General features: G+C 69.6%; 110 protein-coding genes, 3 tRNA genes and 3 pseudogenes. 55 read left to right on the top strand and 61 right to left on the bottom strand.

All coding sequences use genetic code 11. The annotated features are described in order from the left end of the window. Nucleotides 1–91: 91 nt before the first annotated feature. From ACIBHX_RS48120 to ACIBHX_RS48105, 4 genes and pseudogenes are all read right to left on the bottom strand, one after another. Nucleotides 92–307, bottom strand: coding sequence for a DUF6191 domain-containing protein (locus ACIBHX_RS48120; protein WP_397075206.1), 216 nt, complete (start codon nt 305–307; stop codon nt 92–94). Nucleotides 308–889: 582 nt separating this feature from the next. Then, nucleotides 890–2011 (bottom strand): IS630 family transposase, encoded by a 1122-nt coding sequence (locus tag ACIBHX_RS48115; RefSeq protein WP_397075204.1) that lies wholly within the window; start codon nt 2009–2011, stop codon nt 890–892. 365 nt (nt 2012–2376) lie between these two features. Further along, a complete protein-coding gene (locus ACIBHX_RS48110; RefSeq protein ID WP_397075202.1) occupies nt 2377–2805 on the bottom strand; it encodes a DUF4253 domain-containing protein in 429 nt (142 codons plus the stop codon). A 44-nt stretch (nt 2806–2849) separates the two neighbouring features. Then, nucleotides 2850–3325 (bottom strand): annotated as a pseudogene (locus ACIBHX_RS48105) (IS5 family transposase); the annotation flags it as partial. Nucleotides 3326–3455: 130 nt separating this feature from the next. Here ACIBHX_RS48105 and ACIBHX_RS48100 point away from each other — a divergent pair. Further along, nucleotides 3456–3923 (top strand): hypothetical protein, encoded by a 468-nt coding sequence (locus ACIBHX_RS48100; RefSeq protein ID WP_397075200.1) that lies wholly within the window; start codon nt 3456–3458, stop codon nt 3921–3923. A 220-nt stretch (nt 3924–4143) separates the two neighbouring features. Then, nucleotides 4144–7377, top strand: coding sequence for a tetratricopeptide repeat protein (locus ACIBHX_RS48095; protein WP_397075198.1), 3234 nt, complete (start codon nt 4144–4146; stop codon nt 7375–7377). A 1098-nt stretch (nt 7378–8475) separates the two neighbouring features. On the opposite strand, the gene ACIBHX_RS48090 is transcribed toward ACIBHX_RS48095, so the two are convergent. After that, nucleotides 8476–11178, bottom strand: coding sequence for an AAA family ATPase (locus tag ACIBHX_RS48090; RefSeq protein ID WP_397075196.1), 2703 nt, complete (start codon nt 11176–11178; stop codon nt 8476–8478). A 197-nt stretch (nt 11179–11375) separates the two neighbouring features. Between ACIBHX_RS48090 and ACIBHX_RS48085 the strand changes: the two genes are divergently transcribed. Beyond that, nucleotides 11376–11939 carry a permease gene (locus tag ACIBHX_RS48085; RefSeq protein WP_397075195.1) on the top strand — a complete coding sequence of 188 codons (564 nt, stop codon included), beginning with the start codon at nt 11376–11378 and terminating at the stop codon, nt 11937–11939. Between the two features lie 13 nt (nt 11940–11952). Then, nucleotides 11953–12735, top strand: coding sequence for an alpha/beta fold hydrolase (locus ACIBHX_RS48080; protein ID WP_397075193.1), 783 nt, complete (start codon nt 11953–11955; stop codon nt 12733–12735). A 355-nt stretch (nt 12736–13090) separates the two neighbouring features. Here the strand turns inward: ACIBHX_RS48080 and ACIBHX_RS48075 are convergent, their stop codons facing one another. Continuing rightward, nucleotides 13091–13723, bottom strand: a complete 633-nt coding sequence (locus ACIBHX_RS48075; protein ID WP_397075191.1) for a hypothetical protein — start codon at nt 13721–13723, stop codon at nt 13091–13093. 465 nt (nt 13724–14188) lie between these two features. Between ACIBHX_RS48075 and ACIBHX_RS48070 the strand changes: the two genes are divergently transcribed. Then, nucleotides 14189–14422, top strand: a complete 234-nt coding sequence (locus ACIBHX_RS48070; protein ID WP_397075189.1) for a hypothetical protein — start codon at nt 14189–14191, stop codon at nt 14420–14422. Here the strand turns inward: ACIBHX_RS48070 and ACIBHX_RS48065 are convergent. Both ACIBHX_RS48065 and ACIBHX_RS48060 read right to left on the bottom strand, forming a co-directional pair. Beyond that, nucleotides 14402–15229: an integrase gene (locus tag ACIBHX_RS48065; protein WP_397075187.1), complete on the bottom strand. Its 828-nt coding sequence runs from the start codon at nt 15227–15229 to the stop codon at nt 14402–14404. The genes ACIBHX_RS48070 and ACIBHX_RS48065 overlap by 21 nt on opposite strands. A gap of 4 nt (nt 15230–15233) precedes the next feature. Then, entirely contained in the window at nt 15234–15503 is a 270-nt protein-coding gene (locus ACIBHX_RS48060; RefSeq protein WP_397075186.1) for a hypothetical protein, read from the bottom strand. Nucleotides 15504–16023: 520 nt separating this feature from the next. Between ACIBHX_RS48060 and ACIBHX_RS48055 the strand changes: the two genes are divergently transcribed. After that, complete coding sequence (locus ACIBHX_RS48055) at nt 16024–16320, top strand: hypothetical protein (protein ID WP_397075184.1); 297 nt, start codon at nt 16024–16026, stop codon at nt 16318–16320. Between the two features lie 67 nt (nt 16321–16387). Here the strand turns inward: ACIBHX_RS48055 and ACIBHX_RS48050 are convergent, their stop codons facing one another. Together ACIBHX_RS48050 and ACIBHX_RS48045 are read right to left on the bottom strand one after the other, a co-directional pair. Beyond that, entirely contained in the window at nt 16388–17371 is a 984-nt protein-coding gene (locus ACIBHX_RS48050) for a BtrH N-terminal domain-containing protein (RefSeq protein WP_397075182.1), read from the bottom strand. 266 nt (nt 17372–17637) lie between these two features. Continuing rightward, on the bottom strand, nt 17638–17955 hold the full coding sequence (locus ACIBHX_RS48045; RefSeq protein ID WP_397075214.1) for a DUF6461 domain-containing protein: 318 nt from the start codon (nt 17953–17955) through the stop codon (nt 17638–17640). Between the two features lie 535 nt (nt 17956–18490). On the opposite strand from ACIBHX_RS48045, the pseudogene ACIBHX_RS48040 reads away from it, so the two are divergent. After that, nucleotides 18491–18658, top strand: a pseudogene (locus ACIBHX_RS48040) (DUF6461 domain-containing protein); the annotation flags it as partial. Between the two features lie 50 nt (nt 18659–18708). Continuing rightward, nucleotides 18709–18999 carry a hypothetical protein gene (locus ACIBHX_RS48035; protein ID WP_397075215.1) on the top strand — a complete coding sequence of 97 codons (291 nt, stop codon included), beginning with the start codon at nt 18709–18711 and terminating at the stop codon, nt 18997–18999. Between the two features lie 224 nt (nt 19000–19223). On the opposite strand, the gene ACIBHX_RS48030 is transcribed toward ACIBHX_RS48035, so the two are convergent. Continuing rightward, complete coding sequence (locus ACIBHX_RS48030; RefSeq protein ID WP_397075181.1) at nt 19224–19538, bottom strand: hypothetical protein; 315 nt, start codon at nt 19536–19538, stop codon at nt 19224–19226. A 197-nt stretch (nt 19539–19735) separates the two neighbouring features. Between ACIBHX_RS48030 and ACIBHX_RS48025 the strand changes: the two genes are divergently transcribed. Together ACIBHX_RS48025 and ACIBHX_RS48020 are read left to right on the top strand one after the other, a co-directional pair. After that, nucleotides 19736–20578, top strand: coding sequence for a PHP domain-containing protein (locus ACIBHX_RS48025; RefSeq protein ID WP_397075179.1), 843 nt, complete (start codon nt 19736–19738; stop codon nt 20576–20578). A gap of 119 nt (nt 20579–20697) precedes the next feature. Continuing rightward, entirely contained in the window at nt 20698–21264 is a 567-nt protein-coding gene (locus tag ACIBHX_RS48020) for a histidine phosphatase family protein (protein WP_397075178.1), read from the top strand. 39 nt (nt 21265–21303) lie between these two features. On the opposite strand, the gene ACIBHX_RS48015 is transcribed toward ACIBHX_RS48020, so the two are convergent. The 3 genes from ACIBHX_RS48015 to ACIBHX_RS48005 all read right to left on the bottom strand — a co-directional run bounded on the left by ACIBHX_RS48015 (nt 21304) and on the right by ACIBHX_RS48005 (nt 22766). Continuing rightward, the gene (locus tag ACIBHX_RS48015) at nt 21304–21705 is read right to left on the bottom strand and encodes a hypothetical protein (RefSeq protein ID WP_397075176.1); all 402 of its coding nucleotides are present in this window, start codon (nt 21703–21705) and stop codon (nt 21304–21306) included. Nucleotides 21706–21816: 111 nt separating this feature from the next. Beyond that, the gene (locus ACIBHX_RS48010; protein ID WP_397075175.1) at nt 21817–22413 is read right to left on the bottom strand and encodes an HNH endonuclease family protein; all 597 of its coding nucleotides are present in this window, start codon (nt 22411–22413) and stop codon (nt 21817–21819) included. 17 nt (nt 22414–22430) lie between these two features. Continuing rightward, nucleotides 22431–22766, bottom strand: coding sequence for a winged helix-turn-helix transcriptional regulator (locus tag ACIBHX_RS48005; RefSeq protein ID WP_397075173.1), 336 nt, complete (start codon nt 22764–22766; stop codon nt 22431–22433). 68 nt (nt 22767–22834) lie between these two features. On the opposite strand from ACIBHX_RS48005, the gene ACIBHX_RS48000 reads away from it, so the two are divergent. Further along, on the top strand, nt 22835–23434 hold the full coding sequence (locus ACIBHX_RS48000) for an NADPH-dependent F420 reductase (RefSeq protein ID WP_397075172.1): 600 nt from the start codon (nt 22835–22837) through the stop codon (nt 23432–23434). Between the two features lie 6 nt (nt 23435–23440). On the opposite strand, the gene ACIBHX_RS47995 is transcribed toward ACIBHX_RS48000, so the two are convergent. Then, on the bottom strand, nt 23441–24082 hold the full coding sequence (locus ACIBHX_RS47995) for a maleylpyruvate isomerase family mycothiol-dependent enzyme (protein WP_397075170.1): 642 nt from the start codon (nt 24080–24082) through the stop codon (nt 23441–23443). A gap of 60 nt (nt 24083–24142) precedes the next feature. On the opposite strand from ACIBHX_RS47995, the gene ACIBHX_RS47990 reads away from it, so the two are divergent. Next, a complete protein-coding gene (locus tag ACIBHX_RS47990; protein ID WP_397075169.1) occupies nt 24143–24565 on the top strand; it encodes a MarR family winged helix-turn-helix transcriptional regulator in 423 nt (140 codons plus the stop codon). Between the two features lie 8 nt (nt 24566–24573). On the opposite strand, the gene ACIBHX_RS47985 is transcribed toward ACIBHX_RS47990, so the two are convergent. After that, nucleotides 24574–24906: a DUF4436 family protein gene (locus ACIBHX_RS47985; protein WP_397075168.1), complete on the bottom strand. Its 333-nt coding sequence runs from the start codon at nt 24904–24906 to the stop codon at nt 24574–24576. Between the two features lie 199 nt (nt 24907–25105). Here ACIBHX_RS47985 and ACIBHX_RS47980 point away from each other — a divergent pair, with 199 nt between their 5' ends. Beyond that, nucleotides 25106–26278 carry an Ig-like domain-containing protein gene (locus tag ACIBHX_RS47980; RefSeq protein ID WP_397075166.1) on the top strand — a complete coding sequence of 391 codons (1173 nt, stop codon included), beginning with the start codon at nt 25106–25108 and terminating at the stop codon, nt 26276–26278. Nucleotides 26279–26288: 10 nt separating this feature from the next. Here the strand turns inward: ACIBHX_RS47980 and ACIBHX_RS47975 are convergent, their stop codons facing one another. Both ACIBHX_RS47975 and ACIBHX_RS47970 read right to left on the bottom strand, forming a co-directional pair. Then, a complete protein-coding gene (locus ACIBHX_RS47975; RefSeq protein WP_397075165.1) occupies nt 26289–26459 on the bottom strand; it encodes a cell division protein CrgA in 171 nt (56 codons plus the stop codon). 10 nt (nt 26460–26469) lie between these two features. Continuing rightward, the gene (locus ACIBHX_RS47970; RefSeq protein WP_397075163.1) at nt 26470–27054 is read right to left on the bottom strand and encodes a TetR/AcrR family transcriptional regulator; all 585 of its coding nucleotides are present in this window, start codon (nt 27052–27054) and stop codon (nt 26470–26472) included. 115 nt (nt 27055–27169) lie between these two features. Between ACIBHX_RS47970 and ACIBHX_RS47965 the strand changes: the two genes are divergently transcribed. Together ACIBHX_RS47965 and ACIBHX_RS47960 are read left to right on the top strand one after the other, a co-directional pair. Further along, entirely contained in the window at nt 27170–27592 is a 423-nt protein-coding gene (locus ACIBHX_RS47965) for a hypothetical protein (protein WP_397075162.1), read from the top strand. After that, entirely contained in the window at nt 27528–28727 is a 1200-nt protein-coding gene (locus ACIBHX_RS47960) for a cytochrome P450 (protein ID WP_397075161.1), read from the top strand. The genes ACIBHX_RS47965 and ACIBHX_RS47960 overlap by 65 nt, the downstream gene beginning before the upstream one ends. Here ACIBHX_RS47960 and ACIBHX_RS47955 read toward each other — a convergent pair. Next, nucleotides 28724–29326 carry a TetR/AcrR family transcriptional regulator C-terminal domain-containing protein gene (locus ACIBHX_RS47955; protein WP_397075159.1) on the bottom strand — a complete coding sequence of 201 codons (603 nt, stop codon included), beginning with the start codon at nt 29324–29326 and terminating at the stop codon, nt 28724–28726. The genes ACIBHX_RS47960 and ACIBHX_RS47955 overlap by 4 nt on opposite strands. Before the next feature lie 69 nt (nt 29327–29395). Here ACIBHX_RS47955 and ACIBHX_RS47950 point away from each other — a divergent pair, with 69 nt between their 5' ends. After that, nucleotides 29396–30787, top strand: coding sequence for a hypothetical protein (locus ACIBHX_RS47950; RefSeq protein WP_397075157.1), 1392 nt, complete (start codon nt 29396–29398; stop codon nt 30785–30787). 20 nt (nt 30788–30807) lie between these two features. On the opposite strand, the gene ACIBHX_RS47945 is transcribed toward ACIBHX_RS47950, so the two are convergent. After that, nucleotides 30808–31644, bottom strand: a complete 837-nt coding sequence (locus ACIBHX_RS47945; protein WP_397075155.1) for an undecaprenyl-diphosphate phosphatase — start codon at nt 31642–31644, stop codon at nt 30808–30810. Nucleotides 31645–31664: 20 nt separating this feature from the next. After that, nucleotides 31665–32303: a TetR/AcrR family transcriptional regulator C-terminal domain-containing protein gene (locus tag ACIBHX_RS47940; RefSeq protein ID WP_397075154.1), complete on the bottom strand. Its 639-nt coding sequence runs from the start codon at nt 32301–32303 to the stop codon at nt 31665–31667. Between the two features lie 80 nt (nt 32304–32383). Between ACIBHX_RS47940 and ACIBHX_RS47935 the strand changes: the two genes are divergently transcribed. Further along, nucleotides 32384–32710, top strand: coding sequence for a hypothetical protein (locus ACIBHX_RS47935; protein WP_397075153.1), 327 nt, complete (start codon nt 32384–32386; stop codon nt 32708–32710). On the opposite strand, the gene ACIBHX_RS47930 is transcribed toward ACIBHX_RS47935, so the two are convergent. Both ACIBHX_RS47930 and ACIBHX_RS47925 read right to left on the bottom strand, forming a co-directional pair. Beyond that, nucleotides 32662–33060, bottom strand: a complete 399-nt coding sequence (locus tag ACIBHX_RS47930) for a hypothetical protein (protein WP_397075152.1) — start codon at nt 33058–33060, stop codon at nt 32662–32664. The two genes, ACIBHX_RS47935 and ACIBHX_RS47930, sit on opposite strands and share 49 nt — an antisense overlap. After that, nucleotides 33057–33509: a carboxymuconolactone decarboxylase family protein gene (locus tag ACIBHX_RS47925; RefSeq protein ID WP_397075150.1), complete on the bottom strand. Its 453-nt coding sequence runs from the start codon at nt 33507–33509 to the stop codon at nt 33057–33059. Before ACIBHX_RS47925 ends, ACIBHX_RS47930 begins: the two co-directional genes overlap by 4 nt. 99 nt (nt 33510–33608) lie before the next feature. On the opposite strand from ACIBHX_RS47925, the gene ACIBHX_RS47920 reads away from it, so the two are divergent. Then, nucleotides 33609–34535 carry a DNA polymerase domain-containing protein gene (locus ACIBHX_RS47920; protein WP_397075149.1) on the top strand — a complete coding sequence of 309 codons (927 nt, stop codon included), beginning with the start codon at nt 33609–33611 and terminating at the stop codon, nt 34533–34535. 10 nt (nt 34536–34545) lie between these two features. On the opposite strand, the gene ACIBHX_RS47915 is transcribed toward ACIBHX_RS47920, so the two are convergent. Together ACIBHX_RS47915 and ACIBHX_RS47910 are read right to left on the bottom strand one after the other, a co-directional pair. Continuing rightward, complete coding sequence (locus ACIBHX_RS47915) at nt 34546–35385, bottom strand: hypothetical protein (protein WP_397075148.1); 840 nt, start codon at nt 35383–35385, stop codon at nt 34546–34548. 67 nt (nt 35386–35452) lie between these two features. Further along, entirely contained in the window at nt 35453–35884 is a 432-nt protein-coding gene (locus ACIBHX_RS47910) for an Lrp/AsnC family transcriptional regulator (protein WP_397075147.1), read from the bottom strand. Nucleotides 35885–35996: 112 nt separating this feature from the next. On the opposite strand from ACIBHX_RS47910, the pseudogene ACIBHX_RS47905 reads away from it, so the two are divergent. The 7 genes and pseudogenes from ACIBHX_RS47905 to ACIBHX_RS47875 form a co-directional block, all read left to right on the top strand. After that, nucleotides 35997–36368: pseudogene (locus ACIBHX_RS47905) on the top strand (tryptophan 2,3-dioxygenase family protein); the annotation flags it as partial. A 60-nt stretch (nt 36369–36428) separates the two neighbouring features. Beyond that, nucleotides 36429–36773 (top strand): tryptophan 2,3-dioxygenase family protein, encoded by a 345-nt coding sequence (locus tag ACIBHX_RS47900; RefSeq protein WP_397075212.1) that lies wholly within the window; start codon nt 36429–36431, stop codon nt 36771–36773. Between the two features lie 10 nt (nt 36774–36783). Beyond that, the gene (locus ACIBHX_RS47895) at nt 36784–38055 is read left to right on the top strand and encodes an FAD-dependent oxidoreductase (protein ID WP_397075145.1); all 1272 of its coding nucleotides are present in this window, start codon (nt 36784–36786) and stop codon (nt 38053–38055) included. Nucleotides 38056–38067: 12 nt separating this feature from the next. Continuing rightward, on the top strand, nt 38068–38703 hold the full coding sequence (locus ACIBHX_RS47890) for an HAD family hydrolase (protein ID WP_397075143.1): 636 nt from the start codon (nt 38068–38070) through the stop codon (nt 38701–38703). Next, nucleotides 38700–39173, top strand: a complete 474-nt coding sequence (locus ACIBHX_RS47885; protein ID WP_397075141.1) for a GNAT family N-acetyltransferase — start codon at nt 38700–38702, stop codon at nt 39171–39173. Before ACIBHX_RS47890 ends, ACIBHX_RS47885 begins: the two co-directional genes overlap by 4 nt. An 18-nt stretch (nt 39174–39191) precedes the next feature. Next, nucleotides 39192–40130: a ribose-phosphate diphosphokinase gene (locus ACIBHX_RS47880; RefSeq protein WP_397075140.1), complete on the top strand. Its 939-nt coding sequence runs from the start codon at nt 39192–39194 to the stop codon at nt 40128–40130. 20 nt (nt 40131–40150) lie between these two features. After that, nucleotides 40151–43717: a hypothetical protein gene (locus tag ACIBHX_RS47875; RefSeq protein WP_397075138.1), complete on the top strand. Its 3567-nt coding sequence runs from the start codon at nt 40151–40153 to the stop codon at nt 43715–43717. Here ACIBHX_RS47875 and ACIBHX_RS47870 read toward each other — a convergent pair. Then, on the bottom strand, nt 43714–44259 hold the full coding sequence (locus ACIBHX_RS47870; RefSeq protein WP_397075137.1) for a TetR/AcrR family transcriptional regulator: 546 nt from the start codon (nt 44257–44259) through the stop codon (nt 43714–43716). The genes ACIBHX_RS47875 and ACIBHX_RS47870 overlap by 4 nt on opposite strands. A gap of 80 nt (nt 44260–44339) precedes the next feature. Here ACIBHX_RS47870 and ACIBHX_RS47865 point away from each other — a divergent pair, with 80 nt between their 5' ends. From ACIBHX_RS47865 to ACIBHX_RS47855, 3 genes are read left to right on the top strand one after another with little or no spacing between them, the layout of a single operon-like run. Beyond that, a complete protein-coding gene (locus tag ACIBHX_RS47865; RefSeq protein WP_397075136.1) occupies nt 44340–44972 on the top strand; it encodes an FMN-dependent NADH-azoreductase in 633 nt (210 codons plus the stop codon). Beyond that, nucleotides 44969–45283, top strand: a complete 315-nt coding sequence (locus ACIBHX_RS47860; protein WP_397075134.1) for a DMT family transporter — start codon at nt 44969–44971, stop codon at nt 45281–45283. Before ACIBHX_RS47865 ends, ACIBHX_RS47860 begins: the two co-directional genes overlap by 4 nt. Before the next feature lie 20 nt (nt 45284–45303). Continuing rightward, on the top strand, nt 45304–45942 hold the full coding sequence (locus tag ACIBHX_RS47855; RefSeq protein WP_397075133.1) for a maleylpyruvate isomerase N-terminal domain-containing protein: 639 nt from the start codon (nt 45304–45306) through the stop codon (nt 45940–45942). A gap of 46 nt (nt 45943–45988) precedes the next feature. Here the strand turns inward: ACIBHX_RS47855 and ACIBHX_RS47850 are convergent, their stop codons facing one another. Then, the gene (locus ACIBHX_RS47850; RefSeq protein ID WP_397075131.1) at nt 45989–46555 is read right to left on the bottom strand and encodes a TetR/AcrR family transcriptional regulator; all 567 of its coding nucleotides are present in this window, start codon (nt 46553–46555) and stop codon (nt 45989–45991) included. Between the two features lie 75 nt (nt 46556–46630). On the opposite strand from ACIBHX_RS47850, the gene ACIBHX_RS47845 reads away from it, so the two are divergent. Genes ACIBHX_RS47845 through ACIBHX_RS47830 form a run of 4 tightly spaced genes read left to right on the top strand, consistent with a single transcriptional unit; the run spans nt 46631 to nt 49928 of the window. Next, nucleotides 46631–47836, top strand: a complete 1206-nt coding sequence (locus ACIBHX_RS47845) for an FAD-dependent monooxygenase (RefSeq protein WP_397075129.1) — start codon at nt 46631–46633, stop codon at nt 47834–47836. Nucleotides 47837–47849: 13 nt separating this feature from the next. After that, on the top strand, nt 47850–48008 hold the full coding sequence (locus tag ACIBHX_RS47840) for a hypothetical protein (RefSeq protein WP_397075128.1): 159 nt from the start codon (nt 47850–47852) through the stop codon (nt 48006–48008). Then, a complete protein-coding gene (locus ACIBHX_RS47835; protein ID WP_397075126.1) occupies nt 48005–48358 on the top strand; it encodes a hypothetical protein in 354 nt (117 codons plus the stop codon). The genes ACIBHX_RS47840 and ACIBHX_RS47835 overlap by 4 nt, the downstream gene beginning before the upstream one ends. Beyond that, the gene (locus ACIBHX_RS47830) at nt 48351–49928 is read left to right on the top strand and encodes an amidohydrolase (protein WP_397075124.1); all 1578 of its coding nucleotides are present in this window, start codon (nt 48351–48353) and stop codon (nt 49926–49928) included. Before ACIBHX_RS47835 ends, ACIBHX_RS47830 begins: the two co-directional genes overlap by 8 nt. Here the strand turns inward: ACIBHX_RS47830 and ACIBHX_RS47825 are convergent. Together ACIBHX_RS47825 and ACIBHX_RS47820 are read right to left on the bottom strand one after the other, a co-directional pair. Beyond that, a complete protein-coding gene (locus ACIBHX_RS47825) occupies nt 49869–50519 on the bottom strand; it encodes a hypothetical protein (RefSeq protein ID WP_397075122.1) in 651 nt (216 codons plus the stop codon). The genes ACIBHX_RS47830 and ACIBHX_RS47825 overlap by 60 nt on opposite strands. Continuing rightward, nucleotides 50516–51379: a hypothetical protein gene (locus tag ACIBHX_RS47820; protein ID WP_397075121.1), complete on the bottom strand. Its 864-nt coding sequence runs from the start codon at nt 51377–51379 to the stop codon at nt 50516–50518. Before ACIBHX_RS47820 ends, ACIBHX_RS47825 begins: the two co-directional genes overlap by 4 nt. 157 nt (nt 51380–51536) lie before the next feature. Here ACIBHX_RS47820 and ACIBHX_RS47815 point away from each other — a divergent pair, with 157 nt between their 5' ends. Next, the gene (locus ACIBHX_RS47815) at nt 51537–52361 is read left to right on the top strand and encodes an NAD(P)H-binding protein (protein WP_397075119.1); all 825 of its coding nucleotides are present in this window, start codon (nt 51537–51539) and stop codon (nt 52359–52361) included. Nucleotides 52362–52406: 45 nt separating this feature from the next. Here ACIBHX_RS47815 and ACIBHX_RS47810 read toward each other — a convergent pair whose 3' ends face one another. From ACIBHX_RS47810 to ACIBHX_RS47785, 6 genes are all read right to left on the bottom strand, one after another. After that, the gene (locus ACIBHX_RS47810) at nt 52407–53366 is read right to left on the bottom strand and encodes an ABC transporter ATP-binding protein (protein ID WP_397075118.1); all 960 of its coding nucleotides are present in this window, start codon (nt 53364–53366) and stop codon (nt 52407–52409) included. After that, nucleotides 53363–54337 carry an ABC transporter ATP-binding protein gene (locus ACIBHX_RS47805; RefSeq protein WP_397075117.1) on the bottom strand — a complete coding sequence of 325 codons (975 nt, stop codon included), beginning with the start codon at nt 54335–54337 and terminating at the stop codon, nt 53363–53365. Before ACIBHX_RS47805 ends, ACIBHX_RS47810 begins: the two co-directional genes overlap by 4 nt. Then, on the bottom strand, nt 54337–55218 hold the full coding sequence (locus ACIBHX_RS47800) for an ABC transporter permease (RefSeq protein WP_397075115.1): 882 nt from the start codon (nt 55216–55218) through the stop codon (nt 54337–54339). Before ACIBHX_RS47800 ends, ACIBHX_RS47805 begins: the two co-directional genes overlap by 1 nt. Continuing rightward, complete coding sequence (locus tag ACIBHX_RS47795) at nt 55215–56255, bottom strand: ABC transporter permease (protein WP_397075113.1); 1041 nt, start codon at nt 56253–56255, stop codon at nt 55215–55217. Before ACIBHX_RS47795 ends, ACIBHX_RS47800 begins: the two co-directional genes overlap by 4 nt. Beyond that, nucleotides 56252–58060, bottom strand: a complete 1809-nt coding sequence (locus ACIBHX_RS47790) for an ABC transporter substrate-binding protein (protein WP_397075112.1) — start codon at nt 58058–58060, stop codon at nt 56252–56254. The genes ACIBHX_RS47795 and ACIBHX_RS47790 overlap by 4 nt, the downstream gene beginning before the upstream one ends. Nucleotides 58061–58173: 113 nt before the next feature. Next, nucleotides 58174–59787, bottom strand: a complete 1614-nt coding sequence (locus ACIBHX_RS47785) for an ABC-F family ATP-binding cassette domain-containing protein (RefSeq protein ID WP_397075110.1) — start codon at nt 59785–59787, stop codon at nt 58174–58176. A gap of 17 nt (nt 59788–59804) precedes the next feature. Between ACIBHX_RS47785 and ACIBHX_RS47780 the strand changes: the two genes are divergently transcribed. After that, nucleotides 59805–60161 (top strand): DUF2809 domain-containing protein, encoded by a 357-nt coding sequence (locus ACIBHX_RS47780; RefSeq protein ID WP_397075108.1) that lies wholly within the window; start codon nt 59805–59807, stop codon nt 60159–60161. 13 nt (nt 60162–60174) lie between these two features. Here ACIBHX_RS47780 and ACIBHX_RS47775 read toward each other — a convergent pair whose 3' ends face one another. Continuing rightward, nucleotides 60175–60435, bottom strand: a complete 261-nt coding sequence (locus ACIBHX_RS47775) for a heavy-metal-associated domain-containing protein (protein ID WP_397075106.1) — start codon at nt 60433–60435, stop codon at nt 60175–60177. 68 nt (nt 60436–60503) lie between these two features. On the opposite strand from ACIBHX_RS47775, the gene ACIBHX_RS47770 reads away from it, so the two are divergent. Further along, nucleotides 60504–61034, top strand: a complete 531-nt coding sequence (locus tag ACIBHX_RS47770) for a type 1 glutamine amidotransferase domain-containing protein (protein WP_397075104.1) — start codon at nt 60504–60506, stop codon at nt 61032–61034. Nucleotides 61035–61195: 161 nt separating this feature from the next. Next, nucleotides 61196–62725, top strand: a complete 1530-nt coding sequence (locus ACIBHX_RS47765; protein ID WP_397075102.1) for an amino acid permease — start codon at nt 61196–61198, stop codon at nt 62723–62725. Nucleotides 62726–62766: 41 nt separating this feature from the next. Here the strand turns inward: ACIBHX_RS47765 and lipB are convergent, their stop codons facing one another. Continuing rightward, on the bottom strand, nt 62767–63402 hold the full coding sequence (gene lipB, locus ACIBHX_RS47760; protein WP_397075101.1) for a lipoyl(octanoyl) transferase LipB: 636 nt from the start codon (nt 63400–63402) through the stop codon (nt 62767–62769). Further along, nucleotides 63399–63929, bottom strand: coding sequence for a TetR/AcrR family transcriptional regulator C-terminal domain-containing protein (locus ACIBHX_RS47755; RefSeq protein ID WP_397075099.1), 531 nt, complete (start codon nt 63927–63929; stop codon nt 63399–63401). The genes lipB and ACIBHX_RS47755 overlap by 4 nt, the downstream gene beginning before the upstream one ends. Before the next feature lie 51 nt (nt 63930–63980). Between ACIBHX_RS47755 and ACIBHX_RS47750 the strand changes: the two genes are divergently transcribed. Beyond that, nucleotides 63981–65336 (top strand): FAD-dependent oxidoreductase, encoded by a 1356-nt coding sequence (locus tag ACIBHX_RS47750; protein ID WP_397075098.1) that lies wholly within the window; start codon nt 63981–63983, stop codon nt 65334–65336. On the opposite strand, the gene ACIBHX_RS47745 is transcribed toward ACIBHX_RS47750, so the two are convergent. Further along, a complete protein-coding gene (locus ACIBHX_RS47745) occupies nt 65296–65490 on the bottom strand; it encodes a PspC domain-containing protein (RefSeq protein WP_397075096.1) in 195 nt (64 codons plus the stop codon). The two genes, ACIBHX_RS47750 and ACIBHX_RS47745, sit on opposite strands and share 41 nt — an antisense overlap. 64 nt (nt 65491–65554) lie before the next feature. Beyond that, the gene (locus ACIBHX_RS47740; protein ID WP_397075094.1) at nt 65555–66037 is read right to left on the bottom strand and encodes an HAD domain-containing protein; all 483 of its coding nucleotides are present in this window, start codon (nt 66035–66037) and stop codon (nt 65555–65557) included. A 43-nt stretch (nt 66038–66080) separates the two neighbouring features. Here ACIBHX_RS47740 and ACIBHX_RS47735 point away from each other — a divergent pair, with 43 nt between their 5' ends. Continuing rightward, on the top strand, nt 66081–66911 hold the full coding sequence (locus ACIBHX_RS47735) for an undecaprenyl-diphosphate phosphatase (protein ID WP_397075093.1): 831 nt from the start codon (nt 66081–66083) through the stop codon (nt 66909–66911). Between the two features lie 55 nt (nt 66912–66966). Continuing rightward, entirely contained in the window at nt 66967–67578 is a 612-nt protein-coding gene (locus ACIBHX_RS47730) for a TetR family transcriptional regulator (RefSeq protein WP_397075091.1), read from the top strand. Here the strand turns inward: ACIBHX_RS47730 and ACIBHX_RS47725 are convergent. Further along, nucleotides 67530–68678, bottom strand: a complete 1149-nt coding sequence (locus ACIBHX_RS47725) for an MFS transporter (protein ID WP_397075089.1) — start codon at nt 68676–68678, stop codon at nt 67530–67532. The two genes, ACIBHX_RS47730 and ACIBHX_RS47725, sit on opposite strands and share 49 nt — an antisense overlap. A 63-nt stretch (nt 68679–68741) precedes the next feature. On the opposite strand from ACIBHX_RS47725, the gene ACIBHX_RS47720 reads away from it, so the two are divergent. From ACIBHX_RS47720 to ACIBHX_RS47710, 3 genes are read left to right on the top strand one after another with little or no spacing between them, the layout of a single operon-like run. Continuing rightward, nucleotides 68742–69059: an ArsR/SmtB family transcription factor gene (locus ACIBHX_RS47720; RefSeq protein ID WP_397075087.1), complete on the top strand. Its 318-nt coding sequence runs from the start codon at nt 68742–68744 to the stop codon at nt 69057–69059. Further along, entirely contained in the window at nt 69046–71391 is a 2346-nt protein-coding gene (gene hrpB, locus ACIBHX_RS47715) for an ATP-dependent helicase HrpB (protein ID WP_397075085.1), read from the top strand. The genes ACIBHX_RS47720 and hrpB overlap by 14 nt, the downstream gene beginning before the upstream one ends. Continuing rightward, on the top strand, nt 71388–72017 hold the full coding sequence (locus ACIBHX_RS47710; RefSeq protein WP_397075083.1) for a hypothetical protein: 630 nt from the start codon (nt 71388–71390) through the stop codon (nt 72015–72017). Before hrpB ends, ACIBHX_RS47710 begins: the two co-directional genes overlap by 4 nt. On the opposite strand, the gene ACIBHX_RS47705 is transcribed toward ACIBHX_RS47710, so the two are convergent. Continuing rightward, nucleotides 71977–73170, bottom strand: a complete 1194-nt coding sequence (locus ACIBHX_RS47705) for a pyridoxal-phosphate dependent enzyme (RefSeq protein WP_397075081.1) — start codon at nt 73168–73170, stop codon at nt 71977–71979. The genes ACIBHX_RS47710 and ACIBHX_RS47705 overlap by 41 nt on opposite strands. A 66-nt stretch (nt 73171–73236) precedes the next feature. On the opposite strand from ACIBHX_RS47705, the gene ACIBHX_RS47700 reads away from it, so the two are divergent. Genes ACIBHX_RS47700 through ACIBHX_RS47690 form a run of 3 tightly spaced genes read left to right on the top strand, consistent with a single transcriptional unit; the run spans nt 73237 to nt 75758 of the window. Then, nucleotides 73237–74067 (top strand): SPFH domain-containing protein, encoded by an 831-nt coding sequence (locus tag ACIBHX_RS47700; RefSeq protein ID WP_397075079.1) that lies wholly within the window; start codon nt 73237–73239, stop codon nt 74065–74067. Further along, nucleotides 74060–74296: a hypothetical protein gene (locus tag ACIBHX_RS47695; protein WP_397075078.1), complete on the top strand. Its 237-nt coding sequence runs from the start codon at nt 74060–74062 to the stop codon at nt 74294–74296. Before ACIBHX_RS47700 ends, ACIBHX_RS47695 begins: the two co-directional genes overlap by 8 nt. A 19-nt stretch (nt 74297–74315) precedes the next feature. After that, nucleotides 74316–75758, top strand: coding sequence for an amidase (locus ACIBHX_RS47690; protein WP_397075077.1), 1443 nt, complete (start codon nt 74316–74318; stop codon nt 75756–75758). A gap of 95 nt (nt 75759–75853) precedes the next feature. On the opposite strand, the gene ACIBHX_RS47685 is transcribed toward ACIBHX_RS47690, so the two are convergent. From ACIBHX_RS47685 to ACIBHX_RS47660, 6 genes are all read right to left on the bottom strand, one after another. Then, nucleotides 75854–76735, bottom strand: coding sequence for a LysR family transcriptional regulator (locus ACIBHX_RS47685; RefSeq protein WP_397075076.1), 882 nt, complete (start codon nt 76733–76735; stop codon nt 75854–75856). A gap of 201 nt (nt 76736–76936) precedes the next feature. After that, nucleotides 76937–77776, bottom strand: a complete 840-nt coding sequence (locus ACIBHX_RS47680) for an aldehyde dehydrogenase family protein (RefSeq protein ID WP_397075074.1) — start codon at nt 77774–77776, stop codon at nt 76937–76939. Continuing rightward, entirely contained in the window at nt 77776–77946 is a 171-nt protein-coding gene (locus ACIBHX_RS47675; protein ID WP_397075073.1) for a hypothetical protein, read from the bottom strand. The genes ACIBHX_RS47680 and ACIBHX_RS47675 overlap by 1 nt, the downstream gene beginning before the upstream one ends. Continuing rightward, nucleotides 77939–79357: an aldehyde dehydrogenase family protein gene (locus ACIBHX_RS47670; RefSeq protein WP_397075071.1), complete on the bottom strand. Its 1419-nt coding sequence runs from the start codon at nt 79355–79357 to the stop codon at nt 77939–77941. The genes ACIBHX_RS47675 and ACIBHX_RS47670 overlap by 8 nt, the downstream gene beginning before the upstream one ends. 1 nt (nt 79358) lies before the next feature. Further along, nucleotides 79359–80288, bottom strand: a complete 930-nt coding sequence (gene deoC, locus ACIBHX_RS47665) for a deoxyribose-phosphate aldolase (RefSeq protein ID WP_397075210.1) — start codon at nt 80286–80288, stop codon at nt 79359–79361. A 47-nt stretch (nt 80289–80335) separates the two neighbouring features. After that, a complete protein-coding gene (locus ACIBHX_RS47660) occupies nt 80336–80530 on the bottom strand; it encodes a hypothetical protein (RefSeq protein WP_397075069.1) in 195 nt (64 codons plus the stop codon). Nucleotides 80531–80691: 161 nt separating this feature from the next. Here ACIBHX_RS47660 and ACIBHX_RS47655 point away from each other — a divergent pair, with 161 nt between their 5' ends. Both ACIBHX_RS47655 and ACIBHX_RS47650 read left to right on the top strand, forming a co-directional pair. Beyond that, complete coding sequence (locus ACIBHX_RS47655) at nt 80692–80838, top strand: hypothetical protein (protein ID WP_397075068.1); 147 nt, start codon at nt 80692–80694, stop codon at nt 80836–80838. A gap of 101 nt (nt 80839–80939) precedes the next feature. Further along, nucleotides 80940–83795: an ATP-binding protein gene (locus ACIBHX_RS47650; protein WP_397075067.1), complete on the top strand. Its 2856-nt coding sequence runs from the start codon at nt 80940–80942 to the stop codon at nt 83793–83795. A gap of 3 nt (nt 83796–83798) precedes the next feature. Here ACIBHX_RS47650 and ACIBHX_RS47645 read toward each other — a convergent pair whose 3' ends face one another. From ACIBHX_RS47645 to ACIBHX_RS47615, 7 genes are all read right to left on the bottom strand, one after another. Then, entirely contained in the window at nt 83799–84368 is a 570-nt protein-coding gene (locus tag ACIBHX_RS47645; RefSeq protein WP_397075066.1) for a TMEM165/GDT1 family protein, read from the bottom strand. Between the two features lie 204 nt (nt 84369–84572). Further along, nucleotides 84573–85601, bottom strand: coding sequence for a UDP-N-acetylmuramate dehydrogenase (locus ACIBHX_RS47640; RefSeq protein ID WP_397075208.1), 1029 nt, complete (start codon nt 85599–85601; stop codon nt 84573–84575). A 261-nt stretch (nt 85602–85862) separates the two neighbouring features. Continuing rightward, on the bottom strand, nt 85863–86291 hold the full coding sequence (locus ACIBHX_RS47635) for a MaoC family dehydratase (protein WP_397075065.1): 429 nt from the start codon (nt 86289–86291) through the stop codon (nt 85863–85865). After that, complete coding sequence (locus ACIBHX_RS47630; RefSeq protein ID WP_397075064.1) at nt 86291–86740, bottom strand: MaoC family dehydratase N-terminal domain-containing protein; 450 nt, start codon at nt 86738–86740, stop codon at nt 86291–86293. The genes ACIBHX_RS47635 and ACIBHX_RS47630 overlap by 1 nt, the downstream gene beginning before the upstream one ends. Before the next feature lie 536 nt (nt 86741–87276). Next, the gene (rpmG, locus tag ACIBHX_RS47625) at nt 87277–87441 is read right to left on the bottom strand and encodes a 50S ribosomal protein L33 (protein WP_214325190.1); all 165 of its coding nucleotides are present in this window, start codon (nt 87439–87441) and stop codon (nt 87277–87279) included. A gap of 71 nt (nt 87442–87512) precedes the next feature. Continuing rightward, a tRNA-Met gene (locus tag ACIBHX_RS47620) sits at nt 87513–87586 on the bottom strand. Between the two features lie 165 nt (nt 87587–87751). Next, nucleotides 87752–87827 (bottom strand) — tRNA-Thr (locus ACIBHX_RS47615). 370 nt (nt 87828–88197) lie between these two features. On the opposite strand from ACIBHX_RS47615, the gene ACIBHX_RS47610 reads away from it, so the two are divergent. Beyond that, the gene (locus ACIBHX_RS47610) at nt 88198–88833 is read left to right on the top strand and encodes a hemerythrin domain-containing protein (RefSeq protein WP_397075063.1); all 636 of its coding nucleotides are present in this window, start codon (nt 88198–88200) and stop codon (nt 88831–88833) included. A gap of 38 nt (nt 88834–88871) precedes the next feature. Here ACIBHX_RS47610 and ACIBHX_RS47605 read toward each other — a convergent pair whose 3' ends face one another. Continuing rightward, nucleotides 88872–89324 carry a C40 family peptidase gene (locus tag ACIBHX_RS47605; protein ID WP_397075062.1) on the bottom strand — a complete coding sequence of 151 codons (453 nt, stop codon included), beginning with the start codon at nt 89322–89324 and terminating at the stop codon, nt 88872–88874. Between the two features lie 77 nt (nt 89325–89401). Continuing rightward, nucleotides 89402–90403: a GH25 family lysozyme gene (locus ACIBHX_RS47600; protein ID WP_397075060.1), complete on the bottom strand. Its 1002-nt coding sequence runs from the start codon at nt 90401–90403 to the stop codon at nt 89402–89404. Between the two features lie 230 nt (nt 90404–90633). Here ACIBHX_RS47600 and ACIBHX_RS47595 point away from each other — a divergent pair, with 230 nt between their 5' ends. Next, nucleotides 90634–91578 (top strand): ATP-binding cassette domain-containing protein, encoded by a 945-nt coding sequence (locus ACIBHX_RS47595; protein ID WP_397075058.1) that lies wholly within the window; start codon nt 90634–90636, stop codon nt 91576–91578. Further along, a complete protein-coding gene (locus tag ACIBHX_RS47590) occupies nt 91559–92305 on the top strand; it encodes an ABC transporter permease (protein ID WP_397075056.1) in 747 nt (248 codons plus the stop codon). Before ACIBHX_RS47595 ends, ACIBHX_RS47590 begins: the two co-directional genes overlap by 20 nt. 41 nt (nt 92306–92346) lie before the next feature. Here the strand turns inward: ACIBHX_RS47590 and ACIBHX_RS47585 are convergent, their stop codons facing one another. After that, on the bottom strand, nt 92347–93417 hold the full coding sequence (locus ACIBHX_RS47585; protein ID WP_397075055.1) for a calcium:proton antiporter: 1071 nt from the start codon (nt 93415–93417) through the stop codon (nt 92347–92349). A 27-nt stretch (nt 93418–93444) separates the two neighbouring features. Between ACIBHX_RS47585 and ACIBHX_RS47580 the strand changes: the two genes are divergently transcribed. Beyond that, nucleotides 93445–93957, top strand: a complete 513-nt coding sequence (locus ACIBHX_RS47580; RefSeq protein ID WP_397075053.1) for an NUDIX hydrolase — start codon at nt 93445–93447, stop codon at nt 93955–93957. Here ACIBHX_RS47580 and ACIBHX_RS47575 read toward each other — a convergent pair. Next, nucleotides 93942–94220 carry a hypothetical protein gene (locus ACIBHX_RS47575; RefSeq protein ID WP_397075052.1) on the bottom strand — a complete coding sequence of 93 codons (279 nt, stop codon included), beginning with the start codon at nt 94218–94220 and terminating at the stop codon, nt 93942–93944. The genes ACIBHX_RS47580 and ACIBHX_RS47575 overlap by 16 nt on opposite strands. A gap of 78 nt (nt 94221–94298) precedes the next feature. Between ACIBHX_RS47575 and ACIBHX_RS47570 the strand changes: the two genes are divergently transcribed. Beyond that, entirely contained in the window at nt 94299–94757 is a 459-nt protein-coding gene (locus tag ACIBHX_RS47570) for an NUDIX hydrolase (protein ID WP_397075050.1), read from the top strand. Here ACIBHX_RS47570 and htpX read toward each other — a convergent pair. Next, the gene (htpX, locus tag ACIBHX_RS47565) at nt 94754–95605 is read right to left on the bottom strand and encodes a zinc metalloprotease HtpX (RefSeq protein WP_397075048.1); all 852 of its coding nucleotides are present in this window, start codon (nt 95603–95605) and stop codon (nt 94754–94756) included. The two genes, ACIBHX_RS47570 and htpX, sit on opposite strands and share 4 nt — an antisense overlap. Nucleotides 95606–95690: 85 nt before the next feature. Further along, nucleotides 95691–96236, bottom strand: a complete 546-nt coding sequence (locus ACIBHX_RS47560; protein WP_397075046.1) for a YajQ family cyclic di-GMP-binding protein — start codon at nt 96234–96236, stop codon at nt 95691–95693. An 84-nt stretch (nt 96237–96320) separates the two neighbouring features. On the opposite strand from ACIBHX_RS47560, the gene ACIBHX_RS47555 reads away from it, so the two are divergent. From ACIBHX_RS47555 to ACIBHX_RS47545, 3 genes are all read left to right on the top strand, one after another. Then, on the top strand, nt 96321–96986 hold the full coding sequence (locus ACIBHX_RS47555) for a sulfotransferase family protein (RefSeq protein ID WP_397075044.1): 666 nt from the start codon (nt 96321–96323) through the stop codon (nt 96984–96986). A gap of 213 nt (nt 96987–97199) precedes the next feature. After that, nucleotides 97200–97281: transfer RNA gene (locus tag ACIBHX_RS47550), tRNA-Tyr, on the top strand. A 407-nt stretch (nt 97282–97688) separates the two neighbouring features. Further along, nucleotides 97689–98231 carry a GNAT family N-acetyltransferase gene (locus ACIBHX_RS47545; RefSeq protein ID WP_397075042.1) on the top strand — a complete coding sequence of 181 codons (543 nt, stop codon included), beginning with the start codon at nt 97689–97691 and terminating at the stop codon, nt 98229–98231. Nucleotides 98232–98519 lie beyond the last annotated feature (288 nt).

The following is a 98519-nucleotide window of genomic DNA, read 5'->3' as shown; positions in this document are numbered from 1 at the left end:
GAATGCATGCCGCGAGACTACGCACTCTGCAACGCCACCCAGCCGTTCGCCCCAGCCCCACAGGACGGGGCGAACGTTGCCTGACGCGGCACTAGTTCCCCTTCAACCGAATAACGGCCCTTCCGCTGGTGAGGTCAATTCGGGTGGTCGGGGGCGCGCCGTCGGTTTCGTCGTCGCGAAGCATCAGCTCGGTCTGACGCTGCTCCAGCTCGATCCGTTTCGACCCCTGGAAGGCGGCGGCAAGTTCCTCGACTCCTGGCGCCGTCACGCGCGGCCGGATCGTTTCACCCTGGCCGCCCACTTCCACAGGCGCTCAAGCATGACAACGAAGATCAGCAGGCACGCCACCAGTTCCACTCGCTCACCCCGAACTCAGCCACGATCTGACGCGAGAATATCGACCAAGCCCGCCTTGCCTCCGCCGCGCAGGCACGCCCTTCACGATACGGGACCATCTCTCGCCTTCACGCAGCGCTTCCGGCGAGACGACGGAAGCGCTGGCAAGCCTCATCACCAGTCCCAGGAGGCATGTCTATCCGGTGAGGGTTTCGGAGAACGTCTCACCGCCATGTGAGATGCAAGGAGCCGAGGTGTTTCGAATAGCCGAGATCAGGTGATCCGGTCGCGCGGGGACGACATCCCGACATCTACCGCTGCCTAAAGATCGTGAACCACAGGTCTTGCCCCTTGATCCCCTGCACCCGCCGCCCGATTCTCCGGGGCAGACGGAACCTGTCAAGGATGGCTCTGCGGGCAGGACAACCGCTGAACACGGAATGTCACCGGCCGAGGGAACACGCGAAGCCATCCTTGACAGAACCCGCCTGACAGTCCGGGAGGAGGCACCTAGTGCTGTGACCGGAAATGATCACCGGGTTGGATGACGGCTTCAGGCTGCGTTCGTGAGAGGTCGGCCACCCCAGCGGATGCCTTTCTCGCTGCGGATGCGGGCGCGTTCGCGGCGTTGGGCGGCCAGCACATCGGGGTGGCGGGCGTGGGTGTTGCGCCAGCGCAGGTAGGCGTGCAATGCGCGGGTCTGGACGGTGTGGTTGGGGTGGTCGGAGTTGGCCAGGGTGAACTGGCGCAAGGGTCCGAAGTGCGCCTCGATCGGGTTGGCCCAAGAGGCATACGTCGGCGTGAACAGCAGCCTGACCTTGTTCTTTGTGGCCCAGGCGCGGATGCGCCGGTTCTTGTGGGCCGACAGGTCGTCCAGGATCACGTAGATCGGGGCGCCGTCCGGGCGGGCCGCGCGGATCGACTTCAGGGCGGCCCAGGTGTGGTCGGTGCCTTTGCGGGCGCGGTTGACGCCCCACAGTTGGTCGTCGCCGACGGAGTAGCAGCCGTGGAAGTAGGTGACGCCGCGGGTGCGGTGGTAGGTGGCCGGCAGCCGGTCCGGCTCACCCTGCCGCGCCCAGCAGGAGCCCGCGGTGGGGCGGATGCCCAAAGGTCCGAACTCGTCGAAGGCGAAGGTGCGCTCCGGCCGCTGGGTCAGGGCGTATTCGATGCGGTCCAGCTTGGCGTCGAGGTCCGGGTCGGGTGAGTCCTTCCAGGTCTTGGTGTGCTGGAAGGTGATGCCCTGGCGGGCCAGCAGCGCGCGTAAGGCTTCCCGGCCGATCGTGATGGTGCGCCCGGGCAGGTGCTGAAGGTAGTTCAGGAGTTTGCGAATGGACCAGCGGGTGAACGGCTGGCCGAGCTTGGTCGGTCGCGTGGTGGCCGTCGCCGCGACGAACTGTTCGTCCTCAGGACTGAGCAGGCGGAGACGGCCTCCCGCCCACTGAGGGTCCAGGCAGGCCAGCCCGATCTCGTTGAAGCGGTGGATCACATCACGCACGGTGTCCTCATCGGCCTGCACCAGCCGGGCGATGACCGGGACCGTGTTGCCGCCGGCCGAAGCCAGCACGATCATCGCCCGCCGATAGCGCACCGTGCTGGTCGTGCCCCGCCGCACGATCCGTTGAAGCTTCTGCCCTTCGTGGTCCAGAAGCCTGCGAACCCTGACCGGTTGCGTCACCCTGCCTCCCAAGCGCTGATCGAACGTGATCAGCACTATCCAACTGGCAGGAACGACCTACACGCCATCCCGATGATCATTTCCGGTCACAGCACTAGCGGGAGCAGGGGGAGTGGCACATGAGCGATCTTCCCCATGGGTTCGAGGCGTGCCCGCTACGTGCCCGTAAGACGAGCGATCATGACGGACTCACGGGAATCGCAGGTTCTCCGACGACTCCGTCAGCGTATCGCCTGGCCAGCCTTCAAGATCATGAGAGACTTCCCAAGTTGACAGCGCGGGTTCGATTCCCGTCACCCGCTCCACGCACCAAGGCTTTGCCCGGAACGCAGTTGCAGCCCTGAATTCGGCACTGTCGCAGGAAGCTAATCCCACCAGAGGTGCCAGATCCTGGAGCCGAGAATGCGCTCGACGTACTCGGGGAACGTCCAAGCATCCATCTGGTAGAGGGCATCCGGGCATACCAACAGGTGCTCAAGAGCCGCCTGCTCGGCTTGTTTCTTGGTGGTAGGGGGTGTGGCCACCGACACCTTCCAGCCGGCGTCTACGGCGTCGATGTCGCTCGGTCGTTCAGGAAGCAGTTCGTCATCGACATACTCCAGCACAATGGGCCGAAGCCCTGTCACCTCGTGAGCAGCCTGCAGTCGACCCCATATGCCCGGTAAATCCTCAACCGGTTGATCCGAAACCCAGCACACCGGGCCGTCAGTCAACGGACCATCGCCGTCCCACGCATGAGCAGGCGCGATCAACCTCCCTGACGACAGACCAGCAGGTAGATCATTAAGCGCCATGTCAGCACGTTAGCCCTTGGGGAGGCATCGTCGAGGGCGACAGGAAGATCCAGCAGGGCCAGGCTGTCGCGGGTGTTGGCGGCACTGATCGCGACAGAGATCGGCAGACCGGCTCGATCAGTGATGAGGTGGATCTTCGACCCTCTCTTGCCGCGGTCGACAGGATTCGGACCCGTCAGTTCCCCCTTTGACCGCACGAACGCTGACCGAGTCGATCGCGTACCTCGACCAGTCCAGTTGCCCACGTGAGCCCAGCTCGTCCAGCAGGATGCGATACAGCTTGGCCCACACCCGGGCGGCGCTCCACTCGGCGAAGCGGCGGTGCACCGTCTGCCAGGACGCCCCGAAAATCGGCGGGAGCTGCCGCCAGGTGCATCCGGTGGTGGCCACGAACACGATCGCCGCCAAGACCAGGCGGTCATCAGCCCTCCGCCGCCCCACCACCCTGCGGCCGCGTCGGCGACGGTGGCATTACCCGCTGGAACAGCTCCCAGAGCTCATCGGGAACCAGCCGATCCATGATCAACTCAACGAGTGATCACCAAACAAGACACGGTCTAAGTAGGGATAGGCGAGGGTGCCCGGTTTCAGTAGCCGCGCGCGTCGAGCGGGTTCATGATGGCGGCATGGCGAGAGGGAAGAGCCCGTGGGTGTGGATCGCGCTGGTGATCTCGGGGCTGATGGCCGGCGCGCTGGGCGTGGTCTTCATCGTGCTGGATCTGGCGCAAGCCGATCAGCTGGCCAGCGTGATCGGGGTGTTCGTCGGCCTGGCCGGGCTCGGGGTGTCGGTGTACGGGCTGGTGCTGGCTCGCCGTGGCGCGGCGCCGGATTCCGCTTCCTCCCCTGTCTCCGCCACGCCGCAGACTGAAGCCGCCATCACCGCGCGTGGGGAGCGATCCGTGGCGACCCGGGAAAACTCGGGCGTGATCCTGACCGGCGGGGCCGAGCGCATCTCGGTCACCGGGGCAGGCGAGACTCATAACACGATCGACGGCGGCATCTTCCACGGACCGGTGATTCAGGGCCGTGACATTACCGGCCTGCCTGCTGCCGACCCCTCCCCGCGGTCTTCCTCGCCGTCTGTTGGCGGCCCGGATACAGAGGAGCCGTCACGGTGAGACGGCGACGCAAAGCAGATGACGAGGCTGGCGGCACCATCAGCAATCAGATCCGCGAATTGATTCAGGCCCGCCGCATCGCTGTGCGGGTCGCCCGGCCGGCCCCGCAAGCGCCGGCGGGTCTGCCGGCCACGCCAACCGGGTTCGTCGGCCGCGCCGACGCCCCGCCCTCCACGAGCTCAAGGGCCGCCGCCACCGCGGCGCCTGGACGATGACCTCGATGGACTCCATCCAGAACACCATCACCGGCGGCGCCTTCTTCGGCACGGTCATTCAGGGCAAGTACGTCCGCGTCGTCCTGCCGACCCCCGTAACGCCCGCGCTCTCCGGCCTCCCCCAGGACAAGGACGCCTTCACCGGCCGCGCTGTCGAACTGGCCGCCCTCCTGGACCGCCTGAGCTCGGGCGAGGCTGCGACGGTTGTGTCGGGCCTGGCGGGAGTCGGCAAGACGGCCCTCGCCGTCCACGCCGCACACCGCGCGCTGGACGACTTCCCCGGTGGCGTCCTCTTCGCCGACCTGCAGGGCTACGACGAGGCCCGCCGCGTGGACCCCGCTCGGGTCCTGGATGGATGGCTGCGGGCACTGGGCATCCCCGGCGAGCACGTGCCGCCCGCGACTCAGGACCGGGAGCGGCTCTACCGGTCCGTGCTCAACGCCCTGGCTGCGGAGGATCGCCGCCTGCTCGTCGTGATCGACAACGTCGCGTCGGCGTCGGACGTGGTCCCGTTGCTGCCGCCGACGGGCGCGGGCTGCGCGATCATCACGTCCCGCCACAGTCTCGGCCTGCTCGACGCGCGTGCCGTACGCCTGAGCGCCCTGGACGAGAAGGACGGCGCGCTGCTGCTGCAACGGGCGCTGGCCACGCTGACCCCTGACGACGCCCGGTGCGAGGACGATCCCGAAGGGGCACGCCGCGTCGCGGAGCTGTGCGGCGGCTTGCCGCTGGCGCTGCGGATCGTCGCGGCGCTGCTCGCAGACGACCCGGGCCGCACGCTCGCCGTACTCGCCGACGATCTGGAGCGGGCCGGGCTGGCAGGGCTGGAGTACGCGGAGGCCACGGTCAGGGCCGCGTTCGACCTGTCGTTCGGGCAACTGTCGGCCGAGCAGGCCGCCGTGTTCACGCTGCTGCCCGTCGTCCCCGGGCCTGACGCGTCGGACGAGACGGTCGCGGTGCTCAGCGGGCTCGACGTCCTCGAGGCCCGGCGGGTGCTCCAGGGCCTCGCGCGGGCGAACCTCGTCGAACGGAACGGTGACCGCTGGCGCATGCACGACCTCGTACGCCTGTACGCGGCCGAGCACACGCAGGCTCCCGACCAAGCGCTCGCCACGCTGATGGACCACTACCGATCGTCGGTGGACGCGGCCCTGAGCCACCTCGAACCCGCTCTGACCCCCGAGGACCGCTTTCCCACCCGCGAGGAGGCCCTGGACTGGCTGGACGCCGAACGGGTCAGCCTGCTCGCGGCCATCCGCACCGTTCCCCCCGAACTGATCCAGCAGCTGTCGCTGAACATCGGCACGTACCTGTCGCTGCGCGGGCTCCATGACGACTGGATTGAGGTGAGCCAGGCAACCGTGGACGCCGCCCGCGCTCTCGGGGACCGTGAGCGCGAGAGGTCCGCCCTGAACCACCTGGGGATCGCCTACTCCGACGCGGGCCTGCCAGAGGAGGCACTGGACGCGTGCGAGCAGGCCATGGCCATGGCCGAGAACGGCCGCGACAGAGCTGCCATGCTCGCCAACCTCGGCGCCATGTTGCGGCGGCTCGGCAGGGGTGAGGAGGCCATCGCCGCCTGCCGCGAGGCCGCCGAGTTCTTCGAGACCGTGGGCGACGCGCTGGGGCTGGCGCGGGCGCGCGGCAATCTGGGCAGCGCACTGCGCGATCTCGGGCGGCGCGACGAGGCTCTTGCCCTGTTACGCGAGGTCGTGACGGACTTCGACCGGCTGGGCGGCCAGGAGGACACGGGCATCGCGCTGAACAACCTCGCCCACGCCCTGCTCGACGACGACCGCCCCGGGGAGGCGGAGACGCACGCCCGCGAGGCGGTGGAGCGCCACCGCGCGGCGGGCGCCCTATGGCGGGAGACCGAGGCGCTGCTCACCCTCGGGCTGGCCGTGCATGCACAGGGCAGGGTGCGCGAGGCCGCCGAGATTCACGAGCGGAACCTGGAGCTGCTCGCGGACTTCGACGACGTGAGCAGGGCCGCCAAGGTGGCGTACCACTACGCCGAGGCACACGCCCAGCTTGGCGAGCTGGACGAGGCCTACGACGGCTATTACGTCGCGTCGAACCTGTACGAGAGGCTCCAGGACGCCGTCTGGGAGGCGGCCACGATGGCGAACATCGGGCTGATCTGGATCAGGCAGAACAAGCTCGGGGACGCCGCGCGGATGCTGCTCCTGGCCGCCGATGGTTTCGCAGGCGTCGGCGCGGACGACGACGAGGCACGGGCACTGGCTTTGCTCGCCCCGGTCGAGCTCTCGCTCGGACATCTGATCGACGCCATGGAGACGTACGCACGGGCGGCGCGGCTGCACCGCCGTCGCGGCGACCGGCGCGCCGAGGGCGGCACGCTGGCCAGACTCGCCATCCTCCAGCAGGAGGACTCCCTGTACGAGACCGCGTCCGAGACCGCCGCCGAGGCGCTGCGCGTATGCCGGGAGACCGGCGACCGCGACGGCGAACGCACGGCACTCAACGCGCTAGCCCTGGCCCTGGGCGTACTGCGGCACCACGAGGAGTCCATCGCCGTCAACCACGAGCACATCGCCCTGTGCCGCGAGCTCGACGATCAGCGGCCCCTCGCTGACTCTTTCGTCAACCTCGCCGTCACCCTGCGCGAGGCCCGCAGGCGCAAGGAGTCGGACGCGGCGCTGCGCGAGGCCGTCCGGCTCTACCGCGCCCTCGGCGATCCGGCCGAGGCGGAAAGGCTCGCGAAGGACCTCACCGTGGCCGGGCGGACGCGCCGCCTGCTGTTCGCCGCCGCTCGCCCGCTGCGGTCGCGTCGTGCCCTCTTCCGTGACCTCATGGGTCAGAAATACCTGGAGCTGGAGATGGTTGAGGAGGCGATCCGCAGCCACGAGAGGAGCCGTCCGATCTGGCGCGCGCTCGGCGAGCGCGTCAGCGAAGGGGGGAGCATGTTCTTCCTCAGCAGGGCTCTCCTGGCCAATCGCGATTACGAAGACGCCGAGCGGGCCGCCGACTACGCTTCCCGGATTTTCCGCTACGTCGGTGACGAGCAGCTGGAACTGGTCGCCTGCATGGTCCATGCCCGCGCCTGCGCCGCCGCCCTACGCCCGCGTGACGCCCTCGCGCCGTACGAGCGGGCCATCGAGCTCGCGCGGGCGCTCCGCCATGCTGAGACCGAGGAGATGCTCGAGAGCGAGTACGCCGAGGCCCGCAAGGCCCCCTACCTCCCCGGCGCCGTCTTTATGACAATAAGCTCCGATTAGATCGGGAAGGTTTGAGCGGGACACCCCCACGAGTCCCGCCGTTCACGGCGGACTTTATTGAATCGCCCCCGGTCCGGTAGAGACTTGATCTCTTGAGAGCATCGAGTCCATGCCAGGTAAGTCTCCCAACCCCGCCGAGCTGCGCAGCGGTTCGGATGGTCGCTGAGCTGCGGCCGGATTACCCGACCGCATGGGCCACGATCAACGCGGTGGCTACTACCAAACTCGGCATCGGCACCGCGGAGACACTGCGCGCCTGGGTCCGCCAGCCCCAGATCGACGCGGGCAGGGCAGCGACCACATCGCGGCATCATGCCGGCCAATCTGCCGTCGCCACTGGGCTCTGCGGGAGGTCGCCGGTGACGTCGAGTCCGCCGCCGATCCGGGCCAGGATGGCAGGTGACGTGTGAGGAGCAGGACGACGAAGTGGGATAGATAACTACATATCCCGCTTCGTCGGATACACCCGAAGTGTCCATGGGCTATTGGTAGCCCTACCGACTTCCCGCGATTAGCGCGCCTCACCACAAAGGAGGCGCATCCACAATTCTTCGGCGTCGCGCGCCTGCTCCCACAGGGACTCCTGGATGATCACACGACCCTCGCCTTTGTGTGTGCGACGGATGAACATCAACCCGCCGGCAGCGCACGTCTCATACACCGTGGGGCAAGCACTCGCAGGTATGGACGCGGACGCGAATCTGGTCGGCGCGTGGAACGCATGGCAGCCACCCCACGCTCGTGAATCCGTCCTTCGCTGAAGCGGGATGGATGCCGTGATACGGGTCGGAGTCACGCATGAGGGACCGAGGCGCTTCGAGGTGGTGGCCAGAGGGGCGGCATGCTGCGAGCGTTGATCACCACCAAACCCGGCAAGGGATCGATCGTCAGCCCGACAGAGGATCGATAGGCGCAGTAGCTGTCAGCAGGATGAGGCGACTCCAACTCTCCGAGGTCCACGACGTCGATTGCGCCCATGCTTCCCTGTTGGGGCACTGATCGCCGGGCGCCGAAGGGCCAGACCTTCATCTCGGCAAAGCGCCGCGTCGAGCAAGTCACCTGCACCTTCTGTGCTCGTGGTGCAGCTGAAGGGCAGGCTCAGACCAGGTCGAGGCGGGCGAGTTCGGTGCGGGTGGTGACGCCGAGCTTGGGGAAGGCGCGGTACAGATGGTGGCTGACGGTCCTGGGGCTGAGAAACAGCTGGGCGGCGATCTTCCTGTTGGTGGCTCCCGTGGCGGCGAGCCGTACCACCTGGAGTTCCTGGGGAGAGAGCAGAGCGATCAGGTCGGGGGCGCCCGGCGCGACTGTCTCCCCGGCCGCGCGCAGCTCGGCGCGGGTGCGCTCGGCCCAAGGAGCGGCGCCGACGCGGTCGAAGGTCTCCAGGGCGGCGCGCAGCCGGGTGCGAGACTCGTTTATCCTGCGGGCGCGGCGCAGCCACTCGCCGTGCAGCAAGTCGGTGCGGGCCCGCTCGTAGGGCCGGTTCGCCTTGGCGTGTGAGCGTGCGGCCTGTTCCCAATGCTGTTGCGCCTCCTCCTCGTCGTGGGCGAGGAGGGCACGGCAGCGGTGCAATACGGCGTCTGCCCACGGCTGGCGGGCGGCCGTGGCCCAGGATTCGAAGCGGGCGAGCGGTCGCGCGGCGCGGGCGGGCAGGCCGAGCCGTACGGCGGCCTCGATCTGGTCGGGCGCGAAGTAGATGGGCATGATCTGGTGCCGGAGCGGTCCCAGGGCAGCGGCCTCGAAGCGTTCGAGCGCGGCCTCGAAACGGCCCTGGCCGAGATCCAGCAGGCCGAGGGCCCACTCGGCCCAGCCGACGATCGTCGCCACCGGGTGGGCTTCGTGGTGCGCGATCGTACGTTCGGCCAGCTCACGGCAGTCCTCTTCGCGCCCTTGGACAGCCGCGACCACGGCCATGGCACTCTCGAAGTGCGCGATGCGGTGCGTCTGGCCGATGTCGGTGGCGAGCTGGCGTCCTTCGGTGGCGGTCGCGACGGCGTCGCGGAACCGGCCGAGGTACATCTGGTGGATCGCCAGCACCACCTGGCCCAGCGACAGCAGCCCCGCCATGCCCTCGGCCCGGCACTCCTCGATCACCGACTGGGCAATGGCGAGCCCTTTGTCGAAGTCGCCCGAGATTCCGGCCAGCGAGCAGACGCTGATCCTCAGCGCCGTCATGCCGGTGGGGACCGACACGGCCACGGCGATGAGGTCGCGGAACGGTGGGAGCGCCTGGTCCAGGTCTCCGGCCAGGAAGTCGGCCATCGCGCGGGCCGCCCGGACGAACCCGTCCATGCCGTCCTCCGGCGTGAGCGGCAGCTCGGCGAGCCGCGCCGCGGCCTCGGTGACGGCAGCAGGGTCACTGAGGTACCAGGCGTTGCGTACCGCGTCGAGCAGGATGAGCGCCGCCTCCTTCGGGGCCACGTCGGCGATGCAGGCTGCGCCGTCGAGGAGAACCCGGTGAGCCTCGTGTACGGTGCCCCGGTCGAACGCGATCCGGCCGCGCAGTCCTGCCAGCCTGGCGAGGGTCAGCGGGTCGTCGCTGAGCCGCCGCGCCTGGTCGGCCAGGATCTGCGCGTGTTCCAGGGCCCCGGCGTCAGCGGCGTATTCGGCGGCCAGGGCCAGCCGCCGGGCACGTTCGGTCAAGCTGGGGGTGAGCCTGGCTGCGCGCTCCAGGGCGGCGGCGGCCGCGGCGTGGCCCGCGCGTTCGCGGGCGCGGCCGGCTGCCTGCTCGAGCGCGGCGGCGATGGGCTCGTCGCGGCCGGTCGCGGCGGCCGCCAGGTGCCAGGCGCGACGGTCGGCATCCTGGTCGTCGTCGAGTGCCCCGGCCAGGGCGCGGTGTATGGCTACGCGTTCGTCGTAGGCCGCCCGCCGTGCCGCCGCCGTGCGCATCAGCGGGTGGCTGAAGGACAGGCACCCGCCCGCGGTGGAGAGGAACCCGGCGTGCTCGGCCGGGCCGAGGGCTGTGGCACCTACTCCCAGCTTCTCCGCGGCGCGGACGACGACGTCGAGATCCCCAGCGTCGTCGAGGGCCGCGACCAGCAACATCGTCTGAGTGTCCGGCGGCAGTACGGCGATCCGCGCCTCATACGCCTCCTGGATCCGGCGCGGCAGCGGCAGCGGGTCCTGGGTGTCCGGCAGCGCGTCGGGCACCTGGGGCAGCTCGATCAGGGCGAGCGGGTTCCCGCCGCTCGTGGTGAGGATCCTCTCTCGTACGGCCGGCCCGAGACCGGGCGTGTGCTCGCGGAGCAGGGCGCCGGCGGCCTGCCGGTCGAGACCTTCGAGCCGCAACTCGGACACTCCCGGCGCGTGGAAGGTATCCCTGGCCGCGAAGAGCAGGGCGATCCCCTCCGCATGCAGCCGCCTGGCCGCGAACAGCAGCGCCTCGGCCGACGATCGATCCATCCATTGGGCGTCGTCGACCAGGATGAGCAGCGGGCCGTCCTCGGCGAGTTCCGTGAGCAGCGACAGGGCGGCCAGGCCGATGAGGAACCGGTCCTGCGGGGCGGTGGCGAGGCCGAACGCGCCCTCCAGCGCCCTGGCCTGCGGCGCCGGCAGAGCGCCGATGCGGTCGAGGGCCGGCCGCAGCAGCAGGTGCAGCGCCGCGAAGGGGAGCTCGGCCTCGGTCTCGATGCCGGTGCCGCGCAGCCGCCGCACGCCCTGCGCCAGTTGGTCGGCGTAGCCGAGGAGCGCGGACTTGCCGATCCCCGGCTCGCCCCGGATGATCAGGCTCCCGCTCCTGCCGTCCCTGGTCTGCGCGATCAGAGCCTCGATCTGCGCCTGTTCCCGCTCTCGCCCCAGCAGCACCATCGGACGTTACCAGTCAATCGTCCGATGCCGGACGTACGCCCTCCGTCCTTACCGTCGTACGTGATCCCCGACGGCGACGTAAGGAGAAACGCATGTCCTTATTGATCTTTCTGCTGCTGTTCGTAGTCCTGTGCGGCTGGCTCGATCGCTGGGCCACCCGCACCCCCGATGCCGGCAGCAAGGAAGGACGCTGAATGTTCATCGGACACTTCGGCCTGGCCGCCGCGGTCAAGGCGGCCCAGCCGCGCGTCCCGCTGTGGTCGCTCATGCTCGCCACCCAGTTCCTCGACGTCGTCTTCGTCGTCCTGTACCTGGCGGGCGGAATCGAGTCCTTCCAGGCCGTCGCGCCAGGAACGTACGGCGAGGCGCTGATCTCGGCGCAGTACACCCACTCGCTACTGGGCGCGCTGCTGCTGTCCGCCCTGTACGGCGGTTTCGGCGGGTGGCGGTGGGGCCGCCGGGCCGGGACGGTCCTGGGCCTGGTGGTCTTCAGCCACTGGGTGCTCGACCTGCTCGTCCACCGCGCCGACCTGCCCCTGCTGCCCGGCAACGCCGGCGACCTGCCGCTGCTCGGCCTCGGCCTGTGGCAGTCCCCGTGGGCCACGGGCGTCCTCGAGGGCATTCTCCTGGTGATCGGCGCTGTCCTCTATTTCCGTTCGGTACGGCAACGCGCCCCGATCACCTGGCGCGCGATCGTCTCGGGCGGTGTCATGGCCCTGCTGCTCGTCCTGGGCCTCGTCGTTGACGTCCTCAGCTAGGAAAGGCCGCGAATTGTTCATCGACGTACCCGGGGGCCGCCTGGCCTACGACTACGCCGGCGAAGGCCCGCTCGTCGTGTGCGTACCCGGTCTGGGCGACACCCGCGACGCCTACCGCTCGTTGCGTCCGGTGCTGGTGGAGGCGGGGTACCGGGTGGTGACGATGGACCTACGAGGCCACGGGGAATCGTCGGCGGGTTGGGACGACTACTCCCAGTCCGCGGTGGGCGCCGACGTCGTAGCCCTCCTGGAGCACCTGGACGCACCCGCCGCCGTCCTGCTCGGCAACTCCTACGCAGGTGGCGGCGTCATCCGCGCCGCCGCCGACGCCCCCGAGCGGATCGCCGGCATCGTGCCCATCGACGGATTCATCCGGGCCATCCCGGTCAACCCCGTCGTCCGCGCACTCATTCGGCTGATCGCGTTGTCCCCGCGGCTGTGGAGCGTTTACTACGCCACGGCGCATCCGACGGCCAAGCCCGCCGACCTGGCGGAACACCGTGCCAAGCTGGTGGCCATGCTGCGCGATCCGCTCCGGCGCGAGGCGATGCGCCGTATGCTGCTCAACCGCGCTCCGGAGGCCGAACAGGTCATCGCGCAGGTCCGCTGCCCGTCCCTGGTCCTCATGGGAGCCAAGGACCCCGACTTTCCCGACCCCGCGGCGGAGGCGCGGACGCAGGCGTCGCTGCTGCGCGGGCAGGCCGTGATGATCGACGACGCTGGCCACTACCCGATGTCGGAGTTCCCCGAGCGGACGGCGGAAGCCTTGCTGCCCTTCCTGAAGAACGTGTTCTGACTGGCCGCCGCCGGTCACCCAGGGCGATGCCCGGTGGCCGTGAACTCGGGGTGGACGACCCCGAGGGCTCGATCGGCCGTCGCCGGGCTGCGGGAGATACGCGCGGAACTGTGACCTGCCCACGCTGGGGTGCTGACCGCCGCCATGTCCGAGGGCCGCGGCGTCGAGCGGGGCGGTCGCGAACGCCGCATGCCGGGTCATCGTCGTACTCGGTCCCGGCCAGCACGACGCCCGGGACAAACCGAGCAGCCCAGGGCCACGGGCACCAGATCGTTCGTCCGACAGGGCGCTCCATCTAGTCCCCGTGGCCCTGGGCCCGCTTCCCCTTCGGGCGGGACGATGGCAGACGGGAAGATCATGCAGGGGGAGGAGTAAGAGGCAGGGAAGGGGTTCCGAGGGAGGACCGCTCGAGGCGGTCTTGAACTAGCCGCTGGTGGTGAGCAGGAATGCGGCTGGCATTCATTGCCCGGTGCAACAGATCAGCATCGAACCCGTGCGTGCCCATGTAGTCGAGGAGCGGGTCATATCGATCAGCCCGGTCTCGCAGGAGCTCCGTAACCAATCGGAGTTCCAGCCGAACCACCGGCACCTGGTGAGAGCCGCAGGTGATCAGGACGTAATGCTGCCATGGCCCGCTGCCTACACATTCCATGGCATCCGAATCGACTTGCCGCTCGATGGTGCTGAGCTCCAGTGCGACCCCATTCACGTCGAACCTGGCGAAGTATTGCGAAGATTCGGGAAGCCATGAGGCGGCATATAGGCAGGGGAACGATGAAAGTGCTGCGGCGAACGTGTCTACGTCTTCTCGGCTAGTGAGCAAGATGTCGATGTCCCCAGCAGGGAGTGGGACGCCTTGCAGGAGTGCGGCGCTTGTGCCACACACGCGATACGCCGTGTCGGTGTCCGTAGCTCCGAGCGCATCGAGCGCCACTTCTAATGTCGTAGTTACATCCGTCAGGTTCAGTGATCTTGTCTGCTCGCCCATGTTGATCAACGTATCAATCATGCAAGTGCGCGAGTCAGGGCGTCGCGGGTCCCAGTAGGAGCCACTTTGGCAGCCACTCGAACGGACGATCATGGACTGAGCCGAACGAACCTGAACGGAGGGACCACCGCTGACCGGCGCCACGAATGATCCCGGTCGACCTTGGAGATCGTTTGGAGAAGGTGCGTGCCCGTCGGATGGCGATCAGTGGAGACTCGGCGGTGCGCCCAGGTCACTATTGCCCCAGGCCAGAACGCATGATCTTGAAAGGGTTCCCCAGCTGACAGTTGCCGGTTAGATGGCCGTGCAGCTGCCCGAACCGTCTAGATCGTTCACGGGAGAACTTCCCGGGACACTAAAGCGATCATGCCGTCTGGCGAAAGCGCCCGTAGTGTTCGAGCTTGCCGTCCGATGCACCGAAAGGATTAGTTGCCCATGGTGTTGACCGGCAGGGAGCCCGGACCCATGCAGATCATCGAGGATGCGCGGATGGCCTACCAGCAAGATCGCAAGATCTTCGTCGCACGGCTGAGCGCAGATCTGGGGAAGGCGTCGAAGGGTACGAGTCTGCCCATGGTCGCCAACGTGATCGAAGCCATTGAGGCCGAAGGCTGGCACCTCGACAAGATGGCCAACGCCGTCTTCGGCATGGGCTTCGGCTACGAGAACATCACGTGCCTATTCCGCCGCACCGACTGACACGAAAGCGGCGGTCGCATCGTCGTACGCCTTGCCCCGTGGCCAGCGCGAACCGTGCGGGTCTGCGTCTTCCGCCTGCCGTACCACGCGAATCAGCTCGTCGGGACCCTCGTGATTAAGGACGTCCAAGGCCTTTTGCCACGACAAGAGCCCGAAATGATCCATGGGGCGCGAGGCACCATCGCTGAGCAGCGCCGCGGCGCGAACCCGCTCGGTCGGCATATCGCCTACAAGTGCCTGTTCCGCAGCCAGGGGATCGGTCGCCGCGACCCAGAAGCCACCGTCGCGATTGCGATGGGAGCGCATGGCCTCGACGTATTCACGATGAGCGGCGACGTGGTCGGGGGTGCCGGAGTCCAGGGCATCCATCTTCGTCCGATAGCGGGCTCCGACTTGGGCCTCTCGGTCATCGGTGATCACCATTGGCTCCGCCGTACCGACGTCCAGAACGAGCACGGAGTCGGCAAGGACCAGCCATTCCAGAGCATCAGTCGTACGGCGAAGCATCACCACCGTGGCCGAGGGGGAACCCGGGTGGGACAGGTCGCACGTGCCGTCGTGGAGTGAGGAGACGGCCTTGATGCCTTGAGCGAGCACATCGGGCAAGGAGCCGCCGCCTTGGGTGAGCGAGGCGAGCAGCGTGGAGCCGAGAGTGCGTGAGTACCAGGCCACCCCATGGGAGCAACCCGACTCCGATCCCGGCGGCGTGCCTGCCCCATCCAGCAGGACGACGGCAGCCGGGGTGGCGGCGACGAAGTCCTCGTTCGGCCGGCCGGGAGCCGCTTCGGTGGCGAAGGTGACACGCACGTGCTTACTCCTCGTCGTGCTGGTAGAGCGGGCCGGCAAGCTCCGCCTTGACCGGTTGTCCAGTAGCCGGGTCCGCCACAACGGTCGAGAAGCGCTTGTCCCCCACTTGCCCCCACAGTGTGGCGATCTCGGTCTGCAGCAGTTGCACGACGCCAAGCGTGCCCTGAGGGCGTATTCCGGTGAACACCATCAGGTTGCCCTTACCGTCCGGCCGGGCGAGGCGCCCGAGATAGGCGTAGTCGATGGGCTTGGCCGGGCCGCTGATCCTCCACACCGAGCGTTCTACCACCCGACTACGCCGATGACTGCCGAATTGTTCAAGTGAGGGATCAAGCGGCGGCATGCCGCGCCGCCGTACAGCGGCGCGTCGCTTGCCCGCCGACCGTCGCGCCCAGAGAGGCCGCCGACCCAGCGCCCCGCCGCACAGATGCAGCCCTACGATCGTCATGTGTGGGCGGGCATCCGCTGATGGTCGGGGGCGATCGACGATCGCGATAGCGGCCGCCTGCCCGTCCTGCCACCCGCATCCCCGCACCCGTAGCCTGTCATCGGCCCGACTCACGATCATGCCCTTGTCGACGGGAGCACACGCATGAGCGCCATGCACGACTACTACCGCGCCCCCGATCGCGCCACCGCAACCTGGCGACCGAACGAGCTACGGTTATCAGCCAAACCCCTCCCCGACGCTCCGTTATTCGACGTCGTGGAAACCAAGTGGATCGATCCCAGCAGGTCTCTCGGCGGCCTCGTGGCCGTCATCAAGGACGTCCGACCTGGTCGAGACCGTCGCCTTGTACCCGCCGCCCGAAGGGGCGCCGAAGAACGAAGATGAATGGCTGGCGCTGCCGGAGGACTCTCCCTATCGCGAGGGACCAGAGATCGAGGAACTATCGGTGAGCGTCCGCGACGCACTGGCTGAGGTCGATGACGTCCGCCTGCCCGAAGTGGCTCAGCGATGGATGGATGAATCTCTCTCCAGCCTCTATGACGCGGACTACGCGCTCGATCTGGTGAAGGAGTTCGTCGCGCTGGCGCGAAGGGCCAAGGAGAGCGATCAAATGCTCTACTGCTGGTGGATTCCCGGCTAGTCGCCAGTAGCCCTGCTTTCCTGGAGCTTGAGCTCGCGAGCCGTTCATATGCATGATCCGGGTAGAGCTACAACTGACGCAGCACCTGCATGGCGTTCTTCTCGATGCGCGAAAGATCGTGAAGAATGACGCGGGCCTGCTCGAGATGCCCCACGTCGCCGCTCTCTCCAGCCTTCGTGATCAAGGTGGCCACGTCCGTCCACAGGGTGGCGGCCTCGGCGTACAGCTTGTGACCGGTGCGGAGGTTGCTGTCGTCGATCAGCTGGATGCACTCGCCGAGGAAGTCGCGATAGAGGGCGCGGAACAAGGCGCCGCCGGTGCCGGCCTTCTCCATGAGCAGGGCGGCTTGTGGTAGGTCCTGCTGCGGGTTGCCGGCGCGCAGCAGCCATGTGGGCACCTGTTTGGCGGTTTTCTCGATGCCGCGGTGGCCAACGTTCGCGATGGGAGCGGCCAGGAAGGCGTCGGCACAGTCTCTGATGGCGGGGATGATCTGGTCCTGCCAGCAGGGCGAGTGCTCCAGCAGGGTGATGGTGAAGGATCGGTTTCTGGCGGTCATCGGGCCGCGCTCGGTCCGCGCCATGGCCAAGCTGGCCCTGCTGGTGCGTACCGCTCCTCCTTGCTGGTCGGTGTCCACCAGGTAGACGTCGTGCTCGTCGTAGCCGTACATGGCGACGACATGGCCGCCGAAGTGCACCTTGGACCCGAAGTACTCCAGGTGATAGCAGTCGAGCTGAAGGCCGACCGGCCGACCGGCATCGACGGGGGTGGCCGCGTTCTCCCACGCCTTTCGCGGTGAGGTGGTCTCCTCGACCAGCAATGTCAGCCCCAGCCTGGCGGTCAGGTTCCTGGTGAGGTCGAAAGGCTTGACGCGGCCTCCGAGAAAGGGGAACGCCATGCCCTTGCTGTCCCAATAGATGAAGGACAGGCCCGAGCCCAGCCCGAACAGCATGGGCTCGGACAGATCAAGTCCCTCATGACGCAGCAGCACCCCCAGCGCCGTCGTCTCGCAGTGGTGCAGGCCGCGAGCCTCGATGTCCTTCACGATGGTCATACGTCGCACTCCTCAACAACTGGGCCATCAGCGTGCCCGCTAACCAGCTCCCAGGATCGTCAGGAGCAGCATGAGGCCTCCCATAGGGGGAGAGTCCAGCCGCGGTGATCCTCACCTCGCCGGGGGTCGGCTCGGCGAGTGCAGACTCCCATCCGGCGGGCGGCTCTGAGGTTGGCCGGGGCATCGCCGTGGTGGATCACACTGTCGCGAATGCTGTACGACATCGCTTGGAAGCCACCAAAGCGGAACCACTTCGTAGCGTCCTATCACTGGCTGGAGATCACTGCCCCCAGCCGGGGAGACTCCGGGTCGAGGATTGCCGAACCAGGGAAGCTATAGGCGAAGGCCTCAGGGCCGACGTTGTCGACCGTATCGATGATCACCACGCCACTGATTCTGCTGGCGAGAGCGAGGGCCGCAGGAACGGCGTTGTCGATGATGTCGCCTGCGGAAGGATCGATGCCCAACGCGCGCAGGTGACCGTTCAGCCCATCGGTATCGCTTCCCTGGCGATCGAAGGGGCGAGACGGGGAATCCGCCGCACCTAACGAAGCCGCAGACGCTGGCGCTCCTCCGCCGCACATGACCAGCCGCACCGCCGCCGGCCGCACTCGCTTCGGTCGCCGTCCGGGTGCCTGCGGCATGCCGCTTCGGCGGTCATGACCTCCTGCGCTCACGATCATGCTTCAACGCCAGGCGCACGGCGAAATAGATGATGAGGAACTGAGCAAGTGCCCCCAGTAACCACATCACGAGCCCCAGCCCTGCGATGGATGACATTCCAACCGCCTCCGAGTTCCCCTGCTTTGAATGATCAGCTTGTCGGATCTCTGCCATTCCGTCTACGCCTTATAAAGCCCCGAAGGACCTTCTCTAAGCAGGTGGCCGGATCTGACTCGTCGGCATGCGCGGCGCAGCCTGCCGCTGACCGCCGTCTGGAGTCGATCGCTGTGGCGTTGGCCGGCCGGGCCGGTGCTCGTCTTGCCCAGGCGTTGGGCTTGCTGGCCCACCGAGATCCCAACCGCATGGGTGCGCTTGACCATCCGCGCCCGAGACCTGGAGAGTTTCGATGGCCGCGTGACTTCTGAGGCATGTCCACGATCTTGAGTCCGGGAGGCGATGGAGTGGTCAGCAGATTATTTATGGCTGGCGGAGGAGTGCACTGATTGCGATGGCGAGGGTGAGTCGGGACTGTGCCTGACCTTCGTCCGGGGTTTACCTCCTGACGAAGCCTTTCGCCGGATCGGGGCTACCCCGGGAGCTACCGGAGGGTTCGGAATCGCGGCCTATGCTGCACAAGGCGGGACCGTCCTTGAGTATGAATGGGCGGGGATGCTATGGGAGCAGTCGTTCCCCTGTCCGCCGGCACCGTCGCGGCCACCGTATTCGTCGACCTCAAGCACGATTACTTCTTCTATCTCGTTGACGGCCGGCGGATCAGCTCATTCAGCTGGTTCGCTTACTCCCTTCGAGACGGGTTCGGCCCTGATCCGCTTCTGGCTGACGTGCACGAGTTGGGCTCGACCGCGACGAGTTCACCGAACAACCGCTGCCAAGCGCGCTCGCCCTGGCCGAGCGTGCCACCGGAGTGCCATTACACCGCGCCGACTTCATCAGACCTTCGCTGATCGGCTCGATTGATCAGACCTGAGAGTCGCCCCCATCATGGGCGGCGCGCTGCGCCGCTGTGCCCTTCTACGCTCGGCGGCACGTGGAGCATGCGGTCTTGCTCAGGGCAGCTCTGACAGAACTACCGCCTGGAGCAGGGCCGAAGTCTCTGTCGAGTCTCTTGCGGACTTGGCAGAGGAGATCCGCAGTCAGGTTTGAGCGCAGCGCAGGAACACGATCGCGATTAGTCAGAGTCTGCTCTCCGACGTTTCAGGTACGACACGAGGCGCGACCCCGCCCACACCTGGAACCAGCCCGCGCCCATGAGGAGCAGCGTGAGCACGATGGGATTCGTCATTTCGATCGGTAGCAGGTCCCATGCGTGCCAGATCAGCCAGCCGAGGGGAAACGTGAGGAAGATGAGGGCCACCCCGGACAGCAGGATCGGATCGTGGACTGTCAGCAGGGTCACGATCGAGTAGACGCCCAGGGCAAGCACGAGGCCGGAGTAGCCGAGCGCAAGGCACCCGACGGGACTGAGCTCGCGAAACTTCGTCATTCTGGCTCCGTGCTCTGGCCTGGATGGGGCGCCGAGTGTACAAGTGGTCGGCGCGCACCGTGTCGAAGCGAACGTCGCCACCACGCCTGGGCGATAGGTCGGCGGCTCACGATAGCGGTCTGGTCGTGGCCTGTCAGGAATGCGATCATGACCTCGTCGGGAGGAGCACACGTGGCAGGGGCGGAAGGAATGGAGCTTTGACGCTGCCTGCGGATGGTCATGTTCACAGCGAGTGGTCGTGGGATGCTCCGGACGGCTCGATGGAGCGGACATGTGCGCGGGCGGTGGACATGGGGCTTCCAGTGGTTGCGTTCACCGAGCACGTGGACCATACGGCCTGGCTGTTCGTTGACGGCGAGCTCGATGGATATGAACACCTCACGGCATTCGCCACGTCAGACGGAACGGTGGCTCCCCCGAAATTCGATCTCGACGGATACCTGGAGTGCGTGCAGCGCTGCCGCGATCGGTTCCCGAGCCTTCGCATCCTCAGCGGAGTGGAAGTGGGCGAGCCGCATTGGCACGGCGAAAGGGTCGCACGGCTGCTCGACGCCGGGCAGTTCGACCGGGTGCTCGGTTCGCTGCATTGCCTTCCGGTGGGTCAGCAGTTCTCTGAGCCGCCCTATCTGTACCGGCGGCGACCAGCCGCGGAGGTGCTTCGGGAGTACCTGGCCGAGCTACCCCGTCTGATCAAGGGCTCGGATACGTTCGGCGTGCTCGCTCACATCGACTACCCGATCCGCACCTGGCCGGCGCAGGCCGGGCCGTTCGAGCTGAACGCATTCCAAGCAGAGTTCCGTCATGCCTTGCGGCTGCTCGCGGACAGCGGTCGGGCCTTGGAGGTCAACACGCGTCGGCAGTTCGATCCGGAGATCGTTCGCTGGTGGCGCGACGAAGGCGGACAGGCGGTCACCTTCGGCAGCGATGCCCACAGCCCGGCTGCGCTTGCGCACGGATTCGCCGACGCGGCCGCCATGGTCGAGGCCAAAGGTTTCCGACCCGGCCGTCATCCCTACGATTTCTGGAGCCGTTCGGGCTGACCGCATAGCACGCAGGAGCAATCGACGCAGGCAGGGCGCGCGCCCGTCGATCATCAGGAAGAGCAGAGGTCGCCGAAAATAGCTCGCCAAGCACCCACGGCAAGGGGAACGCTGCGATCATGACCGTTTTCCATCTCGTTCAGCATGCGGAAAAGCACCGTGGCCCCGGCGATCCCGCCATCACCGAGTTGGGAGAGCTACAAGCCACCGAGGCGGCCGAGTGGCTTTGGCGGTCGGGAGTGCAAGCCGTACTCAGCAGCCCTCAGCGTCGGGCGCGCGAGACGGCGCGGGCAATCGCGTCGAGAACTGGGCTCCCTCTTCAGGAAGACCCCCGATTGCGCGAGCGGATGAACTGGGACGGCTCTCAGCCCATGGAAGAGTTCCTCGAGGACTGGATGGCGACAACGAGAGATCGCGACTTCGTGCCGTCGTCTGGCGACTCTTCCAGGCAGGCCGCGGAGCGTATGAAGGCCTGTCTGCACGACCTGATCGGGAGGCCTGGCCCCGTCTCGCTGGTCACGCATGGCGGCGTCACGGTGGATCTTCTGCGTACGCTGCTCGGAGATGACATGGTGCCGATCACGCTGGTACAGGATGGTATTCCGCCGTGCGCCATCACCACATTGAATGACCTGTCTGTCGTGAGCATCGCCTCGGTATCGCACCTCACCTCAAAAGCCCTATAGGAAAGCCAGGCCGGGTGGGCCTGGCTTTCCGGGTTGCGGTTACTTGCAGCGGGCTTTGGCGTCGGCGGCGATCTTCGCGCTGGTTTCCTTGATCTTCGCCTGGGCGTCCTTGACCTTCTGCTGGATCTGCTGCATCTTGGCCGGGTCGCCCTTGGCCTTGACGGTGTCCGCGACGGCGGTCTTGAGTTCGCCGATGGCCTGAGCCTGGGTCTGCCAGTCGGCCTTGACGTTCTCGGGCGCCACGTCGGCGACGTTCTTGGTCTCCGTTTGCGCCTTGTCCAGCGTCGCGCCTATTTTGGCCGGATCGTTGGTCTGGAGCTCCTGGCGCATCTGCTGGCCCATCTGGTTGGCCTTCGCCACGGCGTCGCAGTAGGCGTCCGCGTGCGCGGCCGTGACACCCAGGCCCGTCGTCGCGATCGCCCCCGCCAGGATGATCCCCATCGCATGCCGCACGGCACAGCTCCCTTCGTCTGCCCACACAAGGGCGACATATCGGTACATAGGGTAAATGCCCGAATACGCCCTGTGGTCACACCCGGGCGGAGTCCACGATCAGGCAAAGCGCCCCGAGCAGGTCCGCAGCATGTTGGCCAACGCGATCTTCTCGCGGTAGGTGACGTGCAGCCGGTAGTGGTGCTTGACCACGATCCAGGCCTTGGCGTACCGGCACCAGTAGGAGCGGCGCTGCGGCCGCCAGGAGGCAGGCCCCTTGCCGCCCTTGGCCATGTTGGCCGAGTGGCTGACGGTGAGGAGCTCGGGCCTGGTCAGGTCGTTGGCGAAGGCGCGCCGCCTGGCCTGGCTCCATTTCCACGCCCCGGAGATCCAGGCGTTGGCCAGCGGCACCACGTGGTCCACGTCGACCTGGGAGAGGCGGGTCAGCCGTTTGCCGTCATAGGGGCTGTACCAGATGCCGCGGATCGGATGGCAGGCCTTGTTCCTGCGCAGCCGGTGACCGTCGCGAGCCAGCACGGTCTCGCGTGAATCGCAGGTGCCCTTGTGATGCGCCCATCGCGGCAGGAACCGGCCGTGGCTGTAGCCGCGCAGCGAATGCGGCCTGGCCACGACCAGGTCGTTCAGGTAGCGCACGGCGGTCGGCTCGGGCTTGTCGGCGGGGAGTACGGCGAGCGGGAGGAGCAGCTGGATAATCACACCTAGATCGCTACCCGCTATCCCTGGGCGTCGAGCAGTTCCTCGCCGTGTTCGTCCGCCCATCGGCCGAGTGCCCGCATCGGGCCGTCGACGAGGCTCCGCCCCAGAGGCGTCAGCCCGTACTCGACGCGAGGCGGGGCCTCGGCGTAGGCGTCGCGCGCCACGAGGCCGTTGCCCGTCAGCCTGTGCAGCGACTCGGTCAGCGCCTTGTCGCTGATGCCGCCGATCGCGTCCCGCAGCTCGCGCCGCCGGTGCGGCCGCTGGTGCAGGGCGGCCAGGACGACCGGGTCCCACGTGTGGGTGAACAGGTCGGTGGCGGCACGCAGCCGGCAGTCCGCGACGAGCTCTCTCATGACGCCCCCATCATGGCCCCGCCGATACGCACCGATCGGTGCACATCGGGCCTCCTACCGTACCCGTCATGCGAATCGGAATTCTGGGCACGGGAGCGCTCGCCCGGGCGCTCGGCGCGATGTGGGCGCAGGCGGGCCACGAGCTGCTGATCGCCGGCCGTTCACACGAGAAGGCGGTACGGCTGGCCAAGGAGTTGGGCGCCGAGGCGGTAACCCCCCACGAGGCGGTGGCCGGGCGCGACGCCGTACTGCTCGCCGTGGCATGGGACGGCGTGGCCGACATCCTGCGCGAAGCGGGCGACCTGGCGGGCACCCCGCTGATCGACCCGACGAACGCCGTGGAGCACGGGGTCGGCGTGCTGCTCACCGAGGGGTCCATGGCGGGACGCGTCGCCGCGCTGGCGCCGGGCGCGCAGGTGGTCAAGGCGTTCCACCTGTTCCCGGCCGAGCAGTGGGCTCCGGGCGCGGCGCCCGTGACGGTGGCGATGTGCGGCGACGATCCGGAGGCGCTGCGGGTGGCCGGCGAGCTGGCGCGGGACGCGGGCGGAGTGCCGGCCGTACTGGGAAGGCTGGAGCGTGCGCGTCAGCTGGAGGAGGTGGCCGGATTCGTGATCGGGATGGCCTTCGCCGGCCTGGACCCGAACGCGGCCATCCCGAAGGTCGCCTGAGAGCGGTCAACCGGTACGGCGGAGCGTCACGAGCCCCTCTCCCGACAACCGGGAGAGCCCCGCGGGCCGCCCTGTCAGGGCCAGCAGGATGGCCGCGATCGGGCCCTCGACCAGGGGGCCGTCGCCGGCGGACCAGTCGCAGTCCGTGGCCGCGAGCCGGATCCCGCGCATCCGGCGGCGCGCGAAGAAGGGCCAGGACATCTCCCACACGCGCTGCGCCGCCGCGGCTCCGGCCAGGGGCGGTACGTGGCGTTCACGGCCGAGAGGGACGGCGATGTCCTGGCCGTGAACGAGGGCGTCGAGCAGCGGCTCCAGGTCACTGATCACGGGCGCCTTGCTACGGGAGCCGACCATGGCCCGCAGGAGGATCCCGTACTGGCGCACGGGCAGGGCGGCCTGCCGTACGGCCGTGTCGTGGACCATGCGGTCGAAGCTGCCGCGCGCCGTGGCCAGCTCGGCGAGCGCGGTCCCCCAGCCCGTCTGGGCCAGCGTCAGGTGCGCGGCCACATCGCGGACCCGCCAGCCCTGGCACAGCGACGGGGTCTCCCACTCCTGGTCCGACAGCTCGTCGAACAGGTCGGCGAGGCTGGATCGCTCCTGGTCGATGGCCTGCCACAGCTGGTCCCTGTGCATCGCGGCTCCGCTCACGATGGTACGATTATGGAACTATATTGGTTCGATAATCTGTCTAATGTCAAGGAGTTGGCGGTGAACCTCGGCCTGCTGTGCTTCATTCCCTATCGCGCGATGGAGAGCCGGGTCATGGAGGCGCTGGCGGCGGCGGGCTTCGACGACATCACGCTGGCGCAGAGCCGCGTCTTCCAGCGCGTCGGGCCCGACGGCACCCGCCTGACGGATCTCGCCGAGCAGGCCAGGGTGAGCAAGCAGACGACCACGTTCCTGGTGGACCAGCTCGAACGCGCCGGCTACGTCGAACGCGTCCCCGACCCCACAGACGCCCGCGCCCGCCTCGTGCGCATCGCCTCCCGCGGCCGGGAGGCGGTCGCCATGGCCCGCCAGATCGAGGCGGAAGTCGAAGCCGAATGGGCCTCCCATCTGGGCAAGCGCGACACCGCCCAGCTCCGCCGTATCCTCACCCAGCTTCGCGACATCACCGACCCCTACCGCTGACGCGGGACCTATGCGGTCTTCTCTTTGTTGACGCCGGCGGCGGTGGTGATGACGAGGCAGGCGGCGACGATGAGTTCGGACCAGAGGAAGGCGCCGTAGTCGAAGACCGAGCCGATGGGCGGGCTGCCCGGGGCCGCGTTGCGGAAGCTGACCAGGGCGAACAGGGTGGCCGCCATCCAAGCCATGGCGGGCCAGACCAGGCCGCGGCGCTGCCCGACCAGGATCCAGGTGGCCGCGAGCACGGCCAACGCCAGTGCCCACATGATGATCATCATGAGCCAGCACAGGATGAGGCTGCCACGTGACCGGGTGACCAGGACGTCGAAGGAGGCGTACCCCACGCCCGACTCGCGCTTCTGGACATGACTCTATGAAATCACCGCGCCGGAGAAGCGCAGTGGCCCGGGGGTGAGGGCAGCCGTGGGAGTAGTGATCACCGCCGAGAGGGGTAGTACCGGCCATGTGCGTTCGCGAGAGAGCATGAAAAATCGTGGCTAAAGTACATATTTGACCACTTGTCGGACACGAGAGGGGTCGTTGATGCGGACGGTGGCCGGCGCGCTTGCTCTCGCGTTCCTCCTCACAGCGGGATGCACATCCAACGACGGCGGAGGCCGCAATCCACTCACCGGTCAGCAACAGCAACCGCAACAGCAGCAGGCGAAGCTGGAGATCACGCCGGCCGACGGCGCCACGAAGGTGTCCCCCGACGCCGCGGTGAGCGTGAAGGTGCCCGAAGGCAAGGTGACCCGGATCAGCGTGGCCGACGGCAAGGGGCGCGAGGTCGCCGGAGGCATGGCGGCCGATGGCAGCTGGCGGCCGCGCTGGCCGTTCCATCCGTCCGAGACCTACACCGTCAGGGCCGAGGCGACCGGCGCGGATGGCAAGGCGGTGCAGGGCGAGGCGAAGTTCAGCACGCTGAAGCCCAAGCGCGTCCTGCAGAGCGGAATGGCCCCGCTGGACGGCGAGAAGGTCGGCGTGGGCATGCCCGTCCAGCTGCTGCTCTCGCACTCCGTCACCGACAGGAAGGCCGTCGAGCGGTCGCTGACCGTGCAGATGTCGCAGCCGGTCGAGGGCGCGTGGAGCTGGGTGAGCGACCGCGAGGTGCAGTTCCGCCCGCGCGAGTACTGGCCGGCGGGCGAGCGGGTGAAGGTCGTCGCGCACCTGGCTGGCGTCAAGGCCGGTGACGGCCTGTGGGGCGCCAAGGACCGCAGCACCTCCTTCACCGTCGGCGCCAGGCACATCACCAAGGTCAACGCCCATACCCACCAGGCTGTGGTGACCGACGACGACAAGGTCGTCAAGACGATCCCGGTCAGCCTCGGCAAGCCGGGCGACGACAGCTACTCGGGCACGATGATCGCCCAGGAGAAGGCCGCCGACATCATCATGGACTCGGCCACGACCGGCCATCCGGGCGAGTACCGCATCCCGACCAAGTGGAACGTCCGGCTGACCTACAGCGGCACGTTCGTGCATGCGGCCCCCTGGTCGACCGGCGCCCAGGGCAACTCCAACGTCAGCCACGGCTGCGTGAACGCCAGCCCGGCCAATGCCAAGTGGTTCTACGAGTTCACCCAGCGCGGCGACATCGTCATCGTCACGGGCACCTCCAGGAAGCTCCGGTTCGGCAACGGCCCGACGCCGTGGGCCAAGTCCTGGGACGCCTGGCTGGCGGGCAGCGCGCTGGGCAAGCCGATCAACGCGACGTAAGCGCCGGCCCTCAGCGTCTCACCGCGGACAGGACCAGGAAGACGATCCCCACCAGGATCAGCAGGAACCCGATCATCAGGTTCCAGTTGCCGAACATCCCGAGGATCGTGGGATTGACGAAGTAGACCGCGAGCCACAGCAGACCGAGCGCTGCCGCCAGGGGACCTGACCAGCGGGGCATGCGTCCTCCTTCAGAGATCGGCACGTCCCTGTCTATCGCGGGGTACGGCGGGCCGCACCTGGAATCCGCTGATCGCCTTGAGGATCAGGTAACTCCACTCGTCGCGGATCCGGCGCCGATCGGCCTCCGGCGCCTCGGCCAGGGCGAGTCCCGCGCCGCCCAGCATCCAGAAGGAGAACTTGATCAGGCTGTGGAGCGCCTTGTCGGCCACGTAGCCGGCCTGGACCAGGGCCATGATCATGGCCTCGACCAGCGGGTAGGCGTACTTCTCCTCGCACGTGCGCCAGCGGCCCCAGCCCAGGGCCGCGGGACCTTCGAGCCAGACGAGCCTGCCGTACAGCGGGTCGCAGCACTTGTCGAGGAAGGCCTCGAGCGCCTGCACGGCGGCCTCCCACGGGTCGGAGGAGGTCGCCTGCTCGGCGATCTCCGTCATGACGACCTGCTCCATCCGCTCGAGCACGGCCTCGAAGAGCGCCTGCTTGCTGGCGAAGTGGTGGTAGACGGCGCCCCTGGTCACCTGGCTGGCGGCGGCGACGTCCTCCAGGGCGGTCCTGGCATATCCGCGCTCGGCGAACAGGGCGGTGGCCTCATCCATGAGGGCCGCCTTGGTGGCTTCTGAATACATCTCACGCCGAGAGCGGGCCGATGACATACGCTGAGTTTATCGACATACTCTGTGTATGTGTCCTTCAGTGAGTAGGTGATCGCACGTGGGGAACTGGGATCGGGCCCACCGGAGGTACCGGCTGGTCCATGCGGCCGCGGAGGGCTTCGCCGCCAGGGGTTCGCTTGAGCCCTGGCTGCCCGAGATCGAGGCCGAGTACGGCGACTTCGACGCCTTCCTCCGCGACGTGCAGGTCCGGTATTTCCGCGGGATCGAGGCCCGGCTCGAGGACTCGTCCGTTTCCGCGGTCACCGAGGTGGCGGCGGCCTATTCGGAGATGCACCGGTTACTCGGCGCCTACGCCGGCCATCCCGCTCTCGCCCAGGGGCACGACCGATTCCGCCGCTCCGTCCTGGCCGTCACGGGGATCGACCCCGGCGTGCCGTACGAGAAGGGAAGGCCCGATGTTCGACCCGTTCGCACCAGGTTTTACCGACGACCCCTATGTCCAGTACGCCGCCCTGCGTGAGCAGGAGCCCGTGCACGAGAACCCGTTCGGGTTCTGGCTGCTGACCCGCTACGAGGACGCGTCGTGGCTGCTGCGCTCCGGCCATTCGGTCGAGGAGCGGCACGTGGTCTCCGAGGGACTTTTCGAGCAGATCCGTCAGGACACCTTCGACGGCGAGGTGGCGCGCATGACCGGTCTGTCCATGCTCGACAGGGACCCGCCCGACCACACCCGGCTGCGCAGGCTGGTGTCCAAGGCGTTCACCCCCCGGGCCGTGCAGGCGCTGCGGCCGCGCATCGTCGAGCTCACCGACGGCCTGCTCGACGACATCGAACAGGCGGGGCAGGTGGACCTGGTCAGCACACTGGCCTTCCCGCTGCCGTTCGCGGTGATCGCCGAGATGCTGGGCACGCCGCCGGCCGACCACGAGCGGCTCAGGAAGCTGACCGGGATCGTGGTGCGCTCCCTGGAGCCGGTGGCCGACCGGGAGACGGCCACGGCCATCATGGACGCCGACCGCGAGCTGTCGGAGATGGCGCGCGAGATGATCGCCTGGAAGCGCGCCAACCCCGCCGACGACCTGCTCACCGCGCTCATCCAGGCCGAGGACGACGGGGACGTCCTCGACGACGACGAGCTCGTGGCCCAGACCCTGCTGCTCTACATCGCGGGCCACGAGACCACGGTGAACCTCATCTCCGGCGGGGCCCTCCACCTGCTGCGCAACCCCGACCAGCTGGAGCTGCTGCGCGAGGACCCCAGCCTGGTGGAGAACGCGGTTGAGGAGATGCTGCGCTACGACAGCCCGGTCCAGCAGAGCCGCCGGATCACGCTCGAGCCGACCGAGGTGGGCGGCGTCGAGATCCCCGCGGGCCAGTTCGTCCTGGTCAGCCTGGCCTCGGCCAACCGCGACGAGGGCTTCTGGGGCGAGGACGCCGACCAGTTCCTGGTACGGCGGGCCAACGCGCGCCAGCACCTGTCCTTCGGCGCCGGCCACCACCACTGCCTGGGCGCCTCACTGGCCCGGTTAGAGGCCGCCGTGGCCTTCGACCGGCTCGTCACCCGCTTCCCCGGCCTGAAGCTGGACGGCGACGTGGAGTGGAACGGCCGGATCAACCTGCGCGGCCCCGGCCGGCTGCCGGTCACGGTCCGCTAGCCGAGCTCGGCCCGCATCCCGGCCAGCAACCAGGCCAGGCCGCGTTCGAAGGTGGCGTCGAGGTCCTGGGCGGCGGCGACGATCCCGCTGACGCCGGGATGCTCGCCGGATCTGAGAATGAGATCGTCCAGGGCCTCTTCGCCGAGATCCCTGCCCTGTTGCTCGGCGAAGGCGGCCCCGATCGCGAAGTTGCTCACCGCGATGAACGCGGCCGCCGCCGACTCGGCCGTGAACCCCGCCTCCAACAGGCGCCCGACCAGCTGGTCGAGATACTCGACCTGATGCTCGGCGGTGGGCCTGGCAGTCATCATCAGCAGCGCGCCGTCGCGATGTGAGCGGACGGCCTGCCGCTGCGCACGCGCCAGATGCGCCAGCCATTCCTGCCACGTCCGGGGCAGCGGCCCCTCGGCGACCACCTGCTGGACCATGGCGCGGCCCATCGCGTCCAGCAGCTCCTGCTTGCTCGCGAAATGCCAGTAGAGCGCCGTGGCGTGCACGTCCAGCTCCTTGGCCAGCCGCCGCAGCGACAGCTTCTCCAGCCCGACGTCGTCGAGCAGGCGCAGCGCGGTGCGCACGATGAGGTCACGATCGAGGGTCATCGTCGCCGATCCTAGTCACCTAAACAGTGTTGAGGTACAGTGACTAAACACTGTTGAGGAGGCATCGTCATGGAAGAGCTCCGCCTGGGCGTCGTCAGAGGGATCACCTACGGCCACTTCGGCCCGCCCGACACGTTCGTGCCCGCCGCCCGCGAGCTCGGCGCCGGCGCGGTCCGCGCCTACCTGTACTGGCAGCAGGTCGAGCCCGAGCCCGGCCGATTCACCTGGGACACGGTCGACTCGCTGCTGGCCCAGCTCGACGGCGAGGAGGAGGCGTGGGTCACGGTCTGCTCCAGCTCGCTGTGGGCGACCGAGCGGGTCACCGACTTCCTGCCGCCCTCCCCCGCCCGCGACCTGGACGCCTACGCGGCCTTCGTCCGCGAGCTGGTCGCGCACTGCGCGGGGCGGGTGAAGTACTGGCAGTGCGACAACGAGCCGTCGATCCCCATCCTGTGGGCGGGCACCCGCGAGCAGTACGCCGCCCAGCTCGCCGTCTTCGCCGCCGCCGTGCGCGAGGCGGACCCCGCCGCCACGATCGTGCTGGCCGGGATGCCGCCCACCGACGAGCACGGCGTCTTCGCCTACCTGGCCGAGCGCTCACGCGACCACTTCGACGTCTTCGACATCCACCTGTACGGCGACGCGTACACGATCCCCGAGCGGATCGAGGCGTGCAGGGCGCTGATGGCCGCGCATGGCTACCAGAAGCCCGTCGTGGCCGGGGAGTACAACGGCCCTGTCCCCTTCCAGATCCCCGAGATCTTCCCGTACCTGGGCGAGGTGATGCAGGAGGCGATGAAGCCCGCCATCGCCGAGCAGGACACCAGCACCTCCGACCTGGGGCGCAAGGCGCCGGAGCACGACGCCATGGTGGCGCTCTACGAGCGGATGGACGAACTGCCGACCGAGATCCAGATGTTCATGGACGACTGCCCGCCCGAGACCGAGCGCCTGCGGCACCGGTGGAACAGCCGCGACATCGTGATCCGCAACCTGCTCGCCCTCTCGGCGGGCATCCGGCTCACGCTGTGCTGGAACCTCGCCCCCGAGATGCCGGGGGTGCGAGTTCCGTACCAGATCATGTCCTTCATGTTCGACAAGCTCAAGCTGATGGACTACGAGGGCGACGCGCTGGGTGTGCCCTACCCGTCGGGCCGGGCGCTGGCGCTGACCAACCGGATGCTGCGCGGCGCGGGCGAGGTGGTCAGAAGGGAGGTCGCGGGCAAGCCGGAGCTGTACGTGTTCGAGGTGGATCGCGGGTCGCGTCCGCCGCTGGTGGTGGCCTGGGAGCGGCGCGACGAGCTCACGGGCGAGGACCTGCCGCCCACGCCGTTCGAGTGGCCGTGGCCGCACGCGGCCGTGGCGGCCGTGAACGCGCACGGCGAGGCGGTCCCCGCCCGGGTCGCCGACGGCCGGGTGCTGGTCGAGCTCACCTCGGCGCCCGTCTTCCTCGAGGCCTGAGGCCTCGACGGGCTCATTCGCTAGGCGTTGATGACGCCGCTGGTCAGCAGGCCGAGCAGCACCACGCCGGCGATGACGCGGTAGATCACGAAGGCGTTGAGCGAGTGGCGGGCGACGAACTTCAGCAGCCAGTCGATCGACAGGTAGGCCACCACGAAGGAGACCGCGGTGCCCACGACGAGCGGGAGCACGCCCACGCCGCCGCCGGTGGCGTCCTTGAGCTCGTAGAGCCCGGCGCCGGTCAGCGCGGGGATCGACAGGAAGAACGACAGCCTGGTCGCCGCGACCCGGTTCAGGCCGCGGATCAGGCCGGTGGAGATCGTCGCGCCGGAGCGGCTGAAGCCGGGGAACAGCAGGGCGAGGATCTGCGACGAACCCACGATCATGGCGTCGGCGAGCGTGGTGTGCTCCTCGCCGCGCTTGAGCGTGGCCATCCGGTCGGCGACGTACATGATCGCGCTGCCGACGATCAGCGAGGCGGCCACCACCCACAGAGAGGACAGCGTCCCCTCTATGAGGGGCTTGAACAGCAGCCCGGCGACCACGATCGGGATGGTGGCGAAGACCACCCACCAGGCGAACTTGTAGTCGTGCAGCTTCCTGGCCTCCGGGTTGACCAGCCCGCGCCCCCAGGCGGCGGCGAAGCGCACGATGTCGCGGAAGAAGTACACCAGGACCGCGGCGATCGCCCCGACCTGGATGACCGCTGTGAAGCCGACCACCGCGTGGTCGGACACCGGGATGCCCATGAGGCCCTCGGCGATCTTGAGGTGGCCGGTGGAGGAGACGGGCAGGAACTCCGTCAGGCCCTCCACCACGCCGAGGACGATGGCCTGGCCGATGTCGATCGCGCTCACGCGCAGAGTGTATTGCCGGGTTAGTCCTCGCGAGACGCGAAACCCCGGATCAAGATGTCAACTGTGGCAGAGAAGCGGCTGTCGAAGTCGAGCCCGGCGCCGGTGGCGAAGGATTCGGCCACCAGCGGGAAGTCGTCGGCGGAAACCTGCTCCGCCGAGGCCTCCTCGTGGCCCGGCGTGACGCCCGCCTCCGCGAGCGTGTGCCCGATGACGAACATCGTGACCGCGTTCAGCGTGTCCATGGCCCGCCCCAGCCCCACGCCCTGCGAGCAGAGAACGGCCAGCCCCGACTCCAGGATGCGGAAGGCGCCCGGCGAGTTGACCGGCCGGGTGGCCAGCACGCCGAGCATGGCGGGATGCTCGAGCAGCGTGGCGCGCAACCCGTGGGCGATCTCGGCCACGGCCTGCTGCCACGGCGTCTCCAGGTCGGGCGTGAGCCGGGCCATCGACCGCTCGAGCATCCGCTCCACCATGCCGTCCAGCAGCTCGGCCTTGCTGGACACGTAGTAGTAGAGCGTCATCCCCTCCACGCCCATCGCGGTGCCCAGTTTGCGGGTGGACAGGGCGGCCAGGCCGTGCTCGTCGACGAAGTCGATCGCCGCGTCGAGGATCTTCTCCCTGCTCAGCCCGGCTCGGGGCCTGGACCTGCGATCGGCCATGGACAGCACACCTCTTGACTTATCTTGCACCGTAAGAAAAACTCTCTTGCAGTGCAAGAATAACCGAAGGAGAGCTTCCCATGCTGATCGCCGCCATGTCCCGCAGGCTCAACGACGGCGTCGACTACGCCACCTTCCGCAAGGCCTGGATCCCGGACGAGATCGTCCCCGACGACCCGCGCACCCGCGTCATCAGTGGACTGAACATCGAGGACCCCCGGGAGCTCCTCACCATCGCGCTGATCGAGAATGCCGAGGCAGCCGACATCCCCGTCTGGATGGAGCGCCTGACCCCGATCGAGGCCCGCCGCTACGAGCGCATCAAGGACCTGGTCAGCGAGCCGACGCTGAACGCGGTCTACGAGGTCGTCGCCGAGGACGACCTGTCCAGGCCCATCGCCGGATAAGCCGCCCGGCACGACAGGCGGATGAAGGCCAGCTGCTCGAGCGCCCTCACGCGCTCGCCCAGGGCCTCCTGGTCGCCCTGGTAGCCGTGCACCTCGCTGACGTCCACGTCGACGGCGGCGAAACCGGGAGCCCTGGCCATCGGATCCGCCGCGATCCTGGCGGTGCCGGAGGCGACGAACCCCTCGAAGACCACCATGACCTTGACGGTCCCCCGCAGCAGGCCCCGTCGCACACTCAGCAGAATCGTACGGTCTCCGGCCCGGACCGCCCCCGACACCGGCACGGCCCGGAGATCCTCGGTGACCAGCACCGCGACCATGTCCGCCGGCCAGGATGGCAGATCGGTCACCAGGCCCCGGCCACCTGCCTGGTCGTGGCGTTGAGCCGGTTGAACAGGTTGGTCACGGCGATCATCAGCACGATCGCGGCCAGGCCCTTCTCGTCATAGTGGTCGGCCACCTCGTCCCAGACGTCGTCGGGCACCGCGTCGCCGCGGTCGGCCAGCCGGGTCGCGTGCTCGGCCAGGTTCAGCGCCGCGCGCTCGGCGTCGGTGAAGTAGGACGTCTCACGCCAGGCCGCCACCGCGAACAGCCGCTCGTCGGTCTCGCCGCCCTTCTTCGCGTTCTTGGCGCCGGCGTCGACGCAGGCGCTGCAACCGTTGACCTGGCTGACACGCAGGTGCACCAGCTCCATCGTGGTGTCAGGCACGCCGCCTTCCTTGGTGGCCTTGAACAGCGACTGGACGGACTCCATCGCGCCTGGCAGAAGCATCGCCGGGTTCTTCATCCTTGCCTGCATGATCGGGCTTCCTTCCGGTTAGTGCGGTATCTGCGAACAACGGTAGGAGCGGAGGTGTTTGCCTGGCTTCTCCATTCCTGATCGTGTTGACTTGGCCTGGTGACCAGCGAAGAGACGCGAGACGGGGTACCGCTCACCAACCTCGATCAGCCGCTGTTCGACGACGCGAACGCGACGAAGCGGGACCTGGTCGACTACCTCGACGCCGTCCGCGACCGGATCATCCCGGTCCTGCGTGACCTGCCGCTGTCGGTGATCCGGGTGCGCCCAGGCCAGCCGGCGTTCATGCAGAAGAACGTGCCCAAGTACGCGCCGTCATGGGTGCGGACCGTCTCGGTCTGGGCGGAGACGTCCCGGCGCCAGGTGTCCTACGCGCTGTGCAACGACCGCAGGACCCTGCTGTGGTTCGCCAACCAGCGCGCCGTGGAGTACCACCCCGCGCTGCTGCGCGGCGACCACCTGGTGCTCGACCTCGACCCGCCGCCCGGCGGCCCGTTCCCGCTCGCCGTACGGGCGGCGCAGCTCGTACGGCAGGCAGGGGTGGAGTCCGGGCTGCGGGGCGCGGTGAAGACCAGCGGCGCCAAGGGGTTGCACGTGTTCTTCCCGCTGGAGCCGGGGACCCCGCTCGACGACCAGGCGGCGGCGACCAGGGCGCTGGCCGCGCGGGCCGAACGGATCGACCCGGCGCTGGGGACGACGGCGTTCATCCGCGAGGACCGGGAAGGCAAGGTGTTCCTGGACTCCACGCGGGCCGGCGGCGCGACGATCGCCGCCGCCTACAGCCCGCGCGTGCGCCCGGGAGTGCCGGTTTCCTTCCCCGTGGCCTGGGACGACCTCGACCGGGTCACGCCCGCGGACTTCACGGTCAAGACCGCGGCGGCGCTGCTCGGTGACCGCGATCCGTGGGCGGAGCTGATGCCCGAGCCGCAGGCCCTGCCTGCAGACCTGGTCGAGGAGGGACACACGATCCCGGTGGCCCGGGTCCAGGCCATGCACGAGGGCAAGCGACGCAAGCGCGAGGGCTAGCCCATCAGCTTCAGCGGTTCATCCGCAGGATCCGGATCGCGTTGATCGTCAGCATGCCGCGCCACTCCAGTGGCGACTGCGCGGAGAAGCCGGCGTAGTCCACCGGCCAGCCGCCGTCGTCCTGCTGCAGCCCGGCGAGCCGATCCAGGTCGGCCCGCACCACGGCCGGGTCGAGCAGGGCCCGGGCGGGTCCGTCTGGGTCGGGGGCGAAGTCCAGCGGCCACATGTACTCCTCCTCGGTGCCACCCGCCACGTGCACCCGCCCGTCGGCGGGGATGAACCTGCCCAGCTTGGCCAGCAGGTCGGTGTCGCCCACGGTGTCGAGGAAGCGGACCGAGAAGGCCAGCACCAGCGCGTGCGGCATCTCGTCCAGCGCGGCGATGGCCGACCTGCAGTACTCGGTGGCGCGGGCCAGCCACGGATGCCCGGCCACAGCAGGCACGCGGTGCGCGGTCGCCGCGACGATCGAGGTGATCTGCAGCGACGACACGGTGGGATCGGCGCCCGCCCACCACGGCGCGCACCCGGCGGGATCGCTGATCGGCAGCGCGAAGGGCAGCCCGCCGTCGGGCAGCGTGACCGACTCCAGCCAGTCGCACAGCTCGACGGCCCGGGGCGAGGGCACGTCCTGGAACACCTCGAAGGCGTGCAACGCGCCGCCCGGCTGGCTCTCTACCGCGCGCAGGTCGGGCTCCAGCCCCCAGCCGTATCCGCCGTCCGGATTGCGGTAGGCCTCCAGCGCCGCCAGCGTGGCGGCCGGATCGCCCTCGCCCATCAGCACCCGGAAACGGTGCCGGTCCAGGATGCGGGCGTGGGTGGCCATGAAAGCCTTCGCCTTGTTCGTGTCCATGCCATCCACGCTAGGCCTGACCTGCGGCTACGGTCTTGTAGATTTCAGCCGCGCACCGGCCGGGGTTCTAGGGGGTGACCGCGCGCCAGGCGACAGGGGTGGACAGGATCATGCTGCTGGACGGCTGGCCGTGCTGGGCCAGCCGGTCGATCAGCGCCTCGAACTCCACCATCGAGGCGGTGGCCACGCGCAGCAGGCAGCAGGTGTCGCCGGTGAGCCGGTCCACCTGGAGGATCTCCGGCCAGCTCAGCACGCTCGCGTCACGCAGCACGCACAGCGGCCCGTAGCACGACATCCGGATCACCGCCTGGACGTGCCGCCCGGCCAGCTCCGGGTCCACCCTCGCGTGGTATCCGGCGATGACTCCGGATTCCTCCATGCGCCTGACCCGCTCCGCCACGGCGGGGGCCGACAGGTGTACCCGGCGCGACAACTCGCTATAGGAAAGCCGGGCATCGGCCTGCAATTCGGCCATCAGGGCCCAATCCATCGCATCCATCGTCACTCCTTGTGACTACCAAAGCCGATGCCGGTTAATGGATTCAGATCGTAAACCAGGATCGGCCTGGCACCGTCGAATGCATCTGTGGTGAGCGGCGGCGAACCGCGACGATGAAGGCATGGTCACGCCCTACGACGACTATGTGGGCACCGCGACGCTCCACAGCCTGCAACATCCGCTCACCGACGCCCCCGAGGAGCCGGCCTTCCTCGTGACCACTCAGGTCATGGAGCTGTACTTCGGGCTGCTGCGCACCGAGTGGCGCCTGGCTCAGCGCCAACTCGACGCCGACGACGCCGAGTCCGCCACGCTCACGCTACGCCGCAGCGTGCGGCACTTCGAGGCGCTCAACGCCGCCTGGGCCTCGCTCAGCTGGCTGACGCCCGACCAGTTCAACCGCTTCCGCCCGGCGCTCGGCGAGGCGTCCGGGTTCCAGTCGGCCATGTACCGGCACGTGGAGTTCCTGCTCGGCAACAAGAGCTCAGCGCTGCTGCGCCCCTACAAGCGCGTCCCCGGGGTGTACGGCGATCTGCAGGCGGCCATGGAAGCCCCGAGCCTGTACGACTCGGTGCTCGCGCTGCTGGCCAGGCGGGGATTCGAGGTGCCCGCCGAGATCCGTGCCGAAGGCGCCGAGCCGGATCCCCAGGTCGAGGCGGCCTGGCTGGCGGTCTATCGCGGCACCGCCACGGACCTGCGCGAGCTGGCCGAGACCCTGGTCGAGCTGGCCGTGCAGTTCTCCGACTGGCGCTACCGGCACGTGCTGGCCGTACGCCGCTCGATGGGCGGCAAGCCCGGCACGGGCGGCTCCAACGGGGTGCGCTTCCTTGAGCAGAGCGCCCGCCGCGACGTCTTCCCCGAGCTGTGGACCGCCCGCACCCACCTTTGAGGAGCCCCCCATGGAGGTCACCGTCATCGGCGCAGGACTGGTCGGCTGCCTGCTGACCTGCTTCCTGGCCCGCCGCGGCCACGAGGTCACGCTCTACGAGCGCCGCCCCGACCCGCGCACCGGCCAGGAGGACAGCGGCCGGTCGATCAACCTGGCCATCTCCGAGCGCGGCCTGGACGCGCTGCGCCGGGTCGGGCTGGCCGACCGGGTGCTGGCCGAGGCGCTGCCGATGCGCGGCCGGATGATGCACGCCGTGGACGGCACGCTGACGTTCCAGCACTACAGCGCCGACGGGCAGCAGGCGATCAACTCGATCGGCCGCGGCGCGCTCAACCGGCTCCTGCTGGAGGCCGCGCGGGAACTGCCGGGCGTCACGGTCCGCTTCGACCACCGCCTGACGGGGATCTCCGGCGGCGAGCTCGAGTTCAACGGCTCCATCAGGGAGAAGGCGCAGGTCGTGCTGGGCGCCGACGGCGCCTACAGCGCGGTGCGCGAGCGGCTGCGCGGGCTGCCCGGCGTGAACTACAGCCAGGACTACCTGGACTACGGATACAAGGAGCTGACCATCCCGCCCGGGTCGGGCCTGGACCCGGGCGCGCTGCACATCTGGCCGCGCGGGTCCTCCATGATGATCGCGCTGCCGAACCCGGACGGCTCGTTCACCTGCACGCTGTTCTGGCCGTACGCGGACTTCGACCTGCCGGACCCGCTGGCGTACTTCGCCCGTCACTACCCCGACGCGGTCATGCCGGATCTGGCCGCGGAGTTCGCCGCCAACCCGGTCGGGCATCTGGTCACCGTACGTTGCTCGCCGTGGCACCTGGTCGGTGACGAGGTGACGATCGGCCTGGTGGGCGACGCGGCGCACGCCATCGTGCCCTTCTACGGGCAGGGCGCCAACTGCGGGTTCGAGGACTGCGTCGAGCTGGACCGCTGCCTGGACGAGGCGGGCGACGACTTCCCCGCCGCGCTGGCGCTGTACGAGCAGCGGCGCAAGCCCAACGCCGACACGATCGCCGACCTGGCGCTGGACAACTTCGTCGAGATGCGCGACCGGGTCGCCTCCCGCGCCTTCCTGGCGGGCAAGCGGCTGGAGCACGCGCTCGAGCGCCTGCTGCCCGGACGCTACGTGTCGCGCTACGAGCTCGTCTCGTTCTCCACGGTCCCCTATTCCGACATCAAGCGCCGCATCACCCGCCAGCGCCTCGCCCTCGCCGCGGCCGCGGGCGGACTCGGACTGGCCGGCTACCTGGGGCTCCTCCTGGCCCGCCGAAGGACATGATTAGCTGATCGGGTGGAAGCGTGTGTTTTCGACCTCGACGGCATCCTTGTCGACTCCGAGCCCGTCTGGGAGTCGGTGCGCCGGGCCTACGTGGCCGATCACGGCGGCACCTGGCAGCCCGACACCCAGTCGCGCCTGATGGGCATGAGCACCTCGGAGTGGGCCTCCTACCTGCACTCTCTGGGGGTACGGCTGTCGCCGCCCGAGATCGCGCGCGGGGTGGTCGACGAGATGGCCGCCCGCTACGCCGACGGGGTCCCGTTGCTTCCCGGGGCGGTCGAGGCCGTCAAGCGGATGGCCGCGGCGGTGCCCGTCGGCCTGGCCAGCTCCTCGCCCCGCCGGTTGATCGACGTGGTGCTGTCGGTCACCGGGCTCGGTGAGTACTTCGCGGCCACCGTCTCGACCGAGGAGGTGCCCCGTGGCAAGCCCGCCCCCGACGGCTACCTCGAAGCCGCCTCCCGGCTCGGCGTCGCGCCCGACAGGTGCCTGGCCGTGGAGGACTCCAGCAACGGCCTGCGTTCGGCGCACGCCGCCGGCATGCGCGTGATCGCCATCCCGCACCCGGCCTACCCTCCGGCGCCCGACGCCCTGGCGCTGGCCTGGCGCATCCTGCCCGGCCTCGACGCCCTGACCCCCGAACTGCATTGATCCGGCCCCGCACCGAGCACGACCTCGACGCCTGCGTCGAGGCCCTGCGCCAGGTCCAGTCCGCCGACCGCTACCCGGTCGACTGGCCTACCGACCCGCACCAGTGGCTCACCCCCGGCAAGCTGATCCAGGCCTGGGTGGCCGTCGCGGACGGCGTGGTCGGGCATGTCGGGATCGCCCACGCGGACACCCTCGAACCGGCCGTCGCCGAGGCGCTCGGCTCGGCCACCGGGAAGGCGGTGACGCGGCTCTTCGTCACCCCCGCCGCCCGGGGCACCGGCATGGCCGCCCGCCTGCTGGCCGTGGCCCAGGAGAGCGTGGGGCGGCTGACGCTCGAGGTGTCGCACGAGGGCGTCGGCGCCATCGCGCTCTACGAACGGGCAGGGTGGCGCAGGGTGTGCAGCACCCGGGCCCAGTGGCTCGACAGTGCGGGGCTGCCTGCCCTGGTGCACCACTATGTGAGCCCGTGAAGCTATCCTCTGGGAATCGTGCGGGACATCACGGTATTCAGCGGCAGTGCACACCCTGAGCTGGCGGAGGAGATCTGCGCCCATCTGAACACTCCGCTCCACCCAGTCAAGATCGATCGGTTCGCCAATGACGTGCTCGAGGTGCAGCTGCAGGCCAACTGCCGCGAGCGGGACGTCTTCCTGATCCAGCCGCTGGTGCCACCGGTGCAGGAGCACCTGGTGGAGCTGCTGCTGATGCTGGACGCCGCCCGGGGCGCCTCGGCCGCCCGCACCACGGTGGTCATGCCGCATTACGCCTACGCCCGTTCGGACAAGAAGGACGCGCCGCGGATCTCGATCGGCGCCCGGCTGGTGGCCGACCTCCTGGTGGCGGCCGGCGCGAGCAGGGTGCTGGCCATGACGCTGCACTCCCCGCAGGTGCACGGCTTCTTCAGCGTCCCCGTCGACCACCTGCACGCGCTGCGCGAGCTGGCCGCCCACTTCCGTCAGTACGACCTGTCCAACACCGTGGTCGTCTCGCCCGACCTGGGCAACGCCAAGGAGGCGGCGGCCTTCGCCCGCATGCTCGGCGCCGGCGTGGCCATGGGCGCCAAGCAGCGCTTCCCCGACGACCGCGTGGTGATCAGCTCGGTGATCGGCGACGTGGCGGGCAAGGACGTGATCATCCTCGACGACGAGATCGCCAAGGGCAGCACGGTCATCGAGCTCCTCGACCGCCTGCGGGAGCAGGGCGTCAGGTCTGTGCGGGTCGCCTGCACGCACGGTCTGTTCGCCGGCGGCGCCGTCGAACGCCTCAGCGCCCACCCCGAGGTCCTGGAGATCGTCGCCACCAACACGGTCCCGTCGCCCAAGCCCAGCGACAAGCTCACGATCCTGTCGATCGCCCCCGCCCTGGCGGAGGCCATGCGCCGCATCCACGACGGCGAATCCGTCAGTTCCCTCTTCAGCACTTCCTGACGGGGACGATCATAGGATCCATGGGCGCGGGGTCCGTCGCGATTCACGGAGACAACGCCGGCGTCGTGATCACCCACGCCGCCGGCACACCGCTCGCCGCGGCGTTACGCGGCGCCGGCCGGCTCTTCGAAGACAGCGCCGCGATGACCGGCCGCGCCTGGCTCACCGAGCGGGTCGACGCGTTCCTGGCCACCCACCCTCGCGGCTACTTCCTCATCGAGGCCGACGCTGGCCTCGGCAAGAGCACCTACGCCGCATGGCTGGCCGCCGACCGCGACTATCCCCGCCACTTCACCCGCGAGGGAGGCGACGTACGGCAGGCCGCCACGGCCATCCGCAACCTCGGCGCCCAGCTCGTCGCCGGATACGGCCTGGACGAGCTGGCCCCCGGCGGCCTCCTGCCACCCGAGTCCGGCGGCACCGCCTGGCTCACCCGGGTACTCAGGGCCGCGGCGAGCCGCCGCCGCGTGGTGCTCGTGGTCGACGGCCTGGACGAGGCCGTGGCGACCGGCCACGACGTCCTCCCGCTCGGCCTGCCCGCCGAGCTGCCCGACGGCGTCTACGTGGTCGCCACGCTGCGTCCCGGCACGCCGCTGCCCGGGCTGCGGGAGCCGTACGAGATCTGCAAGTTCCGTCACCACCGCGAGGAGAACCTCGCCGACCTGCGCGCGCACGTCGAGGCCCTGGTGCGCACCCCGGAACTGGCCGCCAAGATCGACCAGGCGGGGCTGACCCAGAAAGCGGCCGCCGACCTGCTGGTGGACCGCAGCGACGGCGTGTGGGTCTACCTGCACTACGTCACCCAGGCCGGGGCGCTCGACCTTTCCCTGCCGCGGGGCCTGGAGGACTACTACGCCGCCGCGCTCGCCGGGCTCAACGAGTGGCTGCCCGTGCTGGCCACACTCGCCGTCGCCGAGGAACCCCTGGACGCCGACACACTCGTACGGCTGGCGGGCACGTGCGACGCCGACTCCGTGACCGACCTGCTGACGGGACCGCTTCGCCCGTTCTGCCGGGTCGAGGGCGACACCTTCGCCTGCTACCACGCCAGCCTGCGCGACTACCTGACAGGCGGGGGCGCGGGCATGGTCACGGACGCGCAGGAGTCACGCAGGAAACGCATGGCCAGGGCCACCCGCCAGGCCCACGACCGCATCTGCGACCACTACCTGTCGCTCCCCGAGGACCTCGGCTACGGCCGGCGCCACCTGGCCACCCACCTCATCGCCGCGGGCCGCGCCGATGACCTGCACCGGCTCCTGGCGGACCACGGCAACGCGTGGTTCCGGGTGCACGACGAGGCCGGTGACCTGGCCGGGTATCTCCGTGATGTCGCCCTGGCCCGCGAGGCGGCGGATTCGATCCCCCTGGAGATCCGCTATCGGCTGATCGAGGCGTGCGTCTCCTCTTCGGTCGCCTCACTGCCGACGAAGCTCATCATGGCCATGGTCGAGACCGAGCAGTTGACCGTCGCCCAGGCAGTGGAGCACGCCCGGCGCGACCCGTATCCGGCTCGCCGGGTCGAGCTGCTGGCAGGACTGCTGTCGCGCGCTCCGGCGGCCAACAGGGATGAGCTCTTCGCGGATGCCACGCGCGCGGCGGGATACCTCGACGCGCCCCTCTTCGCGGAGGCGGTCGTCGCGCTGCTTCCGCCGGCCGGGCCCGACCAGCGCGCGGCCCTGGTAGGGAGCGCCCTGGACAAGGGGTTGGCAAGCCGAAACGACCTGTCCTTGTGCCGCGTGCTGTGCCAGATCGGGCCGCTGCTGGACGACGGGCAGACGGCGCGCGCCATGAAGGCTCTGCTGTCCGGGGAAGGGCACAGCCGGATGTCGTACCCATGGCTGGCCATGTCGATCACCGCCCTTGCTCCCGCCCTCACCGGCGAGCTCGCCGCGCATGCGTTGGAGGCGGTTCTCGCTCCGCCGACCGTATGGATGGATACGCCTGAGGGCCGGATCGGAATGGAAAGGGCGAAGGCCATCGAAGTTCTCGCCCCCCGTCTCGGCGATCGGGCGCTGCACCGCGCTCTGGCCGCTGCCCGCGAGTTGCCCACATCTGACGCCCGGTTCGTCGCTCTGCTGGGACTGTCCGATCACCTACCGGAGCCGCTGATCGCCGAGGCGGTACGACTGCTCCCGGAGCTACGAGCGCCTGCTGCGCTGGCCCGGGCGATCCCCGTCGTGGCGGAATCCGAGCGAGCCTCTCTGGTGATCAGGGGGGTGGCGCACCTGCGATCCGGGTTCGGCGACCTGGCGGAACTCCTCGCCCATGTCCCCAGGGCGAAGCAGGAGCAGGCGGCCGCCATGCTCTTCCAGTCGCTGAACGAGTCCGACAAACCGCGGGCAGGGGATCTCAAGATCCTCGCTCCCTTCCTGCCGGCCGGACTCTTCGCACCGGCACTCGAACTGGCCAGGAGGATCGCCTCCAGTGAGGCCATGACCGCCCTGGCCATGGCCAGGCCGCCGGAGCACAGGCGGGCCCTGCTCTCCGGGATCCGAGCCGACGTCCTGGCCCATGGGGAGGGCTGGGATCCGAGCGAGGTCATGGCCGCCCTCGCCTGCCGTGCTCCTGATCCGCCGCGCGAAGCCCTGCTGGCCCGGATCCGCGAGGAGCCCGGCCTGAGCGATGGGGTGCTTGCCATGCTCGGGCCACGACTGGCCGACGCCATCGTGGCCGACATGGGCATCTCCATCTCCGCCGATCTCTTCGAGGTCCTGGCGCCCCACCTCTCCTGCCACAAAGCGGCGCTCCAGATCGCGAGGGCTCGTGACGACGCCGAGGATCGGCTCACGGCGCTGACGGCGCTCCTTCCGCATCTTCCCGCCCAGCTTCGAACCGGCGTCGCGCGTGAGGCACTCGATCTGGTCAAGGACGTGTGCGATCGCGACTGGCACCTGATGGAGCTGATCCCCGCTCTACCCGACGAGGCACTCGGCGACGCCGTGACACTGGCGCTCGCCTGCCATGGCCCGATGAACACGATCGACGCGCTCACCGCCCTGGAACCGCGGCTACCGGAGACCGTCTCTCCGCTGCTGGAGCCGATCCGGCACCTCAGGGCCGAGGCGCTCGACAAGGCGCGCGGCTACGCCTTCGTCCTGTCGCTCCCGCACGCCGCCCCGCATCTAGATCCACCCTCCCTCACCAGAGCGCTGGACAGGGCTCTCACCCTGGGCGAGCTCCAGGACCGAGTCAACGCTCTTCTCGCTCTGCTTCCCTACCTTCCCGAGGAGCAGCGGCAGGCCGCCGCCCGAGCGGCCGTGGATCCTCCGGCCTTGCCTGGTTCCGTGCTCTGGCACCCCATCGTCGAGCTGGCGGCGTCCGAGCATGTCACCGACATGGACACCCTGCTCGCCGACGCGGCGGACATCGCGCCGAAGGTACGCGCACAGGTCCTGCGGAAGCTGGTCCAGCGCCAGGACGCCGGGCCCGACACCCTGCCGCGCCACTGGCCGGACGGCATCACGCGCGAGGACGCCTTCCTGATCATCGCGGACGCGGCGCCATGGATCGAACGTTACTGCGGGCCCGACGGCATCGTGGCCATGATCGAGGCCGTGGAGGACGTCTCTCGCTGGTGGCCCTAAAGCACCCGTGTCAGGCGGGTCAGGGCCTCGGTGATCTGCTCGGGGGTCAGGTCGCGGTCGGTGCGCTGGTAGCGGTAGACCTCGGGGGCCAGCGGCGCCAGGAGGGTGTCCACCAGCGCGTCGGGGCCAGGGGTGCCCGCGGCGATCAGCAGCGAGCGGACGTGGACGCGCCAGAAGCCGTACGCGCCCGTCTCGAAGCGGGTCCGGCCCACCTCCGCGCCCAGGACCAGGTGGGCGTGGTTCTCCAGGAGTTCCACCATGGCCGCGTAGAAGGCGGCCAGGCGTTCGGCCGGGGGTGCGCCGGGGCCGAGCGGGGGATCTCCGCGGAGGAGCTCTTCCTGCAGGGCGCTCTCGTGCGCGTCGAGCAGCGCCACCGCGATCGAGGCCCGGTCCGGGTAGCGGCGGTAGAGGGTGCCGCGTCCGACCCCGGCCGCCTTGGCGATGTCGTCCATCGTCACGTCCTGCGGCGACCTGGCCGCGAACAGGTCCCCGGCGGCCTCCAGGATCCGTGCGCGGTTGCGCGCGGCGTCTGCTCTCTCCATGCACCCGAGTATATGTGGACACGGTGTCCGGTTATCGCTTAAGCTCACAACCGGACACCGTGTCCACATAAGGAGAGATCATGAGCAACCTCTTGCACCTCGACGCCAGCGCCCGCCGCAAGTCGTTCTCGCGCGAGCTGTCGCAGGCCTACGCCGCCACCTGGCGCGCCGCCCACCCCGACGCCGGCTACGTCTACCGCGACCTGGCGGCCGACCCCGTGCCCCACATCACGGAGGCCTGGACCGAACTGTGCGACTACGTGCTCGCCCACCAGATCACCGACATCTCCCGGTACGGCGAGGCCGTCCGCACCCCCGCCCAGGAGGAGGCGTGGAAGATGCTGAAGCCGCTGCTCGACGAGGTGGTGGCCGCCGACGTGGTGCTCATCGGGACCCCGATGTACAACTTCTCGATCCCATCGTCGCTGAAGGCCTGGCTGGACCAGATCACGTTCCCCAAGATGTCGCTGAAGGGCCGCTCGTTCGTGGTGACCGGCGCGCGGGGCGGCGCCTACGGCCCCGGCACGCCGCGCGAGCCCGTCGACCACGAGGAGCGCTACCTGCGCGACTTCTTCAAGGGCCACTTCGCGGTGGAGGAGGTCACGTTCATCCACACCGAGCTGACCAACTCCCTGCTCGACCCGGCCATCGCCCACCTTCGCGACAAGCACGAGCTGTCGCGCGAGGCGGCACTGGCGGAGGTGGCCCGGTGACCTGGCTCGTCCTCTTCCTCGCGGGGCTGGTGGAGGTGGCCTGGTCGCAGAGCATCAAGCCCACCCAGAACTTCACCAGGCCCGTGCCCACCATCATCTCGCTGGTCCTGATGGCAGCCGCGGTGTGGCTGCTGTCCTACGCGATGAACACGCTCCCCGTCGGCACGGCCTACGCCGTGTTCACGGGAATCGGCGCGGTCGGCGCGATCACACTGGGGATCCTGCTCAACGACGACCCGGTTTCGGTGGGCAGGATGGCGGCGCTCGCGCTGATTGTCGGAGGGATAGTGTTGGCGCGAGTTACCACCTGAACCAGGAGAAAGGGCCGCGAATGGGTGAGATCAGGGAGTCCTATCTTGTCGCCGCGTCCTCGGCCGTCGCGCTCCTGCGCGAGCCCGCCGTCGCCGCCGCGTGGGAGAAGCCGAGCGCGCTGCTGGAGTTCAGCGTCGCGGGGCTGGCGGGACACCTGGCCTACCAACTCGTCCGCGTGGACGCCCTGCTCCCCGGCACCGAGCGTGACGTCGACCCGATCCCGCTGCTCGAGCACTACACCCGCTCGGCCTGGGTCCAGGCGGGCCTCGACCACGAGAGCAACGTGGGCATCCGCCAGGCGGGCGAGGCGGCGGCCAGGCAAGGCCCTGCCACGGTGGCGGGCGGGGCCGAGTCGCTGCTGGCCGCCCAGCGGTCCGCGCTGCCGGCCGAGCCCGACGACCGGATCGTGCACATCGCCTCGTCCGGGTGGTCGCTGCGGCTGGACGACTTCCTGCTCACGCGGGTGATGGAGCTCGTCGTCCACTCCGACGACCTGGCCGCCAGCGTCGGCCTGGAGACCCCCGCCCTGCCGGCCGCCGTGATCGACCCGGTGGTCGACCTGCTGGCCCGGCTCGCCGTACACCGGCACGGCGCGACGGCCGTCATCAGGACCCTCAGCCGGGCCGAACGAGCCCCCGCCACCATCAGCGCCTTCTGACACCCCCCGGTTACGTCCCGTCTCGCCAGGATGGCGGGGCTGGGTGTCAGAGGTTGATCATGCGGAGGGCGGCGGCGACCTCGCGGCCCTTGAGGGCCGTGTCGGGGTCGATCAGCCATTGGCCCACCAGGCCCGTGAGCATGGCCTGGTAGAACGTGCCGACCAGGCGGGCCCGCTCGGGCTCGGCGGCCGGGTCGATGCCCTCGAAGAGCCGGGCCAGGCCGTACCGGGCCTCCAGGATGCCCTGGGCCAGCTGCTTGTGGACCTCCGGCAGGTGGTCGAGCTGGCTGACCAGCTCGAACTGGGTGATCCACAGTGGGCGCAGCCGGTCGAAGGAGGCGACGATCCGATCCCAGGCCGCCTCGAAGCGTTCCGCGGGCGTGGTGTCGGGGCGGATGTCGGCGGTCAGCGCGGTCTCCATCTCGTCGCCCCACTCCCGCATGACCTCGAACAGCGCCTCGTTCATCAGCGCGTCCTTGGACCTGAAGTGGTAGCCGATCCCGGCCAGGCTCACCCCTGAGGCGTTGGCGATGTCGCGCGCGGTCGTGCGCGAGAAGCCCTTCTCACGCAGGCACTTCTTCGCGGCTTCCAGGAGATCTTCGCGGTTACCCATGCCTCCAGAGTCTAACACGGATGTCTCAAAAGCTCGTCCTAGACAAGCGTCTAAGACTTCTGTACTGTTCTCGCCATGACGAACATCCTGATCTCCGGCGCGAGCATCGCGGGCACCTCCATCGCTTACTGGCTGCGGCGTCACGGCTTCACCCCGACGGTGGTGGAGCGGGCCCCCTCGATCCGCGAGGGCGGCTACAAGGTCGACATCCGCGGCAAGGCGCTCGACGTGGTCGAGCGGATGGGCATCCTGGACCGGGTCCGCGCCAGGAGCACGGACATGCGGGTCGCCACCCACTACGACGCCAGGGGCCGCAAGGTCGCGGCGATGGACGCGGACCTGTTCGGCGGGCGCGAGGGCGACGACGAGGAGATCATGCGCGGCGACCTCAACGAGATCCTCTACGACCTGACCCGCGACGAGGTCGAGTACCTCTTCGACGACTCGATCACGAGCGTCTCCGAGGACGGCCTGGTCACCTTCGAGCGCTCCCCCGCCCGCCGCTTCGACCTGGTCATCGGCGCCGACGGCGTGCACTCCAACACCCGCAGGATCGTCTTCGGCGACGAGTCGCGGTTCATCCGCGACCTGGGCTACCGCGTCTCGATCTCCACTGTGCCCAACACGCTCGGCCTCGACCGCGAGGAGGCGGTGCACGCGGCGCCCGGCCGTACCGCCAACATCTACAGCACCCGGCACGACACCAGCGCGAAGGCGCTGTTCATGTGGTCGTCCACCGAGCCCTACGACTACCGCGACGTGGCGCAGCAGAAGAGGCAGCTGGCCGAGGCCATGGCCGGTGTCGGCTGGAAGGTGCCGGAGCTGCTCGCGGCCGTGGGCGAGGCCAGGGACTTCTACTTCGACTCGATCAGCCAGATCCACATGGACCGCTGGTCGCGCGGGCGGGTCGCACTGCTCGGCGACGCGGCCTACTGCGCCTCCCCCGCCTCGGGGCAGGGCACGAGCCTGGCGCTGGTGGGTGCCTACGTCCTGGCGGGCGAGATCGCGTCACACGCCCGGATCGAGGACGCCTTCGCGGCCTACGAGCGCGAGATGCGGCCGTTCGTGGACAAGAACCAGAAGCTCGGCCCGGTCAACGTCAAGGGCATGGTCATCCCGTCAAAGTTCGCGATCTGGTTCCAGCTCCGGATGATCAAGCTGATGCCGCACATGCCCGGCCGCGACAAGATGATCGAGCGGGTCACCGGCCCCATCCGCGAGGCGGCCGTCGCCATCACGCTGAAGGACTACCAGGCCGGCCACCAGCGCACTCAGGCCTAGGTCGAAGGCCTGCATGGCGCCCTCGGGATGCGCACCTTCGAGAGCCGACGACAGCAACGGCACCTCGCGCCCGGCGGGATCGATCATGACGCTGGGCGCGACCATGTCGAGCGCCGACCCGATCGCGAACGACTCGATCGCCGTGAACACGGCGACCACCCGTACAGCGTGATCTTCCTGTGGACCAACGGCACTGGCATCCTGGGGGTGATGGTGCTGCAGGCGCTGGCGGCGCTGTCGGTGGTGGTCTTCTTCCGCCGCGACAGGCGGGGATACAGCATGATCCGCGTGCTCGTGGCACCGCTGCCGGCCTCCGTGCTGCTGGTGGTGATGATCTTCCTGGTCGTCAAGAACTTCGACCTGCTCACCGCGGCGTCCGCGACCGTGAATACGCTGCTCGTGCTGCCCGTGCCGATCGTCTTCGCGATCGGCGCCGTGCTGGCCGTGCGCATCCGCCGCCGCGACCCCGGACGTTACGCCCAGCTGACGACCGTCGATGTGGAGGAGACCGCGAGTGTCTGACCTGCTGTTCACCGGAGGCACGATCTGGACGGGCCACGACGTCACGCACGCGCTGTCCGTGCGCGACGGCCGGGTGTCCGCCCTGGGTGATGAGGCCGTACGGCGGGGCGGATCCGTGATCGATCTGGGTGGCGGCTTCCTGATGCCCGCCTTCGGCGACGGGCACGCGCACCCGCTGTTCGGCGGGCTCGAGGCGCAGGGGCCGCAGATCAAGCCGTGCGGGACCGTGGCGGAGATCGTCGCCGAGGTCGGGCGCTACGCCGCCGAGCATCCGGAGCTGGAGTGGATCGTGGGCGGCAGTTACGACCCGACGATCGTGCCCGGCGGCGAGTTCGACGCGCGCTGGCTGGACGAGGTGGTGCCCGACCGGCCGGTGGTGCTGCGGGCCTACGACTACCACACCGTGTGGTGCAACACCCCCGCACTCGAACGCGCCGGGATAGATCCGGACACGCCCGACCCGCGGCTCGGCTGGATCGTACGGCGGGCCGACGGGACCCCGATGGGCACCCTCCGCGAGTGGCACGCCTGCGACCTCGTCCTCGACCTGGTGCCCGCCAAGTCCCTGGACGACCTGGTAGAGGGCCTGGCCGAGGCGGGCAGGGCGATGGCCGCCGCCGGCATCACCTGGGTCCAGGACGCCTGGGTCGAGCCGTACATGGTGCCCGCCTACCTGGAGGCCGAGCGCAGGGGCGCGCTGCGGTTCCGCGCCAACCTGGGTTTCCGCGCCGACCCCGACCGCTGGCGTGACCAGCGCGCGGAGTTCACGGCGCTGCGCGCGCAGGTGGACGGGCACGAGCTGGTGACGGCCAACACCGTGAAGTTCTTCGCCGACGGGGTCATCGAGGGCGGCACCGCGGCCATGCTCGAGCCGTACACGGACGCCCCGCACTCCTGCGGCATGCCCGTCTGGGATCCGAAGGCGCTGGCCGAGGCCGTGGTCGCGGTCGACGCCGACGGGTTCCAGGTGCACATCCACGCCATCGGCGACGGCGGGATCAGGGCGGCACTGGATGCCGTGGCGCTCGCCGTACGGACCAATGAGCGGTGGGACCGGCGGCCGGTGATCGCGCACACGCAACTGGTGGATCCCGCCGACCTGGCGCGCTTCGCCGAGCTCGGAGTGATCGCGAACTTCGAGCCGCTCTGGGCGCAGCTCGACCCGCTGCAGACCGAACTGAGCGTGCCCAGGCTCGGGCAGCCGCGGGCCGACCTGCAGTATCCGATGGAGTCGCTGCGGGCGAGCGGCGCGGTGCTGTCGTTCGGCAGCGACTGGCCGGTCAGCTCGCAGGAGCCGCTGCTCGGCATCCAGATCGCCACGACCAGGCAGACCGTCGGCGGCTCGCCGCCGTGGACGCCGGATGAGCGCCTCGGGCTGGACGACGCGCTGCGCGCCTACACCTGGGGCGTGGCCTACCAGGCCTTCGCCGAGGACCGTCGTGGCACGCTGGCCGCGGGCATGGACGCCGACCTGGTGTGGCTGGGCCGTGACCCGCGCGAGGTGGAGCCGCTAGAACTGCGCCATGTCCGGGTGCTCGGCACGTGGCTGGGCGGCACGCGCGTGGCCTGACCGCGAGGTGCGGATCTGGCCCATCGTGGCGCGGCTGTCGCGGATGCTGCTGACCAGCACGTAGGCGACCAGCAGCAGCCCGAGGCACAGCGCGTCGATCCCCCACCAGGTCAGGTCGGCCAGGCGCAGGTTGCCGGCGACGTCGGCGTTCGAGCGGGTCCACCAGGTGACCGCGGCCACCACCCCGGTCCCCGCCAGCCAGGTCCACAGCCGCGGCAGGTCGCCGCCGCGGTGCAGCCTGACCCGCCAGGCCAGGAAGAGCGCGACCACGCCGAGCAGCGCGCACAGCCCGATGAGCCACCACGGCAGGCCGAAGGAGACGTGCTCGGCCGCCTGGCCCTTGACGGCCTGCAACTGCGCCTCGGCCTGCTGCTTGGCCGCGATCGCGGCGTCGAGCTGCTTCTTCAGCTCGGCCACGGCCTCCTTGCGCGCGGTGGGCGCCGGGGGCGTGGCGGCGTCGGTGGGCAGCATCCTGGCGACCACGGTGAGCATGATCGCGATGAACGACAGCGCCAGGATGATCGCCATGAACAGGTCGATGAAGCGCAGGTCGAGCGGCGGTGCGAAGGCCCTGGCGGCGCGCCGCCTCACGGCTCCCTCACCAGCGTGTACCGGTGCGGCCGGCTCTCCACCGCGCTCAGCTGCTCGACCGCGGTCCGCAGCGCGTCCAGGCCCTTGGTGAGCTCCTCGGTCCGTCCCCTGGACTGCGCCAGCTCCTGCATGAGCCCATGCATGGCGGGCCCGGCCTGTTTGGCGGGCAGGCGCGCCACGTAGGTCAGGAACACCTCGTCCGCCTCGACGACTGCCATCCGCTCGCCGCGCTCGACGAAGGCCATCAGGCCGAAGGCCAGCACGCTGAGGAACAGCGCGATCAGCGTGACGCCGAACGCGGAGGCCAGCTCGGGCAGCACCTGCGACTTCAGCGCGGTCATCAGCCGGGCGGGGCTGCCGTCACCGTCGAGCCCGTTGGCGAAGGAGGTGACCATCGCGGCCATGGTCAGCGCCGTGCCGATGAAGCCGAACACCGGCAGCGCCCAGATCAGCGCGTGGTCGAGATGGTGCTTGTTGGCCATCTCGCCCTCGTCCAGCGCCGACCTGGCGCTCAGCACCGCCTCGGCGTCGGTGCCCGCCTCGGCGGCCTCCTTGAACAGCGCCAGCCGCCGGCCGACGAGCGTGCCGGAGTCCGGGCCGACCGCCTGGATGTTGGCCCGCGCCCGCTTGATCGCCGCGTTCTCGCGCTGGATGTCCGGTACGGCTCGCACGATGCGCAGCACCGTCGTCAGGAAGACCGCGATGATCAGCATGACCACCAGTTCGGCGGCGATCGGCGCCGTGGTCGCTCCGACGGCCCTCAGCAGCGCGCCTATCGCGCCGGCCAGCATGAGCAGCGCCGAGACCACGACGGCCACCGCGGGTGCGAACAGCGAATGGCGCCACCCGAAACTTGACAATCCCTAACTCCGCTTCCACCCGCGATCAGTCAAGTCCTACCTAACCACATGCAAAGCAGACATGACGGGCTGTTACCGGATTGAGCTATTGGAATGAAGCGTTCCGTTCTGCTATAGTGGAACTAAGCGTTCCGTTCCAAAGCTTAAGGAGCTCGACATGACCATCCTCGTCACCGGAGCCACCGGTACCGTCGGCCGCCAGCTGGTCGAGCAGCTCGTCCGGTCCGGGCAGCAGGTCCGCGCCCTGACCAGGAACCCCGGCAGCGCCCGGCTCCCCGAGGGCGTGGAGGTCGTGGGCGGCGACATGGCCGACCCCGGCAGCCTCGAGCAGGCCTTCGAAGGCGTCACCGCGGCCCATCTGATCAACTTCGCGGGCGACGACTACCAGCCGCTGAAGAACGGCGAGCAGATCGTCGAGGTGGCAGCCGCCGCGGGCGTCAGGCGCATCACCGTGCTGGGCGGGCGCGCCGACGGGCCGCTGGAGCAGGCGCTGGCCGGAAGCGACCTGGAGTGGACGCTGCTCCAGCCGGTGGAGTTCATGTCCAACACGCTGAAGTGGTGGGCCGAGTCGATCAAGGCTGAGGGCGCGATCAGGGAGCCGTTCGGCGGGCGGCTGAGCGCGCTGGTCCACGAGGCGGACATCGCCGCGGTGGCCGCCACGGTCCTGACCGAGGGCGGCCACCACGGCGAGACCCTGACCCTCACCGGTCCCGAGGCCATCGCCACCAGGGACAAGGTGCGCATGCTCGCCGAGGCGGTCGGCCGCGAGATCCGCTTCGAGGAGCTCACCGAGGACCAGGCGAAGGCCAAGTGGCGGGCCGACGGCATGGGCGAGGAGACGATCGGCTTCCTCATCCAGGCCCTCGGCAACACCCCCGACATCGGCAAGACCGTCGTCTCGACGGTCGAGGACGTCACCGGTCGTCCCGCCCGCAGCTTCTCTCAGTGGGCCGCCGAGCACGCGGCCGCCTTCACCGCCTAGCTCGCGCCGTCGACGGCCCGCGGCTCCGGCCGCGGGCCATCGGGCTCACGCGCTGAGCGCGGCGTAGTGGCAGGCGGCCTGCGCCTCAGGTACGGCCGGCAACACGCTCAGCACCTCCGAACGGCACCTGCCGTCCACCCCCGCCTCCGCGGCCCTGCCGGAGGCGAGCTCCTGGCAGCGCGCGTGGAAGCGGCACCCGCCGGGGATGCGCGTGGGGTCCGGCGGCTCGCCGGACAGCACGATCCGCTCCGGCGACTCGGGCAGCACGCTCAGCAGCGCCTGCGTGTACGGGTGCCGCGGCGCGGTCAGCACCTGCTCGACGGGACCGGACTCGACGATCCTGCCCAGGTACATCACCGCCACGCGGTCGGCGATGTTCCAGGCCAGGCCCAGGTCGTGGGTGACGACCAGCGCCGACAGCCCCAGATCGGCGCGCAGCTTGAGCAGCAGCGCCAGGATCTCGCCGCGGACCGAGGCGTCCAGCGAGGCCACCGGCTCGTCGGCGATGAGCACCTTCGGGTCGAGCGCCAGCGCCCCCGCGATGACCACGCGCTGGCGCTGCCCGCCGGACAGCTCGTGCGGGTAGCGCAGGAAGAACCGCTCGGGTGGCCGCAGCCCCGCCCTGGACAGCGCGTCGGCGACGATCTTCTCCTCGTCGGGCAGCCCGTGGATGCGCGGGCCCTCGGCGACCGCCTCGTACACGGTCTGGCGCGGGTTCAACGAGCCCATCGGGTCCTGCAGGACGAGCTGCACCTCGCGCCGGTGGGCCTTGAGCGCCCTGCCGCGGTAGGTGAGCCTGGCCCCGCCGTACGTGACCGAGCCGGAGGAGGGGCGCTCCAGGCCCAGCAGCGTGCGGGCGAGCGTGGTCTTGCCGCAGCCGGACTCGCCGACCAGTGCCACGATCTCGCCCGCGCCGATCGACAGGTTCACCCCGTCGACCGCGCGGGCACGCCGTCCCCGCGAGGCGAAGTCCACGTGCAGGTCGCTCGCCTCGAGCAGCGTCATGATGCCTTCTCCTTCGCGCGAACGTGCACGCACGCCGCCGTACGGCGTTGGCCGGCGGGCCAGAGCTCGACGTCCGCGGTCGAGCACTCCTCCAGCGCCACCGGGCAGCGCGGGTGGAACGAGCAGCCGGACGGCAGCTCCATCGGGTCGGGCGGGTCGCCGCCCAGGCCCTTGGGGGCCATCCGCGAGGCAGGGTCGCCGACGGTGGGGAACGCCGCGGCCAGTGCCTTGCTGTAGGGGTGCTTGGCGTCGTGGAAGACCTCGTGCGAGGGGCCGTTCTCCACGATCCGCCCGGCGTACATGACGGCCAGGCGGTCGCAGACGTCGGCCAGCACCGACAGGTCGTGCGAGATCATGATCAAGGAGATGTCGTGCTCGGCGACCAGCTCCTTGATCAGGGTCAGCACCTGCGCCTGGACCATCACGTCGAGCGCGGTGGTCGGCTCGTCGGCGATGATCAGCCGGGGTGAGCAGGCCAGCGCCATCGCGATCATCACGCGCTGCCGCTGACCGCCCGACAGCTCGTGCGGGTAGCTGCGCGCCCGCCAGGCGGGCAGGCCCACCTGGTCGAGCAGCTCGGCCACGCGCTTGCGGGCGCCCTCCGGTTTGGCCAGCCCGTGCACGAGCAGTGGCTCGGCGATCTGGTCGCCGATCCTGCGCACCGGGTTGAGCCCGTGCTGGGCGCCCTGGAACACGATCGAGGCCTCGGCCCAGCGCACGGCGCGCAGGCGGCCCCACTTCATGGCGAGCAGGTCCTCGCCGTCGAGCAGGATCCGGCCGCCGACCCGCGCGTCCTTCGGCAGCAGCCGCAGCAGCGCCATGGCCAGCGTCGACTTGCCGGACCCCGACTCGCCCGCGATCCCGAGCGCACTGCCGGCCTCCAGCGTCAGCGACACCCCGCGCACGGCCGGCACCTCGCCCGAGGCGATCCGGTAGGTGACGGACATGTCGTCCAGTTGAAGCAGCGCCATCAGCCAGCCCTCCGCAGCCGCGGGTTCAGCACGGCCTCCAGCGCGCGGCCGAACATGGTGAAGGCCATGACGACCGCGACGATGCACAGACCGGGGATGAGGATGTACCACCAGGCGCCGTTGGTCGCGGCGTTCCAGTCGTAGGAGCCCTTGAGCATGCTTCCCCAGGACGTCCTGTTGGAGCTGGCGCCCAGGAAGGCCAGGGTCGACTCGGTGACGATCGCGCTGGCCACCTCCAGCGTGGTGCTGGCCAGCAGCAGCGGCCCCACGTTCGGCAGCACGTGCCTGGTGGCGATGTGCCAGTGTCCCGCCCCGAGCGCCTTCGACCTCTCGATGTACGGCCTGGCCTCGACGGCGAGCGTCTGGGCGCGGATCAGCCGGGTCGTGGACGGCCACGAGGTGATGGCGATCGCGATGATGATCGTCGTGGTGCTCCCGCCGAGCATGGCGGCCAGCACCAGCGCGGTCACCGTCGAGGGCAGTACCAGGAACCAGTCGGTCACCCGCATCAGCACGGCGCCGGCCAGACCGCGGAAGTGCCCGGCCGCGATCCCGATCACCGTGCCGATCACCACGGTGAGCAGCGCGGCCAGGAACCCGATCAGCAGCGACGTGCGCGAGCCCCACCAGATGAGCTCGATGATCGACCGCCCCGACTCGTCGGTGCCCAGCAGGTGGCCGGGTCCCGGAGGAGCCCATGGCTTGCCGACGCCCGACACCACCGAGGTCACGCCCTCGTCGATGAACAGCGGCGCGATCAGCGCCATCACCACGGCGACGACCAGGATGCCCAGCCCGATCACGCCGCCCTTGTGCTTGCGGAACTCGGCCCAGAACCGGCCGAGGGCCCGCCTCCTGCGGGTCCAGGTCAGGCTCGTCATGTGGACCTCACCCTCGGGTCGAGCAGGTGGTAGACCACGTCGGCCAGCGTGTTCATGATGATCACCGAGACGCTGATGACGATGAACGTGCCCTGCATCAGCGTGAAGTCGGGCACGTGGATCGCGCGCACGAACAGCTGACCGAGCCCCGGCCAGCTGTAGATGGCCTCCACCGTGACCGCGCCGGACACGATGAAGCCGATCCGCATGAACACCAGCGTCACCGTGGGCAGCAACGCGTTGGGGATGGCGTGGCGCCGCCGTACCTCGTCGTCGCGCAGGCCCTTGGCACGGGCGGTCGTGATGTAGTCCTGGGCGACCTCCTCCTGCAGGGAGGAGCGCATGACCAGCAGGTACTGCGCGTAGACCACGCCGACCAGCGTGAGCACCGGCAGCACCATGTGCAGGCCGACGTCCAGGACGTAGGCGAAGCCGTCAGGGGCGTCGACGCTCTCGATGCCGCGCGTGGGGAACAGGCCGGGGATGGGGCCGATGCCGTTGGCGAAGACCAGGAGCAGCAGCAGGCCGAGCCAGAACGTCGGCACCGACCACAGCACCAGCGAGATCGCCGTGGAGAAGCGGTCGAAGCGGCTGCCGATCCGCCAGCCGGCCTTGGTGCCCTGCCACAGGCCCAGGCTGACCGCCAGGATCAGCGCGGTCCCCGTGAGCAGCAGCGTGTTGCCGAAGCGCTCGCCGATGAGGTCGAGCACCGGGCGCTTGTACTCGTAGGAGCTGCCGAAGTCGAGCCTGATCGTGTTGCCGATGTAGTCGATGAACTGCTGCCACTGCGGCTTGTCCAGGCCGAGGCGGTGGCGTTCGATCGCCAGCGCCTCGGGCGTCATGTTGCGGCCCTGCGCCAGGGCGCGCACCGGGTCGCCCGGCAGGAGGCGGAAGACGAAGAACGTGGTGATGATCACCACGGCGATGCTGACCGCCGCCCCGCCCGCCTTGGACAGCGCGTACCGCAGGGTGCCACGGTAGGTCGAGCCCGCCGCCTGCTCGGCGGCGGGCTCGACCGACTGCAGAGGTGCCGTCATTCGCGTTCGTCTGCCACGCTCTTGCGCCGCCTGGTCACGAAGAAGACGGCGCCGCCGACGACGATGACCGCCACGACGATCCCGATGATCAGACCGGTGCTCGAGCCGCCGCCCGCGGCGCTGGTGCCGCCGGTGGCCTTGGCGTCCAGCGAGTAGAACGGCATGTAGCTGCTACCGCCGTACAGCAGCCCCTTCTCCTCGGGGATCGGGGTGATGCTGGTGATCTTGTCCTTGCGGTAACCCTCGAGGTCGTTCGGGTAGTACAGCGCGATGACCGGCGCCTGGGTGTAGAGGCGCTCCTCCATCTGCTTGATGATCTCGGCCCGCTTGGGGTGGTCGAGCTCGGCGAGCTGCTGCTGGTAGAGCTTCTCGAAGGTCGGGTCGCAGAAGAACGACTCGGTGCCGCCGCCCTCGCCCTTCGGGGTGGGCCTCCGGCTGCACAGGTGCGTGGCCAGGACCTCCTCGGGGTCGGGGTTGACCGACCAGCCGCTGATCGCGATGTCGTACAGGCCGGTGACGCCGGTCTCCTCGCTGAACTTGCTGGAGTCGACCCGGTTGGTGGTCAGCGTGATGCCGATCGCCTTGAAGTAGCCGGTCAGGTACTCGGCCAGCTTGTCCTCGACCGGCGTGTCCGTGTGGATGGAGAAGCGGAACTCCAGCTTGCGCTTGCCGTCGGGCATCGTGCGGACGCCGTCGGCGCCCTTCTTGTAGCCCGCGTCGTCGAGGATCTTGTTGGCCTTGGCCGGGTCGAAGGTGACCTTGGTGTCCCCGCTGGCGGTCCAGAAGTAGTCCTTGAACATCGGCGGGATGATCGATCCGTCGGCAGGGGTCGCGTAGCCGTTCTGGACCTTGTCGACGAGCTCCTGCTTGTTGATCGCGTAGTGCAGGGCCTGGCGTACGCGGACGTCCTTCAGCGCCGGGTGGCCGTCACCGACCGCCTTGTTGTCGGTGGTCGTGGCGCCCGGGTTGACCTCCAGGTAGCTGGCACGGCGGCCCTGGGTGTTCCACTTGACGATGTTCGGGTCGCTCTTGATCGCGTCGAAGTCCGGGCCCTGCAGGCGGCCGATCAGGTCGATCTCGCCCTTGTTCAGGCCCACGATCGCGGCGGCCGGGTTGTCGTAGAAGACCATCTGCAGCTCGTCGATCTTCGGCTTGCCCCGCCAGTAGTTGGGGTTGGCCTTGAGCTTGACGTACTGGTCCTTCTTGTACTCGGTCGCGATGTACGGACCGTCACCGACGACCGGGTAGGCGTCCGGCTCGTACTTGGCCATGTCCGTGACCTTCTCCCAGACGTGCTTGGGCACGATCGGGATGGCCGTGTCGAGGATGGACGCCTGCGGCTGCTTGGTCTTGATGACCAGGTCCTGGCCGTTGGCGGTGACGCTCTCGAAGTTCTCCACGGCCGGGCCGTTCGCGGTCTTCGCGGCGTCGTCCGTCATGATCTTGTTGAGCGTCCAGGCGGCGTCCTCGGCCGTGACGGGCTGGCCGTCCGACCAGTTCGTCTTACGGATCTTGAACGTCCAGGTGAGCTTGTCCGGCGCCACTGACCAGGATTCGGCCAGGTCGGGGCTCGGCTGGAGCGTCTTGGCATCGGGGACGGTGAGGTAACTCCACATCCACCGGTGCACGGCGGTCGAGACGACGCGCACGGCGAGGAACGGGTTCATCGAGTCGACCGCCTGAGTGGCGCCAACCCGAACGACCTTCTTCCCCGCCGAGGGATCCTCGGCATGGGCGACGGCGCCCTGACCTGCCACTAAGAGCGCCACGCCCAGCGCGGCCACGCGCCCGAGCCATTTCCTCATAAGTGCCTCACCTTCAGGCGGGGGTAGTCCTGTGTAGAGAAAGGCACACCATACGAAGACCTTGTGTCAACGAGTGACGGAAAATTGTTTCACTCTCGTTTCCTGAAGCGGTGTTAATTTTCAAGCTTTCCGCCCGAGACGCGCAGTCTTCTGTCGACGGACACCGCCTCCAGCATGCGCCTGTCGTGCGTGACGAGCAGCATCGTGCCTGGATAGGTGGCCAGCGCCGCCTCCAGCTGCTCGATGGCGGGCAGGTCGAGATGGTTGGTCGGCTCGTCCAGCACGAGCAGGTTCACCCCGCGCGCCTGCAACAACGCCAGCGCCGCCCGGGTACGCTCCCCCGGTGACAGAGTGTTAGCCGGACGCAGCACGTGCGCCGCCTTCAGCCCGAACTTGGCCAGCAGCGTGCGGACCTCACCCGGCGGCATGTCCTCGGAGAACGTGTCCACCAGCGGCGCCTCGCCCTCGAAGAGCCTGCGCGCCTGGTCGACCTCGCCCACCACGACGCCGGGACCGAGCGAGGCGTGCCCCTCCTCCAGCGGGATCCGGCCGAGCAGCGCGCCCAGCAGCGTGGTCTTGCCCGCCCCGTTCGCGCCGGTGATCGCCACGCGCTCGGCCCAGCCGATCTCCAGATTGATCGGGCCCAGCCGGAATTCGCCGCGCCTGACCACCGCGTTGCGCAGGGTGGCCACCACCGCGCCGGAGCGGGGCGCGGCGGCGATCTCCATGCGCAGCTCCCACTCCTTGCGCGGCTCCTCGACGACGTCCAGCCGCTCCAGCATGCGCTCGGTCTGGCGGGCCTTGGCGGCCTGCTTCTCCGTGGTCTCGACGCGGGCGTTGCGCCCGATCTTGTCGTTGTCGGGCATCTTGCGGCGGGCGTTCTTGACGCCCTTCTCCATCCAGGCGCGCTGGGTACGGGCTCGCGCCTCGAGCTGGGAGCGCGTATCGGCGTACTCCTCGAACCGCTCGCGGGCGTGCCTGCGGGCGACCTCGCGCTCGTCCAGGTAGGCCTGGTAGCCGCCGCCGTAGAGGTTGACCCGCTGCTGGGCCAGGTCCAGCTCGAGCACCTCGGTGACGGTCCTGGCCAGGAACTCGCGGTCGTGGCTGACCAGCACGGTGCCCGCCCGCAGCCCCCTGACGAACGTCTCCAGCCGGTCGAGCCCGTCCAGGTCCAGGTCGTTGGTCGGCTCGTCGAGCAGGAACAGGTCGTAGCGGCTCAGCAGCAGGGAGGCCAGCCCCGCGCGGGCCGCCTGGCCGCCCGACAGTGCCGTCATCGGCAGGTCCAGCGAGAAGCCCAGGTCCACCTCGCCGGCCCGCTCCTCCAGGTCGGCGCCGCCGAGCGTGAGCCAGCGCTCCAGCGCCAGGCAGTAGGCGTCGTCGGCGCCCTCCGCCTGGTCGACGATGGCCTGGGTGGCGGCGTCGAGGTCGCGCTGCGCCCTGGCCACGCCCGTGCGCCTGGCCAGGAACCGGGCGACGGTCTCGCCCGGCCTGCGGTCCGGCTCCTGGGGCAGGTAGCCGACCACCGCGGAGGCCGGGTTGAGCCTGATCGTGCCCGCCTCGGGCTGTGCCAGCCCGGCGAGCATGCGCAGCAGCGTCGACTTGCCCGCGCCGTTGACGCCGACAAGTCCGATCACGTCGCCGGGTCCCACCACCAGGTCCAGGCCGGAGAACAGCACCTTGTCGCCGTGGCCTGCCGAGAGATCCTTCACCACCATGGTCGCGCTCACCGCACTACCGTAGCCGGGTGCCCCGTTCTCTCAGCGCCCTGGCCGCCGCCGTGACCGTCGCGCTCGGCCTCGCCGTACGGGCCCTGCTCGGCGGCTGGTTCGCCAAATACGCCGGCGACGCGCTCTACACGGTGTTGATCTACTGGCTGACCGTCTTCATCAGGCCGCGGCTGCGGCCGTGGACGGCCGCGCTGATCGCGACGGGGGTGAGCTGGGCGATCGAGTTCGCCCAGCTCGGCGAGATCCCTTCCTGGCTGCGGCCCCTGCTCGGCAGCACCTTCAACGTCCCCGACCTGCTCTGGTACGCCGTCGGGGCGGCGCTGGCCTGGTGCCTGCACACCTGGTACGCCAGGCGCCGCCCCGCACGTCCTTGATCGGGCCGAGTCGTCAGTTGCAGCCGCCCGAACCACAGCAGGATCCGCCGGCCTGCGGCAGCAACTCGATCCTGGCCAGCTGGTAGCCAGCCTCCACCACGGCGGCGTCGATGAGCGCCTCGTCGATCGGTCCCTGGCTGGTCACGGTCATCGCCTTGGCGGCCAGGTCGACCTCGACGCCGCTGACGCCCGAGACCTTCCCCACCTCGGCGGAAACCGAGCTCACACAATGTCCACAGGTCATGCCCTCAACCTGGTACGTAGTCACAGTCATGGCAAAGAACTATACCCCCTAGGGGTAAATCGCGCATAGTCTTCGGCGGCCTGGTTAGGGGTAGCGGTATGGACATCGCATTCCTCGTGGCCCCCGAGGGGGTCGAACAGATCGAACTGACCGAACCGTGGCAAGCCGTCGAGCAGGCAGGGGACACGCCGAGGCTCGTCTCCACCAAGCCCGGCCGGATCCAGGCCTTCAAGCACCTGGACAAGGCCGACACGTTCGACGTGGACGCCACGGTCTCCGACACGTCCGCGGCGGAGTTCGGCGGGCTCGTCCTGCCCGGCGGCGTGGCGAATCCCGACTTCCTGCGCACGGTGCCGGAGGCGGTCCGCTTCGTCGCGGACTTCTTCGACACGGGCAAGCCGGTGGCGGCGATCTGCCACGCGCCCTGGACGCTGATCGAGGCCGACAAGGTCCGCGGACGGACGCTCACCTCGTGGCCCAGCCTCCAGACCGACCTGCGCAACGCCGGCGCGCACTGGGTGGATCAGGAGGTCGTGACCTGCACCGAAGGACCCAACACGCTGGTCACCAGCCGCAAGCCCGACGACCTCAAGGCCTTCTGCCAGGCGGCTCTGGACGCCTTCCGCTGATCACGGCCGCGGAAAGATCGTTCCGGGCATTACCTGGAGCTGGCCAAAATCACGCGCAACTCTGACCAGATCGAAACTCGGCTGTTATGCCTTGCCCCTGGGATTGAAATGGTCTAGACGTAGACCAAAGCGCGTCCGTCCCGCCTCGCAGGGAGATCCTCATGACAACAGAAGAGGATTCCAGGCGACTCGCAGAGCTCGGCTACCGGCAGGAGCTGGCGAGGACCTGGAGTGGTTTCTCCAATTTCGCAATCTCGTTCTCCATCATCTCGATCCTCGCGGGCTGTTTCACCACGTTCGGCCAGGCCTGGAACAACGGCGGTCCCATCGCCATCTCATGGGGCTGGCCCCTGATCTCCCTGTTCATTCTGATCATCGGTCTCTGCTTGTCGGAGCTGGTCTCCGCCTACCCGACCGCCGGCGGCATCTACTGGTGGGCGGCCACCATGGGCAAGCCGATTCACGGCTGGTTCACCGGCTGGCTCAACCTGATCGGGTTGGTGGCTGTGACGGCCTCGGTCGACTACGGATGCGCCACGTTCCTCAACATCACGCTCAGCCGGCTCTTCGACTGGGAGGGCACGCTCACGCAGGCGTTCCTGCTGTTCGTGATCATCCTGGTGCTGCACGCGCTGATCAACATCTACAGCCACAGGCTGATCTCGCTGCTGCAGAACATCTCCGTCTGGTGGCACGTGGCGGGCGCCGCGGTCGTGATCGGCATCCTGGCCTTCGCGCCGACCAAGCACCAGACGCTCGGTTTCGTCTTCACCGACACCATCAACAACTCCGGCTTCGGGGACCACACCACCAGCGGTGCCACGTTCTGGCTGTACGTGCTGCCGCTCGGGTTCCTGCTCACGCAGTACACGATCACCGGCTTCGACGCCTGCGCGCACGTGTCGGAGGAGACGCAGGGCGCGGCCACGTCGGCGGCCCGCGGGCTGTGGCAGTCGATCTTCTACTCGGCCATCGGCGGGTGGCTCCTGCTGCTGGCGTTCCTGTTCGCCGCGACGAACGTGGACGAGATCAACAAGCAGGGCGGCTTCGTCGGCGCCATCTTCACCACCGCGCTCTCCTCGCCGCTGGCCACGACCATTTTCGCGATCTCCACGATCGGGCAGTTCTTCTGCGGGATGAGCTGCGTGACGTCGATGTCGCGGATGACGTACGCCTTCTCGCGTGACGGCGCGGTGCCCGGCTGGCGGCTCTGGTCCAAGGTCGACAAGAACCGGACGCCGGTCAACGCCATCCTGGCCGGCTCCGCGGTCGCCGCTCTGATCACGCTGCCGGCGCTCTACGCTCCTCCCGGAGCGACGCCGACGCCGGTCGCCTTCTACGCGGTCGTCTCCATCGCGGTGATCGGCCTCTACCTGGCCTTCCTCATCCCGATCTGGCTCCGCCTGCGCATGGGCGACTCCTTCAAACCGGGCCCGTGGACGCTGGGCAAGAAGTATCGCGTCATGGGATGGATCTCCTGCGTGGAGATCGTGATCATCTCGATCTACTTCATCATGCCGCTGAGCCCCGCCGGCGTCCCCGGCAACAAGGAGTTCGCCTGGACCTCGGTGAACTACGCCCCGATAGCCGTCGGCGCCGTGCTCATCGGCATCGCCCTCTGGTGGCTCCTGTCGGCCCGCCACTGGTTCACCGGTCCCCGCCGCACTGTCGACGAGCTCCCGGTCAAGTAGCCCCTCCGCGCTGGCGGGTACGGCGGGCCCCGCCGTACCCGCTAGGAGGCCTCGAAGGCGGTGGCGACGACGGGGCGGACCTGGTCCAGGGTGGCTTCGCCGAGTTCGCGCTTGAGCGAGGTCATGTCCACGTCCGGCATCCCGCAGGCGATGGCCCACTGCCAGGGCTCGAGGTCGCCGTCGACGTTGAGGGCGAAGCCGTGGCTGGTGACGCCGCGGCTCTGCCGCATGCCGATGGAGACGATCTTGCGGCGCGTCTCGACCGTCCAGACCCCGGTGAGCAGCTCCGAGCCCGGAGGCGTGTCGCGGCGTTCGGCGGGCAGGCCGAGCGCGGCCAGGGCGTCGACGAGGCGGAGTTCGACCTCGCGCACGTAGTCGACGATGCCCTCCGACTCCTCCAGCTTGACCACGAGGTAGCCGACCAGCTGCCCTGGCCCGTGGTAGGTGAGCTGCCCGCCGCGGCCCGTCTCGGAGACGGGGATGCCGTGAGCGGGGTCAGGCAGGTGCTCGACCGGCGTCCGCCGGCCGACGGTGTAAACCGACGGGTGACTGAGCAGCCAGAGCGTGTCGGGCCGCTCGTCGCGCTGGCGCTGCCCGACCAGCTCCGCCATGCGCTCCATCGCCTTGTCGTAGTCGACGAGATCATCCTGGATGAGACTCAGCGGCCTAGCTCTCATGCTTCGAGGATAGAACGCATACCGGACACCAGCGCCCGCAGCCCGAACTCGAAGTCGCCGTCCGGATCCTCCCAGACGGCGTGGTCCAGCTCGTCGATCGCCGAGCCGACCACGAAGCGCCCGACCGCGATGAAGGCCCGGATCGCGTCCTGCCGCTCGAACCCGGCCTCCAGCAGCGGCCGCATCAGCTCCACCAGGTCGGGAAGCCGATCGGGCGTCGGCCGGGACCCGGCGTGCACGCGCGCCCCGTCGCGGTAGGAGCGCAGCGTCTGACGGAAGACCCTGGCCCTGGCCATCAGCCACTCGTCCCACGGCTGCCCGGGCAGCGGCCGCGACACGGCGCGCATCGGCTCCTCGATCATCACCAGCGCCATCTCGTTGAGCAGCTCCTGCTTGTTCTTGAAGTGCCAGTACAGGGCGGGCTGCTTCACGCCCAGCTTGTCCGCCAGCCGCCGCGTGGTCAGCCCTTCGACGCCGACCTCGTTGAGCAGCTCGAGCGCGGTCCTGACCACGGTCTCCCTCTCCACGCTTGACAATTTATCATCGATAAGGCTTTATCGGTGATAAGGAGGTAGATCATGAATGTCATCATCGCCGGAGCCGGTCCCGTCGGATTGATGCTCGCCTGCGAGCTGCGCCTGCACGGCGTCGAGACGCTGGTGCTGGAGCGGCTGACGGAGATCAGCGAGCACTCGAGGGCGGCCAACCTGCACCCGCGCAGCGTCGACACGTTCGCCCTGCGCGGCATCGAGATCGACGCGCCGCAGCTCCCGCTGCAGCACTTCTCGGGTATGCGCCTGCTCGACCTGACGAAGGTACGGACCCCACACCCCTACGGCCTGCTGATCCCCCAGCCCGAGGTGGAGAGGCTGCTGGAGAAGAGGGCGGTGGAGCTCGGCGCGGAGGTCCGCAGGGGCTGCACGGTCACCGGCTTGGAACAGGACGAGCACGGCGTCACCGTCACCGTGGACGCAGCCGAGGAGATCAGGGCCACGTGGCTGGTCGGCTGCGACGGCGGCCGGAGCACGGTGCGCAAGCTGGCCGGCATCGGTTTCCCCGGCACCGAGCCGACGGTGGCCGCCTACGTGGCCGATCTCGTGATCGCCGACCCGCAGGCCCCGCCCACCGGCTGGCTGCACGGCCCGGCGGGCCTGTCGCTGTGGCCGTTCACCAGGCCCGAGGGCAGGACCAGGATCATCACCACCGACTACGGCCGCACCCACCAGGACAGGGACGCCCCGGTCACGCGGGCGGAGTTCGAGGACAGCCTCCGCAGGCACCTGGGCGACAGGGCACCGCGGATCGTCGAGGCGACCTGGCTCTCCCGCTTCTCCGACGCCTCCCGCCAGGCCGACCGCTACCGCGCCGGCCGGGTGTTCCTGGCCGGGGACGCCGCCCACATCCACATGCCCTTCGGCGGCCAGGGCATGAACACCGGGCTCCAGGACGCGGTCAACCTGGGCTGGAAGCTGGCGCTGGCCGTACAGGGCAGGGCCGAGGTGCTCGACACCTACGAGCAGGAGCGGCACCCCGTGGCGGCGGCGGTGCTGGAGAACACCCTCCAGCAGGTGGCGCTGGGCCGCACCGACGAGCAGACGGTCCGGCTACGCGAGCTGTTCGCCCAGCTGATGACGGTGCCCGAGGCCAACAGGCTGCTCGCGGAGGAGGTGGCGGGCGTCTCCATCCGCTACGGCGACCAGGGCTTCGTCACCGGGCCGGTCGCGCTGCACGACGGCCGCGGCCTGCTCACGACCGCGGACGACGAGGTACGGCGGGCCGCCCTCCCCTGGTCCGACCGCGTGAACGTGGCGCGCGGGGAGCGCGACCGGCTGGTCCGCCCCGACGGGTACGTCGCCTGGGAGCCCCCGTCGGCGGAACCCGTCGAGGCCGCGCTCACACGCTGGTTTGGTAACCCCGCGGCTCCTCGGGGATGAGGATCCACATGACGACGTAGACGACCCACATCGGGCCGGGCAGCAGCGACAGGAGCAGCCAGAGCACCCGCACGAGCGTCGGCGGCAGGCCGAACTTGTCGGCGAGGCCACCGCAGACTCCGGCCAGGACTCGGTGCTCTCGTGAGCGGTACATGATGTTTCCTCCCGTGGTGAACTACTCACCAGGAAGAACGGATTGGCAGGCGGCCGCTATCCCGTCACGGACCCTGGGAAAACCCCGACAGGGTCAGCCACTCGGCGGCCATGGCCAGATGTCGCCTGGTCAGCCCGCGCCAGGGGTCGACGGGGACGAGCAGGAATTCGCCGACACCCTGATGGTCCCTGAGGTACTCCTCGTCGGCCTCCCAGACCTGGTCGTCGAACCAGACGAACGGCCTGCCCCGCACGTAGTCGGCCACGCTGGGCGACTTGGGTCCCGGCGCCAGCGGGATCACGGGCAGCTCGGGCAGGCCGAGCCTGGGTGCGATCCACTCGTTGGCGTGCTCCTCCCAGGTCGTCGCCCAGACCAGCTGGGCTCTGGTCTGCAGGGCCAGCTCGAGCAGGCGGGCACCATGCCGCCAGTTCAGGTGCACGGTGTAGACCTGGTCGCCGATCTTGCACTCGTAACGCCGGAAGTCCGGGGTCGGTCGCCCGAACGGGTTGAGCACCCCGTCGACGTCGACGAGCAGTAGGGGCCTCATACCGGGCAGATTACCCGCGTTGACCTTCCGCTAGCCTGTCCCGGTGATTGGCTGGTTCGAAGCGGTGGTGCTGGGTCTGGTGCAGGGACTTACGGAGTTCCTGCCGATATCCTCCAGCGCCCACATCCGGATCGTGTCCGCGCTCCTGCACTGGCCCGACCCGGGGGCGGCGTTCACCGCGGTCATCCAGCTCGGCACCGAGGCCGCGGTGCTGATCTACTTCCGCAAGGAGATCTGGGAGATCGTCTCCACCTGGGTGCGGTCGCTGTGGACCCCTGCGCTGCGCGGCGAGTTCGCGGCCAGGATGGGCTGGTATGTCATCGTCGGCACGCTGCCGATCGCGATTCTCGGCGTGGCGTTCAAGGACCAGATCGAGACCGTCTTCCGCGACCTGCGCCTGGTGGGCACCACGCTGGTGGTCTTCGCCCTCATCCTGTGGTTCGCCGACAGGACGGCGCGCAGCACGATCACGCTGGAGAGGCATCTCGACTTCGTCCATGCCATCGTCTACGGCTTCGCTCAGTCGCTGGCCCTCATCCCCGGCGTGTCCCGGTCGGGCGGCACGATCACGGCCGGTCTCCTGCTCGACTACCGCCGTGAGGACGCCGCCCGCTACTCCTTCCTGCTGGCGATGCCCGCGGTGCTCTCGTCTGGCCTGCTCGAGCTCACCAAGATCGGCGACGCGCAGTCGCCCGCCTGGGGTCCCACCCTGCTGGCCACCGTGATCTCCTTCGCCGTCGGCTACGCCGCGGTCGCCTGGTTCCTGCGCTACATCAGCCGGCACCGCTTCACCGCCTTCGTGATCTACCGCATCGCCCTCGGCCTGTTCGTCATCTTCGCCGTCACCATCGGCTGGCTCCCCGCCCAGGGCTGACCTGCCCGGCGTACAGCTTCACCATCTGTTGAATTCAACGTGGTTGAATAGCTCCATGACCGAGGAGCGCGGCAGGCGGCCGGGGAACCCGCAGACCAGGGACGCGATCATGGAGGCGGCGGTCGGGTCGTTCACCGCGAAGGGCTACGCGCAGACCACCATCCGCGGCGTCGCGCGTACGGCGGGCGTCGACCCCGCCCTGGTGATGCACTTCTTCGGCAGCAAGGACGGCCTGTTCGCGTCGGCCATCAGGCAGAGTATGCCGATCGAGGGGCTCGCCGCCTCCTTCGACGGCGACCTCGGGGACCTGGGCCTACGGCTGGCCACCCGGTACCTGTCGCTGTGGGACGACCCGGAGCGCGGCGCGCGGATGGCGGCCATCCTGCACGCGGCGGCCGCCACGCCCGCCGCGGCCGATCTGCTCAAGGAGCTGATGCGCCAGGAGCTCGTCCGCCCGCTGGCCACGCTGCTGGAGCCCGAGCACGCCGAGTCCCGCGCGCTGCTTGCGGCGACGCAGCTGATCGGCGTGGCCATGCTCCGCTACGTGCTGCGGATGGAGCCGCTGACCTCGATGCCCACCGATCAGCTTGCCGCCACGATCGCCCCCACCTTGCAGCGCTACCTGACGGGCGCGGACTCCTTCGCGACGACCGGCGAAGGACGGTAGGTGACCAGGGTGAACACCAGGGCGACCAGCGCGATGGCGACGGACAGCACGATCACACCGGCCCGTCCGAACGAATCCAGCGCGACCCCGCCCGCGATCCCGGCCACGAACACCCCGACGTACTGAGCCGAGGACAGCAGCCCGAGCCCGATCGATACGTTGTCGGGCACGGCCGCGACCGTGCGGTACTGCTGTGCGGGCGCGATCAGCCAGCCGAGCACACCCCAGGCCAGCCCCCACACCAGAGCGACGGGCAGGGACAGGTTCGCCACCGGGAGGAGGGCGAGGATGACCGTGGCGGAGGCGAGGCCGAGCAGCACCATCCGGCGCGGCCCGAACGCGTCGGTCAGCCGCCCGCCGATCTGGTTGCCGATCACCCCGCCGATCCCCCACGCCCACAGCACCGCGGGCAGCGGCACGTCGAGCAGCGAGCCGATGTAGGTGTAGGCGCTGAACGCCGCGCAGAACATCAGCAGCTGGGTCGTCAGTACGGCCAGCACCCGCCGGTCGCCCAGCGGCGCGAACCGCTCGCGCAGCCGCCCCGAGGTGGCGATCGTGACGTCGGGCACCGCCGTCGCCACGCCGATCAACCCGATCACGCCCAACCCCACGACCAGCCACATCGTGGTACGCCACCCGGAGGCCGTGCCGAGCCACGTCCCCAGCGGCACCCCGATGGCCGACGACACCGTCAACCCGCCCATGACCAGCGCGAGCGCCCGCCCTCTGCGTTCGGGCGTGCTCAGCGCGGTGGCCACGCCCGAGGCGGTCGGCGTGAACATGGCCCCGCCCGCGGCGGCGACGACCCGGGTCAGCATGACCAGCGGGTACGTCGGCGCCAGCGCGGTCAACGTGTTGCCCACGACGAACAGCGCCAAGGCGACCAGCAACACCCGCTTGCGCGACAGCCGCGCGGTCAACGCCGCGAGCAGCGGCGACAGGACGGCATACGAGAGCGCGAACACGGTCATCAGCTGACCGGCCGCGGACAGCGAGACTCCGAGGTCCCGCGAGATGGGGGCGAGCAGGCCGGCGGTGACGAACATGCCGGTGCCGGCGGCGAAGTTCCCGAGCGCCAGAGGATAAAGCCGAGCAGTCATGCCGACAAGGTGTCAGGACTGTTGGATGGTTGTCAAACAATAGAACGGAGGTAGCCTGGGCCCATGCGACTCCTTCCGCACCCGGCGACCGCGGACATCCAGCTCACCGAGGTCCTGCGCGCCCTTTCCGACCCGGTACGCCTGGAGATCGTCATCCAGCTCGCGGACTCCCGCGAGCTGACCTGCCACGGTGTGAGCGACAACCTCGAGGTGCACAAGTCCACGGCCTCGCACCACTACCGGACACTTCGCGAGGCCGGGGTCATCTTCACCCGGCAGGAGGGGCGGATGAAGTACATCAGCCTGCGCCGCGACGACCTCGCCGCCCGCTTCCCCGGCCTGCTCGACGCGATCCTCGACGCCGCCCGTGTCCCCGCCTGACGCGCTGCCCATCCGCGCGGCGCTGCCCGACCTGCTGACGGCGCTACGAGAGTACGGCACGGCCGTGCTGACCGCGCCGCCCGGCACCGGCAAGACGACCGTGGTCCCGCTCGCCCTGGCCGAGGCGGGGATGCGGGTCATGGTGGCCGAGCCACGTCGTCTGGCCGTCAGGGCCGCCGCGCGCCGGATGGGCGTCTCCTACACGATCCGCGGCGAGCGGGTCAGGGGCGCGAACCCGATGGTCGAGGTCGTCACCACGGGCGTGCTGCTGCAACGCCTGCAACGGGATCCCGAGCTGCCCGGCGTCGACGCCGTGGTGCTCGACGAGTGCCACGAGCGGCACCTGGACGCCGACACCGCCCTGGCGTTCCTGCTTGACGTGCGCGACACACTCCGCCCCGACCTGCGCCTGCTGGCCACCTCCGCCACCGCCGAGGCCGAGCCGTGGTCGCGCCTGCTCGGCGGCGCGCCGATCGTGCGCGCGTCCGGCACCCCGCACCCGGTCGAGGTGCTGTGGGTCCCGCCGCCGCGCCCCGTCGCGCCGCCGCACGGGCTGCGCGTCGACCCCGCCCTGCTGTCGCACGTGGCCACCGTCGTACGGCGGGCCCTGGCGGAACGCGCCGGCGACGTGCTCTGCTTCCTGCCCGGCGTGGGCGAGATCGCCAAGGTGGCCGGGATGCTCGACGGGATCCAGGTCCTCCAGGTGCACGGCCAGGCCCCCGCCCACGTCCAGGACGCGGTGCTCAACCCGGGCACGGAACGCCGGGTCGTGCTGGCCACCTCGGTGGCCGAGTCGAGCCTGACCGTGCCGGGCGTCCGGGTCGTGGTGGACGCGGGGCTGGCCAGGGAGCCGCGTACCGACCACGCGCGCGGGCTGGGCTCGCTGGCCACGGTCCGGGTCTCCAGGGCTGCGGCCGACCAGCGGGCCGGCCGGGCCGGGCGGGAGGCTCCCGGCGCCGTGTACCGGTGCTGGTCGCAGGCCGACCACGAGCGGCTGGCCGAGCAGCCGCGCCCGGAGATCGCCCTGGCGGACCTCACCGGGTTCGCTCTGCAGGTGGCGTGCTGGGGAGGCACGGGTTTGGCGCTGCTCGACGAACCGCCGCGGGCCGCGATGCAGGCGGCGACCCGGGTGCTCGAAGGGCTGGGCGCGGTCGCGGACGGGCGGGTGACCGGGCGCGGGCGGGCGATGGCGCTGGCGGGCACCCAGCCGCGGCTCGCCAGGGCCCTGCTTGACGCCGGGCCCGGGGCGGCCGAGGTGGTGGCCCTGCTGTCGGAGCAGCTGCCCAGGGACTCGGGTGACGACCTGGTCGAGGCCTGGCGCGCGGCCCGGCGGGGTGGCACGCCGTACTCCTCCCGGTGGAGGCAGGAGGTCAGGCGGCTCGCCTCGGGCACCCCTGCGAAGACGGGCGTGGACGACGCGGTGGCCGGGCTCGCGGTCGCGCTGGCGTTTCCCGAGCGGGTGGCGCGCAGGCGGGGCGGCGGCTACCTGATGGCCTCGGGCACCCGGGCGGAGCTCGCCGAGGGGTCCCGGCTCGCGACCGCCGAGTGGCTGGCCATCGCGGTGGCCGACCGTCAGACGGGCAACGCCAGCGCCCGCATCAGGCAGGCCGTCGTGATCGACGAGGAGACCGCCAGGCGGGTGCTGCCGGTCACGGTCGAGGAGGAGGTGGCCTGGCGGCGCGGCGACGTCGTGGCCCGCAGGATCGAGCGGCTGGGCGCGATCGAGCTGTCCGCCGCCCCGCTGGAGGGCGCCGACGTCCGCGAGGCGCTGCTGCACGGGCTGCGCACCGAGAACGTGCTCACCTGGACCCCGGCCGCCGTGGCCCTGCGCGACCGGCTGGCCTTCTGCCGTCGCGCGCTCGGTGAGCCGTGGCCCGCGATGGACGACCTGGTCTCCCTGGCCGACCGGTGGCTCGAGCCCGAGCTGTCCAGGGCCCGCCGCCGCGCCGACCTGGAACGCGTCGACGTGGCCGCCGCGCTGCGCCGCCTGGTTCCCTGGTCACAGCGGCTCGAGGCGGTGGCGCCCGAGCGGATCGAGGTGCCGACCGGCTCCCGCATCCGTGTCGACTACTCCGGCGAGCAGCCGGTGCTCGCGGTCAAGCTGCAGGAGCTGTTCGGCTGGACCGAGACGCCGATGATCGCCGGGGTCCCGCTGCTGGTGCACCTGCTTTCGCCGGCCGGCCGGCCCGTCGCGGTCACGGCCGATCTTGCCTCGTTCTGGGGCGACGGCTACCGTGCCGTACGCGCCGAGATGCGCGGCCGCTATCCCAAGCATCCCTGGCCGGAGAACCCTCTCGAGGCCACCCCGACCCGACGGACGAAACGCTCATGACCCATCCCGCCCGCAACAACGCCGAGTGGTGCGACCTGGTCTGCCGTACCCACGGCATCCGGGGCGCCTTCGATGCCCGCGCGTGGACCAGCCCGCGCAGGACCCCGCTGTACTACCCGGACGCGGTCACACTGTCGCGCGACGCGACGGCGGCCGATGTCCTGGACGGGATCGACGGCGGTCCCGGCGCCTCCGTCAAGGACAGCTTCGCCACGCTCGACCTGCCCGGGTTCGAGATCCTCTTCGAGGCCCAGTGGATCGAGCGGGACGCGCCGGAGGCGGGCGACGACGCCGCGGACTGGCGCCTCGTCGAGACCGCGGAGGAACTGCGGGAGTGGGAGCGGGACCTGTTCTCCGGCGACGACGACGGCGTCTTCGGCCCCGGGATCCTCGCCGAGCCGGTGGAGATCCTGCGCGGCGAGGGCGGGGGCGCGGTGCTCAACCGCACGGGCGACGTGGTGGGCGTCTCCAACGTCTTCGGCCTCGACCCCTGGCCCGGCGTCCTGGCCATGGCCGCGCGCCTGCACCCCGGGCTGCGCCTGGTCGGCTACGAGACCGACCCGGAGCAAGCCGTACGGCACGGCTTCACAGAGACCGGCCCGCTGCGAATATGGCTTCGAACGTAGGCTCGGCCAGCACCTCCACCACGGTCGTGCCGACGCCGAGGTCCTTGAAGCCGCTCGAGGTGGCCACGCACACGACGGGACCGTCGAAGGAGCGGCCCAGCTTGCGGCACGCGGCCACCCCCGCCGCGCCGGACAGCTCGTACCAGAGCCCCTGATCGGCCAGCGCCCGCTGGGCCGCGCGCATCTCCTCGTCGGTGACCAGCAGCGCCTCGCCGCCGCTGTCGAGCACGGCGCGCACGGCCCGATGGCCGCCCACGGTGCACGCCACCCCGTAGGCGTCGGTGGGGCCGAGCTCCACGATGGCCGCGGGCGCGCCGCTGCCCACCGCGCGGGCGGTCGGCCCGCCCGCCGCGGGCTCGCAGGCGAACATCCGCGGCGCCTGCCGCGTCACGCCCAGCCTGCGCAGCTCGGCGAAGCCCTTCCAGACGCCGTACAGCAGCTCGCCGTAGCCCGTCGGCGCGAACACCGCGGCCGGCACGCCGCCGAGCTGCAGGAACAGCTCGTAGGCGATGGTCTTGTAACCCTCGGGCCCGTAGGGATGCCCGGTGTGGGTGACCGTCTGGTTGCTGACCGGGTGGTAGCCGAGCCTGTCGACGATCTCCCGCAGCAGCGGCCACCTCTTCTCCGCGGGTACGGTCACCACCCGCGCGCCGTAGGCCCGCACGAACGACTGCACGGCCGGCGGCGACTCGGACGAGGCCAGCACGACCGCGTCCAGCCCCGCCCTGGCGGCGTAGGCGGCGGCCGACGCGCCGTGGTTGCCCGACGAGGCCACCACCACCCCGGGCGCGCCCTGCCCGACGGCCGCGCTCACGGCCACCCGGTTCAGCCTGTCCTTGTGCGACCAGGTCGGGTTGCGCGACTCGTCCTTGACGTACACGCCGTCGAACTCCAGCAGCGGCGTCCCACCCTCGCCCAGCGTGGGCGCGTGCAGGGCCGGCAGCAGCGGCTGCCACCGCGCCAGATCCGGCCCCGGCTCCTGCTCGAACAGCCCGGCGGGCACGCGCGCGTAGTCGTAGTCCACCTCGAGCGGGTAGGCGATCTCCGCGGTGCTCGTCTGGGGACAGCCTCTGGTCAACGGCGGCGAGAGCGGAAAGGTCAGCGAGGGGTCGCCGAGCGAGCGCTGGGCGATGGCCAGAGTGTCCCGATTCATGCGATGCATCATGCCAGCCGCAAAAGCGCTATCGTGGTGATATCACTTCGATAGCAAGGAGTCGGGATGGAACGACGGGCTTTCCGGGTCAACGGCTTTGTCGTGCTGCTGGTCCTGGTGGTGCTGGCCGCGGTGGCGGCCGCCGTGTCGATCGAGGTCCTGGGCATCGTCTGGGTGGTGATCTTCGTGCTCGTGGCCACCGGCTTCACGGTGGTGAACCCCAACGAGGCCAAGGTCGTGCAGTTCCTCGGGCGCTACGTCGGCACGGTCAACGACGCGGGCTTCCAGTGGGTGCTGCCGTTCACCAGCAAGCGCAGGGTCACGCTGCGCGTGCGCAACTTCGAGACCACCAAGCTCAAGGTCAACGACGCCAACGGCAACCCGGTCGAGATCGCCGCGGTGGTCGTCTACAAGGTGATCGACACCGCCAGGGCCGTCTTCGCGGTCGACGACTACGAGCAGTACATCGCGATCCAGTCCGAGGCCGCGGTGCGGCACCTAGCCACCGTGCACCCCTACGACTCGCACGAGTCGGACCAGACGAGCCTGCGTGACGGCACCGAGGTGGCCGGCGAGCTGACCACCGAGCTGAGCGAGCGCACCGAGCTGGCCGGGATCGAGATCCTGGAGGCGCGCATCACGCACCTGGCCTACGCGCCGGAGATCGCCCAGGCGATGCTGGTGCGCCAGCAGGCCGACCAGATCGTCGCCGCCCGCACCCGCATCGTGGAGGGCGCGGTGGGCATGGTTCAGCTCGCCCTCGACCGGCTGGCCGCCGAGCACGTCGTCGAGCTCGACGAGGAGCGCAAGGCGCAGATGGTCTCCAACCTGCTGGTCGTGCTGTGCGGCGACCGCGCGACCCAGCCGGTGGTGAACACCGGCAGCCTGTATGCCTGACCGGAGCGGCGAGCAGGGCCCGGAGGCGGCAGCTCGCGTAACCACGGAGGGCCCGTCGGGAGCGCGACCATCAGCACGCAAGAAGCTCCTGCTGCGGCTCGATCCGGCCGTCTATGACGCGATCGCCAAGTGGGCGGCCGACGACCTCCGCAGCGTCAACGCGCAGATCGAGTTCGCGTTGCGCCTGGCGCTGAAGGAGGCAGGGCGGGAGCCTCGCCACGAACGGTAGAAAGCTGCATGCTTGGACCATGCTGTGGGCAGGCAGGTCCGCCGTGGAGATCGCGACAGCCGTACGGCAGGGCGACGTGACGGCCGCGACGGTCGTCGAGGAGCACCTGCACGCGATCGCCGAGCGCGATTCCCGGGTGGGCGCCTTCCGCATGGTCAGGGAGCGCGCGATCGACGAGGCGCGGGCCGTGCAGAAGCGCCGCGACCTGGCCGACCTGCCGCTGGCGGGCGTGCCCGTCGCGGTCAAGGACAATCTGGAGGTGGCGGGCGAGACCCGGCGTTCCGGCTCGGCCGCCACCCCCGAGTCGATCTGCGACCACGACCACGACACCGTCGCCCGCCTGCGCGCGGCGGGCGCCGTGGTCGTCGGCCTGACCAACCTGCCGGAGCTGGGCCTGGTCGCCTTCGGCGACAGCCACTACGGCGTGGTCCGCAACCCCTGGAACCCCTCCCGTACGGCCGGCGGCTCGTCCTCGGGAAGCGCCGCCGCCGTGGCGGCGGGCATGGTGCCGATCGCGCTCGGCAACGACGGCATGGGCTCCCTGCGCATCCCCGGCGCCTGCTGCGGCGTCCTCGGGCTGAAGCCGGGTCCCGGACTGGTGCCGAGGCCCACGGAGGACTGGCAGGGGCTCGCCGAGAACGGCCCGCTGGCCACGACCGTGGAGGACCTGTCGGTGATGCTGTCGGTGCTGGCCGCCGATCCGCCACTGGCGCAGTCCTGGCGCACCGGGACTCGGGTGGAGCCCGAGCCGCCGATGCTGCGCTCGGTGTGGGCCGACGACGACCAGGTGTGGGAGCAGCAGCCGGTGCAGACCGCGGCCGAGCCGTTCGACCTGCGGGTGGCCTACGCGCCGCGCCCGCTGCCGCCGGGGCTGGCGGTGGACGCGGAGTTCCAGAGCGCGGTGGGCGCGGCCGCCGAGGCGCTGCGCATCGCCGGGCACACCGTGGTCGAGCACGGCCGGCTGCCCGCGTGGCTGGGTCCGAGCACGATCGCGACGTGGCTGGCCCGCGCCTCGGAGTCGGCTTCCTCACTCACCCCTGCCCGGCTGCAGCGCCGGACGCGGTCGCTGGCCAGGGCCGGAGCCGTGCTGCGCAGGCTCAAGCTGGAAGGGGCCAAGGGGCGCAAGCGCTGGCAGGACTACGGCGCCGACCAGTGGTTCGGCGACGCCGACGTGCTGGTCATGCCGACGCTGGCCGCCCCGCCGCCGGTCGCGGAGGGCTGGGGCGAGCGCGGCTTCCTGCGCAACGCGCTGGGCAACGTCCGGTACGCGCCGTGCACCGGCCCGTGGAACATGTGCGGGTGGCCGGCGATGACCGTGCCGTTCGCCACGCACTCCAGCGGCCTGCCGATCGGCGTCCAGCTCGTGGCGCCGCCCGGCGGCGAGCCGCACCTGCTCGGGCTGGCCGCGCAGCTGGAGTCCTCCCACCCGTGGCCGCGGCACGCCCGCGGATTCTCCTACTAGCCGGCGCGGTCCGACTACCAGCCGGCGCTGGCGCGACTACCAGCCGGCTCTAGTGCGAACTACCAGCCGGCGCTGGCGCGACTACTAGATCGGCGCTAGTGCGACGGCAGGAGGCGGCGGGCGTGGGCGATGAAGGCGGTGGCGGCCGGGCTCGTCGGGCCCTCGGCGCGCCACATCAGCGCCATCTGGCCGCGCAGCCGGGGTCTGTCGAGGGTGAGGACGTGGACGTCGGCGCCCGCCGCGGCCGACTCGGGAAGCACCGCCACGCCGAGCCCGCGGGCGGCGAACTGGGCCAGCACGTAGGGCTCGCTGGCCTCGAAGGCGACCCGGGGCCGGAATCCGAGCGCGGCGCAGGCGTTCTCGAGCACCGTACGGAGCCCTGTGCCGGTGGGCGCCGCGATCAGCGGCCTGTCGCGCAGGTCGGCCAGATCGACCGAGGTGCCCTGGGCCAGCTTGTCATCGTGCGGCACGACCACCACGAGCGGCTGGTCGATGACGATCTGCGCGTCGAGCCCCGGCGGCAGCGGCCCGCCCACGCCCGCCAGCCCCAGATCGACCCGGCCCGCGACGACGGCCTCGACCAGGCTCACCGGGTCCAGCTCGACCAGGGAGATCTCCACCCCCGGATGCCTGCGGTGGAACCCGGCGAGCAGCCCCGGCAGGTCGAGCACGGACGGCACGGACACGCCGCCCATCGTCACGTGGCCGCGCAGCAGCCCGGACATCTCGTCCACGACCTCCCGCGCGCCCACCACGGCCGCCAGCGCCGCCCTGGCGTACGGGAGCACCGCCTTGCCCACCGGGGTGAGCCTGACCGAGCGGCCCGAGCGGTCGAACAGTTCCTGGCCCAGCTCCCGTTCGAGCTGCCGGATCTGCGCGCTCACGCCGGGCTGCGCCACGTGCAGCCGAGCCGCCGCCCTGGTGAACCCCGCCTCCTCGGCGACCGCCACGAAGTACTCGAGCTGCCGAAGCTCCATACCCGATCACGCTAGCAGCCAAGCCACCACAAGCAGCCGAGATACCCCAGCCACCCAAAGAGCCACGAGCCACCATCGCGTCCAGACGGTTCCCGTGCGCCGTGACGGCGGGCCACTGTCACCGACTCGCCGGACTCGCCGCCTGCGGGCCCTCAGCCGAAGAGCGGCGGGCGGCCGGTGGGGCGGCCTGCCATACAGCGATCAAGTCCCGATCGGATGCCAGACGGTTTTGGTCTCTAGGAAAGCGGTGAGGCGAGTCACGCCCGGGTCGGCGGGCCAGTCCTCGGTCGCGGGGCGGATGACCCGCTTGAGGTTCTCGGCCGCGGACTGCTCGCACCGCAGGGCCAGGTCGGGGTCCGTGACGCCGGTCAGGTCGAGCGCGTTGACGTCCATGTGGGCCGCCAGCCAGGGCGCGAGCTCCGCCTGGTGCCCCGTGAGGATGTTGACGACGCCGCCGGGCAGGTCCGAGGTGGCCAGCACCTCGGCCAGCGTGATCGCGAGCAGCGGGGTCTTCTCCGAGGCCACGACCACGCAGGTGTTGCCCGTGACGACGGCCGGCGCGATCACCGACACGAGCCCGAGCAGCGGGTCCGCGGGCGCGATCAGCGCGACCACCCCGGTGGGCTCGGGCGTCGACAGGTTGAAGTACGGCCCGGCCACCGGGTTCGCCGACCCGCGCACCGAGGCGATCTTGTCGGACCAGCCCGCGTACCAGACCAGCCGGTCCACGGTGGCGTCCACCGCCTCCAGCGACGCCTTCTTGCCGCCGCCCATCTCCTCGGCGAACTGAGCCCGCCGGCCCTCCAGCATCTCGGCGATCCGGTAGAGGATCTGTCCCCTGTTGTACGGCGTGGCCGCCGACCAGCCGGGGAACGCCTTGCGCGCGGCGGAGACGGCGTCGCGGGCGTCCTTGCGGGAGGCCCTGGCCGCGTTCACCTCGCTCTTGCCGGAGGTCACGATGTAGGACCTTCCACTCTCCGAACGCGGGAACGCCCCGCCGATGAACAGCTTGTAGGTCTTGCGGACGGACAGCCTGCTCATCACCGCTCCTGCGTCAGGTGCACGGGCACGAAGATCTGGCCGCAGCGGCTGACGCCGCCCCGGTGGGCGTACCAGCCCTCACGGACCGGGCGGCCGGCGCGGGCGACGGCGTGGCCGCGGAAGGCCTGCGCGCGGCGGGCGCGGCGGTCGGCGCGGCGGTTCTCACACATCAAGGTAGGCCTCCAAACCGAGCCGCCCGCCCTCGCGGCCGTACCCGGACTCCTTGTAACCGCCGAACGGCGAGGCCGGGTCGAACCGGTTGAACGTGTTGGCCCACACGACCCCGGCCCTGAGCCTGTCCGCCATCCACAGGATGCGCGAACCCTTCTCGGTCCAGATGCCGGCCGACAGCCCGTACGGCGTGTTGTTGGCCTTCTCCACGGCCTCGGCCGGCGTGCGGAACGTCAGCACCGACAGCACCGGGCCGAAGATCTCCTCGCGCGCGATCTTGTGCGACTGCGCCACCCCGGTGAAGATCGTCGGGGGGAACCAGAAGCCCTTGCCCGGGATCTCGCAGGCCGGGGACCACCTTTCTGCGCCCTCTTGCTCGCCGGCCTCGGAAAGGTCGCGGATCTTCGCCAGCTGCTCGGCGGAGTTGATGGCGCCGATGTCGGTGTTCTTGTCCAGCGGGTCACCCAGGCGCAGCGTGCCCAGGCGGCGCTTCAGCGCGGCGATCAGCTCGTCGTGCACCGACTCCTGCACCAGCAGCCGGGACCCGGCGCAGCACACGTGGCCCTGGTTGAAGAAGATGCCGTTGACGATGCCCTCGACGGCCTGGTCCAGCGCGGCGTCCTCGAACACGATGTTCGCGGCCTTGCCGCCCAGCTCCAGCGTCACCTTCTTGTCCGTGCCCGCCACCGTGCGGGCGATGATGCGGCCCACCTCGGTGGAGCCGGTGAAGGCCACCTTGTTGACGTCCGGGTGCGCGACGACCGCGGCGCCGGTCTGGCCTGCGCCGGTGACGATGTTGACCACGCCCGGCGGCAGGTCCGCCTGCTGACAGATCTCCGCGAACAGCAGCGCGGTCAGCGGGGTCGTCTCGGCGGGCTTGAGCACCACGGTGTTGCCGCAGGCCAGCGCGGGAGCGATCTTCCAGGCCAGCATCAGCAGCGGGAAGTTCCACGGGATGACCTGACCGGCCACTCCCAAGGGCTTGGTGCCGAATCCGGCGTACTCCAGCTTGTCGGCCCAGCCCGCGTAGTAGAAGAAGTGGGCCGCCACCAGCGGCAGGTCCACGTCGCGGGATTCGCGGATCGGCTTGCCGTTGTCCAGCGACTCCAGCACGGCCAGCTCGCGGGCGCGCTCCTGGATGATGCGGGCGATGCGGAACAGGTACTTGGCCCGCTCGGCGCCGGGCAGCGCGCTCCACACGCCGAACGCCTTGCGGGCGGCCTGCACGGCCCTGTCCACGTCGTCGGAGGTCGCCGTGGCGATCTCCGCGAGCTTCTCCTCCGACGCCGGGTTGATCGTCTTGAACGGCTTGCCGGATCCCTCGACGAACTCGCCGTTGACGAACAGGCCGTACGACGACTTGATGTCGACGATGTCGCGTGACTCGGGGGCGGGTGCGTACTCGAACATGTCAGTCCACCGTGAAGTAGTCGGGACCCGCGTAGCGGCCGGTGGCCAGCTTCTGGCGCTGCATGAGCAGATCGTTCAGCAGCGAGGAGGCGCCGAGCCTGAACCAGTCGGGCGTCAGCCAGTCGTCGCCGGCCGTCTCGTTGACCAGGACCAGGTTCTTGATGGCGTCCTTGGTGGTGCGGATGCCGCCCGCGGGCTTGACGCCCACCTGCCGCCCGGTGGCGTCGCGGAAGTCGCGCACCGCCTCGAGCATGATCAGCGTCACCGGCAGGGTGGCCGCCGGGGCCACCTTCCCCGTCGAGGTCTTGATGAAGTCGGCACCCGCGATCATGGCCAGCCAGGAGGCCCGCCGTACGTTGTCGTAGGTCGCCAGCTCGCCCGTCTCCAGGATCACCTTCAGATGCGCGTCGCCACTGGCGGCCTTGATGGCGACGATCTCCTCGAAGACCTTCAGGTAGTCGCCCTCGAGGAACGCGCCGCGGTCGATCACCATGTCGATCTCGTCGGCGCCGGCCGCCACCGCCAGGGCGGTGTCGCTCACTTTGACCTCCAGCGACGAGCGGCCGCTGGGGAACGCGGTCGCCACCGAGGCCACCTTGACGCCCGAGCCCCTGACCGTCGCGGCCGCCTCCGCCACCAGGTCCGGGTAGACGCACACGGCCGCGACCTGGGGCGCGCCCTCGCCCGGGTGCATGGCCTTCGTGCACAGGGCCCGGACCTTGCCGTGGGTGTCGGCGCCCTCGAGCGTGGTGAGGTCGACCATGGAGATGGCCAGGTCGATGGCCTGCGCCTTGGCCGTCGTCTTGATGGAACGGGTGCCGAGCATCGCCGCCCGCTGGTCCGCGCCGACCCGGTCGACGCCGGGCAGCCCGTGCAGGAATGCTCGCAGCGTCACGTTGGACGAGGCGACGTCCGCGAGCGAGGTAGTCAGAGTTGACACCCCCACAGCATCGCTGACCGGGTGCGGTGATTCCAAACTCACCGATAGGACAAAATCCGCTGACGTGTCACACCAGACTCCCGGGACTCCGCCGTTGCCCACATGTCCCTGGTCAGCGACGCGCCCCCGCGCTCCTCCGCGACCCGCCATCCGGACGGCTCGCCGTACGCGCTCTCGGAACAGGCCGCCACCAGGGCGGACATGACGATGAAGACGATCACTAGGTTCCTCACGACCCATCATCGTGGCGTCCCTAGGACCCTCTGAGGCCCTGACCTAGGTAGGGGTAAGACGAAGCTTCGGCAGAGATAGGGCATCCACCCGATGCCCCACCCGGGGCCTTAGCACGACTCTTGAAGGTGTCAGAAAGACAACAAATACCGAGGAGTCGGACATGCACCCCGAGATCGAATACCAGCTCATGAAGAACCACGCCAACGAGCTCCGTGAGGAGGCAGCCAGGCACCGCCAGGTACGCGAAGCCCAGCGGGCCAACAAGTCCGAGCGCCGCTCGGTCTTCGGCAAGCGCCGTTCGTCATGAGCAAGCCACGAGAGCCCGGCCGCAACCTCCCTCGCGGCCGGGCCTCAGAGCCGCCCTAAACCCGTCGATAGCTATCCATAAGGCGTGACATGCTGGACGACATGCTGGGACGTTCCGTGAGTCCCGTCTTCGTGGGGCGGGCGCCTGAGCTCGCCACGCTCAACGAGGCTTTCGGAGAGGCCCGCAAGGGAGATGCCACCGCCGTCCTCCTCGGCGGCGAGGCGGGAGTGGGCAAGACGCGCCTCGTCCAACGCTTCGCCGACCAGGCCCGTCAGGCGGGCGCCCAGGTGCTGTTCGGCGGCTGCGTCGAGCTGTCCACCGAGGGTCTGGCCTACGCGCCGTTCACGGCCGCGCTGCGCCAGCTCGTCAGGGAGCAGGGCACCGCCCAGATCGCCGCGCTGCTGCCGGAAGGGGCCGGGCGCGACCTGGCCAGGCTGCTGCCCGAGTTCGGCGAGCCGAGCGGCGACGGCGAGACGGAGACGGGCCGGGCCAGGCTCTTCGAACAGTTCCTCACCCTGCTGGAACGGCTGGCCGACAGCCGGCCCACGGTCCTGATCATCGAGGACATCCACTGGGCGGACCGGTCCAGCCGCGACCTGATCGCCTTCCTCAGCCGCAACCTGCGCGCCCCGCAGGTCCTGATCGTGATGACGTACCGATCGGACGACCTGCACCGCCAGCACCCCCTCCGCCCGGTGCTGGCCGAGCTCGGCCGCGTCAACGGTGTGATCCGCCTGGACCTCCCCCGCCTGTCGCGCGACGAGGTGGCGCAGCAGATGGCCGGGATCCTCGGCAGCACCCCCGACTACGCCAAGGTCGAGAAGGTCTACGAGCGCAGCGAGGGCATCCCGCTGTTCGTCGAGGCCATGCTGGACAGCGGAGAGGAGTGCTCGTTCCCCGAGTCGATGGCCGATCTGATCCTCAGTGCCGTCGAGCGCCTGCCCGAAGAGACCCAGCGGGTGCTGCGGGTCGCCGCGGCCGGCGGCAACCGCGTCGGCCACGCGCTGCTGGCCGCCGTCAGCAGCCTGTCGGACCTGGAGCTGGAGGCCGCGTTGCGCCCGGCCATCGCCGGCAACGTGCTGCAGATCGCCGACAGCCGCGCCTACGCCTTCCGCCACGCGCTCATCCGCGAAGCCGTACACGACGAGCTGCTGCCCGGCGAGCACCAGCGCCTGCACGCCCGCTTCGCCGAGGAGATCTCCCTCGACCGCAAGCTCGTCCCGCCCGGCCGCGCCGCCGTCGAACTCGCGCACCACTGGTACGGCGCGCGCAACGACAAGGCGGCGCTGGTGGCCGCCTGGGAGGCCGCGCAGAAGTCGTTCAAGGCGTTCGCCTACACCGAGGCGATCCCGCTCCTGGAGCGCGTCCTGATGCTCTGGGACCGCGTGCCCGGCGCCGAGGAGCTCATCGACGCCGACCACACTGCCGTGCTCGAGCGCGCCTCCGAGGCCGCGCACGCCGGCGGCGAGGTCGACCGGGGCGTGAAGTTCATCAAGGCCGCCCTGTCCGAGCTGGACGAGACCAAGGAGCCGGGCCGCGTCGCCAATCTCATGGTGCGCTGGGCCAAGTTCAAGGTCTCCAAGGGCAAGATGGGCGTCATCGAGGACCTGCGCGACGCCCTGCGCCTGGTGCCCGAGCCCGGCATGGACCGGGCCGAGGTCGTCACGCAGATGAGCCAGCACCTCATGCTCCGCGGCGAGGTGGCCGAGGGCACGCGCCTCATCGAGGAGGGCCTGCGCCTGGCGAGCGAGCTCGGCAACCGCTGCCTGGAAGGCGACCTGCTGCTGAACCTGGCGCTCGGCCACTCCATCGCCGGCGACTACGAGGCCACGCTGGCCACCAACATGCGTGCCCTGGAGCTCGGCAAGCTGGAGAACTCCGGCCGGCTCATCACCCGGGCGATCGGCAACAACATCGACGCGCTCACCGACATGGGCCGCTGGGAAGAGGCGCTCGCGCTGACCGACGAGGGCTGGCGGGCGGCCAAGAAGTACGGCCGGCTGCGGGCCGGTGGGCTGTTCATCCTCAACAACAAGGCCGAGGTGCTCGAAGCCATCGGCCGCTGGGACGAGGCCATCGAGGTCCTGGACGTGGCCACCAGCTACGGCCCCGTGCTGCGTACCCGGCACCACATGCTGCGCGTGCGCGCCGACATCGCCCTGGCCAGGGGCGAGTTCGACCTGGTCGAGGGCATCCTGTCGGAGCTCGGCGTGCTCAAGGAGCGCCCCGAGGACTACCTGCAGGACATCACCAACAGCACCCGGCTGCACATCGGCTGGCACCTGCTCAAGGGCGAGCCCGACAGCGCGCTGGCCGTCGCGGAACGCGTCCTGGCCCGGCCGTCGCAGTCGAGCAAGGCCATGCTCGGCTGGCGCCTGCTGGCCCTGCTGCGCACCGTCTGTGACGCGGTCGACGCCGTGGAGCCCGACCGCGCCTCGGCCGTGCGCGAGCACGCCGCCGACGTGGCCGCGTGCCTGCACGCCAAGGGGCCGGTCGCGGAGGCCTACCGGCTGTCGTACTCGGGCGACTTCGACGCCGCGGCCGCCGCGTGGGAGCGCATCAACCGCCCGCACAACCAGGCCAAGGCGCTGATGCGGGCCGCGTCGGTGGCCGCGCACTCCGGTGATCGCGAGGGTGCCGCCGGCCGGCTGCGCACCGCGCTCCCGCTGGCGCAGGCGCTGCGGGCCACGCCGCTCATCGTGGAGATCGAGACGCTGTCGCGGCGCGTCGGGGCCACCTCGCCGCAGGATGCGACGTCCGAGCTGCTCACGCCGCGCGAGCTCGAGGTACTGCGGCTCGTGGCACTCGGGCGCAGCAACCGGGACATCGCCGCGGAGCTGTTCATCTCGGTCAAGACGGTCAGCGTCCACGTCTCCAACATCCTGTCCAAGCTCGGCGTCACCAGCCGGGGCGAAGCGGCCGCCGCCGCCCACCGCCGCTCCCTCCTGGACGCCTGACCCTCAGGCGAAGAGGGGCTGGGCGAGCAGGATCACGCCGAAGACGGCGAACGCTCCGGCCGCGCCGTACTTGATGACCTTCTCCGGCAGGTGCTTGCCGAGCATGCGCCCGACCAGGATCGCCAGGGCGTCGGCGGCGACCATGCCGACGGTCGAGCCGAGCCAGGTGCCGAGCCAGCCGTGCTGCGTGGCCAGCGTGATCGTGGCCAGCATGGTCTTGTCCCCCAGCTCGCTGAGGAAGAACGCCACGGTCACCGCGACCAGGGCGTTGCGGGTGGTACGGCGGGCCTTGCCGGCCTCCTCCTCGGTGAGCTCGTCGCCGCGCAGGGTCCACAGGGCGAAGGCGAGGAAGGCCAGCCCGGCCACGATGGAGATCGCCGTGGTGGGCAGCGCGTCGCCGATGAGCCCGCCCACGGCCACGCTGACCAGGTGGACGGCGGCGGTCGCGACGGTGATGCCGGCCAGTACGGGCCATGGCTTGAAGCGGGTGGCGAAGGTCATCGCCATGAGCTGGCTCTTGTCGCCGAGCTCGGCCACGAAGATGACGGCGAGGCTTATCCAGAACGCTTCCAACGGTCCCCTTCCGTGCGGCCGGGACCGGTTCGCCTCTCGTCGGGGAGCAGCGCTTCGGCCCGGCGACATGTGTCCATGACTGCCAGGCCGAAGGTCTCGTCCGCCTCGTCAGAGGCCCGCGTGACCGGGCGCACGGAGCGCCAGCATGTCGACCACGCGATTGGGACTACTCCCCTTCGGTGTTTCCGCCAACCTTAACAGCCGTTACAGAAGGTCTATTCCGGCCAGGACCGGCTCGTTGACCAGGGTGACGCCGAACTTCTCGCGCACCCCGTCGCGCACCTCTCTGGCCAGGGCCAGCAGGGCGGCGGTGGTGCCCTCGCCGTCGGGGTTGGTCAGCGCGAGCGTGTGCTTGGTGGAGATGCGTACGGGGCCGCGCTGGTAGCCCTTGGGGAATCCGGCCTGCTCGATGAGCCACGCGGCGGGCACCTTGACCGCGCCGCCGGGCATCTCCCAGCGCGGGTGGCCGGGGGCGCGCGCCTCCAGCTCGGCCGCCGCCTCGGGCTGCAGGATCGGGTTGGTGAAGAACGAGCCGGCGCTGCGGGTGTCGGGGTCGCTCGGGTCGAGCACCATGCCCTTGCTCCTGCGCAGCTCGAGCACGGCCTCGCGGGCCCGCCGGGCGGGGACGCTCTCGCCGAGCTCGACACCGAGCCGGGCTGCGAGCTCCTTGTAAGCGATTTTCCCCGACATTTCGGATAGGTCCAGGGCGTAGGTGACGCCGAGGACCACGTGCCTGGACAGGTCGCGCTTGAACGCGCTGTCGCGGTAGGAGAAGCCGCACTGGCGGGCCTCGAGGTCGACGACCTGCCGGGTCTTGCGGTCGTAGGCTCGCACGCACCGGATCGTCTCGGCGACTTCCTGACCGTAGGCGCCGACGTTCTGGATCGGGGTGGAGCCGACCAGTCCGGGAATGCCCGACAGACACTCGATGCCGGACCAGCCCTCCTCGACCGCCCTGGCCACCAGCGGGTCCCAGTCCTCGCCCGCCTGGACGGTCACCAGCGCCTGGCCGCCGTCGCGCTTGACCGTCACACCCCGCGTGGCGACGCGGATCACCAGCCCGTCGAAGCCCTCGTCGGCGACGACCAGGTTGCTGCCGCCGCCCAGGATCAGCGTCGGGACGACCTTCCTGTCAGCATCGGCCACCAGCGAGACCAGCTGCTCGGCCGTCCGCGCCTCCACGAACTCCCGCGCAGGCCCGCCCAACCCCAGCGTCGTATACGCCCCGAGCATCTCCATGGGCCCCAAGCTTATGTCCTTCTTCTCCCCACCCTCTCTTGCCAGGTTCTCGCGCTTCCACGGCAGCTCACGCGCCTGTACGGCAAGGCCGCCGCCCCCCTTTTCGCCAACCCACATCCCGCCGACCCGGCGCCTGGTGGCCGCGCTCACGGTCACGCCACGCGCCAGGCCGGGAGACACGGCGTTCCGGAAGCCTGGCGATCCCGGTGAGCCCATCAGAGGCTGCGGACAGCGGGGGATCGTGGGGTGGGGAGGTTAGGTGAGTTGGACTATGGCGCGGGCCTTGGAGAGGACGCGGGTGTCTGCGGACTTGGCGGTTAGGCCGATGACGACCTGCTTGTCTTCGAGTTTCTCCTCGATCACACCGCTGACCGTGATCGTGGCGCCCTGGTCGTCGTCCGGGACCACCACCATGGACGAGAAGCGGACCCCGTAGTCCACCACCGCCCCGGGATCCCCGGCCCAGTCGGTGACGAAGCGGCCTGCCTGCGCCATGGTGTACATGCCGTGCGCGATGACATCCGGCAGCCCGACCATCCTGGCGAAGCGCTCGTTCCAGTGGATCTGGTTGAAGTCGCCGGACGCCCCGGCGTACATCACCAGGTTCAGCCGCCGCACGCCGTACTCGACGGCCGGGATCTCCTGCCCGACGGTCACCTCGTCGTACTTCACCGTCGCCGTCATCAGGCCGCCCCTCCGCGCTCGACGATCGTGTTGTACGTGGTGCACACCGGCTCGCCGGAGACCGTGGTGATGTCGCTGCGGACCGTCATCAGCTCGTTGCGGCCGGCGCTGCGGATGTCGGTGATGGTCGCGGTGCTGACCAGCTCGTCGCCGGCGTAGATCGGGCGCGTGTACTCGAAGCGCTGCTCGCCGTGGACGACCATGGCGATGTTGAGCCCGAGCTCCGGGTCGATCAGCGCCTCGCCGCCGCTCTGCAGGCTGAACACGATGGGGAAGGTCGGCGGTGCGATCACGTCGGGATGCCCGGCCTCCTGCGCTGCCTCCGTATCGCGATAAATCGGATTGCTGTCACCGATCGCCGTCGCGAACTCCCTGATCTTCACCCGGCTGACCTCGTAGGGGGCGGAGGACGGGTATGTCCTGCCCACGAAATCACGGTTCAAGGCCATCAGTGCCCCTTCACGCGTCCCAGTCGTCCTGAGCCGACGTTAACAGAACAAGGTTCCGCTGTCCTCTGCCGATCAGCCGGCAGGGCAGTCGCTGTCACCGCCGCTGAACTCGGGACAGTACCCGGAAGGGAGCGGCTGCGACGGCCGATGGAGATTGCTTGACGAACCTCGCGGCGATGCCGCCATAGATTCAGGCCACCCGCCCGGAGCGGTGGAGCAGGCGGGCGAGCGTCGCGGGCCCCGGCCACCGAAGGGCACGACGGGCCTCCTGGGCACCACCCCACGGTCGCGCTCGCGAGCGCCGGGTCGGCGCGAAGAGGGGACGGCGAAGGTCGGCGCCTCTTACGGCGGGAGGGGGGACCGCGGTGCCTGGTTACGGAGCGCCGTGACTGCGGGCAACTGTCATCGACTCGCCGGAAGCGCCGCTCGCGGGCCCTCAGCACGGGGCGGCGGGCGGCGGTGGCGGCGGCTTGCCGTACTGAAAGCATGACAAACCGGCGCCCTGTGCAGGACGCCGGTTGTGGCTCTGTGGGCCCCTAGCGGGTTTCGCGGTGCGCGCGGTGGGTGCGGCAGTTGGGGCAGTACTTGTTCAGCTCAAGCCGATCCGGGTCGTTGCGCCGGTTCTTCCGCGTGATGTAGTTGCGGTGCTTGCACTCCTGGCAGGCCAGCGTGATCTTCGGCCTAACGTCGGTGGCAGCCACTTGGGAGTGCCTTTCTACGCTCGGGACTGGGACATGCCCATGCCCAGGCCGTGTGACCTGGGTGGGGGCAGTAGCGGAGGCCGGACTTGAACCGGCGACACAACGATTATGAGCCGTTTGCTCTGCCTGACTGAGCTACTCCGCCTTTGGGCCGGACGAAACACCCGGCCTGTAGAGGATACCCGACATGGAGAGCGCCTTCGCACTTCACCTGATCGGGTGGGTGACACCTAGTATGCCTCAGGATCTCCCGACATCAGAAATCCAACAGAAAAGCCCCATCCGCAGAGATGGAGCTCGCTTGCCTAATTGGAGCCCCCAAACGGAATCGAACCGTTGACCTTCTCCTTACCATGGAGACGCTCTGCCGACTGAGCTATAGGGGCCTGTCCGTGGTCGCGGACAGGTGTAACCATACACGGCGCCCAGCCATGATGCGAACTCGTTCGGGGCAGTGTGATGATCTCGCACAGGTCGGCCAGATCGACCAATCGGGCCACGTCGGCCACCGAGACGCAGTCGGCGACCAGCCACCCGTGCCGCCGTACCCGGAGCACCTGGCGGCCGGCGCGCGTCGCGGGAACGACCTCGTAGCCGCCTGTGCCGACCCATCGCCTGTCCATAGCGGCTCAGAGTAGACCTCGGGTCCCTCAATTTCCGGGACATGACACGCGTTACAGCCATGCCAAGTCGGTTCCAAGAAGGACCGAAGTCGCGAAGCGCACCCTGAGGGCAAGTCTCGAAAGGAGCCCTCAGATGTCCCCGAACCTCCTCGGAATACGTATCGCTCACCGCGCCATGCGCGCCGATGCCCGCCGCGTGGCCCTGCTCATGGAGGAGCTCGCCGCCGGCCGCCAGCAGGCCGACCTGGCCCGGCTGCGCGCCATCGCGGAGTTCGCTACCCGGCTCTGCGCCGGCATCCACCATCACCACCGCGCCGAGGACGACGCGCTCTGGCCGGTGCTCGTCCGGTCCGCCGGCCCCGAGGTCGACCTGGACAGCCTGACGGAGGACCACGAGGCGCTCGACCCGCTGCTCGAGGAGATCACCGAGGTGGCGGCCCGGCTGGAGTCCGACCTGGGCGCGCCCGCGCTGCTGGCCAAGTCGTGCGCATCGCTGGCGGACCTGCTCGACGAGCACATCGAGGAGGAGGAGCGACTGCTCTTCCCGGTGATCCTGCGCTACGTGTCGGAGCGCGACTGGCGTGAGGTGGAGAACGCTGCGCGCAAGGGCGGCGACCTCCGCTTCGACCTGCCCCGCATGGCCCAGTACGCCGACCAGGACGAGCTGGCCGAGCTGCGCCGCGCCGCCGGCCCCGTGCTGCTGCTCCTGCTGCGCCTGCTGAACCGCGGCCACCTCCGGCGCGAGCGCCTCATCTTCGGCCACGTCTGAGGGTCCCAGCCCGTACGGCGAGCCCCGCACGGCCCGCCTCAGTAGCGGAAGAAGCCGACGAGGTCCTTGCGCGGGGCGATCTCGTCGACGCGGACCTGGGCGCCCGTCTCAGGCGCGTTCATCATCATCCCGTTCCCGAGATAGATGCCCACGTGATGCGTCCTGCTCGGCTTGCCGAAGAACACCAGATCCCCCGGCCTGGCCGAGCTCACCCGTCGCAGCAGCCGCAGGTGGTCGTCGGTGTTGCCCGGCCCGAGCACGTCTGTACCGAGCGCCAGCGCGTACACCCACCGGGTGAACCCGGAGCAGTCGAGGCCGCGCGTGCGCTTGGCAGGGCACGGCTTGATTCTGCCGTGGTATCCCCGGCAGGTGCCGGTGGACGGTCCCGGGCTGCCCGCGTGGCCACCGCCCCAGGAGTAGTCCACGCCGTCCTGCTCGACCTGGTAGGCGACCGCGACGATCCGCGCCGGGAAATAGGACACCAAAGGCATGGAAGCCGTCGCGGTAAGTAATAACGCCGCGATCGCCACCAATGCCCCACGTCCCCGCAACACAGACCCATCCTGCATCAACTAGCGGGCAACTCGAGTTCCACCGACCCGACCGTGAAGCGCATCCCCACAGGGCCCTTGTGCCGCGCTTTGGTGGTGAACGTGAACGTGGCCTTCTGACCGCGGGCGAGCTCGGGGATCGCGCACCGCACGGCGGTCCCGCTGACGGCGCACCCCGGCGCCCGGGTCACGCGCTGCCCGCCGTACGCCCGGCCCGAGACCTTGACGTTGGTGACGGGGTACGGGCCGGTGTTGGTCACCGTGACCGAGTAGTGGCGCCTGTCGCGGGCGACGCCGGAGACGGTGACCTCGGCGGGCGGGTTGACCAGCGCGGCGAGCTCGGTGTCGGTGCCGTTGAAGGAGTCCTGGCCGCCGGCCAGCGAGCCCTTCTCGGCCGACTGCCAGAAGGTGTGCTTCTGCCAGCTCTTGGGCAGTTCGCCGGGGTCGCTCCCCCAGTGGGCCAGCCAGAGCGGGTTGGCCGCGAACTTGGCGGAGTCGCCGGTGCAGGTGCGCCACCAGCTGGTGGTCGTGTAGATGACGGCGCGGACGCCGGTCGCCCGGTGGTACTTCGCGGTGAAGTCCTTGATCCAGGTGACCATGTCCTTGGGCGACAGGTCGTAGCAGGTGTTCTTGCCGTTCTTGTCGCGGTAGGGGTTGTCCTCCAGGTCCAGCACGCCGGGGAGGGTCTGCCCGCCTCCGGTCCATCTGCCGCCGTTCTGGAGGAAGAAGTCGGCCTGGGTGGCGCCGTCGGATTCGTGGGGTTGCGCGAGGTGGTAGGCCCCGCGGAGGAGCCCGGCGTCGGCGGCGCCGCCGTACTGGGCGTCGAAGCTGGGGTTGCGGTAGTTCGTGCCCTCGGTCGCCTGGACGAAGGCGAACTTCGCGCCGCCGGAGGAGACCGACTCCCAGTCGATCTCGCCGGTCCAGTTGCTGACGTCGACGCCGGCGAGGCCGTCGGCCGCCTGCGCACTCCCGGATAAGCCCACCAAAGCGGTCACCGCCGCGGCTAATACTCGTTTCACCCGCAGATCGTACGCGAATTCCTTCGGCGATCAGCGGAAAACCCCAGGTCAAGCGCCTGAAATTGGCATTCTCCCCGCACTCGCCAGGACGTCGTTTTCGCAGGTCAGAGGTGATTTGTGAACGTGACATTCGCGTTTGCCACAGCGGATTCGCCCGCCCCAGACTGGATCCGATCCTCGAAAACGAGCCCCGACCAGGGGTTTCTTCGCCATGCCCGGAGGCGTCCACCATGATCCACGCCCGCGGACTGACCCGAGTTTTCACCGTCAAACGACAGACCGTCGAGGCCGTGCGCGGCATCGACCTCGACGTCGAGAAGGGCCAGCTGGTCGCCTTCCTCGGCCCGAACGGAGCGGGGAAGTCGACCACGCTCCGCATGCTCACCACCCTCCTCCCGCCCACGTCCGGCACCGCCACGGTCGCCGGCCACGACGTCGCCCGCGACCCCGCGGGCGTCCGCGCCCGCATCGGCTACGTCGGCCAGAAGAACAGCGCGGGCGAGCACTTCCTGGTCCGCGACGAGCTGGTCACCCAGGGCCGCTGCTACGGCCTGACCTCCGCCGACGCGGCCAGGCGCGCCGACGAGCTGCTCGACGTGCTGGAGCTGAAAAGCCTGGCCAAGCGCAAGCCCGGCACGCTGTCCGGCGGCCAGCGCCGCCGCCTGGACATCGCGCTCGGCCTCATCCATCGCCCCGACCTGCTCTTCCTCGACGAACCCTCGACCGGCCTGGACCCCAAGAGCCGCGCCGACATCTGGGCGCACATCCTGCGCCTGCGCGAGGCCTACGGCACGACCCTGTTCCTGACCACGCACTACCTCGAAGAGGCCGACAGCATGGCCGAACGCGTGGTGATCATCGACAACGGCCACATCATCGCCGACGGTACGGCGAGCGGGCTCAAGAACGACCTGGCGGGCGACCGCATCACGATCACCACCGAGACGGAGCAGGAGGCGGCGCGAGCCGTACAGCTGCTGGGAGAGGCCACCGCGGACGGGGCCGGCGCCGAGTTCCGGGTGCCGAACGCGGCCGCCGCCCTGCCCGAGTACCTGCGCGCGCTGGAGGCCGCCGGGATCAAGGTGACCACCGCGGAAACCGCCCGCCCCACCCTCGACGACGTGTTCCTCAGCCTTACCGGGAGAAGCCTCACCGATGACGACATTCCTTCGTGACACCCGCACCGTATTCATCCGCGAGTTCACCCCGTCGCTGCGCGAGCCGCTCGGCCTGGTGTTCTCGATGGTGCAGCCGCTGCTGTTCCTGTTCCTGTTCGGCTCGCTGCTCGACGGGGCGATGCGGAACTCGTCCTGGCAGTGGTTCGTGCCCGGGATCCTGATCATGATGTGCCTGTCGGGGCCGCTGCTCGCCGGGTACACGCTGCTGGTCGAGCTGCTCGGCGGCTCGATGGAGCGGATGCTGGTCACGCCGCTCAACCGCAGCGCGATGCTGGTCGGGCGGACCATGAAGGAGATGGTGGTCCTGCTCTGCCAGGCGTTGCTGATCATCGCGCTGGCGCTTCCGCTCGGGTTCCGCCTCCATCCGGCCGGGGTGCTGGGCGGGCTGGCGCTGCTGACGGTGTTCGGGGTCGGGCTCGGCTCGCTGTCGTACGTGCTCGCGATCAAGTCGGCGCCCAGCGGCACGCTCTTCTACGTGATCTCGCAGGCCGTGCTCTTCCCGCTCCTGCTGCTGTCCGGCGTCCTGCTGCCGATCGAGTCCGCTCCGAGGTGGATGCGGGTGATCGCGGCCTTCAACCCGGTCTCCTACATCGTCGACGCCCAGCGCGCCCTCTTCTCCGGGCACCTCGCCGACATATCCATCCTGTACGGCACGGCCGCATCGCTGGCCACCGCCGCAACCGGCCTCTACCTCTGCAACCGAGCACTCCGCCGCGGCGTCTAGCCCTGGTAGAGAAAGACCCGGTTCCCGTCAGAGTCAAGCCGTCACGGGCTGATCGCGAGGAACAGGAAGGCGGCGAAGAGCAGGAGGTGTACGCCGCTCTGGAGCAATGTGGCGCGGCCGGGGACCACCGTGAGGGTCGAGACGACGAACGTCAGGGCGAGCAGGACCAGGTGGGTGGGGCCCAGCCCGAGCAGGAGCGGCCCCGTGATCCAGATCGACGCGATCGCGATCGCCGGGATCGTCAGGCCGATGCTGGCCATCGCCGAGCCGAGCGCCAGGTTGAGGCTGATCTGGAGCTGGCCGCGCCTGGCCGCCCTGACCGCGGCGATCGTCTCGGGCAGCAGCACCAGCAGCGCGATGACGACGCCCACCACGGCCTGCGGCAGCCCGGCCAAACCCACGGCGGTCTCGATGACGGGCGACTCGACCTTGGCCAGGCCGACCACCGCCACCAGGGCCACCAGCAGCAGCGCCAGGCTGAGCAGCGTCGTCTTACCTGAGGGGCGCGGCGCGTGTTCCGCCTCGGCCGCGTTCGCGCTTTCGACGGGAAGGAAGTAGTCGCGGTGCCGGACCGTCTGCGTCAGGACGAACAGCCCGTACAGCGCGATCGACGCGACCGCGGCGAACCCCAGCTGAGCGGGCGAGAACGCGGCACCCTCCTGGCTCGTGGTGAACGTCGGCAGCACCAGGCTGAGCGTCGCGAGCGTGGCCACGGTCGCCAGCGCGCCGCCGGTGCCCTCGGCGTTGAACACCGCCACGCGCCTGCGCAGCGTGCTGCTGAGCAGCGACAGGCCGACGATCCCGTTGCATGTGATCATCACGGCCGCGAACACCGTGTCACGCGCCAGCGACGAGGTCTTCTCACCGCCGCTGAGCATCAGGCTGACGATCAGCGCGACCTCGATGACGGTCACCGCGACGGCCAGCACCAGCGAACCGAACGGCTCGCCGACCCGATGTGCGATCACCTCCGCGTGGTGCACGGCAGCCAGTACGGCTCCCGCCAGCAGCAGGGCCAGCAGGATCACGACAACCGTGGACAGTTCTCGTCCCCAGGACAGCACCAGAGCCAGCAGGGCGAGCAGGGGAGCAGCGAATGTCCACGATCTCATGTCTCGATCATGCCCGATGATGGCCTGGTGTCCATTTCTCTCATCGCCACCACGACCGTGCCGTGGGTCCCCGCGGCGCACACGCTGGAGCTGGCGCTCACCCGGCAGGCCCCCTCGTCCGGCCAGGTCACCTCGGCGTTCGCCTTCGTTCTCGACGCGTCGGACCGGCTGCTGCTGACCTGCGTGGACCGTCCCGGCAGAGGCTGGGACATCCCCGGCGGGCACCTCGAACCCGGCGAATCCCCTGCGGAGGCGGCGGCCCGCGAGCTGGCGGAGGAAACGGGCTTCCAGCTCGATCCGTCGGCGCTGGAGCTCTTCGGCTGGCAGCGCATCGAGATCACCGGGGAGGTGCCCGCGGATTACCCGTACGCCCTGCTGACGTACATGCTCACCTTTACGGCCCGCCTGGTGATCCCCGGCCCGCCCACCTCCCCGCCCGCGGGAACGGAGAGTACCCAGGCGGAGTGGCTGACCCGGGCCGAGGTCGAATCACGCTGCGCCCACCGCACCTGGCTCCCGCTCTATCAGGCGTTGAGGTAGTCGAGGCGGGGATCGGCGCGGGCGATGTGCAGGTGTCCGTCCCTGACCTGCCACTCCTGCTGACCGTCCACCTCGTGGAAGGCGAGGAAGAGACCCGCGACGTGGTCGCCGTCCTCGTCCGGAGGCGGCAGGGCGGCGATCCGGCGGACCGTGGCCTGGATCTCGTCCAGCTCGGATTCCCTGACCGCGCGGGCGTAGCAGGCCGCCGTCAGCCAGCCGCCTTCGGGGAAGGTCCAGCCGGGTCCGTCGGCGAGCCGCCTCACCTCGGCTCGCTGGCTGTCCGAAAATTCCAGCCATCCACGGATGTAAACCCAAACGCCCATCCCTCCATGATGGTGGGCATGACGATGATCCCCCTGCGCCGGTTCACGGCTCGCGCGTTGCCCATTGACGATCACGGGCGGGTGTTGCTGCTCCACGGCTTCGATCCGGCGCGGCCCGGCATGTCGTACTGGTTCACCATCGGCGGCGCCGCCGAGGGCGACGAGACGCTGCCGGAGGCCGCTGCGCGGGAGCTGTACGAGGAGGTGGGGATCGTTGCCGCCGCCGGCGACTTCACCGGGCCGTACGGCACCGGGACCATCGAGTTCACGTTCGCCGAGTACGCGATCACGCAGGATCAGACGTTCTTCGCGATCCGGGTGGGGAATGCGGAGGTCTCCTTCGACCACATGGAGGAACTGGAGAAGGCCACCACGATCGGGCACCGATGGTGGAGCGCGGAGGAACTCGACGACACCGAGGAGCTCGTCTTCCCGAAGGATCTGGCCGACATCCTGCGCGGGATACACGCGGGCTAGCGGCGGTAGCCGGCCATCCGCTCGAGCCGCGCGACCCGCTCCGACGTGGGCGGATGCGTGGAGAAGAGCCGTCCGAAGCCGGACCCGGCGAACGGGTTCGCGATCATCATGTGCGAGGCGGACGTCAGGCGGCTGTTCTCAGGGAGCGGAAGCCGCCTGGCTCCCATCTCGATCTTGCGGAGCGCGGAGGCCAGCGCCAGCGGGTCACCTGTGAGCCGGGCGCCGGATTCGTCCGCCTGGAACTCCCGGGTGCGGGAGATCGCCATCTGCACCATGCCGGCCGCCACCGGGCCGAGCACCATCATGAGCAACGCGCCGAGGAAACCCGGGCCCTCGTCGTCGTCGGACCCGCCGAAGAACACCGCGACGTAGCTCAGCCAGGTGATCATCGTGGCCAGCGCGCCGGCCACCGACGAGACCAGGATGTCGCGGTTGTAGACGTGTGACAGCTCGTGCCCGATCACGCCGCGGAGCTCCCGCTCGTCCAGGAGCTTGGTCAGGCCGTACGTCACACAGACCGCGGCCTGGCGCGGGCTGCGACCAGTGGCGAAGGCGTTCGGCTGGACCGTGGGCGACAGGTACAGGCGCGGCATCGGCTGGCGCGCCTGCGTCGACAGCTCACGCACGATCCGGTAGAGCACGGGCTGCTCGACCTCGCCGACCGGCCGGGCACGCATCGCCGACAGCGCGATCCGATCGGAGAAGAAGTACGCCACACCGTTGGTCACCAGGGCGAGCACGAACGCGATCTGCAGGCCGGTGCCGCCGCCCAACCACGCGCCCACCACGAGGATCGCCGCAGACAGGCTCCCGAGCAGGATGGCGGTCCGCAGACCGTTGTGGTGCAAGGTTCCCCCCTTCGCGCTTGGGTTCACCTGGTCCAACGTCCACGCCCCGCCCCCGCGTTCCCTTCGGGCGGCGGTAGCCGTACACCTACCGGTAATTGACGAACTGCAGAGCGATGTCGAGGTCCTTGCCCTTCAGCAGGACGATGACATCCTGCAGGTCGTCCTTCTTCTTCGAGCTGACCCGCAGCTCTTCGCCCTGGATCTGGGCCTTCACACCCTTTGGGCCCTCGTCGCGGATCAGTTTGGAGATCTTCTTGGCGTTCTCCTGATCGATGCCCTCCTTGAGGCTGACGAGCATCCGGTACTCCTTGCCGGACAACTTGGGCTCGCCGGCGTCAATGATCTTCAGGGAGAGGCCACGCTTGACCACCTTCTCCTTGAACACGTCGAGCGCGGCCCCTGCCCGCTCCTCGCTGTTCGCCTTGATCTCGATGTTGTCCTGCCCAGACCAGCTGATGGCGGCTCCGGTGCCCTTGAAATCGAAGCGGTGCCCGATTTCCTTCACCGTCTGGTTCAGCGCGTTGTCGACCTCTTGGCGGTCGATCTTGCTCACGATGTCGAACGATGAGTCGGCCAAAACGCACTCCCTCTCGCAACTGCACTTACCCCAGCGAACGAGCCTAGCCAGCATCGGCTCGCATTGCAGTGTTGCCAGCCACGGGACCCCGAAGGACCATGGCGCTATCCGCAGTTGTCGATGGGATTAGTAGGCATTATGCGAGTGATCGGCGCGGGCTTCGGCCGCACTGGAACACTGTCGATGAAGGTCGCCCTGGAGCAGCTCGGGTTCGGCCCCTGCCACCACATGTCAGAGGTCGTCGAACGGCACGGCCAACTGCGACGCTGGCTCGCCCTGGCCTCCGGCCATCCCGTGGACTGGGACGAACTGCTCGGCGGGTACGAGTCGTGCGTCGACTGGCCCTCCGCGGCCTACTGGCGCGAACTGGCCGAACACTTCCCGCAGGCGCGGGTCGTGCTCACGGTGCGCGATCCGGAGCGGTGGCTGGCCAGCATGAACGCCACGATCCTCAAGCAGCGCCGTCGTCCGCTGATCCAGGGGCTCTCCTCGCTCCTGGGTACTGACCTGGCCGCCTTCATCCGGATGACCCGGCTCACCGTGGTGGAGCGGGTCTTCGACGGGCGCACGGACGACCGGGACTACCTGCTGAAGGCGTTCACCCGGCACGTCGAGGAGGTCAAGGCCACCATCCCGGCCGAACGCCTGCTGGTCTTCGAGGTCAGCCAGGGGTGGGAGCCGCTGTGCGACTTCCTCGGCGTACCGGTGCCGTCGGAGCCGTTTCCCCGGGTCAACGATGCCGCCCACTTCGACCGCTTCGCCCGCTCCCACATCGCCCCCCTGATGTTCCGCCGCACCCCCTGACCAGCCACCCCACCGAAGCTCCCCCGCCCCCTCCCCCGAAGCTCCACCGGCCCCTCCACCCAGGATCCGCGAGGTACTCACCCAAGATCCGCGAGCCACTACGCCCAAGATCCGCAGAGCACTTCACCGAAGATCCGGCGGGGACAAACCGGTGTCACGTACACGCCGGAAGTCCGCTATCCTTCTGTCTGTCGCCGCGAGAGCGGATGACACGGCAGGTTGCCCGAGTGGCCAAAGGGAGCGGTCTGTAAAACCGTCGGCTCAGCCTACGCAAGTTCGAACCTTGCACCTGCCACACCAGCGGAAAGAGGCCCGTCACCAGCGGAAACGCGGTGACGGGCCTCTCGCGTTGATCGCCCGTAAGTTCCCGGGATTCCCCCTGGTTTCCCGTGGCATCTGGCACGCGATCATGGCTGTCCTGCCCTGTGCGCACGCACACGCTGTACCCGCCGGATCTTCCCGTCGCCGTCGTCCCACCCGTCAGGGGAGCGGGTCAAGGGCCGGAGGTGAAGGTGGAGCTCCCCACCGGAAGAACGACCTTCGCCTCCGGCCCTCGACCTGCTCGGCTGTCCTGGGCGACGGCGACGGGAAGATCCGGCTCCCAGCCACTGACTACCTGGTGCATGTCCGCGATCATCCCGGAGCCCGAGGCCCCCGCCGGAGGCTGTTTTGCCTGTCGGAGGCGTCTGCAATGCTGCGGCCATGATGAATGAGGGGATTCCAGAGTTCCTGCAAATCACTAGCCCACACGAGATGTCGTCCTACCTGCGGCGGGAGATGGTCGAGTGCTGGGTAGCGGTGAGCAACGCTGGGGGTGCGGCCGGTTTTCCCTTCCCCCCTGTCAGCTTCGATCAGGTGGCGGTGGTCGCTGATCAAGTCATTGCCGGCCTCGCTCCCCAACTCAGCCGACTCCTCGTGGCCCGCGCCGATGGGACGCTCGCAGGGTGGTTGAACGTGCGCAGGGACGCCAACCCGTTGATCGCTCACTGGGGCACAGTGCATCACGTTCAGACGCATACCGGCTTCCGCGGAAGAGGCATCGGGGCCGCGTTGATGCACGAACTCCACCGCCTCGCACGTGAAGAGATGGGGCTCGAACAACTCCACCTTGCCGCCCGGGGTGGAGTAGGGCTCGAAGACTTCTACGGGCGGCTGGGTTGGAAAGAGATCGGCCGGTGGCCCGGCGCGCTGCGGCTCGCGCCCGGTGATGATCGCGACGAGATCCTGATGGTGCTTGAGCTCTGACCACGTTGGCGGTGGTGCGGCGCTGGGGTCGGCGGGTTCGATCGGTACGGCGGCGGCTTGTGCGGGCCCCCCGCGAGAACGGCCCCCAGGCCGCACGCGCAGCGCGGGAGGGGCGGCGCGGGGGTGCGGCGGCGCGCCGCGCCGCCGCCTTGATACCTATAAGAACAATTCGGCAAGATCAGCCGAGTAGGTTTGTCCTGTCTCGCTTGATGGTTGACACTCTGGCCTCGCTTGATGCTTGACACCTTGATCGTCTTCTGTGCCTGCTCGTGGCGTTATCGGCGCTTC

Source organism: Nonomuraea sp. NPDC050536 (assembly GCF_044457685.1).
Classification (GTDB): Bacteria; Actinomycetota; Actinomycetes; order Streptosporangiales; family Streptosporangiaceae; genus Nonomuraea.
The sequence above is the reverse complement of the archived record's forward strand: the minus strand, read 5'-3'. Positions and strand labels throughout refer to the sequence as shown.

What these genes read in the sequence shown, in the direction of transcription:
- ACIBHX_RS48035 (WP_397075215.1), top strand. Translation starts at nt 18,709, where the DNA reads ATGGGAGCAGTCGTTCCCCTGTCCGCCGGCACCGTCGCGGCCACCGTA.
- ACIBHX_RS47725 (WP_397075089.1), bottom strand. Translation starts at nt 68,678, where the DNA reads ATGACTGCTCGGCTTTATCCTCTGGCGCTCGGGAACTTCGCCGCCGGC.
- ACIBHX_RS47845 (WP_397075129.1), top strand. Translation starts at nt 46,631, where the DNA reads ATGACGAACATCCTGATCTCCGGCGCGAGCATCGCGGGCACCTCCATC.
- ACIBHX_RS47720 (WP_397075087.1), top strand. Translation starts at nt 68,742, where the DNA reads ATGCGACTCCTTCCGCACCCGGCGACCGCGGACATCCAGCTCACCGAG.
- ACIBHX_RS47765 (WP_397075102.1), top strand. Translation starts at nt 61,196, where the DNA reads ATGACAACAGAAGAGGATTCCAGGCGACTCGCAGAGCTCGGCTACCGG.
- ACIBHX_RS48050 (WP_397075182.1), bottom strand. Translation starts at nt 17,371, where the DNA reads ATGACCATCGTGAAGGACATCGAGGCTCGCGGCCTGCACCACTGCGAG.
- ACIBHX_RS47670 (WP_397075071.1), bottom strand. Translation starts at nt 79,357, where the DNA reads ATGTTCGAGTACGCACCCGCCCCCGAGTCACGCGACATCGTCGACATC.
- ACIBHX_RS47560 (WP_397075046.1), bottom strand. Translation starts at nt 96,236, where the DNA reads ATGCTGGCTAGGCTCGTTCGCTGGGGTAAGTGCAGTTGCGAGAGGGAG.
- ACIBHX_RS47630 (WP_397075064.1), bottom strand. Translation starts at nt 86,740, where the DNA reads ATGGCCTTGAACCGTGATTTCGTGGGCAGGACATACCCGTCCTCCGCC.
- ACIBHX_RS47705 (WP_397075081.1), bottom strand. Translation starts at nt 73,170, where the DNA reads ATGAATCGGGACACTCTGGCCATCGCCCAGCGCTCGCTCGGCGACCCC.
- ACIBHX_RS47980 (WP_397075166.1), top strand. Translation starts at nt 25,106, where the DNA reads ATGCGGACGGTGGCCGGCGCGCTTGCTCTCGCGTTCCTCCTCACAGCG.
- ACIBHX_RS47900 (WP_397075212.1), top strand. Translation starts at nt 36,429, where the DNA reads ATGGAAGCCCCGAGCCTGTACGACTCGGTGCTCGCGCTGCTGGCCAGG.
- ACIBHX_RS47810 (WP_397075118.1), bottom strand. Translation starts at nt 53,366, where the DNA reads ATGACGCTGCTCGAGGCGAGCGACCTGCACGTGGACTTCGCCTCGCGG.
- ACIBHX_RS47875 (WP_397075138.1), top strand. Translation starts at nt 40,151, where the DNA reads ATGGGCGCGGGGTCCGTCGCGATTCACGGAGACAACGCCGGCGTCGTG.
- ACIBHX_RS47745 (WP_397075096.1), bottom strand. Translation starts at nt 65,490, where the DNA reads ATGTACCGCTCACGAGAGCACCGAGTCCTGGCCGGAGTCTGCGGTGGC.
- ACIBHX_RS48095 (WP_397075198.1), top strand. Translation starts at nt 4,144, where the DNA reads ATGGACTCCATCCAGAACACCATCACCGGCGGCGCCTTCTTCGGCACG.
- ACIBHX_RS47545 (WP_397075042.1), top strand. Translation starts at nt 97,689, where the DNA reads ATGATGAATGAGGGGATTCCAGAGTTCCTGCAAATCACTAGCCCACAC.
- ACIBHX_RS47975 (WP_397075165.1), bottom strand. Translation starts at nt 26,459, where the DNA reads ATGCCCCGCTGGTCAGGTCCCCTGGCGGCAGCGCTCGGTCTGCTGTGG.
- ACIBHX_RS47590 (WP_397075056.1), top strand. Translation starts at nt 91,559, where the DNA reads ATGACGACATTCCTTCGTGACACCCGCACCGTATTCATCCGCGAGTTC.
- ACIBHX_RS47710 (WP_397075083.1), top strand. Translation starts at nt 71,388, where the DNA reads ATGACCCATCCCGCCCGCAACAACGCCGAGTGGTGCGACCTGGTCTGC.
- ACIBHX_RS47770 (WP_397075104.1), top strand. Translation starts at nt 60,504, where the DNA reads ATGGACATCGCATTCCTCGTGGCCCCCGAGGGGGTCGAACAGATCGAA.
- ACIBHX_RS47970 (WP_397075163.1), bottom strand. Translation starts at nt 27,054, where the DNA reads ATGGATGAGGCCACCGCCCTGTTCGCCGAGCGCGGATATGCCAGGACC.
- ACIBHX_RS47605 (WP_397075062.1), bottom strand. Translation starts at nt 89,324, where the DNA reads ATGCCTTTGGTGTCCTATTTCCCGGCGCGGATCGTCGCGGTCGCCTAC.
- ACIBHX_RS47870 (WP_397075137.1), bottom strand. Translation starts at nt 44,259, where the DNA reads ATGGAGAGAGCAGACGCCGCGCGCAACCGCGCACGGATCCTGGAGGCC.
- ACIBHX_RS48085 (WP_397075195.1), top strand. Translation starts at nt 11,376, where the DNA reads ATGTTCATCGGACACTTCGGCCTGGCCGCCGCGGTCAAGGCGGCCCAG.
- ACIBHX_RS47640 (WP_397075208.1), bottom strand. Translation starts at nt 85,601, where the DNA reads ATGCTCGGGGCGTATACGACGCTGGGGTTGGGCGGGCCTGCGCGGGAG.
- ACIBHX_RS47585 (WP_397075055.1), bottom strand. Translation starts at nt 93,417, where the DNA reads ATGAGATCGTGGACATTCGCTGCTCCCCTGCTCGCCCTGCTGGCTCTG.
- ACIBHX_RS47685 (WP_397075076.1), bottom strand. Translation starts at nt 76,735, where the DNA reads ATGGAGCTTCGGCAGCTCGAGTACTTCGTGGCGGTCGCCGAGGAGGCG.
- ACIBHX_RS47805 (WP_397075117.1), bottom strand. Translation starts at nt 54,337, where the DNA reads ATGGCGCTGCTTCAACTGGACGACATGTCCGTCACCTACCGGATCGCC.
- ACIBHX_RS47555 (WP_397075044.1), top strand. Translation starts at nt 96,321, where the DNA reads ATGCGAGTGATCGGCGCGGGCTTCGGCCGCACTGGAACACTGTCGATG.
- ACIBHX_RS47790 (WP_397075112.1), bottom strand. Translation starts at nt 58,060, where the DNA reads ATGAGGAAATGGCTCGGGCGCGTGGCCGCGCTGGGCGTGGCGCTCTTA.
- ACIBHX_RS48015 (WP_397075176.1), bottom strand. Translation starts at nt 21,705, where the DNA reads ATGGGGATCATCCTGGCGGGGGCGATCGCGACGACGGGCCTGGGTGTC.
- ACIBHX_RS47655 (WP_397075068.1), top strand. Translation starts at nt 80,692, where the DNA reads ATGCACCCCGAGATCGAATACCAGCTCATGAAGAACCACGCCAACGAG.
- lipB (WP_397075101.1), bottom strand. Translation starts at nt 63,402, where the DNA reads ATGAGAGCTAGGCCGCTGAGTCTCATCCAGGATGATCTCGTCGACTAC.
- ACIBHX_RS47700 (WP_397075079.1), top strand. Translation starts at nt 73,237, where the DNA reads ATGGAACGACGGGCTTTCCGGGTCAACGGCTTTGTCGTGCTGCTGGTC.
- ACIBHX_RS47595 (WP_397075058.1), top strand. Translation starts at nt 90,634, where the DNA reads ATGATCCACGCCCGCGGACTGACCCGAGTTTTCACCGTCAAACGACAG.
- ACIBHX_RS47695 (WP_397075078.1), top strand. Translation starts at nt 74,060, where the DNA reads ATGCCTGACCGGAGCGGCGAGCAGGGCCCGGAGGCGGCAGCTCGCGTA.
- ACIBHX_RS47570 (WP_397075050.1), top strand. Translation starts at nt 94,299, where the DNA reads ATGACGATGATCCCCCTGCGCCGGTTCACGGCTCGCGCGTTGCCCATT.
- ACIBHX_RS47910 (WP_397075147.1), bottom strand. Translation starts at nt 35,884, where the DNA reads ATGGATGCGATGGATTGGGCCCTGATGGCCGAATTGCAGGCCGATGCC.
- ACIBHX_RS47855 (WP_397075133.1), top strand. Translation starts at nt 45,304, where the DNA reads ATGGGTGAGATCAGGGAGTCCTATCTTGTCGCCGCGTCCTCGGCCGTC.
- ACIBHX_RS47635 (WP_397075065.1), bottom strand. Translation starts at nt 86,291, where the DNA reads ATGACGGCGACGGTGAAGTACGACGAGGTGACCGTCGGGCAGGAGATC.
- ACIBHX_RS47940 (WP_397075154.1), bottom strand. Translation starts at nt 32,303, where the DNA reads ATGGCCGATCGCAGGTCCAGGCCCCGAGCCGGGCTGAGCAGGGAGAAG.
- ACIBHX_RS47815 (WP_397075119.1), top strand. Translation starts at nt 51,537, where the DNA reads ATGACCATCCTCGTCACCGGAGCCACCGGTACCGTCGGCCGCCAGCTG.
- ACIBHX_RS48045 (WP_397075214.1), bottom strand. Translation starts at nt 17,955, where the DNA reads ATGTGCGGCGGAGGAGCGCCAGCGTCTGCGGCTTCGTTAGGTGCGGCG.
- ACIBHX_RS47865 (WP_397075136.1), top strand. Translation starts at nt 44,340, where the DNA reads ATGAGCAACCTCTTGCACCTCGACGCCAGCGCCCGCCGCAAGTCGTTC.
- ACIBHX_RS47775 (WP_397075106.1), bottom strand. Translation starts at nt 60,435, where the DNA reads ATGACTGTGACTACGTACCAGGTTGAGGGCATGACCTGTGGACATTGT.
- ACIBHX_RS47950 (WP_397075157.1), top strand. Translation starts at nt 29,396, where the DNA reads ATGGAAGAGCTCCGCCTGGGCGTCGTCAGAGGGATCACCTACGGCCAC.
- ACIBHX_RS47960 (WP_397075161.1), top strand. Translation starts at nt 27,528, where the DNA reads ATGTTCGACCCGTTCGCACCAGGTTTTACCGACGACCCCTATGTCCAG.
- ACIBHX_RS47610 (WP_397075063.1), top strand. Translation starts at nt 88,198, where the DNA reads ATGTCCCCGAACCTCCTCGGAATACGTATCGCTCACCGCGCCATGCGC.
- ACIBHX_RS47740 (WP_397075094.1), bottom strand. Translation starts at nt 66,037, where the DNA reads ATGAGGCCCCTACTGCTCGTCGACGTCGACGGGGTGCTCAACCCGTTC.
- ACIBHX_RS47680 (WP_397075074.1), bottom strand. Translation starts at nt 77,776, where the DNA reads ATGAGCAGGCTGTCCGTCCGCAAGACCTACAAGCTGTTCATCGGCGGG.
- ACIBHX_RS48000 (WP_397075172.1), top strand. Translation starts at nt 22,835, where the DNA reads ATGCGAATCGGAATTCTGGGCACGGGAGCGCTCGCCCGGGCGCTCGGC.
- ACIBHX_RS48005 (WP_397075173.1), bottom strand. Translation starts at nt 22,766, where the DNA reads ATGAGAGAGCTCGTCGCGGACTGCCGGCTGCGTGCCGCCACCGACCTG.
- ACIBHX_RS47935 (WP_397075153.1), top strand. Translation starts at nt 32,384, where the DNA reads ATGCTGATCGCCGCCATGTCCCGCAGGCTCAACGACGGCGTCGACTAC.
- ACIBHX_RS48070 (WP_397075189.1), top strand. Translation starts at nt 14,189, where the DNA reads ATGCAGATCATCGAGGATGCGCGGATGGCCTACCAGCAAGATCGCAAG.
- ACIBHX_RS48020 (WP_397075178.1), top strand. Translation starts at nt 20,698, where the DNA reads ATGACCGTTTTCCATCTCGTTCAGCATGCGGAAAAGCACCGTGGCCCC.
- ACIBHX_RS48030 (WP_397075181.1), bottom strand. Translation starts at nt 19,538, where the DNA reads ATGACGAAGTTTCGCGAGCTCAGTCCCGTCGGGTGCCTTGCGCTCGGC.
- ACIBHX_RS47895 (WP_397075145.1), top strand. Translation starts at nt 36,784, where the DNA reads ATGGAGGTCACCGTCATCGGCGCAGGACTGGTCGGCTGCCTGCTGACC.
- ACIBHX_RS47690 (WP_397075077.1), top strand. Translation starts at nt 74,316, where the DNA reads ATGCTGTGGGCAGGCAGGTCCGCCGTGGAGATCGCGACAGCCGTACGG.
- ACIBHX_RS47675 (WP_397075073.1), bottom strand. Translation starts at nt 77,946, where the DNA reads ATGTGTGAGAACCGCCGCGCCGACCGCCGCGCCCGCCGCGCGCAGGCC.
- ACIBHX_RS48075 (WP_397075191.1), bottom strand. Translation starts at nt 13,723, where the DNA reads ATGGGCGAGCAGACAAGATCACTGAACCTGACGGATGTAACTACGACA.
- ACIBHX_RS47915 (WP_397075148.1), bottom strand. Translation starts at nt 35,385, where the DNA reads ATGGACACGAACAAGGCGAAGGCTTTCATGGCCACCCACGCCCGCATC.
- ACIBHX_RS47850 (WP_397075131.1), bottom strand. Translation starts at nt 46,555, where the DNA reads ATGGGTAACCGCGAAGATCTCCTGGAAGCCGCGAAGAAGTGCCTGCGT.
- ACIBHX_RS47840 (WP_397075128.1), top strand. Translation starts at nt 47,850, where the DNA reads ATGGCGCCCTCGGGATGCGCACCTTCGAGAGCCGACGACAGCAACGGC.
- ACIBHX_RS47650 (WP_397075067.1), top strand. Translation starts at nt 80,940, where the DNA reads ATGCTGGGACGTTCCGTGAGTCCCGTCTTCGTGGGGCGGGCGCCTGAG.
- ACIBHX_RS47925 (WP_397075150.1), bottom strand. Translation starts at nt 33,509, where the DNA reads ATGCAGGCAAGGATGAAGAACCCGGCGATGCTTCTGCCAGGCGCGATG.
- ACIBHX_RS47955 (WP_397075159.1), bottom strand. Translation starts at nt 29,326, where the DNA reads ATGACCCTCGATCGTGACCTCATCGTGCGCACCGCGCTGCGCCTGCTC.
- ACIBHX_RS47750 (WP_397075098.1), top strand. Translation starts at nt 63,981, where the DNA reads ATGAATGTCATCATCGCCGGAGCCGGTCCCGTCGGATTGATGCTCGCC.
- ACIBHX_RS47800 (WP_397075115.1), bottom strand. Translation starts at nt 55,218, where the DNA reads ATGACGAGCCTGACCTGGACCCGCAGGAGGCGGGCCCTCGGCCGGTTC.
- ACIBHX_RS48110 (WP_397075202.1), bottom strand. Translation starts at nt 2,805, where the DNA reads ATGGCGCTTAATGATCTACCTGCTGGTCTGTCGTCAGGGAGGTTGATC.
- ACIBHX_RS47730 (WP_397075091.1), top strand. Translation starts at nt 66,967, where the DNA reads ATGACCGAGGAGCGCGGCAGGCGGCCGGGGAACCCGCAGACCAGGGAC.
- ACIBHX_RS47795 (WP_397075113.1), bottom strand. Translation starts at nt 56,255, where the DNA reads ATGACGGCACCTCTGCAGTCGGTCGAGCCCGCCGCCGAGCAGGCGGCG.